Raw genomic sequence first — 113,998 nt, 5'->3', positions numbered from 1 at the left:
TGGGGCTCGTTCTGTTCCCAGGAGACGACGACACCAGCAGCCCGGATGTGTCCTGGTCCTACACCGGCTTCGGAGTGTTCCGGCGGTGGCTGGCGCAGGCCGAGGGGTTCGAACTAGACGAGATGGACGGCTTCGGTGGACAGCGCCCCTGGAACGACTTCTCCACCACCCTGGCACCACTCCTCAATCATCCCGACGACGACGGCCCCGACCTGACACCGATCCAGTGCGCCGCGATCCTGCCCCGCCTGCAAGAGATCGCCGACCAGCCGCAAGAGGGAAGCATCGACCCGCTCCTCCGGCGGCACCTCGACGACGCCCGCCAGTTCGCGGTCGTCCTACAGCTCTGCATCGAGAAGGACGTCGATCTCCTCTTCGGCTGACGTCGGCCGGCGCCACGGGCTCACTGTGACCAGCAGTTACGGGGTGGATTCAACTGGTCGTCGCAACACTTTGATCTCGGAGGTGTGCGACGTGGCCACGGCGGACTGGAGTTTGAAGACCAGCGATGTTCCGGAGGGTCGGCGTCGGCAGTGGCGCGCTGATCGTGCGTTGCGGCCGGCGATGCGTTCGCCGGGGCGGCCTGATCCGTCTCGAGTCGTGCAGCGCCAGTTCTGGCGGCTGATCGCCACAGGGGTCACGACGGTGGAGGCGTCGTTGGCGGTCGGCGTGTCGTGGCCGGTGGGTGCGAGGTGGTTTCGTCACGCTGGCGGCATGCCTCCGATCTCGTTGGCCGAGCCCACGGGCCGGTACCTCGCGTTCGAGGAGCGCGAGGAGATCGCGATCCTCAGGGCGATGAACAAGGGCGTGCGCGAGATCGCCCGCGCCCTGGGGCGTGACCCCGGAACGATCTCTCGCGAACTGCGCCGCAACGCCGCCACGCGCAGCGGCAAGCAGGAGTACCGCGCGACGGTCGCCCAGTGGAAAGCACAGCAGGCCGCCAAGCGCCCGAAGACCGCGAAGCTCACAGGCAACGACAGGTTGCGTGAGTACGTGCAGGACCGGCTCGCCGGCAGCGTCCGCCGCCCCGACGGCACGATCGTCATCGGGCCCAAGACGCCCGCGTGGAAAGGGCTGAACAAGCCGCACCGGCAGGACAGAAGATGGGCGACGGCATGGAGCCCGGAGCAGATCTCGCACCGGCTCCATGCCGACTTCCCCGATGATGAGTCCATGCGCATCAGCCACGAAGCGATCTACCAGGCGCTGTTCATCGAGGGCCGTGGCGCGCTCAAGCGGGAACTGGTCACGTGCCTGCGCACCGGCCGGGCGCTGCGGACTCCCCGTGCACGGTCGCAGAACAAGCCGCAGGGGCATGTCACCGCGGACGTCGTCCTCAGCGAACGCCCCGCCGAGGCTGGGGACCGCGCGGTCCCCGGACACTGGGAAGGTGATTTGATCATCGGGACGGGTCGCTCCGCGATTGGCACGCTGGTCGAGCGCAGCAGCCGCTCCATGCTCCTGGTGCACCTGCCCCGGCTCGAGGGCTGGGGCGAGAGTCCGCCCGTGAAGAACGGCACCTCACTCGGGGGCTATGGCGCGATCGCGATGAACGCGGCGCTCACGACGTCGATGACCCGGCTGCCCGGGCAGCTACGCAAGACCCTCACCTGGGACCGCGGGAAGGAACTCTCCGGCCACGCCCAGTTCGCCATCGATACCGGGACGAAGGTGTTCTTCGCCGATCCCCACTCGCCCTGGCAACGACCGACGAACGAGAACACGAACGGGCTGCTGCGTCAGTACTTCCCGAAGGGCACCGATCTGTCCCGGTGGTCCTCCACGGACCTCGAAGCCGTAGCCATGGCGATCAACAACCGGCCCCGCAAGACCCTCGGCTGGCGGACACCCGCCGAGGTCTTCGAAGAGCAGCTACGCTCGCTGCAACAGCCCGGTGTTGCAACGACTGGTTGAACTCGCCCGGGACAGGACTTACGACCTCGTGCACGGTTGGCCGTGGCTCGGCGTCCGGGTGGCTCGTTGGAAGGGGCATGGTGGGGGCTGGGGTGCGTGAGTTGATTGTGGCGGAGTACCGGGTCACCGGGTTGTCGGCGACGGTGATCGCTGAACTCGTCGCTGAGGTAGGGCCGTTGTGGCACGAGCTGCATCAGGCTCGCCTTACCGCTCGGCCACGGCAGCGGGCGGTAGGAGCCGGGGCGAAGCACAAGTTCGTCTTCTTCGATCGGCCGTTGGCCACGTTGGTGAGCCTGCGCCATGGCACCACGCACGACGTGCTGGCCTGCTGGTTCGGCGTGGACCGCTCCACCATCACCCGCGCCATCGGCGAGGTACGGCCCCTGCTGGCGCAACGGGGCTGCACCGTCGCCCGGGGCATCCGGCTACGCACTCTCGCCGAGGTCATCGAGTACTTGGGTGCGGGCGGGACCGGCATCATCGACGGCACGGAGGTCCGCGTGCGACGCCCCGCCCCAGGCCGAAAGGACCGGGACAAATTCGTCTCCGGCAAGACCAAACAGAACGCCGTGAAGTCCATGGTCGTCACGGACGCCGAGGGGCGCGTACTGTTCTGCAGCCCGGTCCGGCCCGGCAGTTGCGCCGACATCACCCAGGCCCGCCAGCTGGGCCTGGCCCAGCTCCTGGCCGGCGGCCCGTACCTGGAGATCCTCGCGGACGCCGGCTACCAGGGCATGGGCGCGCAGACCGGCGGACGCGTGTTGACGCCCCCACATCGCAAGTTCAAGAAGAACGCTCCAGCCTGGTACGAGGAAAGGCACGAGCAGCAGCGCAAGGCGCACTCGACACGACGCATCCGGGTCGAGCACGGCATCGCACATCTGAAGAACTGGCGGGCTCTCGCCCGGCACCTTGGCCGCCGCGAGCACATGAGTGACATTGTCCAAGCCGTCGCGGGACTGCTCTCACACCAGCAGACCGCAACCCTCGGCCACGGTCTTCGAGCGTGAACTCCGACCACGCCACACACCTCGACGTACCACCGCCAACCGTGCACGAGGTCGTTAGCGGCCGAGGGCCTGTCGCACGGACAGGTTGTGGTACTTCCGCAGCCGGTACAGCTCCCAGCACGACAACACCGTCACCGACACCGGAGCGCCGAGCAGAAACACGATCCGGGCAAGGACGGGAACCTCGGCGTTCGCGTTGTTGACCATGTCGAGGGTGGCCATCACCCACGCCAGCAGGGTGGCGAGAACCGGCGGCAGCACCTCGTGGATGTCGGCGGTGCGGAACACGTGGTTGAGGCAGAGCGCGATCCCGTACAGGGCGAATCCCAGCGACCATGTGCAGAGGGCGATGAGGACGACCATGCCGGGAATCCCGATGGCGTCACGGAAGCCAGTGGTCGCCGAGTCGGGCGCGACGGCGAGGGGGAACGTTGCCATGGACCCCATCAGAGCCGCCACCGCCCCGAAGGGCTTCAGGGACCGCCGCAGGTAGAGCCGGCGCAGCGCGCCCTGCGCGGCGAACGCGAACAGGGCGATCACGAACGGGAAAGCGCACACGAGGAAGAGTGTGCTGGTCCAGCTCTGGTCGAACTTGTCGCTCGCGACGGCGTTGGCACCCTTGGCCGTGTCGACCGGCTCGTACGACATGACCAGCACGAGCCAGGCGGCGGCGCCGAGCCCGGTCCGCCACATTTGGATCTTGCGTACCGTCAGGTCCTCGACGGCGTCCGGGCGCGAGGGACGAAAGGCCCGCTGGGCGGCGTAGAACGGGTTGTAGACGCACTTGAGGATCCGCTGCCCGCGCGTCAGCGGCGGCCGGGGTGGTAGCGGGAACGGCGGCTGCGGGCCACCGCCGTGCGGTTGTGACGGGTACGGGCCCCAGCCCTGCGGATGTCCCGGAAAGCCCTGCGGCGGCACAGGGGCGGGCTGCGGCGGGTAGGGCCCCACGCCGGGACCGGCGGGGTACGGGTGGGGTCCGCCTCCAGGGTAAGGCTGAGGGCCGGGACCTGGGCCCGGCTGTCCACCGGGGCCGTATCCGGGTCCGCCCGTCGGACCCCACTGACCATTGCCGTGCGTACTCATCCCGTGCGCCCCCGATGTTTTCGTCTGTGCCATGCGCAGCGTGGCTCGAACCATCCGCTCGGCGTGCGGCGTGATCCTACCCATGCCGGGTGGGTCGTGCAGATGGTGGCACTCGCCCTGGCCCCGAGCGTGTTCGACGACCCAGGCCGCCAGTGGGCGCAGGTCCTGGCCACCGTTGCCGAAGCCGTCCCGGTGGTCCTGGTGGGCACACCCGGACCGATCCCTGATGGCCAAGCCGGAGACCTGGCCGGAGCCGACAGCAGTGACCCTCAACGACACGCCCCGCTACAGCAAGGCCGAGGCCCGCGCCGGGGACCGGCTCCACCCCCGGCTCACCCACCGCTCGCCTGGATCGACCTGGACGGCGAACTCCCCCTGATCGAGGGCACGTTGATCCGACTCAAGGTCGAGCATCTGCCCGGCGACCGTGACGCGCCGCCGGTCTGGCTGTGGTCCTCCGCGAACCGGCGCCGCCCCGGGACGACGTCGACTTCCTCTGGTCGTGCTACCTGCGCAGATTCGACCTTGAGCACACGTTCCGCCTGTTCAAGCAATCCCTGGGCTGGACCCGCCCCCGGCTGCGCGACCCACGGGCGGCGGACCGGTGGACGTGGCTGGTGATCGCCGCGCACACCCAGCTCCGCCTCGCGCTGCCGCTGGCAGCCGACCGGCGCAAGCCCTGGGAGGCCGGCACCCCGCCACCCGCTACGACGTGGGCAAGACCGTCAAACGACCCGAGACCCTCGTCGCTCTGCGTAATGGCCGATGTTAAGGAGCAAGGTAAGCTCGACTTTCGCTGTTTTCGTAGGTCATGGGGCGGTGTTGGCGCTGGCTGTAGCCCAGGCGTGCTGACGGCGCGGATTTCGTCGGGGGTGGGCTGGGCTGGGTCGGTCGCGGAAAACCGGGCGGCGGAGCTTGGCGGCCCTGTCTGCGAAGGACAGCTCGGCCTTGGTCCTGTACCACGGTGAGAGGCGGCGCCATTTCCACCGTACGAGCTCATGACGTATCCCCGTTATCCTGCCCTGTTGAGCCCGCCGAACCTTGCAGCCGGCCCCCGACCAGCGCGGCGGCGTCCACCCTGCCGCAGGCATCGCGCAGGAGCGAGGACACGTCGTGGGGACGCACGGGTCGCGGTCGACATCGGACACCCCGACCTGCGATGTGGCTCCTGCACGCCGCCCGTCTCAGGTGCGGGCCGGCGGCAAATCCTCTGCCCGGCTGCCCCGTATGAGACGCGGGATCCGCCCCGCTTCGGGTGCACCCGGGCGAGTCATTCCGACAGACGTGAACGTCGCTGCCGCCACCGTGGCGGCAGCAGTGAACGCGACAACCAGCCAGACACCCCCGACAGGGGCGTTCGTCTGCGGCGCGGCGAACCCTCCGGGCACCGCATACACCACGATCCGGTCTCCTGCCTCCGCGCTGGCGGGGCACGCCTCGCCCGGCGAGACGAAGTCCGACTCCCTGAGGCTCCGTTCGAGTTCGGTACCGTCGAGCCGCTCCAGCGAGCACTCCCACCAGGATCCGGTGACTTTCCCCGTCGGCGCGTTCCTCTCATGCCGCACGGCCTTGGTGACGACGGTCTGAAGCGGCTTGCCCCACACGTCGAGCACGGCCTGGTCGAGAAACGTCGCCAACCCCACGGCCAGCAGACACTCCACGAGTGCGGCCGCTCCGAAGTGCCAAGGATCAAGGCGGATGAAACACGCGGAGATCGCTGCGAACCCCAAGCCGAGGAGCAACAGCGTCGCGACAACGGCCACCACCGGGTGAGGCCACCACGCGGGCACGAGCACCACCAAAACCACGGCCAGCCCGCACGTCAGGACCGAAGCGGTGCCCCCCACCAGCGCACCGGCCACCCACAACCGCGGGCTCCCGCTCACCGACACCTCCCCCACCGCCCAATCGTCCCGTGCACTTTCATGCCCAGCCTGCGGGCGGCCCACGCGCGAGCGACTGTCCCATGTCCGACCGACCCACCTGTCGCCCCAACTGAGACGTCCTTGGGCCGCCTGATCCGGCTGTGTGAGGGAGTGACGCTTCCGCGGTGATGCCGTTGTCCTGGGCAGCGCGTAACTCCGTATCACCCCTGGGACCGTGGGGGCGACGGATCCGGCTTCGGCCGGGCCCGTCTCTCCTTTGCGTGGGGCGAGTTGGGCTGTCCTTGCTGATCTTCCTGCCGATCGGGCTCTGCCTGGCGTTCAGCTCCAGCGAGAACATCGGCGTCCAGACGCCGGAATTCGTCCACTTCGGCAGCGAGACCGCTCGGGAAGGGTTCAGCTATGTCACGCGCAACACCCGCCGGGGCGAGGGCGTGAGCTGCAGCGGGCATGCCGCTCCGGCCACGTGATGCGGGGCCTGTCCGGGCCGATGGCCGAAGGACAGGAGACCAGAGGGCCCGGCACAGTGTCGGCGGGTCCGCGCGCTCCGCTCAGCTGCGGTCGTTGAGGATGAGGGGTTCGGACACCGCCGTGCCGCCTGGGAAGCGCTCCACCTGGACGTGAGCGGGGACGCCCCGCCCCATCACCTACTCACCCGAGCTTTTCAGCAGCCTCATCAGTTGCTCGTCCAGGTCGACCTCGCCGCGGGTGACGGCGTTCTCGATCCAGTCCGCCGCGGCGCGCACCCGCGACAGGCCGCGCTCGATCGTGTCGCGCTCGGCGTCGTCGTAGGACTCGCCCTTCAGGTTCGGCACGATCCGGCCGGCCGTGGCGACGAACCGGACCAGGCCGCGACCAGGTCCATGAACTGCGTGCCGTGCTCCATCCGCGCCAGCTGCGGGGCGGCCTCCTGGTGGACGTACTGGGCCTGCTGGCGGAACCGGTCGAACTGCGCCTCGTTCACGGCATGCGGCCAAGCGTCCTCTTGGCTCTCCCATCGTGCGCTGGGCCACGGCGTACCCCTCCTCTCCCGAGACCATCACCGCACGTTGAGCACCTTAAGCACACACGACAGGACGGCGCCGGGGGGCGATCCGGTTCCGAAGTGCAGGCATGGACCACGGCCTTGGAGCGCTTCGCCCCCATGGAATGCGGCTGGCACTTGAGTCATCGTCTGGAGCGCGGACACACAAAGGAGTTCGATTTCAGACCAGGTCAGAGACCCGCCGGTTTGTCATGCAGAGCTCAGACACAGCTTCTCATCGGCATCCCCGGCACCGGCAAGAGCCTCACCGCGAAGATGATCGGCGGACTATGGCGCCGGCGTGCGGTGCAGAGTTGCGTTGGCCATGGGCGCTTGGGCTCCTCGGGAGGGGTCCCGGTACCGGCGGGCTAGAAATGCCGAGCCAGAACCCCCACTCGAGAACAGGAGGTCCCACTGATGAGAATCAATATGCGTCGGCGCACCGCGACGACTGTCCTGACGCTGGCCACGGCGGGCACGCTCGGATTCGGACTCATGACGCCGGTTGCGTCTGCCGCCAACGGGCCCTGCTACGACGGACGATGCAAGATCACCGTATCGGCACCCAAGACCATCAAGGTCAACAGCCGCAAGTTCGGGTTCGGATCGTTGAAAATCACGAGCATCAGCTCGCGATCCGTGAAGATGTCGGCCGCCGGCGGGAGCCTCACCGGCAGCACCAGCCCTGGCGGCACCGTTCAGTTCAACAACCTGAAGATCTGGGTGAAGTCGGTCTCCGGCCACAAGGCCAGGCTCCAACTGTTTCCCACGCGGCACTGAGCCTGCCGCTGAGCCCCGGCGCGTCCGTCCTGCGCCGGGGCTCGCCGTTCCCCAGGCAACAGGCGATGAGACAGCTCATCGCCGTTCATCGCTCCAGCCCTGCAGCCGTCACCGACAACGCGGGCTTGCCCGGATCAGGTACGCCAGCGTCCGAGCCAGCCGCCGGCCCTCCGCGCAACCTGCTCGGCTTCCGCCTCCTGGCGGAGGCGCTGCTGCACCTATCGCTCGCGTTCGTCGGCTTCGGCCTGCTGCTCGGCTGCGACGGCCCGGCTCTGGCAGTCCTCACACAGGTGCAGGTGCGACTCGCGCGGCTGACTCCAGCCTCGTGCGTCGTCCGCCGCTCGCCGGTCGTCGGTCGTCGGTCGTCGGTCGTCGGTCGTCGGTCGTCGGTCGTCGGTCGTCGGTCGTCGGTCGTCGGTGAACTTATTCCCACCCTCCGCGCACACGGGCGGCGGGCTTCCCGTGCTGCGGCTTCTCGTGCCTCGTGGGTCGTTGTTCTTCGCGGGCGGCTTGGCGGCGGCGGGCGAGGGCGGCGTCCCGGCTGGGGTTGCCGATCGCGTCCAGCAGCCGCTCGTGGCGGTCGCAGCCGAAATGCCGGAAGGCGGACCCGGCCGGGGCGTGTTCGCGCAGCAGCTCCAGCTTGGTCGCCACGATCGGGATGCGACCTTGAGTCCGTCACTTGCCCTCGGCGCCACAGTCGTACTCGTCCACCGCGTCGAAGATCGGATTGATCTTCTCGTTGAACACGGGGTCCACCACATCGCGCAGCTGCGAGTCCGGCTTCAGCTTGCTCGACGAACTCCTGATCGCACCGAGCACTGTACGGAACTGCCTGGCGACGTCCGGTGGAGCGCTCGTCTGCATTTCCTCGCCCATATGAACTATCACGGCGGCACGCTTCTGCAGACCCTTCAGGTCCAGCTCCTGACTGTGCGCCGCGTCGGCCAGGTCGCCCCGGTAGGCGACGACGCCGACCTGGAAGGATGTCAGATCAAGGCAGAAGGCCGAGGTGAGTGAAGGGCTCGGCGACGCTCGGGCCGATGTGGACGGTGCGGCGGCGGGGGAGCCCGGGCCCTGGTCCGGAGAACCCGAACAGCCCGCGGTCATCATGGCGGTGGCCATCATCGATGCGGCGATCGTCGCGGAGATCCAGCCGCGTGGAGAGAGCATGAGTGGAGAGTAGGCAAGGGAGTCCGGGAGGGGACCCCGGCCGTTCTATTACGTGGACAGCGCGCGAGGACGGCCCGTCCGTAGTTGTTGGTGTCGGCCACTCTGTCCAACTCGGCGCCCGTCGGCATGCGGCCGACGGCCTGCTGTTGCTGCAAGTGCTCCCACATGACCTGCTCAGCGTTCGGCTCAGCCTTGGGCTGTGCGGCCGTCGAGGGCCGAGAGCCACCGGCGACGTTCTCGCCCTCGGCAGAAGTGTCTCGCTGGCGCGCGTCGCGGTGGCCGCCACCGGGTCGACGGAGCCGACGCCCAACTGTCCGACGGGCTGGCCGCGTTGCGGGAACTGGCCACTGCCTCGGAGTCCGTCGCCCTCGAACGCGGCCTCCTCAACGGCGTGTTCGCCGAAGGCGCCTTCCACGGCCACGCGTACATCGACTTCACCGAGGTGCGTGCCGAGCGCGTCGCCGCCCTCGCCCGCTTCCGGCAGGTCGCCACCGCACTCCTCCCGCCCCAGTCCGCCCCGGACGACCCCGACACACGGCTGCTTGGCGGGGCGGCGGAGATCGCCGCGGTCGCGGACTCCCTGCACGAGGCGGACCCCGATTCGTCCTCCTTCGGCGAGTTCCCGGGCCCGAGGACGAGCCACTGGCTCACCGATCCGACCGCCGACCGGCAGGGCCTGGCCCTGCTGTGGGACAGCGCCGCCTCCGCCGCACGGTCCCTGCCGGCGCTCGCGGCGCAGACGTTCGGCCAGGCGCCGTCCGATCGCTGGGCATTCGAGCTGGGCGAAGCACTGCAGCCGAAGCCAGGCGATTCCCTCGGGCTCCCGCAGGAGCTCAGCCTCCTGCTCCACGCCTGAGACGCCGTACTCCGCGCCCCCCGGTTCACCCCCGCATCGGGGGCGCGGTCATACCTCCTCCGTGCACTCCTGCAAAGACACGCTCCGGGCCAACGATCGCTTCCAGCGCTTCGGCGGTAGCCGGCCGCCAAGAGGGCTTCCCGCGCCCCCGAGTCGACGGCGTGCCTATAGCGTGGCCGTAAGACCGGTCATCTACGGTCAACAGCGGGCGCAATCCCGCGCTTTCGTACGTCGTGTCAGATCTCCGGACTCGCCGCCGGGGCTGCCGCGGTCTGAGCCTGGCACTGTCAACGGTTGAACCACTCGCGTGCCGGGGCACCCAGCATCGTCCTGCCGGTCAGCGCGGCGACCGCCAGCCCGACGCCCGCGGCAGGCACGCACGCGACGAAGACATTGATCAGCGAGAACAGAGCGATCGCGCACTCGCCGACGAGAACAGTGACCCGCACCCAGCCGAACCGCTTCCGTGCGAAGACGCCGGAGACGAAGAGCACGGCGGACGCGGCGAAGGACGTAAGGACAGCAATCATGCCGAGATCCGCGACGTCCTGATGGTGAGTGAGACGTTCGTTCATCAGGGTCCAGACGAACCATCCGGCAAGGCAGTTGAGCACGGCCTGACACCACACCACCGCCAACGCGCCCTTGACACCCTTCGGCATACGCTCCGACACCGAGAGGAGTACGCCGTGATGGACATCGTCGCGGTGGTCCTGTCCGCCACCGGCGTGGCCCTGCTCTACGGCCACCGCGGCAACGCGTGCTTCCGCCGACGGCCATGGTGACGGCGTCAGGCGGCGTCGATCAGTGCCAGGTCCATCGGCACGAGCGTGGTCGACGCCATCAGGGCCCGGATCAGGTGGTCGTTGAGCGCGTTGCCCACCGGCTCGCCGAGCTCCTCGCGGGTCAGCCAGGGCACCCCGTCGCGGGACAGCCGGGTGCGCACGCCGTTGACCAGGTGTTCGACGCGCTTGTCCGTCCAGCCCGCGTACGGCTGCGACTCGGCGAGCTCGGCGGCGGTCTGCCTCCAGGTCAACGGCTGCGGCCGGGGCTCGTGCAGCAGGTACCGTCGGCCGAGCGCGACGAGGGCGAGCTTCTCCTGCTCGGTCAGCACCCACACCCTGGGCGGGCGGGTGACGTCCCCGTGCCGAGGTGGCGGCCGCTCGCCCTCGGGACCGGTGACGAAGACCTCCAGCAAGTGCTCGCGGCCACGTGAACCGCCGGCGAACAGCGGGGTGTAGCCGGTGTCGAGCAGCAGTGGCTCCTCGCCCCGGAACAGCAGCCGGGACCCGGCGCACCGGATCGGCAGGCGCCCGGCGTTGCTCACCCACCAGTGGCCGTGTCGGTGGATGAGTGTGCCCTGGTGGCGGCTGACCTCGGGATCGTCCTCGCCGAGGCAGACGTGGACCTCGGGCCGGTTGCGGCCGAACAGCACCTCGCGCCCGTCCCCGGGCCCCAGCGTCATGCCGCCGGTCAGGGCGAGCGCGAAGACGGTGCCGGGCAGCGGCGCGGACGCGCCCCGGGCGAGGCTCCCGTGGGTGGCGGGCAGGAGCCGGCCACCCGGAGCGGGCATGCCCCGCTCCGCCGGCCGTCGCCGTGCCATTCCCGGCTCGGTCATGTCACGTCTCCGGCAGTTCGCTTCTGGATGTTCCCTACGACGTCAGCCGCGAACTCCGTGGCGGTGTCGCACAGTTGCCTGGTCGGCTGCGGAGCGTACACGGTCAGCTGGAAGAGTTCGGTGGTACGGTCGCCGGCCGAGTCCGTAAAGGTGCGGTGCGGGGTCCGTACGGTGCAGCTGTCGGCCTCGGCCTCGGCCGCGATGAAGTAGCTCTTCGTACCGGCGACGTTCACCAGGGTTCCGTCGTCGGCGTCCAGTGAGTTGTCCCGGCTGAACTGGATCTCCACCTCACGCTCGCCGTCGTCGCTCGACCAGTCGCACGTCCAGGATCCGAAACCGCGGTCCCGGTTGTCCACCTCGACGCCGGGAAGCCGCTTGAGCTTGATGGCGTCGAGCAGCGTGCAGGCGTCCAGCCGGGCCAGGGAGTTCGCGTCCGGCGACGACGAACGCCGGGGCACCGGCCCGTCGGCCAGCACACCGACCACGTGATCGGTGGCGGCGTCGGCCATCTGGCACGGGTCCGGCGCCACCTCGTTGAGCTGCTTCCCGATCACACGGATCTGCTTGCCGTCGGTGCTCAGGACGGCCCGCTCGCAGGCCCTCTCGTCCCGCTTGAGGGTCACGACCGTGAGGCCGTCGACCAGCCGGGTGGACACGACGTCGTCGAAATCGTCCCGGTCCGAGTCCAGGTTGACCTGGACGTCCGCGTTGTCGTGACCGCTGTTGTTGCGCACCAGGACGTCGCACCGGTCGATCTCCCCGTAGTCAGGGTCCAGTACGGTGCCACCGAAGCGGCTCAGCGAGGCCGCGTCGAGCAGCCCGCAGGGGTCGGCCGTGCGCTCGTCGCCCATGGCACCGGCCCGCACCATGGCCGACGGTTTCGCGTCAGCCGCACCGCTACGACCTCCCTGGTCCCCGTCGTCCTTCGAGGCCCACGGGCCGAAGAGGACGAGCCCACCCGTGATCGCGCCCACCCCGACCAGCGCCACCGCCATGATCACCAACCGGTTCCGGCGTCTTCCTGCGGGCTGTGGCGACTGGAACATGGAGGGCGTGGATTCCTGCGGGCGGCGCACGGGTCGCGACAGCCGGAGCGTGCGGTGCATCAGGTCCCGCGTACGGCTGTCCCGCAACTGCTCCTGTATGTGCGGGGGCGGTGGTGCGGCGCGCGTCAGCAGCTTCTGCGCCCTGGCGGAGTCGGGACGGCGTCGGGGCTCCACCTCCAGCAGAGCGGTGAGCGGACCGGTCAGGGTCCCGACCCGGTGCATGGGCTCCAGGTGTCCCTCGGCGGCCCGGGCCAGATAGGCCATGAGGTGTTCGGCCTCTCCGTACGGCGACCGGCCCTCGACCGCCATGAACAGAGAGGCACCCAGGGAGAACACGTCCGACTTCTCGCCCGCAGGCTGCCCCTTGGCCAACTCTGGTGCCAGATAACGGAGTTTGCCGCGCACTCTGCCCGTCGCACTGTGGGTGACGTCGCTCCACAGGGCCCGCGAGATCCCGAAGTCGGTGAGTCTCGCCACGCCTTCGTCAGTGACGAGGATGTTCTCCGGCGTCACGTCGCCGTGCACCACACCCTCGCCGTGGGACTTCGCCAGCGCGGCCGCGATCTGGCAGCCGATCGACCCGGCCTCCTCGGGCGTGAGCGGGCCGTTCTCCGTCAGGATCTGCGCGAGGCTGCGCGAGGGGACGTATTCCATGATGATCCAGCACGTGGCGCCCTCGTCGACGAAGTCGAATACGCCCACGATGTTCGGGTGATGCAGCCGCCCGGCGTTGCGCGCCTCGCCCATGAGCCGTCGCGCGGCCCGATCGTCGTCCAGGCGTGCGCACTTGACCGCGACCCGTCGTTCGAGCCGCTCGTCCCAGGCCAGCCAGACGACGCCCATCCCGCCGCTGCCGATGGGCTCCCGCAAGAGATACCGGCCGGCGATCCTGTTCCCGGCCTCCGGCGTCACCGGCACCGTCCCACCCCTCGCCCCACCACCGACGGCCCTGCCAGACAACGCAGTGTACTCAACCCGTACTTGGTGGCGATCTCCTTTCACCGCACTTCGCACAGACCCGCCCAGAACCCCCACAGCAACTGAGCCAGGACCCAGAAGTGGGAGTAACTCGCCTCCTGGTCCGAGCGGGTTCCGGGCCCCCTACCGGGAACGGAGCCGCACCATGCGGGCACCGGAGCCGTCGCTGACCGAGACCGGGAGAGACGAGGATGTGCGACCCGACGCATGCCCTACCCACCATGCCGAGTTCCGCGCCCCACGAGGCCGGGGCACCCGGCCCGAGGGTCGTCGCCCTGGGCAATGCCTCGCTGCTCGGTGTCGGCTATCTGCTGCTGCGGCGGTGCGGGCTCGCCCTCGCCGCCGTGGCCGGTACGACCGCGCTCGGTCAGTCCTTGTCGGCCGGTGCGCCCCAGCGGCCAGGGCCAGCCGGGCGCTGTGTTCCCGGCGGCCGAGGCGAGCGCGGTCACCGCGGTCCTCCGGTGCCCTCGACGCCGGCGCTCAGCAGCGCGACCCGCTGAGCATGGATGTGCTCCATCCCGCGCGCGAACCTCTCGGCCAGGTCCCGGCCCGAGAGGTGGATGTAGCGCATGGTCGAGTCGGTGTGCCGGTGTCCAGCGAAGGTGGCGATCGGGTGCACCTCCCAGCCCATCCTTGCCAGATCGGTCAGGCACAGGTGCCGCGTGGTGTATGTGGAGACGCGCTCCACTCCGGCCTCCACAGCGAGCCGGCGCACCGCCTTCGACCACGTCCATAGGCTCAGCTTGTTGGGCTCGGGGCTGCGGAATTGCAGGAGCGCCCGGTATCGGTCAGCCAGTGCACTGCCACCCCAACCCGGGCCGCACGGCCCGGCAGCGGCACCGGCAACTCGCGGGCCGCGGCGAGGATGCCGGTGTACAGGACGGCGGCCTCGCCGGCGTCGGCCGCGCGGCCGTGCAAAATCCCGGAGGCCACCCCGTAGACGGTCCCCCACACATCCAGCGCCTTCTCCTGCGCCGCACCCAGCGTGACTCCCAGCAGCCGCTCCACGATCCCCGCCGCCCGCGCCTGGTGATACCGGCCCGGATGACTCAGGTCGCCACGCAGCACGTCCGCGGCCGCCCTCACCCGCCCCCACGCCGCGCCCGCCTCGGCCGACACACCGGAGGCGCCGGACGCGCCGCCGGCCGCGTCGGCCGCGGTGGTGCCGGCCGGCCCGGTGTCGGCGGCCGGCCCGTCGGACGGGGAGGCCTCGACGACAGGGGGTGCGGCATCGGCCGGAACGGCCGGCTCCGACGCGTCCGGCCCCAAGGCCTCGGCGGCGGGGGCCGCGACGGCGTCGACCGCGGCCAACAGGCCTTGTGCCGCGGGCTTCAGTCCCACCGTGACCGGGGCGCCGGGCAGGCCCAGCAGCGCGTCCGCGCCTCGCGGCCGAGGCCACCCGCACCTCCAACCGGATACGCGGCCTGCTCACCCAGTTCCATCCCAGCCTGGAGCGCGTCCTCGGCCCGCGCCTGGACCACCCCGCGGTGACCTGGCTGCTGGAACGCTACGGATCCCCGGCCGCCCTGCGAAAGGCCGGTCGCCGCAGGCTCGTTGAAGTGATCCGGCCCAAAGCTCCACGCATGGCCACCCGGCTGATCGACGAGGTCTTCGACGCCCTCGACGAGCAGACCGTCGTGGTCCCGGGCACCGCCACCCTCGACGTCGTGATCCCGTCCCTGGCCCGCTCCCTCGCCGCCGTCCACGAACAACGACGAGCCCTGGAAACGCAGATCGGACAGCTGCTGGAGGCTCACCCTCTTTCCGCGGTCCTGACCTCGATTCCGGGGGTCGCGGTCAGGACCGCCGCCACCTTGCTGGTCACCGTCGGCGACGCAACCAGCTTCCCCACCGCCGCCCACCTCGCCTCCTACGCCGGCCTGGCCCCCACCACCAAGTCGTCGGGGACCTCGAACCGCGGCGAACACGCACCCAGAGGCGGCAACCGGCAGCTCAAACGCGCGATGTTCCTGTCCGCGTTCGCCGCCCTGCACGATCCCGCCTCCCGCACCTAATCCATTGTTAAGAGCGTCCTGTTGGGGCGCTTGTTCCTACGGGCGTTCGAGTGCCGGATCGTGACATCTAGTGGCTGCCGGGCGGGCAACGCCTCGCTTTAGACAGGTGTGCGGTCCTGGTGCTCATGGTGGTGACCGTCGTGCAGCGCCGGGTGGATGCCTGTCCCGCACCGGGCTCGGATGCCTCGTAGTAGATCGCGCAGCGTTCGGCACCTTCACGGCCGTCGCCACCGTCAACAACTACCGGCTTGATCACTCGTTGGTGTTGGTGGTGCGAGCCTGCTGCACGGTGACCTCTTGATACGCCCGAGCCGTCTGAGCTCCGGTACAGACCGAGGCCCGTGGGGTGCGCTGGTGCCACGAACGGCTAGTGAGGTGGCGGCCCGACCGCGTGGTGGTCGAGGCCTTGGATTAGGTCGCTCGCGTGGCCCGCATGCGCTCGTGACCAGCGCAAACACCAGCACGCTGGAAGGGGACAACCTTGATCTACTGCGGAATCGACTGGGCGGAGCGAACCCACGACATTGCCATCGTCAACGACAAAGGCGAGCTATTAGCCAAGCGGCACATCACCGACGATGCCGCTGGCTACAAGATCTTGCTCGACCTGCTCGTCGAGTACGGCGACACGGAGGAGAACCCGATCCCGGTGGCGATCGAGACCTCCCGCGGTCTCCTGGTCGCCGTGTTGCGCACCGGGACACGGAAGGTGTTCGCAATCAACCCGATGGCCGCCGCGCGCTATCGCGATCGCCACTCGGTCTCGCGCAAAAAGTCCGACCCCGGCGACGCCTTCGTGCTGGCGAACATCCTGCGCACTGACATGCACGCTCATCGACCCCTACCTGCGGACTCAGACCTTGGCCGGGCGATCGCAGTCCTGGCTCGTGCCCAGCAGGACGCAACCTGGAACCGCCAGCAGATCGCCAACCAGCTCCGATCTCTGCTGCGCGAGTACTACCCGGCTGCCTTGGACGCCTTCGCCACCTGGACGAACGGCCTATGCCGCCCCGAGGCTCGCGAACTCCTCAAGGCCGCACCGACCCCCTCGCGAGCGGCGCGCTTGTCTCGCACCCAGCTCCAGGCCGCCCTCAAACGGGCCGGCCGCAAGCGCGGCATCGAGACGGAGGCCGACCGGCTGCGTGACGTCCTCCGCGCCGAATGGGCCCACCAGGCTCCGCTTATCGAAGACGCACTCGGCAAGCAGATGCTCGCCCTGCTGATCCAGCTGGAAGCCGCCTGCACCGCCGCCGACCAGCTCGCCGAAGCGGTGGAAGAGGCTTTCCCTCAGCACCCGGACGCTGAAGTGATCCTGAGCTTCCCGGGGCTCGGCATCCAACTCGGCGCCCGGATCCTGGCTGAGATCGGAGACGACCATACCCGGTTCGCCGACGCCCGCGGCCTGAAGGCCTACGCCGGCTCCTCGCCCATCACCAGGGCCTCCGGCAAGAAATCGTCCATCACCCGGCGCTGGGTCAAGAACGACCGGCTCAACCACGCCGGATACCTGTGGGCCTTCGCCTCACTCCGAGCGTCCGCCGGAGCCAACGACCACTACCGGCGCCGACGCGAGCAGGGCGACTGGCACGCCGCCGCGCAGCGCAACCTCTTCAACCGCATGATCGGCCAGCTCTACCACTGCATCCAGCACCACAAGCCCTTCGACGAACAGACCGCCTTCCCCACTCGACTTGCCGCTGCTGCGTGATGACTTGACACCGTGAGGTGTCTACTACGACAAATGCCGGGCCAGAGGGAAGACCCACACCCAGGCACTTCTCCGCCTGGCCCGCCAGAGGATCAACGTGCTGTTCGCGATGCTCCGCGACGGCACCTTCTACGAACCCCGAACCCCACGCCTCGCTTGACCAAAGACATAGAGGCACCCCCCGGCCCGGTACGACACCGCGCGGGGTGCCGCGCGAAGAAGCACTCCGATGCCCCTCACTCCGTCTGCGTCGGGTAGGCGATGGTGTAGTCGTCCACGGCCAGGGCCTGGTCCGCGGCGTATTCGGCGCGTGCCTGCCGGTCTTCCTCGGTGATGTCCGGGTGCACCGGGAGTGTCTCGGGTGCGGGCCAGAGTTGGACCAGGTGGCGTTCCCCGTGGTCGCCGATGCCGGGTTCAGGGTCGTCGGCATGGCAGTACAGGCGCATGCGCACCCAGTCGCCGCCGTCCGGGGCGGGCGGAAGGCGAAGGGGCGCTTCCTCGTCAGGCCAGGCGTCCATGATGTCGCCCGACTCGAGTGTCGCGAGGTGGAGGGTGGGGAGGTCGGCGCGCAGGCTGATTTCTTCGGCCGGCTCCCACCCGCCGCCTGTTTCCGGGGCCGGTGGGGCATCGTGGACCTGGATGGTCATCTGGAGGGGGCCGGTGTCAGTGGTGGCCAAAACGACAGCGTTGGCGTCGGTGGCCGGGCCGCAGCGCCAGCCGAAGGGCATCTCGGCGGGGTACTCATAGTCGTCGGTGAAGCCGATGAGGTAGCCGTTTTCACCGAGCTCGACGGTGAACGAGGACGCACGAACCAGCATGAGGGGCCTCCTGGAACGGGCAGGGTGCCCCTTCCCCCGGCGAAGCGGGAAGAGGCACCCTGTCTGGCTTGGCGGGAGTGTAGCGAGGCTCAGGCGATCACGTAGAACGGGTCGCCGTCCATGACGTGCATCTGGCCGCGCCATGCGGTGATACGTCCGCCCTGGGACTTGTTCTCCTGCACCTTGACCCAGGTGATCTCCCGCTGGTTGGCAGGAAGGTTCGTGGCGCCTTCCTTGGTGGAGGCGAAGGGGTACTCGTCGCACGAGGTGCGGCCGGCGCGCTTCATGTCCGCCGGGGCGGTGCGCGGGCACACCGCGGTCCTGTTCTTGTTCTCCTGCGTCTTGTTGATCATCGAGTGCAGGGGCTTCCCGCCGTTCGGGTCGCCGTAGTGCCCGCCGCGGGAGCGCAGCTTGCGGATGCCTTCGTCGATGCGGGCCAGGCCGACCATGCTCACCCCGGTGGGCACCTCGAGGAAGGCGCAGCCGGAGCGGTTGGTGCGGGTGCTGCCGTAGTAGTTGTCGCAGCGGTAGACCGACGAGCCGTAGGAGACGCTGCCGGGGCTGTAGCCCGCCTTGGTGAACGTGTAGCCGTATGTGGTCTTCGCCTTGGACAGGATCTTCTTCGGGGCGATGGTCGTCTTGTAGGCGACGCTGCCGCTGGCCGCGCTGTCCAGGGTGTGGCCCTGCGGGAAGGACACGGACGCCTTGGTGCCGCCGCCGGACTTGGCGGCCACCTCGACGGCGACGCCCTTGCCCTGGCCGGTGGTCGTGGCCTTGGAGATGGTGAGCTTCTCGCTCCAGTTCGCGGAGCTGGCCTTCAGCGTCATCTGGTGCTTGACGTTGAAGTCGGCCGTGCCCTCGATGACCGGCTCCCCGTCGACGACCTTGACCACGTCGACGTGGACTTTCACCCACTCGCACTCGCTGAACGGATTGATCGTGATCTTGTTGATGCTGCAGGTCGCGGCGGAAGCCGCACCGGACACCGCAGCGGCCTGGGCCCTCGGCGAGCCGACCGTGACCCGCAACTGCGCGCTGCTGCCGGCCTGGTCTGCCACGGCCGACGGTGCCCCGGCCGTAGCCAGTACACCCACTGCCACGGCCCCCGTAGTGAACAGCTTCCCCAATTTCAAGTTGTACCCCCGGTGTTGGTCGAAACCGGCGAGGGCACACGCGTCAACTCACGTCGTCCAGGAACTTCCATCCTGGAAGACCTCAACGCCTACCCGACTACACCCCTCAACTGCGAAGAGCCGGAAAGCCACCGACTTCGAGCTCACGGGCTGCCGGGACGGACGGTGAAGTAGGTCCACCCACTCTGCGCACCGCCGGTCTGCGAGCCCTTGGCCGGCGGTGTGTAGAGACCGCGGACGCGGTAACGGTCGTTGCTCGTAAAAAGCTTCAGAGCGCGGCCGTAGCCGTACCAGCCGTCGGAGTACAGGGGCACGCACTTCTGAGAGGTGACCTGGTGCCAGGCCCCCGAGGAGTAGTGCTCGACGTACACCGACGTGCAGCCTCCGGCCTGACGGGGAGTGACCTGGAGGTTGAAGCCCATGGTGACTTCGGACTTGTAGAAGACCTCGTAGGTGGTGGATCCGATGCCGGTGGTCTTCACCGGATACTGCATCTGTGTCCGGATCGTCGGCGTGAGGGTCGCACCGATGGTCACCGTGCGCGGTGCGTAGCGGTAGTCACCCGCGAAGGCCGCGCTGAACACGGTGTTGCGGGTGATCTTGTACGACGCGACGAGGTTCCCGTGCGTGTCGACCTTGCCGCTCTTGACTGCCGTCCGCGACTTGCCCGCGGGTTGGGCGTACAGCGTCACGAGCCGGGAGTTGTACGTGGTCCCCAGGTGCACGGTGACCTTGGCGGTCGCGCCGGAGTGGTACGACTTCGCGTCGGTCGTCACGCTCAGGCCCGGCGTGGTCCGGGCCACCTGCACCGTCGCCGACTGACTGGCCGGGAGGTAGGACGTACCGCCGTCGTAGGTGAAGGAGTAGGTGTTCGCGCCGCCAATCTGCGGGGTGTCGTGGAGGGCGAAGGTGCCGTCGGCGGCGACGGGCACGGTGCCCATGGAATACCCCGAGGGGTGTGCCAGATCGGTCTTGACGACGTGCACCGCACCGGTCTTCACCTGCGCATGCGGCCAGACGAGCCGTCCGGTGACGGTCAGCGGCGCGGCCCGGCCCCCGGTGTCCGGGGCGGTCAGCACCATGGTGGGCGCGTACTTCGCGACGGGGACGTCGAAGGTCTGGACGGCCGGGCCGTAGTGGCCGCTGCCCGAGTAGTCGACGCGGAAGCTCAGGGGGCCGGTGAGGGGAGCGGTGCCGGAGACCTGGTAGGAGCCGAAGAAATCGACCGGTGGGCGGGCCGGGGTGGCCGTCGGGTCCGGGACGAGCACACCGTCCGGATCGGCGTCGTCGTAGCGCGTGATCCGTACGGTGCCCGGAAGTATGGGTTCCCCGGCACCGAGGCTCAGCGGCGAATCGAAGTTGGCCCGGAACCCATAGGTCTCGCCGGGGGCGAGCGGGGTGGTGGTCGATGTGCCGGAGAGCCTGACCCACGCGGTTTCCGGGTTATGGGCTGTCTGGAGAGTTGGTGTGCCGCCGGCGGCGTCCACGGTCACGGCGTAGAGCCGGCTGCCGTCCGGCGCCCAGGCAAGGCCGTGTGCGGCCAGGTGCATCGGGGACTCGATCTCGTACAGGTGGTAGTAGCCCTCGCCCGGTTCCGGAAACGCCTCGAATCCGTAGTTGCAGCCGCAGCCGGCGAGGGTGCCGTCCGGCGCCACGGCGACGGCCCTGGCGGCCAAGGGTCTGGAGAACTGCCCGTCCACTGCCAGGTCCGAGACGCGGTACCGGTTGCTGCTCGCGCGCAGCCACGACGAGACCGCCAGATGCTGTCCGTCCGCCGTGACCGCGAAGTCGGTCAGCTCGGGCACGGGCAGCGACTTCCCCGCCTGCCGGGTCAGCGCACCGTCCTGGGCCGAGTACGTCACGAAGGCGGAGGTGTCGCCCGTCTGCACGGCGGCCGCGAGGACGCCGGAGGGCGTCGGGGTCGTCGCCAGCGCCAGCGGCGCCGCCCAACTGCCCGCATCCTGCCCGAGGTTCACCGTGCCGGACGCGTCGACGGAACCGATGCCGCCGGCGCCCGCCGAGCCGTACCCGAACCAGAGGGTCCCGCCGGCGACGGCCAGCGAGTCCGGGTGAGTGCCCGCGCCCGTGCCGTAACGCGCCGACTCGGTCAGGTTCGCCGTACTGATCGCCGCGATCGCGTCCTGGTCCGGGAGAGCCGCGTACAGCGCGGACCCGTCGGCGGAGAGGGCGAGACCGGTGGCCCCCGGTTCACCGCTGATCGTCGTCGGGTTGCCGCCGTCGAGATCGGTGACGACGATGCCATCGGTGCCGGCGCCACCGCTGATGTACAGGTGTCCGTGCGAGGCGTCCACGACCAGGTGCGCGAAGTGCGCGATCGGCAGTGCCGTACCCGACGCCGCGTACGAGTCGACCGCGCCGGGACCGACGACGGTCGCGGCCGTCATCCCCACGAGCAGTGCCCCGACGGCCGATGCGGCGATCGACGGCGAGAATCGCGCAGATTTCATGAAAGGCCCCCCACCCACACAACCTTCACGATCAATGGGGCGCAAGGTAACACGGTGCCGTCGGGCGCCGACAGGGAGGGCAGCCGGGCCGGTCAGGCCCGGGGTAACTGCAGGGCCGGCTGCTGCGGTTTGGGTGGCTTCGAACGCGAGAGTGGAGGGGTTTACACGCGACGACCGTCACCGAGTTGACCCACGTCGTCTATGGGTGCGGCTCTTTGAAGTGAAGGTCGTGGATCAGGCGGTCAGTGTGTAACCGTCCTGGGCGGGGCTGGGATAGAGCGTCCCGGACCTACGAGCCAGCGCCCGTCACAGTCGGCCCACCCGTACTCGCCGTGCCCAGCCATTCAGACGTTGACCGCGACAGGGAAGGACAGCTTCTCTTCTTGGTGAAACTGCCGTTGCCGTGTCAGGAACTCGGCAGAATGCGCCGTATGACGAGTACGGATGATCAGATCACGGACAGTGCTGTGCAGTTGATTGGCACATCGGACGGGGTGGCTTTCGAGAACTGGCAGGGGTTGGAGAGCACGCCAGTCACCGACTTGCTGAGGATCGCCCTGGACGACGGCATCCCTGTCGCGTGGGTTCCACCAGCTGAGGTACTGGGTGCCCTTCTGGCCGCCAGCGGGCACGAAGCCCGGCTTGAAGTGCTCAGCGAGTTCGAGGACAACATCCTCTCGGCCTGTGAGGCGGAGATCGACGCTTGCGGAGACGAATGGATGCGCGAGGACGTCGCTCTCGCTCGCCGAGTATTCGCGGCGTTCCGAGCGGGGCATCGGGAGGCGGCAGCGTGCCTGGCCCTGCTGGGCACCGAGGACACGTTCTACGACGTCATGAACGTGCCCCGCGACGCGGAGGAGTTCAAGCAGTCCAACCCGTGGGAGCAGAAGTACCAGAGGGAGGAGTTCCAGGAGCGCACCCCCGGCATCGAGCCAGGAAAACTGGACAAGGAGGTGCAAGCATGGGTAAAGAGGCGGACCAGTTACGCGGGCCTGTCACGAAAGGTCCAATACCGTAAGCCGTCATCTCCTGCGTGGGGGGACGGGCTGAATCCGAAGGCCCTCTTCCTGCCGCTGAGTTCCCTGTACACGAAGTACTGGCCGGGGAGGGGGGATCCGATGCCCGCGAATCTGTCTCGCCACCTGGTGGCGCACCGTCCCTCCTTGGAACACCTCAATCAAGGGCATTGTCTGATCGCGGTCATGCTGATGACGTCGTTCTTCGCCCAGAAGCACGACTACTGCATCGACGCACGGATGGACGTCGCCGATCCTGACTACGGTGATGCCTGACCACGACATGGCCGTCGTCCCCGACCTCATCTGAGCCCATTTCGAAGGCAACCGTGCCGCCCACGACCGTGAGTTCGCCGCCCTCCTCGCCCCGCAGCACACCCGTGCCGTCGTGCTATGACCCAGATCACGCCCGTGCGCGGGAAATGCATTGCTGGTGGCGCCGCTCCCCGGGACCGGGAGGTGAAGCATCCCCCTCGGACAAGGAGCAGCTCGCAATGAACCCCCAGAACGTCGAGCCGGCCCGCGACTGGCACCTCGCCGTCCCCGGGCGCCGGGCCGGAGACAGGGCCGAGTTCGTCACCGTCACCCAGGACGGCATTTGTCTGGAAAGCCGGGACGGACTCCGTCGACGCTACGGCAGCTACGAGGCGCTCCGCGATCTTCCGATGCCCGACCTTCCGGGGGGGGTCCGCCGGACCTCGTGCAGGCCATGATCGTCCGTAGCGCCGTCTACGGCCGGACGACGTCCACACTGGGCCGCTCCCTCACGCCCGCCGAGCTGGGCGTCTCCCTCGACCACGTCGCCAAGAACCTGGTGGTCGCTCGTAGCGAGCGGTGGCGGGAGGCCGTCTCCACCGCCCTTCTCGGCGACTGGTGCGATCCACTCTGGCGGACCGGCCATCTGCCCACCACAGCGATCGGCGCGCTGAGGGCGCAGACCCGGACACTACACCGGCAGTTGGTGCCGGTATGGCAGCGCGAGACCCGGCGCGGGCGGGTGTTGTCCCTGGATGCCGACCTCGGCGGGCTGTCACTGCATGATCTGGTCGCCTCCGATGTCGACCTGCTCGCCCACGCGGCGGGCGGGGTGTTCGCCGACGAACGACTGAACACCGTGCTGCGTGGTCTGTCCCCGTTGGAGCGGACGGTGGTGTTCGCCTACGCCGAGGGTGACGGGCACCACCTGGGCCGAGGCCGCAGCCGTTGCCGGCGCAGCCGACCCGGCCGCCTTCGGCGAACGCGTCCGGCGCAAGGTCAAACGGCTCTCCGCCGAACAGGCCCGGCGTACCGGGCTTCGACATGCCGTGAACAGCGGTCCGGAATCTCTCCAAGATTTATTGCCGGTCCGGCCGTCGTCTGGGACCGAGTAGGGACACCGCCCCTCCGGCACAAGGAGCATCCCCGCGTGAGCCCCGTGTACGTCCCGATCCGCCGGTCCGTCGTCGTTGAGGAACCCGACGGTGACTTCAGCTTCCTCGACCTCTCCTCCCCCGGCCAGAAAATCGTGGCGGCCGAGGACATCCCGACGGGCGAGGTCCTCACCGTTCAGGCGCCCGGCCTCGGTGACCCCAGGTTCCTCGCACTCTCCCCTGAGCAGCAGCTCATGGTGGTCGAGGCCGCCGACGGCCTGCGCAGGACCAACGTGCACCGGGGACGCGCCGTGGAGCGCACTGTGCCGTCCGTCCGCTACGCACATCCGGACCTGCTGCATGCCTGCACCGTGCGTTCAGTGGTCAGCGGCTCCACGCCCGTGCGGCGCTCCGAGACCGCCGCCGACTGGGTCGAGCCTCTCGCGGCTCATACGCTGGTGCTGCCGCGCAGCGCCCGCTGGAACCAGGCCCTGACCACCGCGCTACTCGGCGACTGGTGCGCCCCGCTGCTGACCGACGGCTTCCTGCCCGCTACCGCCCTGGGCGCGCTGAAGGCGGAGGCCCGCACACTGCACCGCCAGCTGGTGCCGATCTGGCGGCGCCGAACCCGGCATGGGCGGGTGTTGTCCCTGGACGCCGACCTCGGCGACGGGCTGTCGCTGCACGACCTCGTCGCCGCCGACACCGGCCTCCTCACCCATACGACGGGCGGGGTGTTCGAAAACGCGCGGCTCAACGCCGTGCTGCGCGGCCTCAATGAGGCTGAGCGGCAGGTGGTGTTCGCGTACGCCGAGGGCGAGGGCACCACCTGGGCCGAGGCCGCGGCCGCCGTCGGCGCCACCAACCCTGGGGCCTTCGGCGAACGAGTCCGCCGCAAGAGCAAGCGCCTGGCCGCCGAACAGCGGCGTCGTGCTGAGCAACGACAGGCCTGAAACAGCGACCAGGGTGCTCGTCAAGATTCTTTGCCGGTAGGGCTGGAGCCCGGGACCGAGAGGTGAAGCCCCTCGCGTCGAAGGACACCAGCCACCATGATCGTTCTCCTCCTGCTCGCCCTGCTGGTCCTTGCGCTCGTCGTCTGGCGGGCCATGGACAAGGCCGCGCAAGCCGACGTCACCGGCATCGTCAGGTGCGCTCTCGCGGCGATCGTGACGCTTGTCCTCACCTACGTTGCCATGCGTGTCGTGCCGCCTGAGGCCGTACCTGAGGTGCTCCAGGCCGCGCTCAAAGGTCTCAAGTCGGCATGACACAGCCTGTGCTGGACGTGTAGGCGGAGGTGTTCCCCCTCACCGCTCGGGCGGGCGAACACCTCCGCCTCTTGGGGACCTGTCACAAGCCGGCGTGTGGTCTGTGCCGTTTGAGGAGTTCGCCGAAGAAGTCGGTGAGGAGTTCCTCGCCATGCGGCGGCGAGAGCTCCCAGCCGCCGAAGCGGTAGATCTCGTAGCCGGCAAGCCGCAGCCGACGGTCCTCGGCCACCATCTCCGAGTACAGCCGAGGCGAGGCGGTATGAGTGACGCGCCCTTGTTCATCGGGCGGGTCCTTATGGCCGTAGTGCTGCACTCCGTCGACCTCGATGACGATGCGGGGCTAGCAGCAGGAAGTCCATCCGCTGCCGGTACAGCGCCCCCGACTGCTTTCCGCTTTTGCGGGTGTAGGGGTCGTAGTGAAGGTAGACCTGCGGAATCAGCGCCGGCAGATCGAGCCCGTCCCGTCCGGCGTAGCGGGCACAGTAGGTGATCATCAGTAGTTGTTCCGGCGGGGAGTCCAACGACCGGTACAGACGCCGGTAGAGGTTGTCGGCGGCGGTCTTCTCATTGCTGTCGGGCTCGTGGTTCCAGGCGATCATCTGCCGCCACGTGAGCCCCTGGGGAGGCAAGGGATCGGAGAAGACCAGGCACGTGTCGGCGTGGCGCACGATCTCCACGTCATTGTTCACCGCATCCCGAAGCACGATCTCAGGCTTCGCACCATCTGCAGCAAAGATCAGGTTCTTGAAGCGGCCCGACGGTCCTTTCGTGAACCGGCTCTCGTACTCAATTTCCTGCAGCTGCTCCAGCGCGTCCCGGGTGGGGCCGAGAATCTCCTCGATGCAGTCCCGTCGGGCCTGCCAGCTGTTGCGCATGTCGTGGTTGCGCCAGTAAGTGCCGAATCCACGCGGGCCGTCGAACGCCCGGAAAGGCCAGGCGGGCGCCTCCAGAGCGAGGCGCTCGAGTACGGCTCGGTGGGCCTTGATGACGAGTTGCACGTTGTCGTCGTTGAGATGTATGCCCTTGCCGTCGGTGCCGTAGGAGGCGAAGTCATGGTGGAGGAGCGGACACCATCGACGACATGGGCCGGATACCGGGGACGGAGGGTGTCGCGCCCGCTGACTGGGGTGGGGCCGTCCCGTTCGACAACCACAGTTTCAATGTCAGAACTGGGCCTGGAACCAACTACGCGGTGAAGGAGACCGTTCGGCCGGGGGACTTCCGGCCGTGCACCACTGCCGGCTGCGACGTGTACAAGACGGGTTCCTCCTACCGCTGTTGGCCTGGTGGCCCTTCGGGCAAGGTGTGGCTCAAGGTGGTGTCCGCCAAGGGCGGATCGGGGTGGGTGGCTCAGCACTGCGCCACCTGGGGCCGTGTCGGGTAGGCCGTGTTTTAGAAGTCGGTGATCTGTTTGGTTGGCCGTCCGGGAAAGTGGCGGGCGGCCAACCAGATGGTGAGGTCGCAGGCGATGTCGTTGATGCTGGTCGCGGTGGTGACCTCGTGCTCGTTTCGGGCCGCGTCGCGGCGGACGACCTCGTATCGGGTGTCGGGGCGTCCCAACCAGGATTGATCGATACACGCATCATCCAACCTGGCGCCGGCTGCGGTGAGGTGAGCTGCGCCCTGGTCGCATGAAGGCGTGAAGCTACCCGTCCAGCTCAGTCAGTTGCAGTCGGTCGGTCTCACAGCTGCGGGGGGACCTGCCGGCCGAGAAAGGCGGCAAGGCGATCAATGGCCGGAGCGGTCTCCTCGACGGGTCGCGGCTCGGCGAATCGTCCCGCTCGGGACTGGGGGGCGAGTTGGGCCTGAGCGAACGTCAGAGCCTGCTCGGCAAGGTCTTCGGGCAGCCGGGCAGGGATTTGGATGCCCTGGGCGAGGTCCCATCCGTGAGCGAGCAGATCGTACAGGCGGATCTGCAAGCGCTCGGCGCCCGTGGCACTCCCCAAAGGTCCGCGATAACTCCGCTCCAGCACCCCCGGGCCGGAGAAAGCTGCCAGCAGTGAAGTGCTGGAGGACCGGTAGGCGCCGACCGGGTCGTCACCGAGGCGGTCTACTCCGCGTTCGGGCATCGGGCCGCCCTCGATCATGGCTGCGAACACCAAGTCCATGCCGACCAGGTGGGCCACCACCTCGCGCACATCCCATTCCGTGCACGGCGTCGGCTCCTTCCACTGCTCGGGGCGGACCTCAGCGAGCAGGTCACCGACAGATTGGCATGCACGTGCGAGATCTTCGACGGAAACGGTAGTCATCCGGGGAGACTACGGCCACAACTGTCAGGGAGCCCAAGGGATTTGCATCCGTGCGAAGAAGCCCTGCCGAATCGGACGACCGCGCGATCGCTGAGCGTCGATGACTGGCAGCTGTCACAGGTACCTGCCCCGCTCACTAAACTCAGCGACCCCGAACCCACCGCACTTCCAAGCGCACCTGCAGAAGACGCCGTGGGTTCCCGGTGAAAGTCCCTCAGTCACGCTGAACCCACGGCCGACGTTCCGGTAAGAACACTGTCACCGATCCTGCTGGCTTATTGTGCGGTGGCCTCGACCATGCGGCTCAGCTTCGACTTGAGGTCGTTGAACCTGTTCTTGACGTGCGGGGTCCTTCGCGGCAACGATGCCCGCCGCGCCTACGGCCGCGACAACCTTGATCACGTTCTCAGCCGGGAAGAGCACGGCATGTGTGACGAGCGCCTTGTCACCATCCCGCACGAGAGCGCTGATCCCATCAGGAGTGCTCGACTGCGAGAGATGCGTCTCGGCCAGACGCACAACCCACATCAGGTCCCGCACCGTCCCGGGCAGATCAACAGAGGCCAGGGGGCCACTGTAGAGACCATCACCGACGCCGTGGCGGGAAAACGGCCGATACCCCGTCAGCCGTCCACCAGGACCGACGACTGCTGGCGCACACACTGACACGGATGTCTCTGAGAGGGCGGTATGAGAGTACATAGGAGTTTTGCCGTCACCTGAACGTGTGACGGTAGGTCGGCGACCATGGGCATGTTGGGCTGGGCACCGTGAGCGAGCACAAGCCCCACAAGACCGACATGAACGACGAGCAGTGGGCCCTGGTGGAGTCTGTGATCGCCACGTCGAAGGCCGCACACTCCTCGGCCAGTGGCCATCAGGGCCGGTACGAGATGCGGGAGATCGTCCACGCGCTGCTCTACCAGGGCCGCACGGCGACCAGAACAACCGACAGTGATGTCGATGAGGATCCTGGCTCCGGTCCTGACACCTATCCCCAGCATCGTCGTCAGGAGCGCAGAAAGAGGGGGCGCCTCCAGCAACTCCTCTATGTTGGCCACGAGTTCCTGGCACTGGTCGAGCAGTGCGGCGAGGTTCTTCGCGAACTTGGGGACAATCACCGCGGACCGCGTCAGTGTCCGGGACCACGACGGTCTGCTCGTCCAGCGCGGTCAGAATGTCCTCGACCAGCCGCTCGGCCAACCGCGGAGCTTTCGACCGCAGCAGTGTGACTAGGCGCCGTCGGCCGACCTTGCGGACGCTTCGAACGAGCCGAACTCTTCTAATTAGCAGAACAGACGCTGATCCTGGCCGAGATCGCTGATCTTGTGCCAAACTCATTTGAGGAGCAAGTGTCTCAACGGACGTGTCGGCGTTAGGGGGAGCCGTGTCGGACGAGAGACCTAATCGCGGTGGGCGGTTGGTTTCGTACAGCGTTGGTCTTGTGTCGCTTGTGGCGTTGCTCGGATCACTGATTCTCGTACATGGTGCCGCGCAAAGCTGGGTGGCGGGTGTTTTGGCTGCCGTCATTTCAGCCGTCCTGGGAGCCGAGGCGACATCATTCCTAAAACACATCAAGGGGGAGGAGCCGCCCCCGGCGTCGCCGCTAGAGCCACCAACCTACGTTGATCCGCAGCTTGAATCAGACCCTTTGAGGGTAACCGTGGATACGGTTGGACCTGAATTCGCGATTGTGCCGTCTCGGTCCGGAGGGCCACCTGAGATCGCCTTCAAGAGCGGGCATTCGATCCGCGTGGCAGTGGAAGTTGTTGGACCTCAGACCGCTCTTGTGCAATCGCTGCGTCCGGTCGTAGTAGCGCGCGACCTGCCGCTGGATGGCAGAGATCACCCGCATCGCGGATCCGTGACCGTGCGCAAATACGAGTTGGACTTGGATGCGGATACTCCACAGTTGCGGTGTCGGGATGATAGTCCAGATTTTCCGTTTAAGGTGGCTAGCAATGACCCAGAAGTGTTCGAGGTGACGGCGTACACGATGACTTACGACGTGCAGTGGCACCTGGTGGTGGAGTGGGTCTGTGCTGGTCATCGTGGTGAAACCGTCGCAGACTTTGCTGGCGAGCCGATTCGTACGATTCCTGCCCCGATGTAGTGAGGGAGGCATTTCCGGGTGGCGGACTCAATGCAACCGTATAACCTCAGGTATCATGTGAACTCCCCAATGGGAACACTCATTTACCCTAGTTCGACAGTCGGGGGAAATCCAGTCCAGGCGAATATTACTGGCCATGGGATCGAATTAAGCCTAGCCCCCAAAGGGGCGACCTCGGTGGAGTTCCTTGCATTTATGGCAGAGGTGGAGGAGCGGATCCCGTTTGAGGGTCATGGTGCTACGATTGCGGGCGGCGATGTCGAGCGCCCGGATCTTGAAATCGATCTGGATGCCGATCCGCCAACTATGCTTGAAGTCGCTGGTGGGTCGAGTTGGCGGTCACGTTGCCGGTTTGTGGTTTACACCGAAGATCTCCGGTTGGTGAAATGGAGGCTGTGGATTAGGCTGCGATGCGACGGGAGGGTACAGCAGGCATCTCTGCCTGTCGCGACCACCGCAAGAAGTAGCTGGATCAAGACCTCACCTACTGGCGAGAGAACCCGTCTAAAGTTCCCTCCGGGGCATTGGGGCCGGGAATAGAGACATGTTTTGGTGCCAGCGATCCGCCTTCGGTAGCGATACGCTAAACAGCTCGGCGATATCCTTGCGACGGCACCCCTCACCCGCCCACAAGGCGATGCGGCCCGCGTGGCGATATCAGCGGTACTCAGGTTGAACTCGTGGAGTCCGTCAGGCCGTGACTGTTCCTGATCGCTGCGGTACGACGTGCTCCCGTTTCGTGCTTGGAGCCGGACTGTCGGGCTGGTGGTGGCCTCTCCGGGGGGCTATGGCCGTGGCTGGGTGAACAACCCCTGCTCGGGCTCGATCAGGATCCCGCGTTCGACCAGCCGCTTTAGCTTCAGCCGGACGTTGTTGATGTTGCTGGGTGCGATCTCCAGATCCATCGCCTCGCAGACTGCCCGTGCCCGCAGTGGGGCGTCGGTTGCGGCGAACACCGCCATGATCTGCTGGTAGGCCGGATGATCCGGCAGCTTCACGGCCGGCGGCGTCGGGGACGGATCAGGCAGCGCCAGCAGGGTCTTGCGGGTGATGCGGACCTCCTCGGCGAACCGGTCGAGCTCCTCCAATTGCGCGGTGAGTTCCGCGATGCGTTTCCGCGTGGCCTCGGCCTGCTCGGCGATCTCGCGCTCTTGCTCCTCCAGGCGCGCCAGCACCGCTCCCAAAGTCAGCTCGGTGCCGCTCATGCGCCGCGCCAGGTGGGGGTGGAGGTCGCGGTGAGCATCCGGGCCATCCGGTCGCTTATGGCCCAGTACACCCTCGACTCGGCGGAAGCGGGCCGGTGCTCGTAGTCCCGCACCAGCCTGCGGTGCAGCATCATGATCCCGTTCACCTGCTCCACCACCCACCTCTTGGGCTGCGGGACGAACCCGCTGGCTGCCGGGTTGCGCTCGATGACTTCGACGTCGATGCCCACCCTCTGCCCGTGGTCGATGACGGCGGTCTTGAACCCCTGGTCCACCAGGGCCTTGTGCACCATGTCGGTGTCGGCTGCGACCTTGTGCAGCAAGGCGATGCCGGCGGCGTTGTCGTGCGCGGAAGCGGCCAGCACCACCACCGCGATCACCAGACCGAGAACATCAACTGCCAGGCCGCGCTTGCGGCCTGGGACTTTTTTTGCCGCGTCCCTTCCGGTGGTGTCGGCGGGCACCCCGGCGGCCGCGTGCAGGCTCTGGGTGTCGAGCACCACCAGGCTCGGGTCGGCCTTGCGCCCCCGGCTCTCGCGGACCTGCCAGCGCAGCAGGTCGTGGATGGTCTGGTCGGTGCCGTCGTCGCGCCACCTGTAGAAGTAGTACTTCACCGCGCCGACCGGTGGCAGGTCGTGAGGAAGGTAGTCCCACTGGCAGCCGGTACGGGACTGGTAGAGCAGGGCGTTGACGATCTCCCGCATCTCGTAGGCGCCCTGGTGGCCGCTGACGGAGGGATGCTGAGCCTTCCAGGAGGCGATGACGGGCTCGATCAGGGCCCACCTCTCGTCGGACAAGTCGCTCTTGTAGGGCGGGCGGTCGCTCACGAACCCAAAACTGAAACACAACAGACGCCAGAGAAGCAGGAAAACACACCCGACCAAAAGTAGTGTCCGGATTCCCGTATCGCGCCGAACTCCGCGGAGATGTCTCGGTGTTGGGTGGCTCCACAGAGATAACCTAGAGGTCTGGCGGGGCTGGCGCTGGGGCCCTTGCCTCCCGTGGCGCACCATCGGACTCAGTGAGTGGGGGCGGTTGCCTTGGGCGACGACGACAGGCTACAGAGCAATGCGGGCAACAACGGCATCGTGATCAACGGTGGTCCCGCACAGGTGCAAAACCAAGCCGTAGGAGCGAGCTCCCACATCCATCAGGTCGTCCAGCCAGCTAACTCATTCCGGCCGGATACGAACGGCCCGCGGGAGATGATCCTGCGCCTTCAGCAGTTGGCGGAGATGCACCGCGGGGAGCTCGCCGACCCCCACGTCGTCGTCGCGCTGCTTCACCGTATGCGCGAGGCGATCGAGCAGCCAGACCCGTCGTGGGAATTGCTGCGATCTCTCATCGAACACCTGCATGCGCGGACCCAAGAAGTGCCGCTGCTCGCCGTGGCGGTGCACGATCTTGAGCGCACGGTCCGGGACGTGTTCGAGAACGCGGCTGCCGGAACCGACCGTTCTCAGGCGCCCGTAGCCAGGTCATCCGAGCCGGAGCCAGCTTCGGTACCGGTCACGATCTACCTGTCCGACGAGGCTCCGCACGCCGACGTCCAGGCCGCCGTGGAAACCCTCCTCGCAACCGCCGGCCTTGAGGTCCTCGACCGCGAAGACCCCATCCTCGGATCCTGGTTCCGCCGCATGCGGGCCACCATCTCCCGCGCCACACGGTCCCGAGCCGTCCGCGAGGGCGCCCTGACCGCCGCACACATGGCCGATGCACGCCTGCTCCTGCCCCTGGACGCGACGATCACCGCGACCATGATGCAGAACGTCGGACCGCTCCTTACCTCCCTGCAACCGACCAAGGACGCGGTCGTACGCATCGGCGCCGTCCTGGTCGTCAAGGTCGACTGGCAGGTCCACGTCCTTCAGCTCACCGCAGCCCAACAGGCGACCCTGGACCACCACCCGCAACTCGCCACCTCACCGCGTGACGTGGTCAGTGCCATCGGCCTGCTCAGCGCTTCAAGTGGCCCCACAGCAGCGGACTCGGCCGCCCGAACAGCCGCCGACCGCTGATCCAAGGCCGTACCAGGGCGCCGCCGCCCCTGCTCGACCCAGCTTTGGACGGCGGCGTCTGGCTGGGGCCTCAGCTGAGGTCGCCCTCCTCCGTCATCTTCTCGTCGAGGCCACACAGCAGCGCGTGCATATTCAGCAACGCCGGCATCAGGTACTCCACGGCGGCCTGGACGGCGATCCCGGCGAGCTGGCCAGGGCGGACGACATGCCGGTTGCGCAGCCAGGTCTCCAGCCGCTTGGTGCCGATTCGGCGGGTGGCCGCCGGGGTCTGGTAGCCGGTCAGTAACTGGGTGGGCCGGTGTTGGCCAGGTCCAACTCCCGTTCCAGGCCGGGGAAGACGCTGGTGAGCTGGGCTCGCAGGCGGTTGACGGTGCGGGTGCGGTCGGCGACCAGGTCGAGGCGCCGTCCCGTGAGGATCTTGAGGTCGGTGACGGTCCCGTCGCTGGCGCGTAAGAGGTGCAGGTCGCGGCGGATGCGGGCCTGGTCGGCGATGACGACGGCGTCCTTGGCGTCGGTTTTTCCCTCGCCTCGGTAGCTCTCGGAGGCGCGGTGGATGGCCCGGCCGGAGATGTAGTGCACCGGCTGGTCGTGGTTGAGGAGGATCGTGATGGCGAGGGCGGCTCCGCCGTCGGCAAGGTCGATGCCCCAGCTCACCTCGTCGCCCAGGGCCAGGACGTCGGCGAGGAGTTCGAGTAGTTCAGGCTCGTCGTTGGCGACGCGTCGGGACAGCAGCCGACGGCCGCTCTCGTCGATCGCGACGCAGTGGTGATGGGTCTTGCCTGCGTCGATGCCGACCCAGATCGCGGCTATGTGGTGCCTCCATGAGGTGAGGTGCTGGTGCCTCCCGACGGACGACCTCGCTGTAGATTCCCTACAGAGCGATCATTCGCAATTCCTAATTGGCAGCCGAGTCGTCGTGGGGCACCGGGCGGCCAATCACTGAGAGCCACAAGCGGCAGAGCTTTTTCAACCACACCTGGCGCCCCTGGGTGGGTGAACCATACGAAGGGCCCACCACCTCCCGCAGAACAACGTAGGGAGCTTCTTCAGCGTTGCCGCTCCAGGGTGAGAATGGCTTTTGCGATTGACGTCATGCGGCTCGGGAGCCGGCAGGAAGTGACGCATGTCAGTTGCACAACACAGAGAGGCCGTCTGATTACCCAGGTAATGACAGGTCACGGCCGTGGTCGCGGATGCTTCGGCGCGGTCGGCGGGGTGCGCAGTTCGCCGTGCACCGCCCAGGCCACCGACACCATGGGCACCGCCACGACCGCGCCGACCACGCCGGCCAGGAGGGCGCCGGCGATGACGGAGACGGCCACGACGACCGGGTGCAGCCGGACCGCCCAGCTCATCACCAGCGGATGCAGGACGTGGCCCTCGATCTGGCCGACGATGACGATCAGCGCGAGGACCACGATCGCGATGGCCGGCCCGCGCGACGCCAGGGCGACCACCGTGGCCACACCCAACGCGATGGGCGATCCCACCAGCGGGATGAACGCGGCGAAGAACTCCAGCAACGTCAGCGGCAGGGCCAACGGCACCCGCAGCACGAACAGCGCGCCGCCGACCAGCACTGCGTTGCTGGCCGCCACGATGATGATGCCCCGCGTGTACCCGGCGAAGGTCCGCCACGCCGTACGGCCCGCGCGGTTGAACCGGTCCCGCGCCCGCTGCGGCAGCAACTCCTGGAACCAGCTCCAGAACCGGTCGCCGGAATGGACGAAGAACAGGGAGCAGAACAGCGCGAGCACCCCCGCAGTCAGCACCTCCACGAGCCGTCCGGCACCGCTCACGGCGCTGCTGATCAGCACGGAGCGATGCTGGGAGACGAAGGAGTTCACCTTGTCCTGAAGGTTCGAGGTCACCGCGGGACTCACATGGAAGGGAGGCCCCTGCAGCCACCGTTCGATGCGCCCGACGCCCCCGCTGAACTCCTGCCCCAGCCGGCCCCACTCGCTCGCCACCAGCTCGCCGACCAGCGCCAGCAGCCCGAGGAGCACCAGCAGGCTTCCCATGACACTCACCACCACCGCCAGGGCCCGCGGCAGCCACCGCGCCAGCAGATCGGCGAGGGGACGCAGTACGGAGGTGACGACCAGGGCGAGGAACAACGCGACAGCGACCAGCTGCAGACGTCCCAGCAGCACGAAACCCGCGTACACGGCCGCCCCGAGCACCAGCAGCCGCCACGCGTAGGCGGCACCCACCTTCAGCCCGTGGCTGACGGTCACGCCGTCCACGGCCGGGCGCACCGCCGTCGCCGCCCTGCGCGCGACCGCCACCGTCCCGACTCCGCGCGCCCGCCGGCTGCCGAGCACGACGTACCGCATCCGCCGCGGACCACGACTGGCGCCACGACCGCCGCCGGAGCCGGCGCCCGGACGACGGCGCGACCGACGCAAGGCGTCGCTCACCTGCACGTCACCGCCTCACATCATCGAAACCACGCAGCTAGGTGTCCCCCGAGGAACCGCCTTCTAAAAGGGTCTGCTGCAGGTTCAGGTGACAGGTTTGACCTGCCCCACCTCTCAGGTTCCAGTTCTGCTGGCTAACTGACGGCCTTCACGACGGGGGCCAGTCGGCCGAGCGAGGCTTGTCGGCGGCGTCGGTGGTAGGTCCTCTCGCCGAACCAGAGCTGGGTCCACCTCTCGTGCCGGGCCCCGGGACCATGGTGGTCGATGTGGAGGCAGCAGGCCCTGCAGATGCCGTCGAGCAGCGGGACGCTGCGGCGTCCGCAGCGGTGGCAGTCGCCGACCGGGTGCTTGCCCCAACAACTGCAGCCGGAGCAGAGCGAGCGGAATCCCCAGCAGTCGCAGTATGGCAACTGCGGTGCGGCTTGGGCGGGTTGATGGGAGGGCGGAGTCGGCGCGTGCGGAGAAGACCGGCCATGCGCAGGATGTCGGCAACCGCGCCCTGGCTGCGGGGCAGGTCGTCGAGGAGTTCCTCGGCGACCAGGTCCTCGCCGTCGGCGTCCCGGACGGCCAGGGCCAGCCGGAGCATCCAGCAGACCACCCGCCACCACTGTTTGCTCAGCCCCTGCTCGGCGGCCTGGGCGATGGCGATGGCCTGCAGACGGTCGTAGTCGGCGAGGTCCCGGTCGCGGATCCGCCGGACATGCTCCCGAGCGAGGTGCCGACGCGGGCGGAACAGGAGGAGCTGGCCGCGTACGGCCGGCGGACACACGCGCGGGTCGTCGCTCGGCTCGGCTGCGGCGATGCGCCGATGGTCCAGCCAGGACCGCGGTCGGCTCGCGTCGCGCAGCCTTCCAGCGCTCAGTTGCCGTACGCGGCTGTCGCGATCTCGACGAAGGATCGGATCAACGGGTTGGTGTCACCTTCGTTCCATACCGCCACCACTCGGCTCGGCGCCATGTCGATCAGCGGTACCGTGGCCAGCTCTGCGGGCAGGTCGTGCCCGAGGGGGGCCAGGCCGACCGTGCCGTTCCACAGCACGGCCTGCAGGCATTCCTGAACGGCGCGCACCATCGGCCCCTCGCGCGGCCTGCCGCCGTTCCAGTACGACTGCCAGATGGGGTCGGTGCCCTCCGGGAACTGGAACCAGCGGCGGTCGCCCAGCTCGGCCAGCCGCAACCGGTCGCGGCGGGCCAGCGGATCGTCGGCGCGCAGGACCACGCCGACCGGATCGGTTCGCAGCGCACGCACCGTCAGGGCGGTCTCGTCGAACGGCGCCCGGGTGAGGGCGACGTCGACCAGTCCGGCGCGCAGCCCGCACGTCGGGTCGGTCAGCTGGGTGTCGCGGATGCGGATGTCGATGCCGGGGTGGTTTCGGCGGTAGGCGGCGGCCAGCCTGGACGCTCCCGGGTCGGTGCTGTCGCCCAGGATGCCGACGGTGATGGTCGCGGCGCCGGCCGCCGCGCTGACGCGTACACGGACGCGGTCGGCATGGTCGAGCAGGGCTCGCGCCTCGTCGAGCAGCACCGTGCCCACCGGCGTGAGCGTGACGCCGGCCGGCGAGCGGGCGAAGAGCAGGGCCCCGACGTCGGCCTCCAACTGCTTGATCGCCCGGCTCAGCGGCGGCTGACTCATGTGCAGTCGGGTGGCGGCCCGGCCGAAGTGGAGTTCCTCGGCGACCGCCACGAAGTAGCGCAAGGTCCGTAGCTCCACGCTGCAACGATACCCACGAGGTATCGGCTCTGCGGGATAGGTCTTGGACACTGGCGGGGTCCCGGCGGTGCACTCGTGAGCATGACCGAAGAAGCAAAGACCAGCGAGCCGCAGGCCCACTCCGCTGTATCGGTGGTGGGTCACGGCGACGGTGAGACGATCGTTCTGGGCACCACGCGCATGCGCGTTCTGGAGGACGGCAGCCACACCGGGCACCGCCTCGCAATCGCCGAGTCCGTCCTCGCCCCGCACACCCAGGGACCGCCGCAGCACCGCCACGCCCAACACGACGAGGGCTTCTACGTCCTCTCCGGCACCGTGCGATTCACCGTCGGGAACGACGACCACGACGCCACCGCGGGCACGCTCGTGATGGTTCCGCCAGGCACCCCGCATACCTTCGCCAACCTGACCGACCGGCCCGCCGTCATGCTCAGCACATTCACCCCCGACCTGTACGTGCAGTACTTCCGAGACCTCCAGGAAGCACTCGCCGACGGCCGGCCGCTGACGCGACAAGCCAACATCGACGCGATGAGCCGCTACGCGACCGAGCCCGCCACCGAACTCGCCTGAAGCAAACGGGACGGAACAGCCCAGCCACCCTTCTTCCAGCCGGCGAGGCCGTGGCGCTGCCGCCTTTCGCGTCCGGCCCCCTCGGACGACGGACCGGGCCTTCTCCAGAGGCTTCCCTGGCAATCGACGCAATCGACGGGCCCCGCAAACCGGTGGCCCATGAACGGATTGATGAACATCGCCTACTGGATCGTCGCGAGACTGCTCGCCCTCTTCTACTGCTACGCAGGCACGCTGAAGGTGATCCGGGTTTGTCGTCGCCGACTACAGTTTCTACATCCAGTACGCCGACAAGCTGGAAGACATAGACCTACACGGGGTGCTGGGTACCCGGAGGCCCAGGAGAAGAATCAGCATATGTGGGAAGCCATCGACGAGTTCGTGCAGATTGCCCGCCCACGCCTCACACTCTGACTCTCGCCCAGGGCACACCCGCCCTGCGGGCAAACCGCGACGCTCAGCAGCCGGTACCGGACGACGGATACGGGTAGTTGGCATTCCCGCCGGAAGCGTTCTCGTCCTTGATTCCCGCGGGCAGGTTCATGGCCTTGTGCGCTGGAATCCCGGCCCAGACCCCGGCGAAGTTTCTGTTGTAGAAGACATAGAACGTGTAGTTGGTGCCGTTGACCACAGAAGCGACGTTGTTCTTGATGCTCTGCCCGAACCCTGCTGTTCCCGTCGCGCTGCTCGCGCCGAAGCGGCAATTCGTGTAGTCACTGATATTGTGGGTCTGCTCGTACATTCCCCCACGGAAATTTGAGTTGTAGTACAAACATACCTCGCCCGATGAGCAGGTCGACGGAAAAGGACTCGGGGGCGGCAGCGGGATAGTGCTTCCCGAAGGGTCAACCGGAATCATCGCGGCTGCCGGCGTGGCGGCCAGGACAAGGCCGGTGATCGCGGTGGCGGCCGTGAAAGCGGTGGCCGCGAGTCGCCTTCTCAACACAATGCTTTCCCTCTCCTTGGTGGTTGCGCTTCCTCTTTGCTGTGACGTCCTCGACGGCAGGGATGGTCCGCCGGGTGCGGTCGCCGACCGTCACCCCATGAGAGGGAAAGCGGCTCCCGGGGTGTGACATCGCCCCCCATATGTGACCCGTATCATATCCGTGAGTCTCGTGGCGGCCATGCCCGAGCGGCACCCACCCGAAGCGGTACCGCGCATCATGAAGCGAGCGGAGGCGGATCAGGGGCCTGCCGATCAATAACTCGTCGATCTTGGTGGGGATTACGGGAGGGTGGGGTCATGCCCGGCGATCGCGGCGAGTTGTTGTGCCGTGGTCACGGTGAGGGCGCCGGCCGGGACCTTGTGCCCGAGCGCGGTGAGCACGGGGGTGACCTCCTGGAGGGTCGCGCCGATTCTGCTCTTGGCCAGGCTGGTCGCCTCGGCGAGAACGGCGTTCGTCATGGACCAGCGCCTCTTGAGGAGGAAGACGACAAGCTGGTCGGAGACGGAGAGCCGTCTGCCGCCGGCGCCGGGGCCGCCGTCGGGGCGTTTCCCGGGCAGGAAGATCGGCGGGTGCTCGGCACGCCAGGCGCGGTAGCGGACGGCGAGATCGTCAAAGGCGGCGGGCTCGAGTCCGGTGAGGCTGGGGTGCCGGAGCCAGGCGGGGAGCTTGTCCCCGGTGGGAAAGCGCCCGCACTCGGTGCTGGGCGGGGGTGGTTCGGGAGCGAGCGGTTCGGGGCGCAACGTGTAGTTCCACGTGCCGTGCCACTCGTGCGGCGTCAGGGGCAGGCGCTCCATGACGGTGTCGGGGACGGTGACGCCGGTGGGGTAGGCGCCGGGGTCGAGTTCGGCGTGGACGGACAGCCCGCTGCGTGTCGTGGTCGCTCCGATGGTGCTGACGACGACTTCGTGGCTGGTCAGGGGCCTGCCACGCCAGTTGATGCTGATCTGTGAGAACAGCCGGTGTTCTATTTTGTTCCACTTCGATGTTCCCGGTGGAAAGTGACATACAGTCACATCAAGGCCCGACTCGTAGGTGAAATCGGCGAGTTCCTTCTTCCAGGCGCGCACACGGTAGCCGTTGGAGCCTGCGGCGTCGGCGGTGACCAACAGGCGAGAAGCGTGCGGGTAGCGGCGGCGCCCCTCCCCGTTCCACCAGCGGCGCAAAGTGGCCACCGCGAAGGCAGAGGTGTCCCCGTCGCAGCCCACCGACACCCAGCCGGTATCCGCGCCGACGTCGTAGATCCCGTACGGCACCGCCTTCTGGGCACCCTTCTCGGGGAAGTCGTGCGCGCGGACCTGCACCGGCTGGCCGGCGCGATGCCACTCGCGTCCGATGACCGCGTAGTTGCCCAGCGTCTCCTTCTTCTTGGCATCCACGCTGATGACCGGCTGCCCGTCGGCGAGGTACGCCGTGGCCTGGTCGTTGATGTAGCGGAACTGGGCGTCCCGGTCCGGATGCCGGGCCCCCTCGGTGGTCCTCGAGGTGCCCTGCAGGGAGAAGCCCTCTGCCTTCAACAGCGTCGCCACGGTGTCCGAAGCGACCCGGTGCCCCTGGCGCGTCAGCTCGGCCGCCAGATTCCGGGTGGACTTCACCGTCCACAGCAGCGGAGATTCCGGGTCGCCGCGCTGGTCCGGCTCGACCAGCACCAGCAACGCGGGCACCAGCCCCGGATCGGCCTCCCGCAAGGGCTTCCGACCTGCGCCCGGTGCCCGGACCCGGCCAGCGGGCTCCTGCGCGTGCTCCAGTTCCCGCTTCCCGCGCGCCACCGTGGACTCCGCCACCCCGGCCGCTCCGGCCACCATGCGGATCCCGCCGTGGCCCAGAACGCGGGCCGCGGCGCCCAGCGTCAGGCGCTGCTGGCGCTCATCGAGATGCGGCAGCAACAGCCCGAATGGTCAGTGGTCTTGCGACATGCTTGTCCCTGGTATGAGAAGCCGTTGCCATACCGATCATGGAGTCTGTCGATCGAACGGGAGTCTCGATCGGGTGATCGCGGGCCTTGCCCGGCATGAGAGCAGGGCCTGGCGGTACGCGGGGAAAATCCAGGGGAGCGGACGGCCGCGCGCTGTTACGGTCGGGCGCCATGAGCTGGCTTCCCGATGACTTCGTCCACCCCGTCCTGGTACCGCTGCGGGCGGTGGCCATCACCTGCGGCCGATCCGGGAGGTGGACACCCCGCTCGACTATCCGGCTGTGATGGGTTCGCGCGAGCGCCTGTGGACCATCTTCGGCCCGGCCTGGGGCTGGCCCGCGGCCACCATGACCTACGAGGCCGACCAGGCCGACCTGTTGCGGCACGAGAAGGAAATCGCCGCACACCAGTCCTTCAACTACGCGCTGTTCGACGCGGCGGAGACAGCTCTGCTCGGCTGTGTCTACATCGACCCACCAGAGAGGGCCGGCGCGGACGGCGAGATCTCCTGGTGGGTGGTGGACGAGCTGGTGGGCAGCAAGGTCGAGCAGGCCCTCGACGCGCTGGTGCCGCAGTGGATCGCCGCCGACTGGCCGTTCGAGCAGCCGCGCTTCCTCGGCCGCGAGATCTCCTGGTCGGACTGGCTCGCCCTGCCGGAGCATCCCGACACGTAAGTGGTTGTTGCATGTACCGATCTCGAAGGCTGTCGATCGAACGGGAGTCTCGATCGGGTGACTGCGGCGGTTTCCGCGCGTGAAAGCAAGGCGTCCTGATAGCTCGGGGGTGCAATCCCGTTCCGAGTGGTTCCCGGAGGTCCTGTTGTCTTTGTTGTACGTGCCCGAGCACGCTGACTTCAACTCGCCCGCCGTGTCGTGTGATTGCCTCGCGCACGTGTACGGCAACGCGGCCGACCGTCCGGACCGGGTGCGCCGGTATCCGTCGGACATGACGGACGCGGAGTGGGTGGCCGTCCGGCCGTTGCTGCCGGTGCCGGCCTGGTTCCAGGGGCGGGGTGGACGGCCCGACGGCTACTGCACCGGCAGCTGTTGGACGCGATCCGCTACCTGATCGCGGGCGGGAGCTCATGGCGGGCGATGCCCGCGGACTTCCCCGCACGGGCCCGGGTCTACGCCTTCTTCCACCGCTGGCGCGAGCACGGGCTGATCGCCGAGTTCCACGACCGGCTGCGCGGGACGCTCCGTGAGCGCGAGGGCCGCGAGGCCGAGCCCACTGCGGGGATCATCGACGCGCAGTCGGTGCGGGCCGCCGCGACGGTGCCGGCCGTCTCACGCGGCTACGACGGCGGGAAGAAGGTGCCGGGCCGAAAGCGGCACATCGTGACCGACACCCTCGGCCTGCTCCTGCCCTCGTGGTCACCGCCGCGAACATCGGCGACCGGGACGGCGCGGCGGGCCTGCTGTCCTGCTGATCCTGCTGCGCCGTCTGCACCGCGCCATCACCCTCGTGTGGGCCGACGGCGGCTACACCGGCTCCCTCGTCGGCTGGTGCCAGGACAAACTCGCCCTGACCTTGGAGATCGTCAAGCGCACCGACGACATGGCAGGGTTCGTGGTGCTGCCCAGGCGCTGGGTGGCAGAGCGCACGATCGCGTGGCTGATGAACTCCCGCCGTCTGGCCCGGGACTAAGAAACCGTGCCCGCCACAAGCGAGGCGATGATCCGGTGGTCGATGGTCACGCGGATGAGCCGGCGTCTGGGACGGCCACGGTCCGCCGGCCGGCACTGAACGCCCCCGACGCCTCCAGGAGGAGCCACCCGCGCTCCGCCAGGCGCCGGGCTTTCGACCGCAGTCCCTCGACCTTCGCCGGCGTCGCGTCAAGGCCCAGCTCCATCGCGATCTCCTTGGCCCGAAGCGGTCCGTGACCCGTGGATCGCTGCTGTTCCAGCACGCCCAGAATGCACTGATAGTCCGGCGCCAGAACCGTCACCGGCAGCCCTTCCCGCCAGGGCGACACCGTCGAGCCCGGCACCGGCGCGAGCGACAGCACCGCTTTCTCCTCGGCCTCGGTCCCGGCGGTGGTCTCGGCAGCCGAGGCTGCCAGGGCCTCGACCAGCTCTTCCCGCGCGATCACCCGCCGGTCCAGCTCGATCTCGGCGGCCTCCAACACCTCAGCCAACTGGGCGACTTCCTCCCGTAGCCCTTCCACCCGCACACGGGCCGTTGTCTCCCGCTCCTCCAGCATTCCCAGCACCGACGCCATCGCGCACCCCTCGCTCACGGAGCGGAAACAAGACGCCGGATGCCTCTCTCATTCCGAGCTGCACCATGCCTGACTAGCAGAAATCAACGGATCACGTTCGGTTGAGATACGGCTTCTTAGGCCATATCAGCTCCACCCCGACCTCTTCGACGGCTGCCTGGCCGGCACCGGACTGACCCTCACTCAGCAGCCGACAACAACCCGAGGAAGTCAGTAACAAACCGAACCGTCGTTGCTGACGCCCGTCGCAGGAACCACCCGCGATCACCACCCGCTCACGAGTTCACCATCCATCGCGCGGCCTGCCGATCGCGCATCTGGCCGCGTGTCAGGCGCCGCGGCTGTCTCTCGTGTGTTGACGATGCCGTCGTGCACGGCTCGCGGTGATCCGGGGGGCGGCTTTCCGGGATGATTGAGTACCGGTGCGACACTCTCTGCTTTGGGAAAAGGGGTGGGTCTCATGGGGTTCGGTTTCCGTGTGGGTGTTCCGGGGATGAGTGTGCGCGTCTCGACGCGCGGGGTGCGCACCTCGGTCGGTCCACGTGCAGCACGGATCAGTGTCGGCAGTGGCGGTGCGCGGGTCTCCTCCGGGCTCGGCCCGTTCTACGCCTCGAGTTCCCTCCGAGGCAGCCGGGGACGCACCAGTACGCGACGCAGCACGCGGTCGCGCACGGTTGCGCCGTCGGCCGCGCATCTGGAGCGGGCGCGCCGACAGGCGGAACGGGCCCAGCAGGAGGCACAGCGCGATGCCGCGATCGCTGAACTGCGCGAGCTGCGGCGCCAGATGACCGAGGTCCACCTGCAGTCGTTTCCCGCCGCGCATCCGCCCGAGATCCCGGACGCGCCGCAGCTTGGTCTGCCGTGGGCGCTGGCCGAAGCGCAGGTCTTCCATCTGCAGGGCGTGGGCCGGCTGGCGAGGGCGGAGCGGGCCGCTGCCAAACAGCGCGCCCAGCAGGACGCTCCCGCCTACCTGGCGGCGGAGATTGCGCGTCTGCACGCGATCCGTGACCAGGTGGCCGGCGAGGCGGCGCGGTGGTGGCAGGCCCTGCTCGCCAACGATGAGGGCACCGTCTGCGAGGCCGTGAACACGGCCTTCTCCGACAATCCGGCTGCCGGCTGCGCCGTCGGCGTGGACGGTTCGGTGATGTCCGTGCTGATGCGGCAGCAAGACCTCGACACGCTGCCCACCCAGACCCCCGGCCTGACCTCCAGCGGGCGGCCGACCTTGAAGAACCTCACCAAGCGCGACCGGCTCTTGTGGTGGCTCACCGCCATGGGCTCCAACATCATTGCCACCCTCAAAGAGGGCTTCGCCACCGCCCCGGGCATCGCCGCCATCGACCTCGCCGTCCTGACGCGCCTGCCCGATTCCCAGCGCCTCGGTTTCGTCGCCTATGGCCGCTGGACGCGTCAGGCGATCGAGGCCACCGTCTGGCGTCAGGCCGAGGACGCGCTGCGGTTCTTGGATCTCGGCCAAGACGTCGCCTGCGCCGTCACCACCACTGCCTCCGGGAACTACTCCAGCACCCTCAAGGCGCTGGATACGGGCCGGGTGCCCGGCCTGCAGGACCTGCTGGACAACGCCCAGGACGAGGCCGAATCCGGCGAGCCCTCTCTCGCCGACCTCGACAGCACCCTCGGCGCCAACACCTCACCCGACAGCGGCGCCCCGGCCGACAGCCCCTACCGGCTCACCCCCTTCACTGAATGGAAGGACTCCACACTCGCCACCACAGCGCCGCCAGCACCGTTGCTCCCGTCGTCCGCGCCGCCGCCTCCACCGGCCGCGCTGGTGGCCGGCCAGACCCTGGTACTGCCCGAGGAAGCCTGGCAAGGCCTGCGGATCGCGTTCCGTTTCGCCGGTGCGGACGCCGATCTCACCCTCTTCCTCACCTCCACCGACGGCCGGGTGGCCAGCGATGCCGACTTCGTCTTCTACAACCAGCCCGCCACCGGCGACGGCGCCGCCCGCCTGCTGGGCAAACAGCAGGAAGGACTGCACACCGTCGAACGCGCCACCCTCCACCTGTCCGCCCTGCCCGACCGGGTCCAGCGCATCACCATCGCCATCAACATGGACGTCGACACCGGACTGACCTGCGCTGCCCTGACCCATGCCGCCCTCGACATGGACTGCCCCACCGGCGCCGCATGGACCTTCGCCCCGCCCGCCGACCCCCACATCAAAGCCATGGTCATCGCCGAGTTGTACCGGCACGCTCACGCCGGCCAGCCCGTCTGGAAGCTCCGCGCCCTCGGCCAGGGCTGGGCCGACGGCCTCGACGCCCTCGCCCGCGCCCACGGCGTCGACATCGCCTAACCTCATCCCCCCCAAAAAAAACACCAGCCCACCCACGCATACCAACGCACCCGGCCAGGCCTGTCGGCGTACGCCTGAACGTGCTCAACCCCGTACGCCTGAACGTGCTCGACCCCGTGCAGGTGAACGTGCTCAGTTGGTGATGCGCTGACCTCGGGCTCTCGTCAGTCCGCAGATCGTCGACGGCGCCGGCGGCCAGGCACTTCTCATGCCACCTTGATGACAACCTTGCCCGCAGTGTGACCGTTCTCGACGGCGGCGAGGGCGGCCAGGGCGTCGGAGAGCGGATGGACCGCAGTGATCACGGGTGCGAGAACTCCGTCGAGGGCCAGCCGGGCGGACCGCTCCCCGGGTCTGGAACGCGTGGAGCGGATGCCTCAGTTCCTTCTGACCTGCGAGGTCTCAAAGAAGGACAGGCATCGTTCTCCACCGTGAGTTTCGTGGTGGCCCGTTCGGGCTGTCGCTCCGCGGACCTAGACCATGGTCGGGAGGTGATCCGTCGGTTCGTAGTCGATCTTCCAGTCGGCATAGAGCCCGCAGAACCCATCCCTGATGCACCGCAGGCCCACGGTCACCCAGCGGACGGATCCGTCGGTGCCGAGCGAGAACGCGACCGCGGCCTCGAACTCCTCGCTCCCGCACGGGCAGCCGGCCGCACCGGGCTCGTCGTCCTCCCAGGACTCCTCGTTCCAGTACTCCTCGCTGTCCGCGATGAACGCACGGCTGTCGCAGCCCGAACACTCTCGTTCCGCGCCAGACGCGTTGACCAGCACGAAGAACGCACGACCGCCGCACCCCTCGCAGACGGAAGGAGCGATCTTCACCGGGCAGCCATCGACCGCCGCCTCCCGCAGGAACACCGCGAGCTCCGCGGGGACCCCCTCGCCAACCTGATCATCAGCATGCATCGACACATCGTTCCAGACGCCCCGAACCCACACCCGACCAGCTTGACCAAAGACATAGGGGCACCCCCCAGCGTGGAGTTCACTCCCCTGACCAGGGCAAACTCCACACCCGCTAGAGCAGTCGGCGTGAGAATGACCTGGCCTTTCGTCACTCATGTCAGCAACGAGTGAGCACCACCTGTCAGCACCAATCAGCAGGTCACCGAGCCTGGGCCACTGCCACTCAGATGACGAGATCCGACTGACACTCCCCCGCAGACAAGCAGCTGGGAGGCAGCATGCGCGAGCGCCAGCGCTTCCCGGAAGCGCTGGCCGCCGTCCAGGTCGCGATCGAGATCTGTGAGAGGCAGGTCTGGCGCGAGGACAGCCTCGACCTGGCCGTTGCCGAGGAAGAGATCGGCCTCGTCCACCGCAATGCGGGCCGGCGCACCCAGGCTCTGCTGCACTACGAGCGGGCCTTGAACCGGATACCCAGCAGGGGCAGCCAGGAGCCGCCCGAATACACCGTCTTCCGTGCCATGCTCCAGCACGACCGGGGAATCGTCGCCCAGGACCGCCGGCAGCTGGAGCCGGCCGAGCAGGAACTGGGAGATGCGCTGGCGGTGTTCGGTGCGCACCACGGACCGGAGGACTTCGAGACGGCTCAGATCGCCAAGTTCCTGGCGGAGGTATTGCGTCGACGCAGCGAGCACCACAGGAAGCAGGCCCGCCGCAGCGTTCGTCCCTTGCAACGCCGCGATCTTCTCCGCAGGGCTCGCGCCGAGCTGGACCGGGCCGACCAGATCCTGGGCCCGGTGGTGGAGTTGCACAGCAGGCGCAGCGAGGCCGAGGAGCACAGGTACGCGGCCTGTCTCAACAATCGGTTCCCTGCGGCTCGCACAGGGACGGATCACGGAGGCGCGAAGGACACTGGAGCAGGCCGAGGAGATCTACCGCCGTCGCTATGGCGAAACGCACTACTACCGCGCCAAGTCGCTCACACGGCTCGGCCCCGTGCTGCGCGCCGAAGGCAAAGGTGCCGAGGCGGAGCGCGTGCTGCGGGAAGCGGCCGCGATCTTCCGAGCCGCCCTCGGCGACGACCATCCGGCACTGATGGCCGTGTACGAACACGTGGCCGACTGCGGCGCCGACCGCGGCGACCACGCGGAGGCTGACCGCCTCAGAGCCGGCTCTACGGAGGTGTGCGGGGGCCGCAGGGTCCGGCGGGCGCCTGTGGGCCGAGCCACAGCGACATCACCCCTGTCGCCGTGCGCACGGCGACACGGTCCCCACCGAGCTGGACCAAGTCCTGGAAGGGCGCCCCCAGGTGTACCTCCGTAGCGGTCTGAGCCGCTTCGGAGTCCACAATCCGGAGGACCTGATCCGTGCCGACAACCACCACCGTCGGCCGTCCGTGCAAGGTGAGCAGATGCAGCGCCACGGGCGTTGCGCAGTCCGGGTGCTTCCAACTCCACTGCAGGCGACGGGAGTCGACGCCCCAGACGGTGATCTCGCCGCCCCCGGTCACCTGGCCGAGGACCGGTTGCCCCACCCAACTCCCCAAGGACACGGCCCGCAGCACATCTCCGCCATCCAGGTCCAACTCCGTCCAGGGGCCGCATATTGACAGGACATGCGTCCTGCCGTTGCTCTCGCTCACGGCGGCCAGCAGCCGGTCGCCGTCTTCCAGGAGGCACAAGTTCTCCGGACTCGGGAGGGTGGGCCACTGCCCGAGGCGGTCACCATTGAAGTCCCATGCGCTCACTCGCCCCGGCTGGGCCAGGACAAGCGCTGCTCCTTGCGGTGTATGGCCCACACGTGCGGCCGTGACCGGCGTCCCCGGCGGCCACGGCAGTCTGGCCCGTCGGGCGATACGGACGAGAAGCCGCCATCGTGCACCGACCACACTGACGCCGAGGGATCCGCGCGGCAGGCGACGGCCCAGGGCTGGCAGCAGCCAGTCCAGGAAGGGCCTCGGGTACAGGTACCCCGGGGCTACGGCGACAGGAGGCGGCTGGGCCGAAGGCGTACCACGCCATACCAGTGGAAGGGCCGTCGGCCCGGAGGCAGGAACAACACCCATGGCCAGCTTGCCCGAGTACACGCCGGTGCCGGTGGCAGCGTCGATGACCTTCGGACTGACCTCACTGCCCGGGACCACGAGGACCGCCTGTCCATCAAGTCGCCCTAGGGAGAGGGTCGGTGGGATGGATCCGGTCTCTGCGATGGCTCCCTGCAGCCGCCGCAGCACCTCGATCACCAGCCTCAGACCGGCGGCCACCAATGGAGTGGCCAAGGTCTCGGCGAACATCTCTGCCGACCGCCCGACGTATTCAGGTACCTCCGTCTGCAGTCTCTCCAGCCAGGTGGGCTGAAGGGCGGTCACGTCCCAGACTCGTGCGGTGCCGTCGCCGTCACCTGCGGCCAATAGGGCATGCCCGCCGCGCGGCCGAGGGACGGTCATCACCTTGGTCCTGGCGGCGAGGTGCGCAACGACCTGTGTCCGACGCCGGCGTCCGTCGTACACGTCGAGGCCACCCGCTGCCTGCCGCACGCACAGCATGCGGGAGCCCACCGCTGCCACAGCGGAGGCATGTCCGGGATCGCCGTCGACCCATATCTCGAACCGCCGTCGCGACAGGAGTCCCCACCCCGCCACATGGTGCAGCTGGCTTCTTTCGTCAGGCGGCGACGATGTACGGCTTTTCCTCATGGTTGCCGCTATGCAGGTGGGCAGGACCTGAAGAGTCGTGAACTTCCCGGGCAGACCCCTTCTGGACCATGAGTGCAGCGTGCGCCAGCTGTCGCTCGGATCCAGGTCCCGGACAACCAACTCTGACCCTGCTTCGCGATGCGGGTCGACCAAGCCCAGAGCGACCGTCAGGTGCTTCCGCACACCGATGGAGATGCGCTGCGGCAGGAGCTCCTTCATCTCTCTTCGTCTGCGGCGCCTCAGCATCGCATCGAATCCGAATGGGTACGGCATAGCCCCTGTCCGCTCCAACGGCACAGTGAAACAGCTCAGTTCGCGGCCGTTTCGTGCGTCCAGGACACGGACCGTCCCGTCCTCTTCCAGCAGGGCCACCACATCCGTCCCGGCACATCGGGTGATCGCGTACGCCACAGCCGATGTGCCAAGGGGAGGCCCGACCGCTGTCCGGCGTGCGAGGTCCCACACGGTGAGCTCGGAGCGCTCGGTGCCCCTGCCGGTCGCTTCCACAAGAAGCAGCGGCTGTGTGCCCGTCGGATCGGCCGCAATGCCTTGGACAGCTGAGCCACCGCTCAAGGGCGAGTCGCGCAGCCGTACTCCTGCCGCGAAGTCCCACAGGTTCAGCCCTTCCGCCGAGAGCACCGCCAGCACCGTCTGCCCGCGCACGTGCAGTGTGGCCACGTCCCTCACTTCGGAGGGGAAGGAGCCCACGGTCCGAAAGGGAGCCGAGGCGTCATACGCCCACTGCGCCCGCCAGGGCATTCGGTGCTGTTGGGCGGCCACGGCTTCGGCGAGCTCGTCGGCACCCGACTGCAGGGCGGACAGCCGCAGTTGCTCAGCTCGGGTCAGCAGTCCGTCCCGCTGGGACAGGAGTGGCGCGATGCGTAGGAAGGCCCCGCCCGCCGCCACGGCGGCCGGGGCCTTGAGTCGGTCGACGGCGCGGGTGAGGGCCGTCGGTTCCGCGTGGAGGAGGAAGCCCGGGTCGAGGACGAGTGCGTCGATCCTGCCGGTGGCAACCGCGTGCGTGGCCAGATGGTCACGGACGTACGGGTCGGCTGCCGCCCAGTCGCGGCGTCCCGTCGTCTCGTCGACGGGCACCAGTGCGAGCAGCGCATCGGCGATGCGCCGCGGTGTCTCCGGGGCTGCGTCGGCGCGCAGTTCGTCGGCCAGGGACTCGTGGTACAGCCGGTACACCGACCGCCCCTCGGCGTCGGTGTCCTCGACGATGTGGGCGCCCGCGGTCTCCATGACCCAGGTGATGTGCGCCTGGGGCACCGGGCCTCCGGTCACCGCAGAGGCGATCGCAGGCCAGACGGCGCCTGCGGGCAGGCCGTTGCCCTCTGCATGGGCCAGCGCCGTGAGGAGTGCCCGGCCGCGTGCGGCGTCCCGGCGCAGCTGTTGGTCCAGAGCCCATTGGAACGCACTGGCCGCGGGCCGGCCCGCGACGTCGGCGGCGATTTCGGGAAGTTGGTCGGCCCAGTCGGCGGCGGCGGTGTCGAGTGGCTCCGCGCGGTGGGCGAGCGGCCGCGCCGTCAATCGCGCTGCCAGGTAGTTGCCATACGCGCGCCGAGCGATCACGGCGGCTGGGGCAGTGGCGCTCTCCTCGGTGTAGGGGCTGCTGCTACCCGGGCCGTCTGGGGCCAAGAGGAGCTTCTTGGCGTACGCGTCCAAGTCGCCGGGGGCCGTCCAGCGGCTGTCGTTGAGGTTGAGCGGGGCGAAGTCCGGGCCCAACGCGGGCAGGACGTGGCTGCGGGTGCCGATGAGGAGCTTCACGCAGGGCACTTCGGCGAGGGGCCGCAACAGGGACTGCGCGATCCGATGGGGTTCGTGGTCTGTTCCGCCGGTGCCTGCTTCGTCGAGTGCGTCGATGACGACGACGAGGGGTTCGGCACGGTCGGCGAGCGCCGCGCACAGTGCGGTCGGTTCGGTGGCCGTGGCGCCTGCCGCGTCGGCGATGGCCGCGGTCATGTCTTCGAGGAGTTTGTGGCGTGCGTGGATGGCGACGTCGACGGGCCGTTGCGGGTGGGGGGTGTCGGGGTTCAGATCCTCCAGCAGGGCACGGAGTTCCGGGCGCGCGAGCAGGACGAGCCTGCCGAGGAGGGACGACTTTCCGACGCCCGGGCCACCGGTCACCACGGCGCATCTGCCCAGCGTGGCGGAGCGGCCCTCCAGCCAGTTGGCGAGCTCCAGGAGCGCCGCTCGGCGCCCGGTGAAGTACGAGCCGACGAGGGCGCTGCCCTGCCCCTGCAGTCCATCGGTGCCGCGGCCGCGTGGCGCGAAGTGCACGAGGAGTTCCTCGCGTCGGCGGCGCGCTTCGGCGCTGAGCCAGGTGCGCTGCTCCGCCAGGTCGAGGCCTTCGGGCGTGTCAGGGGCGTAGCGCGGGTTGGGGAAGAAGGGGAATCCTTCACCGCTGGGTAGCGCTCCCCATGTCGCGTGCTGCGGCACGCCTGCGGTGCGCAGTGCCTCATTGGCCCGGTCCACCACTTGTTCCAGATAGAGCTTGGACTGGCGGTGGCCTCCGAGTGCGGGGTCGTGAACGGCTTCGCGCAGGGCCCGTGCGAAGGCGCCGTCCGAGGCCGCCTCCTCCAGTGAGCGAGCGGCGGCGATCACCGCGAAGCCCGTGAGGCGGTGCGGGTCGGCGGCCTGTGTGGCGGTCAGCGTCGAAGCCAGTTCGCCGGCGGTGGCACGGACGGCGTCCACTCCGCCCTGTGCGGCGAAACAGGTGTCGACGATGAGCAGCAGGCGCTCGACGCCGCTCTCCGTCGCGATGCGGACAAGGTCCTCGGTGGCGAGCGCGGTACCGGCCAGGCGGGTCGCGTGGCTGTCCCGGCACAGCAGGTAGTGGCGGTCGCCCGCGCTTTCGCCGTGTCCGGTGTAGTACAGGACTAGGGCGTCACCGGTCCGGTCCTCGGCTGCTGCCCAGTCGGTGAGGCTTCGCCGGAACTCGGCCGTGGGCACGTCGTGGAGTCGCTCTGCTGGGCCGTAACCGAGGTCTTGGAAGAGTTCGGTGACGACATCCAGTTCGGCCTCGACCCCCGGCAGCTGTTCGTGGTGGTCATAGTGTGTCGTGCCGCCGACGACGAGCAGGCGTCGGGGCGCGTCACCGTTCGGTTGTGCCACGGTCTCAGGGCCTTCCGAGGAGTCCGTTCGCGATGGCCCGCCCCGTTTCCACGGCGGTGAGGTGGTGCTCGATGGCGTGCGCCTGCCAGCCGTTGTTGATCAGGATGTCGTCCACGGGCCGGGGCCCGTCGGGGAAGTGTGGCGCCAACGACTTGGTGAGCGCCACCACGTCGTACCGGTCACACAGGTTGGTCCAGTGCTGGACGGCTCCGGGCCACTGCCCTCGTCCCCGCACCGGCTTCGGTGCCAGCCTGTCGAAGACGAGGTTGGGGATGCCCAGGGGGGACCCGATGGTGACGAACGTCGTTACCGGCCACTCGGGATGCGCGCACAGGGCCTCGTACGCGATCACGGAGCCCAGCGAATGCCCGATCAGGACACGGGTGTCGGACCCGATGGCCGCGGCCACCGCTTCCTGGACCCGCTGTCGCACGTCCGGCTCCGTCAGATATCTGCGCACTTGACGCAGGGCGCCCACAAGGAAACGGTCGGAGACGCGAGCGAAGAACGTGGAACGGGCCAGGGCTGCGAGGGCGCGTTGCGCGGACTGCGGGAACGGGGCCTTGCTCCCTTTGGAGGCGAGGGCGGGTACACGGTGGGGTTCGAGAGCAGCCGCCTGAGCCCACCAAGCGTTCAACAGGTCCAGTTCCAGTGGGTCGGTGAGGGCCCGCGCGGACCCGCCTTCCTCCCCCTTGCCCGATGCCGCGCCGGGAGAGCGGAACCAGTGACCGTAGAACGCGACACCGACATCCTCGGGCGATGCCTCCAACTGACCGGTGAGCCGCACACCGTCGGCGACAGCGGGGGCGATACCGGCGTGCAGCGTATGGCTCCCCAGGTACTGCTTGCCGATTCCGTGCACGACGACAATCACGGACACAGGCCCTCCCCCAGCCTCAGGCTTGCCGTGATCGTACAAGCCGGGGAGCACAAGCGGGACTTACTGGCTCTAACAAAAGCGGGTTGATCATGTGACTGTCGGCTTGATCGCTCGTTGATGAGGACATGGGGAAGCCTCAGTCGCGGCCGTGGCTCGTGTCGGACGAACTGTGGTCGCTCATCGAACCGTTGAGCGTCCAGCCGGTCGTTCTCTGGCCGGCCGCTGTGCTCCTTGCCCCATTCGGTCCCCTCAAGCCACCCGGGGTGCGGCTCACGAGACCACGGGAACGTCTTCTGGTAGGCGTGAAGCGGCAAGTGCAACTCGGCGGCCTTGTGCAAGAACGCGCGCTCCCTGCTCACCAGCGCCCAGGCCGTCTTGGACGTGCACCAGCGGCCAGCATCCTCTTCCTTAGCCGCGCTAACGCTGATGGGCATCCATCCCCGCTGGACCCGGCTCAGACCAACAGCAAGGTCGAACGCTTCCACCGCACCCTGCTCAAGGAATGGGCCTGCCAGCGGCCCCGTACCTCGGCGCCGAACGCCAAGCAGCGTTTGACGACTGGCTGGACTGGCACAACTACCGCCGACCCCACACCGGAACCAGCGGCCAAACCCCAGCCAGCCGCGTCACCAACGTGTCCAGCCAGCACAGCTAGAGGCCGACCCCGGCTCGGGGGCGGACGGTCATCCGCAGGGCGCGCGGCCGTACGGTGAGCCGGGCGACCTGGCGGATGACCTGGCCCTCGGCAAGTTCCAGCCGTACCGACCGCAGCATCGTCGCGAGCGCCGTGACCATCTCGGTGAGGGCGAGACGGTCTCCCATGCACTTGTGCTTGCCGTCCCCGAAGGGCAGGAATGCGCCCGGCGGCAGCTCCTGAGCGGCGTCGGTCCACCGGTCCGGGTCGAAGGTGAGCGGGTCGGGGAAGCGCTCGGGGTCGCGGTGCAGGGCGTGCTGGCAGTAGGCCAGCTCGGTGCCGGCGGGCAGCGTCCACTCGCCGAGCCGGGTCTCCTCGGTGGTGCGGCGGGTGACCAGCCAGCCGGGGTGGTGCAGCCGCAGGGTCTCGGTGATCACCCGGTTCAGGTATGGCAGCCGGATCACGTCGTCGAAGGCGACCGGCCGTTCGCCGAGTACCTCGTCCAGCTCGGCCAGGACCCGGGCCTCGACGCCGGGGTTGCGGGCGAACTCGTACAGCGTCCAGGACAGCACCGACGCGGTCGTCTCGGTGCCCGCCACGGCCAGGGTGAAGATCTCGGAGCTGATCTGATGCCCGGTCAGCGGCTCGCCGGTCTCCTCGTCGATGGCGCGCAGCAGCATGGAGAGCATGTCCCCGGTGTCGTGCCCGGAGGCCTGCAGTTCGTCGACGGCGGTGTTGATGGTGGCGCGTACGCCGGCCTGGGCCCGGTCGAAGCGGCGGTTGAAGGGCAGCGGCAGACGCTCGGCCCAGTCGGGCAGCATCATGCGCACACCGACGTCGTTCATCACCACCGACAGGTCGTTGCGCAGTCGGCGGAAGACGGCGTCGTCGAGGCTGCCGGCGAACACGGTCTTGGCCAGCATGTCGAGGCTGAGCCCGACCATCGCCTCGCGTACGTCGAGGGGCCGCCCGCGCTCCCAGCCGGCGACGGTGGCCGTCACCTCGGCGCGCATGATGTCGACGTACCGGCTGATCTCGGTGTGGGCGAACGCGGGTTGAAGCTGGCGGCGTTTGCGTACGTGGTCGCGGCCGGTGGCGGTGACGACGCTGTCGCCCAGCAGCTGGCCCAGCTTGTCGTAGAGCCGGCCCTTGTCGAGGCTGGGTCCCAGGGCCTTGAGTATCTGGTGGATCAGGGCCGGGTCCTGGACCACGATCGTGCGCGTCCCGGGTTGCAGGATGATCTCGACGAGTGGTTCCCGTGTCTCGCGCAGCGAGTCGATGAAGCCGAGGTTGTCGCGCATCTTCAGCGCGTGGCCGATGAGCGGAAACGATCCTGCGGCCCGGGGTATGGGGGGAGGCGCAGTGGACGTCACGGGTGATCCCTTCACGGCAGTCATGGGCGCCCTTATGACTGCCCTGAACCTTCCCCAGCGCAATCCTGTCATGAACGTGCCCTGCGCCACGTGGGACAAGCTGGTTGGTCACCTGCGGCGCCGGGCATCCATGCGGTCACCCCAGCGAACTGCTTGCGGACCAGCCGTCCGCCCTCGTCATCGGGCGGGCCGATGGTCACCGGTCGCCACGACATGGTTGAACATGTTTCCGTCGGTGCGGCACCTATGGGGCCATCGACGCTCGATTCCGGCGTGGGCTGCCAGCGTTCTCATACATCGATGCCGGGGGCGTCCCTCCTTGCCGCGCCTGCACGGCGAAGAACACCGCTTCCCGACCACGTCTCCGCGGTGGCTGGAGTCCGCGCAGGACTGACGTCAGTTGTGGGTCAATGCCCTCGGCGACCCTTGTCGTGGACTCTTGCGGTCTGGGACACGATCACTCTGTTCGGGCATGTCGGCTGGGACCCTGAACCCCAGCACTGGCGCCATCGAAGCACCGGCGGTGCCGGGCCTGCGTTACGGCGGGTGGCTGGGGTGCCGAACTCAGTGACCGGCCGGGCGGCGCCGGGGGCGATGTACTCGGCTCGGACCCGGGTGCACAGCGAGGCTGTGCTGCGGTCGTTCTACGCCTTCCACTTGGAGGAGGGCTCGGGCCCCATCATCAATCCGTTTCCTGCCGGGCGGGATCGCCGCCGTCCGGCGGCTGCGGGCGGCGCAACTCGGGGATCGAGCGGAGGCCGGTACCGACCATCGGTCCCGGTTCGGCTGCCTCGGCGGATTCCTGACCGCCGGTTCAACGAGCTGTTCGCCGCTCTGCGGTACTACCGGGACCGGGCTTTGCTGGCGTTCTGGGTTTCCAACGGCGCCCGTGCCGAAGAACTGCTGACGAGCTGCCAGCGTGACCCGATGCCGGGCGATCAGCTGCTCGGTGTGACCCGCAAAGGAACACGGACGTATCAGCAACTGCCGTCGTCCCCGGACGCCTTCGTGTGGCTGCGGCTCTACCAGGAGGAGGCATGGCGCGCGCGGGAGTGCCGCGGGATCCGGCCGAGAAGTTGTGGTGGACACTGCGGCGGCCGTTCGACCCGCTGACCTACCACTCGGCCCGGGCGATGCTGAACCGGGCCAACGCCCTGCTGGGGGCGAACTGGACGCTTCACGATCTGCGGCACACAGCCGCGTATCGGATGGCACGGGATCCGAAGCTGGCGCTGACGGACGTCCAGTGGGTCTTGGGCCATGCCCACCTGACGACCACCCAGATCTACGTGCCGGCTGGCCGCGACGAGATCGTCGAGGCCGTACGGGCGCACCATGTTCGCCAGGAGCGACTGGCCCGGATGCCGGCGGTGCCCGCCGCCGGATACCGGGCCCAGGCCCTCACCGACCTGTTCGGAGGATCCTGGTGAAGGCTCGTATCCGGCATCTGACCGGCGCGGCAGCCGCTGGCCCCGGCGAGCGGCTGCGGGTGCCCCAGGCCGCGGGCGGGCCGTTGGAACAGGCCCGCGCCCGGTTTCCCGCCCGCGCGGCCGGGACGGGGTGGCAGTGGAGTTCCTACGCCACACCGGCGCCCGCATCGAGGAGATGCTGGAGACCAGCCACCACACCCTGGTCCAGTACCGGCTGCCCACGACCGGAGAGATCGTCCCCCTGCTCCAGATCGCCCCCTCCAAGACGGACCAGGAACGCATCCTGTTGGTCAGCCCCGAGCTCGCCGACGTCCTGGCCGCCATCGTCCGCCGGGTCCGTGACCCTCGTACCGGCGCCATCCCGCTGCTGGCCGCCTACGACTACGAAGAGCGCACCTGGAACCCACCCGCCCCGCTGCTGCTGTTCCAGTGGGACCGCGCCGGATAACCGTCCCGCATGACCGGCGAATTCATCCGCCGCGCCCTGGCCGAGGTCCTCGCCTTCACTGGCCTCACCGACACCACCGGCCGACCTATGGACTTCGCCCCGCACGACTTCCGACGCGTGCTCATCACTGACGCCATCCGCTCCGGCCTGCCACCCCACATCGCCCAGGTCATCGTTGGTCACACCAACATCAACACCACCATGGGCTACAACGCCGTCTACCCCGCCGAGACCATCGAAGCCCACCGCGCCTTCATCACCCGCCGCCGCACCCTGCGCCCCGCCGAGGAATACCGCACCCCCACCGACACCGAGTGGGACGACTTCCTCGGCCACTTCGAACGCCGCAAGCTCTCCGTCGGCACATGCGCCCGCGCCCACGGCACCGCCTGCATCCACGAACACGCCTGCGTCCGCTGCTCGCTCCTCCGCCAGACCCCGGACAGCGCGGACGTCTGGTGGAGATCCGCGACAACCTCCTGGATCGGATCCGCGAGGCCGAAGGGGAGGGCTGGCTCGGTGAGATCGAAGGACTCCGTGTCAGCCTGGCCAGCGCCGAGGCCAAGATCGGCCAGATCGACTCCGCAGCAGCGGGTGGGCCCATCCTGCTGGGGCTGCCAGCTGCGCGGTCTGCTCGGCAGGGGGGCGGTGTCTGCTCCGGGGTGAGGTCGTAGCGCAGGCGTGCGAAGCGGACCGGGTGACGGTACCGCCGGCGTCGATGACGTGGCGGTGGCGGCGACGAACTCGGCGACCGTGTTCGGCCGGACCGGGCGGTACTCCACTTGGGTCAGCGGGCGATCGTGGGTCCGTCCTGGTGTACGGGTGCGTGAGGCAGGCCGACGCGGTCAGACCCGGCTATGGAGAGGGCCCGAGTTGTAGGTGATCGCGTCGGCGAATGCCTGGGGCAGGTCGAAGGGGTGGCCGGTGGTGTCGGCGTAGGCGCGGTGCAGGTTGAGGACGATGCGTTCCGCGTCGGGCAGGTCGGCGAAGGGGCCGAGGTGGCAGGCGCGTGCCGCTTGCAGGGGTGTGAGGCCGTCGCGCAGGCCGGCCTGGGCGGTGGTGTGGACGAGTCGGTAGTACGCGCGGTGCTGGTCGAGTACCGCCGGCAGGGCGTGTGCGTCGATGACGGGGCCGTGGCCCGGTACCACGTGTTCGGGTGCGAAGGAGGCGATCCAGTCCAGGGAGCGCAGGGCGCCGTCCAGGGAGCCCATGAACACCAGCGGGGTGACGCGGTGGAAGAGCAGGTCTCCGGCGAACAGCACGCGTTGTTCGGGGAGCCAGGCGATCAGGTCGCCGCTGGTGTGCGCGGGATGGCCGGGGTGGTGGAGTTCGATGGGATGGCTGTCGCTGTGCAGGGTGAGCGCTGTGCGGATGGTGAGGTCCGGGGCGCGTCGGGTGACCGCGCCCCAGTCGGGCACGGGCTGCCAGATCGGCGGGCAGCCGTCGATGATGGTGTCGGTGAGGATGCCTTCGCGGGTGGCTTCGTGCGCGATGACCACCGTGGTGCGGGGCAGCAGGCTGTTGCCGTGGGTGTGGTCGCCGTGCAGGTGGGTGTTGACCAGGTAGCGGATCGGTGTGCCCGGTGCCGCCCGGCCGACAGCGCCCAGCAGGCCCCGCGTGCGGTTCTCGGTGGCGCAGGTGTCGATGAGGACGGTGTGGTCGTCGGTGATGACGAACCCGGCGTTGTTGATCCACCAGGAGCCGTCGTGCTGTATCCAGGCGTGCACGCCGGAGGCCACGGCGTGGGCGGCGCCTGCGGTGTCCGGTGCCGGGCTCTGGGCGGGGGTCATCGGCGGCCTCCGTGGGGTGCGAGGGCGTGCGGGTGCGAGGTGGCCCGCAGATCGCCGACGGGGCGCTCGGCACGCTCGGTCACGCGGCAGGTCTGGGTGCCCAGGTGCTCGACGCTGAGGGTGACGGTGTCTCCCGGGGCCAGGGGTGGGTGGGCGTCGAGTCCGTGGCGTCCCCACAGTTCGGCCAGGCAGCCGCCGCCGCAGGTTCCGGAGCCGAGGATGTCGCCGGTGCGGACCTCGGTGCCCCGCGAGGCGTAGGCGATCATCTGGGCGTAGCTGAAGGCCATGTTGCTCCACACGTCCTCGCCGACGACGGTAGCGTCGTTGGCGGTCGGCGTGTCGTGGCCGGTGGGTGCGAGGTGGTTTCGTCACGCTGGCGGCATGCCTCCGATCTCGTTGGCCGAGCCCACGGGCCGGTACCTCGCGTTCGAGGAGCGCGAGGAGATCGCGATCCTCAGGGCGATGAACAAGGGCGTGCGCGAGATCGCCCGCGCCCTGGGGCGTGACCCCGGAACGATCTCTCGCGAACTGCGCCGCAACGCCGCCACGCGCAGCGGCAAGCAGGAGTACCGCGCGACGGTCGCCCAGTGGAAAGCACAGCAGGCCGCCAAGCGCCCGAAGACCGCGAAGCTCACAGGCAACGACAGGTTGCGTGAGTACGTGCAGGACCGGCTCGCCGGCAGCGTCCGCCGCCCCGACGGCACGATCGTCATCGGGCCCAAGACGCCCGCGTGGAAAGGGCTGAACAAGCCGCACCGGCAGGACAGAAGATGGGCGACGGCATGGAGCCCGGAGCAGATCTCGCACCGGCTCCATGCCGACTTCCCCGATGATGAGTCCATGCGCATCAGCCACGAAGCGATCTACCAGGCGCTGTTCATCGAGGGCCGTGGCGCGCTCAAGCGGGAACTGGTCACGTGCCTGCGCACCGGCCGGGCGCTGCGGACTCCCCGTGCACGGTCGCAGAACAAGCCGCAGGGGCATGTCACCGCGGACGTCGTCCTCAGCGAACGCCCCGCCGAGGCTGGGGACCGCGCGGTCCCCGGACACTGGGAAGGTGATTTGATCATCGGGACGGGTCGCTCCGCGATTGGCACGCTGGTCGAGCGCAGCAGCCGCTCCATGCTCCTGGTGCACCTGCCCCGGCTCGAGGGCTGGGGCGAGAGTCCGCCCGTGAAGAACGGCACCTCACTCGGGGGCTATGGCGCGATCGCGATGAACGCGGCGCTCACGACGTCGATGACCCGGCTGCCCGGGCAGCTACGCAAGACCCTCACCTGGGACCGCGGGAAGGAACTCTCCGGCCACGCCCAGTTCGCCATCGATACCGGGACGAAGGTGTTCTTCGCCGATCCCCACTCGCCCTGGCAACGACCGACGAACGAGAACACGAACGGGCTGCTGCGTCAGTACTTCCCGAAGGGCACCGATCTGTCCCGGTGGTCCTCCACGGACCTCGAAGCCGTAGCCATGGCGATCAACAACCGGCCCCGCAAGACCCTCGGCTGGCGGACACCCGCCGAGGTCTTCGAAGAGCAGCTACGCTCGCTGCAACAGCCCGGTGTTGCAACGACTGGTTGAACTCGCCCAATACACATCGTTCACGCTCGCCGAACACCTGGATCCAGAGTCTCCGGCCAACCCGGAACGGTTCACGCCTGTGCTGTGGCGTTTCCATGCGGCCCTTGGTTCGTTGGCAGCTGTGGGGCATCCATATGGCCTACCTCGGAGGGGGAGGGAGAGGTCGCGTTGATGGAGGCAGAGGGAGTCCATCATTCCTACGGTGTTCGGCGGGTATTGCGCGGTGTCGATGTCGCGCTGCCCGCGGGGTCGGTGGTGGGCATTGTCGGCGAGAACGGGGCGGGTAAGTCGACGCTGTTGAAGATCCTTTCGGGGGAGCTCCGGCCGGACCGGGGCGTGGTCCGGCACGGTGGGCGGTTCGGGTACTGCCCTCAGCAGGTGGTGCTCAACGACGTGTTCACGGTGCGTCAGCATCTAGAGCTCTTCGCTGCGGCTTATGACGTTCCGGATCTGCGGCGGGCGGAGGAGGTCATGGCGATCCTGGGTTTCGCCCAGTACGCCGGGGCCCTGGTGGGAACCCTCAGTGGCGGCACGCGGCAGAAGCTGAATCTGACGCTCGCGGTGATGCACGACCCGCAGGTGCTGCTGCTGGATGAGCCGTACCAGGGGTTCGACTGGGAGACGTACCTGCGTTTTTGGGATCTGGTCGGGGACCTGCGTGCGGCCGGCCGATCGGTTCTCGTCGTCTCGCATCTGGCCTACGACACCGATCGTCTCGATCAGGTGTGGCGGTTGCGGGACGGTGTGCTGCATCGACGGCAGGAGGAGGTGCGATGAGGCGAGGGGTGCGGCTGTTCAAGATCGCCACGCGTTATGGCCTGGTGGAGCACGCCAGGAACCGGTTCGCCATGCTGCTCGTGGCGGTGTTTCTCCCTGTGTGGGTCACCATGACGGGCTGGGCTGTCGCCAAGGAGCCGGTGCAGTTCCGGCTGCACAGCACCGGTCACGTGTTGACCGCCGGCGGTGACAAGATCACCCAGATTACCGGGGCGCTGAACGGGGTCACGCTGATCATCGGATTCATGATGTTCGCGGCGACCTTCAGCAATGGGGCATTCGACCGCCGTCTGTCCATGGCCGGGTTTCCCCGGGTTCCGCTGGGGCTGGCGAAGGTCGCCTGCCTGGTCATTGCGTCGGTGGCCGTCTGTTCGTACGCCACCGCGGTCATCTGCTGCTTCTGGTCGCCCCGGCAGCCCGTGCTGCTCGGCGCGGCGCTGTTTGGCACGGCGATGACCTACGGCGCGCTGGGCGTCGCCCTCGGCACGCTCCTGCACCGCGAGGTGGAGGGCATGTTCGCCATTGTGATGATCAGTGTCGTGGACCTGGGCTTGCAGAATCCCCTCGCCAGCGGAGCGGACAGCGGCATGGTGCGCTGGCTGCCCTCATACGGTGCCATGCAGGCTGCGACAGCCGCAGGCTTCTCCACCACCGTGCCCGCCGTGGACTTCGCCGTCCAGCTGGCCTGGTTCACCGCCGGGGCCCTCATTGGCCTGCTTGCCTTCCACCGGCGTACCCGGTCCGCGCTGACAGCCGCTGCGCGGATTGGCCGGCAGGCGGATGCCGACCCGATGGCGTTCGGTAAGGCGGCGAATCGATGAGGGCGGTGTCCCTGTGCACCAGCCCGCACAGGGACACCGTGTTTCTCCAGCCCCCGGGACTACCGCGTAGACGGGGCCGGGGCGGCAGGCCGGCTGATCTCACGACGCAGACGCTCCAGGTCCGGTCCCGCGGCCGTGGTCTTCGGCTGGTACCTGTCGGACTCGTCCTGCCGCAGATCGAAGAACAGTTTCAACATATCGTAGATCGCCGCATACCGGTCACCCTGACCGGAGAGACCGGGCAACGTGCGGAAGAGCACGGGCACGTACCTGTAGACCGCGTTGAACTGGGCACGCTTCTCCGCCACTTGGCGCTCCACCCGCTCGATGGCTTCCGCGCGGCTGCACCCCATCTCCTGACGGATCGCCCTGACCAGGTTGTAGGGGACCTGGTCAGCCTCGTCCTGGTCCACGCCCGCCAGGTCGTTCTCAGCGAAAACGACGAAGAAGCCAAGATCCTCAAGACGTCGGACCATACGGTGGCTGCGCACCGCCGGCGGCATCTCCCGGTCCTGCACGATCTCCGAGCACGCCATGCCGACCTCGAATCCACCAGTCGACCTCCGCAACGGCAGCCAGTCCGCTGGTGAGGGGATGTAGCCGCCGATGCGGTGGCGCGCCTCACGCTCGCAGGCGTGGAGCCATTCCTCAATGTTGTCGAGCAAGGCCTCCTGCCATCGCGCTGTCCTGCCTTTACACAGGCGCGGCCACAACTGCGCCCAGGACGTCGGGATGGCACCGTGCGTCCATGGTGCGCCCGGGCACTGGCGCAATGTCGCCACCAGTCCTTCCCTCAGCGCGCTAACAGCGCGCGGGTCCGTCAGCTGCGGATCCTCGAACAGGTCGTCCCACACACCGAACAGCAAGCCCAACGCTGCGCTGGTCTGCCTCCTTTCGAAGAGGTCATCGTCATTGCCGTCGGCGTTGCCAACCTCATCCGCCACCCGAGGAAGGGTCCGCTCAATCATCGACAGAGCGCCCGACAGCCGGTGATGGTCGGCCTCGGCTGGGGTGGCGGCGATGCCGGTCTCTACGAGCCAGCCCTTCAGCCACCTCGTGACCTGCTCGGCGTGCGCGCTGCTCTGGGGCTGAGGGGCCTGCCGGACCTGGTGGGGGATAACCGCGGGACGGGAAGCAGTGGGCCGGTCGAGTACGGCCCGAGCGTAGGCCGTCAGACCATCGAGCGCATAAGAGCGATCGGTAAGGTGGGAAAGCTGATCAGCGGCCTCGGTCATGCGTGCGTCGGCCACCGTCTGCGCCTCCTGCACGGCCCCGGAGGCGACAACGAGGTCTCGGGCACGTGCGGCTTCCTCCTGTGTCATCTCCTTGCCCAAAAGGCGGCCGAGGTCGCGGTCGCGGGAAACCGCACGGATCACAGGCAGGGTGTAGACACCCTCGGACAGATCCGTGTTGACGGGCTTGCCCAGCTCCTCGACTGTGGACGTCAGATCGAGAATGTCGTCGCGCAACTGATAGGCGTACCCGAACTGCCAACCGAACCCGGACAGCGCCTCCTCCCAGTCATCCTGCCGACCACGGACCCCGTTCGCCTGCATCGCCCCCAGCCGGCAGGCCAGGGCGAACAGCTGCGCCGTCTTGCCGGCGATCGCGTCGAGGTAGGCCTGTTCGCTACGCGAGACCGCATACAGGTCGGCCGCCTCCATCACCATGCCGGCGCACATGCGTTCATTCGCCATGGTCCCCTCGATGACTTCGCGCTGACCAAGCTGCGCCAGCATGTTCAGGCCGGTGAGCATCACGCAGTCCCCGGCGAGGATGGCGAGGTGTTCCCCCCATACCGCGTTGGCGCTGGGGCGGCCCCGGCGCTCGTGAGCGTGGTCCACGACGTCATCGTGGTAGAGCGCGCCCAGATGCAGCAGCTCGACGGCCGCGGCGGCGCGCACTGCCCGGTCATCGGCCGGCACCGAAGGGTCCGTGAGAGCGTAGTACGAGAGCAGAGCGAGAGTGGGACGGACCAGGCCACGGGACGTACCGGGCCCTTCCTGTGTGAGCGCGTCGAGTTCGGGCCTGCCCTGGATACGCACCGGTCCCAGAGCGTCACGGACCCTGTCCAAGTCCGCCTCCAGACACGGAAAAGCAGCAAGGTCAATCCCAGAAGGTGGCATTGTGCGCTCCTGACACTGGTCGGTGTTCACCGAGCGCGAGGACAGCCGACACGCAGCAGCAGAATGTCGCAGTACCCGCTCCCCGTTGTGACCACCTCCACGCCTCGCCGCCAGGAAACAGGCGACTGTCGCAGTACAAGTCCTTTCCTGCGCTAAACCACCTGATCGCATGAGCTGTCCACTCTGCGGGGGCGCTTTCGCGCTGGTCTGCCGTTGGGCGCGCCGCCCCGGCTCCGGCGGACAGTCGGGCGGCCTGGCAGACCAGTTGAAGTAGGTGCGGTGCACCCTGTTCCCGCCGGCCAGATCGCCGGGCCGCTGGTCACAGCGCAGCACCGCCAGCACGATGACGGCGATCTTTCCGGCGTGGCGGGCCCGCCACCGGGAGCCGATCTTCTTGAGGTGGCCGCGTATCAGGCCGGCGAGATAGCTCAGGGTCGCGCTCGACAGCGGCAGGCAGGCGGTGTAGACAAGCCCGTCAGGGCCCTCGGCGAGACCGTTGTTTCTCTTCACACCAACTCAACTGCCGCCGGGAGTCGACCAGTTACGGGCACGCCGCGCGACTACGGACGTGCCGTGAACCGCCCGTCGCCCCGCTTGTGCAGCCAGCCGCGGTCGCGAGCTTGGTCATCTTCACCCGCAAAGGTTCCAGCTTGCCGCGCACCGAGGCGTCCAGCCCCAGCCGCTCCTCGACCGCCCTGACCTGCACCGGGCCCTCGGCCTCCCGCACGATCGCCAGGATCTCGCGGTAATCGCCGGGCAGCGCGCCCTCGTCGGCCGCGCCCCAGCGGCACCGGCTGGCATCCCGCGCGTGGCTGACCGTGCCTGCCCCCGACCAGCGCGACCGGTCTGACCACTCCAGCCACCGTCCGCTCGACCAACTCCACCACGACACGGACCAGATGAGTGCACAACACCTCGAAACGCCGCGAAGAACACGCAAGCCATGATCACAGCCACCGCTGACACCGACAGCGTGTGCGCAGCCTGGGACCTGCGCGCCGCGCAGGTCCCAACAGGGGGGCCAGCAGCGCGGGTTCGGCCCCATTCGTGCGGCATCATGGCCGGTCAGCGATGGCGTCGGCTGAGCGGGAAGATCGCTGGGTATAGTGCAGGCGTTTCCGGGAACCGCCGACCTGGAGTCGGTCGACCCCACGCGCCACCTCGTGTTCATCGACATCCGGGGCCCTGGCGGAGTCCCGATGACCACATCGCTGAGGAGGCCGTCCCATGGAACCCGTCACGCTGATCACCGGTGGCTCGACCGGAATCGGCGCCGCCACCGCCCGCGCCCTGCTCAAGCAGGGCCACCGCGTGGCCGTCACCGGACGTGACGCCGACAAGCTGGCCGCCTTCGCTGCTTCGGCCGCAGCGGGCGAGCGGCTGCTGACGATCACCGGCGACACCAGCGACGCGCACGACGTCGCCTCCGCCGTGCGCCGCGTGATGGAGGCGTGGGGCCGACTGGACAACGTCATCGCCAATGCCGGTTTCTCACTGCCCGGCAACCTGGAGAGCCACGCCCCCGAGGACATGCGCGCCATGGTCCTCACCAACGTCCTGGGCCCGGCCCTGCTGGTGCGGGAGACCCTGCCACACCTGCGGGAGTCCAAGGGCCGGATCGTGATCATCGGTTCGGTCGCCGGGGTGCGCAACACGCCTGGCAACCTGTACTCGGTCACCAAGTGGGCCACGCACGCACTGGCCGAGAACACCCGGCTGCTGGTCGGCAAGGACGGGGTCGGCGTGACGGTCGTCGCCCCCGGGGTGGTGGACACCCCGTTCTGGGACGAGCGCGGCGGCACCCGCGAGGCGGCGCCGGTGATGACCGCCGAGCAGGTCGCGGACACGATCGTCTTCGCCGTCAATCAGCCCGCGGGCGTGGACATCAACCACATCACCATGCGGCCGACCGGACAGGTCGGCTGACGCCGCGCTCCCAACGACCGTACGACAAGGCGCCTTCGGCCCCGCCGCTTACCACGCGGTGCAGGCCGAAGGCGGTTGAGCACGCCCTTGAGTACCAGGGGCAGGGAGGTCACTTCGCGCAGCCAGGCGAGATCCTCCCGGGTGATCGAGGCGTCGAACTGCTCCTTGGATTGCCGGGCGATGGCCGGCTCCCCGTCCCGGCTGCCGTGCGAGGCGGCCATCACGTCGTGCGCCACGTTGACCGCCCGGATGCCCGGGGCACCGCGAACCCGTTGGCGGCGTCCCGCGGACGGAACGCCACCCTGGGCGCGTCGACGGTGAGGACCCAGCGCGCGGAAACCGGCGGCCTCGGCCCGGCGGATCAAGTCACGGCGCTTGAGCCAATACAACTGCATCCACAGCGGGCCGGTGGCCGCGGCGGCGATGTCCACTGACACCTACCGCGTCAGACCAGCGGAGCCACTGGTCTGCCTCGTGAACAGGCCCGGCCAACCAGGGTGATGAAGAGTCTCTGGATTTCGTTGCAGGTCGACGGGATCAGGTCGTCGGGGCTGGGGCGGAGACGGTGCTCGTCCGCGCGGACGACGGCCAGGAAGGCGTGGGCGAGCATGGCGAGGGTGACCCAGCGGGACCAGGACCTGTAGCGGCGGAGCTGGTGCTCGTCCAGTCCGGCCAGACCCTTTCCCGACTGGAATGTCTCCTCGACCCTCCACCTGGATCCCGCGACCCGCACCAGCACCGTCAGAGGTACCGGCTCGGGTGAGTAGCAGCGGTAGTAGGCGAGTTCGCCGGTGGTGCGGTTGCGGCGGATCAGCAGGTGGCGGTGGCCTGGCGCGATGCTGGGCAGGTCGATGTGGGCCCAGTCGTAGAAGCGGTGTCCTTTGGCTCCGGCTCCGGCGGACAGCTTCTGCCAGGCCCGCTTGGGGAGCGCTTCAGCAGCGATCTCCTGGAGCTGCTGGTCGGTGGCGCCGGCCTCTTGGGCGTCGAAGAGGCGGGCGGCGTAGCGGGGCGGCAGGGCGACGGTCAGGAACGGATGTCCGCCGGGAACGATGGGCACGCAATCTCGCCAAGACATTGGGCGGCACGGCCGACATGCGGTAGATCGAGACGCGCCGCCGCTCGGGCCTGTACATCGCGGCAGGAGGCTCCAGCTGCCATACGACCTCGCAGTCAGGGGCCAGTTCGAAGGCCGCACCCGCCGTGGAGTTGGTGACCAGCAGATTGCCGCTGGGCAGCCGTTCACAGCCGCCGGCCGGCGGGCAGTGGAACGACTCGGGTGGCTGGGCCGACCAGGTCCACACCGTCTGATCCGTCCGGGGGTCCACGACGACCAGACGGCTGCGCTGTCGGGTGACACCGTTATCGAAGATCAGAATCCGCCCGTCGGGCAACGCCGAGGGCTGGTGGGGCCCGGACAGCTCTCCCGCCCCCAGAACCAGCGCACTTCACCGCGTTCGAGGTCGGCCACCACCACGATGTCGAGTTCCCGTATGCACAACAGGACATCACCGGCCCGCCACAGGCCGCTCGGATGGTCACGGATGGGAAGGTCAGGCCCGGGACGCTCCGAGGAACCGCAGCACGGCCAGGACGCGGCGGTGGTCCGCGTCGACCACGGGCAGGTCAAGCTTGGCGAAGATGTTGTTGATGTGCTTCGCCACGGCGCTCTCGCTGACCACCAGCGCCTGCGCGATGCCGGCATTGGAGCGCCCCACGGCCATCAGGCGGAGTACCTCCCGTTCGCGGGGGGTCAGCCGCACGAGCGGGTCGCTGTCGCGCAGCAGCAGCAACAACTGGGCGACGACCTGCGGGTCCAGGGCCGTGCCCCCGTCCGCCACTCGCCGGACCGCCGCCACGAAGTCGGCGACATCGGCAACCCGCTGCTTGAGCAGGTGCCCACACCGCTGGTGTTCGCAGACAGCAGGTCAGCCGCGTACCGCTCCTCCACGTACTGCGAAAGCAGCACCACCGCCGTCCCCGGCCGGCGCCGACGGATCTCCATCGCCGCCCGCACCCCCTCGTCGGTGAGGCCGGGCGGCATCCGGACGTCGATCAAGGCGAGTTCGGGCCGGTGCTCCGCCACTGCCGCCAACAGCCCCTCCGCGTCGCCCACTTCCGCGGCGACCTGGAACCCGCCCATCTCCAGCACCTTGATCACCGACCCGCAACAACACCGAATCCTCGGCGATCACCGCGCGCACGGCAGCTCCGCAGTGATGGTGGTGGGCCCCCCAACGGGACTGCTGACGTGGAAGGCCCCGTCGAGGGAGCCGACCCGCTTGGCCAGCCCGACCAGCCCCGTGCCGGCGGCGGCGTCGGCACCGCCCAGCCCGTCGTCGGTAACGCGCACTCGCAGCACCTCGCCGACCTGACGGACTATCACCTCTGCACGCATCGCGTTGGCGTGCTTCGTCGCATTGGTCAGCGCCTCCGAGATCACGAAGTACGCGACCGACTCCACGCTGGGCGCCACCCGCTCCTCCAGATTGACCCGCAGCCGCACCGGCAGGGGCGTGCGCGCAGCCAGCCCGGACAACGCCGCGTCCAGACCTCGGTCTTCGAGCACGGCCGGGTGCAGCCCCCGCACCAGGTCATTGAGTTCGGCGATCGCGTGCTTCGCCTCCAGGTGCGCTCTCGCGATCACCTCGCGGGTGTCACCCGGCAGGTCCGGGCGGGTGGCAATGGCCAGACCCAGGTTGACCGCGAGAGACACCAACCGCTGCTGGGTGCCGTCGTGCAGGTCGCGCTCGATCCGGCGGCGCTCCGCGTCGACGGCCTCGATCAAGTCGGTCCGGCTCACGGCCAGCTGATCGACCCGCTCCTGGAGCCGCTGCGCCCGGCCGGGCCCGAGCAGGCCCAACGCCAGCCGCGTCTCGGCCCGGGCTACTGCCCGCGCGGTCCAGGGCAGGGCGCACAGGAGGAGGAGTCCAGCCGCTGTGTAAACCGGCAGCTGGGTCAGGTAGCCGAACCAGTCCTGGCGGATTCCGGTTGGCAGCGCCCATGCCCAGGCGTAGGCGATGACGCCCGCCAGGCCCGCCGCCGCCAGCGCGAGCACCAGCAGCTCCAGCAGCGCGAGCAGCGGGCCCAGCAGGAGGTGGTAGCCGACCTTGCGCCAAGGCCGCGTCGCCGCGAGCCACCGGGCGGCCGAGGCCCACGTCCATTTCTCCGGCGCGGCGGGGGTGAGCCGGGGGACGTCCACACCGATGAGCACCCGGTAGCGAGCCCGCTGAACGGCCGTCAGCACCGGGGTGCCGAGCAGGACCAGGGCGGCCGACATGGAAACCGTAAGGAGCCAGTTCCCCGTCCTGGCGGTAGTCGCCACCGCCCAGGCCCACACGGGCACCAGCGCCAGGTGCGGCAGCACACCAGCGGCAAGAAAGCCGGTGTCCCGCTGCGCCCGGAGGACCGTGCGTCTCAGTCCAGCTGGAATCGTCATGGCACGACGCTAGGGCACCGCAGGAGGACGGTGCCATGAAACCTGTACCCGATCTCATGGTGAACCTAGTACCAGCTGTAGATCTTGATCTTGGCCCGTGGGCGGACACCATCTCGGGTCGGTAGGTCGGCTTCTGCTGGCCGCTGGCAGGTAGACCGGGCCCGGTGGAACAGGCACTATGCATTTCGGGGATGTCACGGCTCTCTTTGCCGCGGGCGACGTAGGTGGGCAGTTCAGCCGAAAGCCCTTCCGCGCTGCCGGGAGGCAGGGGATGGCTTCGTGAATGCCCAGGACGGCGCGGTCGGTTACCTCCTCCACCAGCGGAATCTTTCCCCTGCGGGAAGGGAGCCGGTTCAATGCGCCCTCAGCCTGCGCTTCGCGCTCAGCCGTGCGTGTCGCACGGGCGGCAAGCACATCAGTCCACGCTGTGTGAGTCCGGTCACTCCACCACGGGAGTATGCCGCCTCCCGTGACCTGGCCTCCGACAGGAACGTAAGTGGCGTGACCTGCGCTTTTCCGCGTGAACCTGCACGCGGGCACACCTTGAACAAGAAGGTAACCCAACTTCGGGAAGTCGTTCCCCCGGGTCCCTTTCGATCGTGTCCTGCACCGTCTCGCCGGGCAACTGGCCTGGGACGCGGGCGAGTTCAGCCCCATACCTTGATGTCACCCAGGGAACTGGAAGGGGCGGAGAAGCACGGCCAGCCGACAAGCAACAGCCACGCTCCCCCGCCAAGTCGCCAGGCCCATCGTTCCGGCATCAGGAGAAGGAGCCCAGCAAGGTGACCAACCTTGACACAGCGGGGAACCGAGGAGAAGTCCATCCCCCGAGCACCGCCTTGGCATGGGTCCGTACATCGTCTCCGCTCTCACGCTTTCAGCAGCCGCACTCGCTTTTGTGATGGGCGGCTCGACCACGCTGGCCGCCGCGCTGGCCGCCGTCGGCGTCCGCGAGGGCGCGAAAATCGTCGTGCGCGTTCGTCGCTAGCCCTGGGCGCGAGCACCGAGCAGAGCCCGGCCGAACACCTCTCCGGCCAGTAATCGGCCGAGGGGTCCATGGCGCAGGAGGTCGGGGAAGGCGCCGCGGTCGACGTACGGTCGGCTGCGGTGAGGGCCAGACGCTGGGGTGCCACGCCGCTCCCCCAACCAGGCGGTTGAGTCGGCCAGTTGCGTTCGACGGCGCGGCGACGGCGGCCAAGATCGGGAACAGTAGGCTCGGGTGGGTCCGTGCCGAACTCGGCGCGGGCCCTCGGTGCGCCCCGATTCGAACGATCCCACGCTCAAGCAGTGAGTTCGCGGCGCGTGGTCGAGGCGGGGAGCGCCGTGCGGCGGTGGCGTCCGGCTGGGCCGTCGTCAGGGTGGATGTCGCCGATGGCGAAGTCCATCAAGAGCTGCTCGAGCAACTGATTGGCTTCGGGTTCTCCCGCACGCCGGAGAGTGTCCTGGGTGTCGCGGACCATCCGCTGGATCTCGATACGTGCGCGCGCCTTGAGCCGGTCGGCTTCGCGCCGTGCGTCGGCGGCCACTACATCCGCCTCCCGCAGCAGCGCGTCGACCTGCTCGCCAGCTCGCCCGTGCAGGCTGGAAGCGTAGGTCTGGGCGTCGGCGCTGATGCGTTCCGCCTGTGCCCGAGCCCTTTCGACAATGTGGGCGGCCGTGTCCTCCGCGTCTCGGATCGTCGCGGTGGCCGCCACCCTTGCATGCTCCTCGCTGAGGGTGGCCTGCGTCATCGCGTTGCGGATTATCTCGTCGCAGTGCCGTTCGATGTCGGTGCGCATGTCCTTCAGGCGGCGCATTTCGGTCTGCACCTGGGTGAGGAGCTCCGAGGCGTTCCGTTCCATGTCCGCCGCACTCCGGGCCCGGTCGGTCGCGGCGTTCAGTTTGCGGTCCGCCCAGTGCCCGGCATCGTCCGGATTGGCGATCATGAGTTTGAGGGCGGCGATCTCCTCGCGGGCATGCTGGAGTTCCTCCGCGAGGCCCGGCGCGAACTCCTGCCGGGGCTCCTCCTCACGCTGGGCCTGATCGAGCAACCCCAGCCACTCCCGCGGGTTTCCTCCCAGCCATTGCACGACGTCCTGAAGGAGCTCACGGCTGGGCACCTGGCCGTTGAACAGTCCGGACAAAGCCGTACGCGAATAGCCGGTGCGTTTGCTGATCTCCACATAGGTGGGATCCCCGGCCTGGTCCTTCAGCGCACGCAGGCGCTGCGCAAGCTGGGTGCGGGCCGATCCGTCGTCCGGTAAGTCCTTGAGTCTGCGGCCCGCCACGAATGCGCCCCCCCATTGTTCACAGACCGCTGATTGTTCCGGAACTACTGCCGCGATGCGGTCCGTTCGATGAAGTCGATGTTGCGGGTGCAGGTCAGCGCATTGTTCGGCATTCTTCCCGCAGTCTGTTCATGCGTTGGAAGGATCAATACGCAGCCCGTGTACTGGCTTTCCGCACCCAAGCCTGAAGCCGGTTGCCCCCTCTGCAGATCCGTCTCGGGGCAGAACGGCTTCGGGCCGTGGTCACTCTGAAGGAAGGAGAACTGTGCACGACGCGCACGGCCCCCGCGAGGAGGAGCCTGAGAAGCCCCGCCCGCGGCGGCGCCTGGCCGACGCTCTCAAGACAGTCGGCCGCATCGAGCCCCTGGTCGCCCTGGCGGTACAGATCGGCTCGCTCATCGTCACCGTGACCAGCAACTGGCCCGGCCACCCTCGCGGATGACCGGGCCAGACAGAAGGAGCTGATGACAGGCCGCCCCGGGGTGGAGCGGGCAGCAACACCCCCGGGGCCGGCCGCACGCCTTCGTGCCGCCACTGTGCCACGCCCTCGCAGCCCAGCCCAGCCCGGCTGCCACGTGTTCACCCGCTGGCAGGTTCCTGGCGCCGGAGGTCTCGGCGGGCGTCGGCCAAGGCGAAGGCCCGTGTGAGGCCGTCCACGAGGGCGGGCTCGATCCGGTAGACGCGTACGCGTTCATCGAGTTCGAGCACCTTGGTCTTGTTCTCCGGGCCGCCCGACGCCGTACCGCGACGAGCGGAGCCGCCATCGATCAGTGGATGGTGGCGGTGCGGCCGGAAGGCGAAGACTTTCCGGCCGCACCGAACCACGCGCCGGATGCGGGACCTCGGTCTCGAAGCCGAGCAGGTGCCCGATGCTCGCGCGGTGCAGTTCGGCGGCGTGGTCCTCCGCCGACCCCACGGCAACGTCAAGCGGCTCCGGGACGGCGAGACCAGACGGCACAGCCGTGCGCACCCGGCCGCGTTCTGCGGGCCGACGTCATCGACGCGGCCCGGCTGCTGCGGCCAGTCAGGTGGCGGGCCATGCCCTCCGGCTTCCCGCCGCCGAGCAGCAAGCCACGACCAAGATCAATAGGTAGGCGCAATAGCGGCACTACAGATCCGATGTATAGCGCTCCACTCACCGGATGGGTGACCTTTCAGGTCCCACCTACCGCCTGAAACATCCCCTTTCTCTCTCTCGGCTTGGGCTGGTATCGCCTCAACTGTAGACACGACCCTCGCGGTTCCCCTATAAATCCATCCGATGTCTTCTAGAGAGTGAAGCGGAACACGGCCGCCATGCCGGTGTTCCGCTCCTAGCGCCATGCCCTCCTTCCCCCAACACATGGAGCCGCACCATGTCCTCCGCATCCCTCAGCAGACGCTCTCTGATGAAGGCCGCCACCCTTGCCGGGGGAGCGGCGGCCTTCGGGCTGCCTCAGGTCCTGTGGCCCTCCACCGCCGAGGCGTATTCCGTCCCCGCGAAGATGGACTGGTGGTACCAGGCCCGGTTCGGGATGTTCATTCACTTCGGGTCCTACTCGCAGCTCGGCCAGGGCGAGTGGGCGTTCGCCCAGCAGCGGTGGAGCAAGGCGAACTACCAGACCCAGGTCAGCCAGAAGTTCAATCCGACCCAGTTCAACGCCGCCGCCATCGCCGAACTGGCCAAGAACGCCGGTATGAAGTACCTCGTGATCACCGCCAAGCACCACGAGGGCTTCGCGATGTGGGACTCCGACGTGGCGAGCTTCACCGACACGACCGGCACCAAGCTGTACAACCTGCACGACTACAGCGGCATGCAGGCCGACCTGCTCGGGGACCTCAAGAGGGAGTGCGAGAGCCGTGGGATCAAGTTCTGCCTGTACTACTCGATCCTCGACTGGAACCATCCTTCACAGACCGAGCGTCACGAGGGCGGTCTCACCACGATGTCCTCGCAGGCCGCCCGCACCGCCTACATCGCCGACATGAAGTCGCAACTCCAGGAACTGCTGGACCGCTACGACCCGGCGCTGCTGTGGTTCGACGGCGACTGGTCCGGTGAGCCTGCCAGCCCCACCCTGGAGGACTGGTGGCTGAAATCGGACGGCGTCGGCCTCTACAACTGGCTGATCGCCCGCAAGCCCGGCCTCATCGTCAACGAGCGGGTCAAGCGGGACCTCGGTCTCGGTGACTACGCGGTCGCGGAGTTCGGGGTACCCGCCGAGCCGATGGACCGGCAGTGGGAGAAGTGCGCCACCATGAACGGTTCCTGGGGTTACAACGCGGCCTACGAGACCCGCTACAGACCCTTGAAGGACCTCGTCCGGGAACTCGTCACGGTGGTCTCCCGGGACGGCAACTATCTGTTGAACATCGGCCCCACGGGCGAAGGCCTGGTCACCCCCGGAACTGAGAGCGTCCTCAAAGGCCTGGCCTCATGGATGTCGACGTACAGCGACAGCATCCACGGGACCAGCGGCAGCCCGTTCGCCACCGAACCCTCCTGGGGGAAGGTCACCAAGAAGAACGGCAAGCTCTTCGCCCACGTCTTCACCTGGCCCACGAACGGCCGGCTCCCGATCCCGGCGCTGGACAACACGATCCGCCGCGTCTATCTGCTGAACAACCCCTCGGCCTCGCTTTCGTACACCGTCAGCGGCGGCACGATCAACGTCACCGTGCCGGCCACCGCGCCGGACGCCAACGTCTCCGTGGTGTGCGTCGAGGTCCAGGGCATGCCCATCAGGGTCTCCGCGGCGGTGTTCCAGAACGTCAACTACCAAGGCACCGGCGCCGTTCTGCCGCTGGGCAGCTACACCTCCTCCCAGCTGTCCGCCGCCGGCCTGGGGCCCGCCATGGCCTCCTCCGTCCTGGTACCCGACGGCTACCAGGTGACGGGCTACTCCGGTGACAACTTCACCGGTACCGCCTGGACGTTCACCTCGAACACCCCCGACCTTGTGGCGACCGGCAACAATGACGCGATCAGATCACTGACGGTGACGTTCAGGCCCGACAAGTACTTCCGCCTGACCAATGTCACCAGCCGCTTGGCGCTGGACAGCGGCGGCAATGTTGCCAGCGGCTCGAACCTGAAGCAGTGGCAGCCGATAGACAACTCCAATCTCCAGTGGCAGGCAGTCGAACTCGGCAACGGCTACTACAGGTTCGTCAACCGCACCAACGGCATGGTCGCCGACGGCTGGGGCTCCACCACCAACGGCGACCCTGCCCGGCAGAAGGCCTGGGACGGCAGCGACACGCAGCAGTGGCGGATCACCCACCGCGGCCAGGGCCAGTACTCGATCGCAAACCGCAGCACGGGACTGGTCATCGACAGCGGCGGAAGAGTCGCCTCAGGGTCCGTGACCAAGCAGTGGACGTGGCAGCAGAGCACCAACCTGCTGTGGACGTTCAGCCCGGTCGCCTGACCGGCACCACCCCGGTGGCCCACCTTCCCACCCGGTCGGGGCTGCGGCACACGACCGGGCGGGAAGCGTCGCAGGACGGCAAGCCGGTTCCCTGCCGAAGAACAGCGGGGGCACTGGCTCGCGCGCTGCATCTGCGAGAGTCGGCGGCCATGGGCATGTTGGCCTGGGCACCGTGAGCGAGCGCAAGTCCTACGAGACCGACGTGAGCGACGAGCAGCGGGCGCTGGTCGAGCCTGAGATCGCCGCGTGGAAGGCCGCACATCCCTCGGTCAGCGGCCATCAGGGTCGGACCGGTTGCCAGTGGGATCTGCTCCCACATGACTTTCCGCCGCCCGGCGCGGTGAAGTACTACTTTTACACCTGGCGTGACGACGGCATCGATCAGACCATTCACGACCTGCTGCGCTGGCACGTGCGGGAAATGGCGCGTCGGAAGGCGGACCCGAGCCTGGTGGCGCTCGACACCCAGAGCGTGCACGCGGCGGCCGGGGTGCCCGCTGAGTCGACGGGGCGTGATGCGGCAAAAGATGAACGGGGCCGCAAGCGGGGCCTGGCCGTTGACATTCTGGGGTTGGTGATCGCGGTGGTGGTGGCGGCCGCGTCGGCGCACGAGAATGCCGTCGGGATCGCGCTGCTGGACAAGGTCGCCCCGCGAGACCGACGCCGTGGAGAAGGCCATGGTCGATCAGGGCTTCAAGGACGCCGTCGTCGCGCACGGGGAGACGTGGGCATCGAGGTGGAGGTCGTGGAGCGCAACCCCGCGCAGGCCGGGTTCGTTCCCCAGGCCAAGCGGTGGTCGTGGAACGCGCCTACGGGATCTTGATATTGCACCGCAGGCAGGTGCGCGACTACGAGCATCTGCCCAGCAGTTCGGAGTCGCGGGTGTACTGGGCGATGACCGCGGTGATACTGCGCCGGCTGACCGCGGTGACCATGCCCGCCTGGCGCACCGCATGACCGGCGGTGAGCTGACGCTCGGCGCGGTGCTGGCACGGCTGAAGGAGCGGGAACGCGAGATCACCGCGCAGGCCGAGACGACGCGGGAACAGATCACGCAGCTGACCGCCCAGCTCGACGAACTCGGCGGGGCCACCGAAGAAGTCCGGATCACCCGCAAGACACTGCTGGCGCTGCCCGACCCCGGGCTGGCGCGCGGCGGTCGCCGGATACCGCAAGAGCGGCGATGTCGCCGCCCACGCGCAACCGCCGCCGCACGCCGCCATGGTCAGCATGCCGGCGACCGCGGCGGCAGCGGCCGCTCGCGCCGCCGGCCCCGAAACTGCCGGACCATCCGGCCTACCAGCAGATCATGGCGGTGTTCACCGCGGCCGACCATCCGCTGCGTGCGCGGCAGGTGTGCCAGGCGATGGACGTGGCAGTCGCGCCCAACGACATCAACAACGTCCGCCTCAAGCTCAAGCGGTTGGCCGGCCGCGGGATCCTGGCCGAGACCGAGCCAGGCTTGTTCACCCAGCCTCGGCCGTAGTCGACCGACATCGCCACGATCTGCCCGCCTGTCCCGCACGAAAACGAAGAATCAGGCATCAGGCCTCATACCACCCTCCGAGTATTGGTCGTCTGCCGGCGCTGCATGCCGTCCCTGAGCGCACGGGCCGTCGAGGACGACCACTGCGTCGTCTGCCTCCAACCCGATCCCGTCGAGGCAGATACAGGCCTGCACGTAGGCGAGAACGACGGGCAGGGTCGGCAGCCGCTCACCACCAGCAGCCTGCGACAGGGTGCTCGTCCCCTGACCCGCGCGCTGCGCCATCACCCGGGAGATCGGACTCCCGGCCTCCGCACGGAGTTTGCGTAACTCGGCCGCGAACCGCGCCACCGGCCCGGTGCTGGTATCGAGCGGGCTTTCAGGACGTCCCGCCATCGACAGCTCACTCCTCTGGCCGCCCGCTTCCCCCGTGGACGCGGCGCGAGGCCGGACAAGGTGCGCAACCTCCCGGCATGGGGCAACCCGAAGGCGCCTCCTTTGGCCACCGCGGCAATGCCGTGCCCGTGGCCTGCAGCGCGGCCATTGTTCAGGGCGGCAAAACCGGCTGCCCATTCAATTCCCGACCCGCTGAACTCGGTGATGCACGGCGGTCGCCCAGGCCCAGCGTCAGTTGTCGGACGGCTCAACGGACCTCCGGCACACACACGTGGCCAGGCGGCCCACCACCCGAATGAAGCAGTGAAGGAGCCAGCGTTCATGAGCGAGAACGAGCAGACGCCGCCTTACCCGCAGGGCGGCGCGGGGGTCTTCGACATCGACCCCGACCAGACCGGCGTCAGCCAGGACCCCGCCCACGAGGTCACCTCCGACCTCGACGCACTCCCCGACGACATGGAGCTCTGACACCTGCCATGGGAACCGCAAAGGAAATGATCGCCGCCGCCCGCAAGCTGCTGGGCACCACCGAGCACCCGCCCGGCTCGAACCACAACCTCATCACCTCGTGGTACGGCTTCTCCGGCCCGTGGTGCGACATGTCCATCAGCTACGAGGCCGCCCACTCCGGCAACCTCAAGGCCGTGATGGGCAAGTTCGCCCTCACCACCGCCCACGCCCGCGCCTTCCAGAATCATGGCCGCTGGCACTACGGCCTGGGCGGTATCCGTCCCGGCGACGTCGTCTTCTTCGACTTCTCCGGCGGCCGGTCCATCAGCGGCATCGACCACGTCGGCCTGGTGGAGGCCGTCCACTCCAACGGCACCATCACCACCCTGGAGGGCAACACCTCCGACGCCTTCCGCCGCCGGGTCCGTGGCCGCGCCTGCGTGGTCGGCTACGGCCGCCCCGTCTACGACGGCGCGGCCCCCATGCCGAGCCACGACGGCATCCTGCGCAAGGGTTCCACCGGCAAGGCCGTCCAGACCCTGCAGAAGAACCTGAACACCGTGCAGAAGGCCGGCCTCACCGTCGACGGCCAGTTCGGCGCCGCCACCGACAAGGCGCTCCGCACCTTCCAGTCGAAGCACAAGCTGCCCGTGGACGGCGAGTACGGACCGCACACCGCCGCGGTGATGAAGGCCGCCCTCGCCGGCCGCACCGGCGTCATCAAGCCCAAGGCTCTCGTTGCCGCCCCCGCACCGCTCGCCGTGGACGGCCAGTTCGAGCCCGCCACCTGCGCCGCCCTGCAGCGCACCCTCAACAGCAAGACGGGGGCCGGGCTGGACGTCGACGGCGCCTTCGGTCCGCTGACCGTCAAGGCCCTGCAGACCTACCTGCAGGTCACCGCCGACGGTGTCACCGGACCCGACACCGTCACTGCCCTCAACAAGCACCTCGGCCTCACGCCCCAGGACACCTGGGACACCAGCACCACCACCCAACTCCAGAAGGCCCTCAACGCCGGCAGCTTCTGAACCTGCCGGGCGATCCGACGGTGAAGCCGTCATCGATATCCACAGACCCGAGCCACCTTCACGGCCTGCCGCAACAGGCCCAAGACGAGAGGAGAACGCTCATGCGCCTCATCCCCAAGACAGCTCTTGCTGCGATGGCGTTACTGGTCAGCGGACTGCTGTCAGGCACCGCCACCGCCCGTGCCCAGCCGGCCGACGTTTCCATCCAGTCGGCCTGGACCGCCCAGCACACGAGGGGGGATGTCGGCGGAGCCCACGCATCCGGGAGCATCTACAAGCGCGGGGACGGCCGCGTGCAGCTGACCGGCAAGCTGTGGGACACCAAGTCCGACCACAAGCTGGCCGTCCTGCAGATCTGGGCCACATACGCCGACGGAGGCCACCGCTACGAGCGCGATGTGACCGGTAGCTCCAAGCAACTCGGCTCCGACGGCTACAACTTCGCCCCATCGGTCCGCGACATCCAGGTCCAGGAATGCCTGGGCCACAAGACCGGGTCGGGCCGCCTGGTCTTCGACAAGTGCGCGCCCGGGTGGGCCACCATCTGGTAATCGCCCACCGCACCCCCGAGGTGCCCCATGGCAGGCATGGGGCACCTCGGGTACCACCGCAGCGTGCCGCGCTGCTTGGGGGTAACTGCCGCAGCGCCCCGGCCATCGGCCCACCGTGACCAAAGACGACCGCTGTTCGCGCCTGAGCGACGGCGAGCGACAGTCGGCGCCAGGCGGGCGCGCGCGCCTCGGCCCGCCCGGTGTCATCCCACCCCGGCCCCGCTGCACGTCCCGGATGCTCATGCCCACAGAACAGGAGCCAGATCATGAACGCTCGTCAGCCCCGTTGGCGAGGTGCTGGAATTCGAAGAGTACGTCCGCGTGCGGCACGACGCGTTGCTACGCAGCGCCCGGCGCCTGGTCTCCGACCCGCTCAAGGCCCAGGATCTGCTGCAGACCGCGTTAATGCGCACCTACCCCCAGTGGGAGCGCCTGGCCGACAAGCAGCTTGCAGACGCCTATCTGCGCCGCGTCATGATCAACACGCGCACGGAGTGGTGGCGGGCCCAGAAGCTGCAGGAGCTCCCCATCGAGCAGTTTCCGGACGCACCCGTCGGGGACTGCGCCGAACAGCACGCCCACCGCGCGCTGTTGATGGACATCATGCGAGTGCTGCCGCTCCAACAACGCAGCGTCGTGGTGCTGCGGCAATGGGAGCAGATGACCACACAGGAGACGGCCGCCGCCCTCGGCATGGCGCCTGGAACGGTCAAGAGCACTCTGCACCGTGCGCTCGCCCGGCTCCGTCAGGAGTTGCAGCGCCGCGACCCCGACTCCGCTTCGGCGTCGGCCGCCGGCCGTGGATGCCCACCGGCCGGCCGCCGGGCACGCTGATGCAGGGGCCGCACCGCAGCGCCAACGGATGTGCGGCGGCTGGGGTGTTCAGCCGCCGTTGTTGGCACCATGGCCCCTTCCACTACGACCTTGTCGTCGACGGGGACGGAGTGCGGACCGAGCACGGCACGCGTACGGCTCACGTGCCGTGGACGGACATCGAGTGCATGGGGGTACTACGCAGGGCGCCGGGGACGGTATCGAGCGCCAACGTGCTCATCGTGCGGCTCAAGGCCGACGCTCCGCGGCCGCCAGGGTTCCACAAGAGGCTCAACCAACGTCTCCCGGACCGCCACTACGTCATCGCGGGAATGCTGGGTACCTACGGCGCCGACCCATGCGCTGGCGCCGCAGCCTGATCTTCGAACTGCAAGTCGAGCCTGCGCCGGCACGGCCGTAGAGGAATGGGCGATCATCAAGCGTTGGAATGAGGGATGAGCGACCCTTTGTCCAGCACGTTCTCGACGGCCTGTCCGTCGGCTCTGGTGAACCGGCCATGTGCTGGCTGGATGCCCAGGGCGGCAGCCAGGTCCATCAGCTTTATGTCGGTCAGCGCTTCTACCAGAACGCTCAGCTCGGCGGCGGCGCGACGCGCGGCGGCCCATGCCGAGAGGTAGAGGGCCACTCCCGCCACGGCTGCTGGCCACCAGAGCACCAGGCCGAGCACCAGGTAGCCCAGCGCCCAGGCTGCGCGTACGGCCGCTGCCGTGTACCTGCTCCAGGCGAGGCTGACCGGTGTGCGTTCGTCGTTGTCGCACAGGTGCCACAGCCGCGGCCACAGCCGTACCAGCGCCACGCCGTACTGCGCCTCCACTCGTCGTTCGGCGAGGAGCAGATGGTCCCCGATGCGGGTGGCGCGCTCCGGCAGGTAGCGGTCCGGCACGAAGTGGTCCGGGCCGGCCTGGCCTTGGACCCGGCGGATGCGGCGCCGGCGGAACGGGGCGAGGAGCGCCTGGCTTGGTGCGCCGCGGCCTGTCCACATGTGAGCGATCGGCTGGCTCAGTTCGGTGGCTGCGGCAGCCGAGGCGGCGGCGAGGAGGGTCACCAGCACCGTCGCCGCCATCCGGTGCGGGGTGGTGGCCAGCCAGTGGGCCGAGGCTCGGTGGAGCCGGTTGCCGAGCACGGTCGGGTCCAGGGCGTCGGCCGCGCCCTCTGGGTGCCAGATCCAGGACAGCACCGCCGTCAGGGAGAAGATCACGCCTGGCACTACCAGCAGCGCGGCCCATCGTTCGGCCGACTTGGCGCTCAGGCCGCTGAGGACAGATTCCACGAGTACCCCACCGCCTACGGGTCGAGTCGGTGTGTGGTGGGGTGCAGCGGCTGGTCGTCCAGGTTGCACCAGGGCTCGGTGGCGTCCAGCGCGCGGCCGCGGGGCGGGCAGACGGCGCGCGGGCAGCGGAAGCGCTGCACGATCGGGGCCTGGTCCCACAGTCCCTGGAGGGGGACTTCGCCTGTACCGCGCACGGTGCCCTGTCCGGTGAGCAGGAGCGCATCCAGTGCCTCGGTGGCGGGCCCGCCCTCGCGGATCGCTGTCACCTGCGCTTCCAGTTCCGGCCGCCAGCCGTGCCGGTCGGCCTCGGCGCGCAGCAGCGGCAGGTGCGTGCAGAGCCACGCATGGGCCAGCACGGGGTCCTCCGGCGGCATCCCCGGGCCGGGAGACGGCATCGGTGCAGCGGCGGACGGTTGGCGGTTACGGCGGCGGAAGAGCCAGGGCATGCCCCAACTCTGCCTTATCCGTGCGGCGTTCAGGGGCCCATATGCGCGAAGGCGGCCCACCGTGCTGGATCTCCGGGGGCTTCCGCGCGCAGTCGGCGCACCGCCCGGTGCAGCGCTACGGCGGGACCGCACCGCTCGGCCAGCAGGATGCGGTAGAAGTCGTCCGCCAGGCTCGCCGCATCGGCACCGACGACGTCCCACAGCGTTCCGATCACGTGTGTGAAGCCGGTGAGGTGGAACGCAGCGGCGGGGTGCAGCACCTCGTCCGCCGTCCGGGCGTCCGGCAGCGCGGTGACACAGGCTGACAGGAACGCCAGCCGATTCCCCTGTAGGTCCATGTTGGCGAGCTCATCGAGTCCGAGCCGACCGTCGTGCAGGGCGAGGCCGCTCTGGTCGCCATGGCAGGCGATGTGCACCCAGGCGTGACCGGGCAGTGCAGCGCGTGTCGCCGCGACGGTCGCGGCCGGCCCGGCCAGCCGCGTGGCCGCCGGGAACCGGGCGGCGACGGCGCCGGCTTCATATTCGGCGTCCTCCAGTACCGGCAGCCCCGGCGCATCGCGCAGCGAGGCGACCAGCATGGTCGCGGGCGGGGTCGGAGACGCGGCGTGCGGCCCAGCTCGCCGGGCGTCTCGTAACGCCCACAGGCTCGGCGTGTAGGAGGAGACGACGTGGTCGATCAGCGCGGGGCCGCCCTGCCGGTCGTGATGGCCCGCCAGGTGCAGGGGCACGGCCGACAGCGGACCGGTCGGGCACCACCAGATCCGTCGTTCCGGGCCGAGGTACGGCTCGACTGCGGCCAGTACGGGCGCCGCGAGCGTGTCCCACAACTCCCGGGCGATGGCGCGAGCGTTCATGCGCCGAGCACCGGGGCTGCGCAGGCCGGCGGCCCAGTCGGCCACCCGGGCGGCGGTCACGCCGGGCAATTCGATCGAAACGGGATCCCCGCTGGTGAGAACCATAACGGCGCCGCCGCGTGCGGCGGCGACGTTGACGACCACGACGGGTCCGCCGTCGGCGGCCTCCCGGAGTTGGGTGAAGTCCACGCGACGGCCGGCATCGGTTCCACCCGTGAGTTCCTTCCACTCCGTGGCCAGCTTGGCGCGGGCGGCAGCCGCGTGGTGCCTGGCAAGGAGGTCGGTTCGCTGGGCGGCCGGGTAGTCCGGCTGCTCCAGGGCGGTTTTGAGCTCCGCCAGTCGCACTGCGGCGCCGGGCCGCGGCGCAGCGCGGCGCAGCGTGCGGGTGTGGGACCAGATGATCGTCCGGCCCAGTTCCAGGAATTCCACTGCGCGTTCCGGCTGACCGATCACCAGGGCGATGTCTGCCAGCTCGGTGGGGCTGGCGTTGGCATCATCGACCCGCGCCTGCCGGTCGCTGCGGCTGAGTCCGAGGGAGACAGACCGCGCCCGAAGCATCAGGGCGCGTTCGTAGAGGCGCAGCGCCCTCTCGGAGTCCCCGTCGGCGAGGACTAGTCCGGCTTCGACCGTCGCGGCGAACTGGTCGGTTCCCGTTGACGAGTCGGGCAGCGCGGCGATCCGGTCGAGCACATCCCTGACCGGAGCGCGGCGTTGCTCGCTCCACCAGTCGTCCCCATCGGTCAGGAGCTGCAGCAGCAGGGTGAGGGCGACCTCGCCGAACTCCTCGTCGTCGCCCAGTCCTTGCGCAATCTCTGCCGCCTCCGCTATATCGCCGCGGTGCCCGGTTCTTTGATGACGCAGGAGTAGGGCATACGCCAGCCACGGCGAGGGAGCAGCCGACCGCAACACCTTGATGCCGCGGTCCAGCGCGGCGGCGTCCCCGCCGAACTCGTACTGTTCGACCAGCAGTCGCCCAAGACTGTCGCCTACCGCTTCGACGGAGATGTGAGGAGCGGCCGCCTCGGCCAGCATGAGGGCCCGCGCCAGATCGGCCCCGCCGGGGTCCGGGTAGTTCCGGTGGCGCATGCCGAGGGTGGCAGCGAGGGTCGCCGCCACCCAGGGCCGCCGCCAGCGGCTGACGAACAGCGGCGGGCGGCGGTGGATCCCTTCCAGGATGCGGACCGCGGCGTCCAGATGCGGCCGCGCGCCGGAGTGCCTGAACTCGGTCACCAACGCGTCGGCGAAAAGGTAGCGCGCTATCAGCTCGGCGGGCGTCAGGGAAAGTCGGAAGGACCAGCCCGGCTCCTCCAGGTTCGGTACCAGAGCCAATGTGCGCCGCACGCTCTCATCGAGCTCACGGTCAGATGCGCCGGCATCGATACGTATCAGCAGGCTGAGCAGGATCTGCTCCCGGTACGGGCGTTGGAGCATCTCCTCGCCGAGCCGGATGACCTCGTCCGCCAACCCCGCTCGATCCCCAGCCGCGTTCAACCGTGACAGCCGGCGGGTGTAGCGCAGGACGCGCACATAGTGGTCAGTCTGCCAGGGGCCGATCGTCGCGAAGAGGATCGAGGACATCCCGATCAGCGAGCCGGCGAACCAGGCGAATGGCTGATCGGCCAGCACCCAGTGCGAAAGATGGCTGCCGGCCGGTACGCCACGCACCCGGTCGGCGAGAAGGAGCATGAGGAGCGTGACGCCCGGGGGCGCGGAAGCCCAAGCCAGCACAACCAGCGACATGACCATTGGGCGTTCCCGCCATGCGGCGAACCCGAGACGAATCTCCGTCTCTCGCCGGAGGAGGACGCCGACGATGACCAGCGCCATCGTGGCGGCGACGAACGGATAGAGCAGCGCCGCGCGCGACCCGATTCTTATGGCCTTGTCCACGCCTGTGTCCGGGTCGCGATACAGCACGAAACGCAGCATGGTCCGCTGCCCCAGCCACCACCCCCAAGCCGTCAGCCCTGCGCCCAACACCACGACACACCTGCGCGCCCACCTCATGTCGGCAGTATGGCTTCCCCAAATCCATGATCGCCTGGTGTTCGACCTGGCATCCGGTGACCCGGCGGTGTTGACCGACGTTTGCCCTGTTGTGGAAGCCCCCGGTGATGCGGGCCATGGGGTGCTGCTCCTTGTCGCAGACGAGAGAGCGCCGCGCCCGGCTGGCAAGGCTGGGCGCGGCCGCTCCAGGTTGAGGAGGAGTATTAGAGGGCGCCGGTGAGCACGAAACGAGCCGCCGGCTTCCCGTGCTGCTCGGCGGCGTCGGGTCCGCGGCTGTGCTGGCAGCGGGGGGCGACGTCCGCACGCCCGGGGCCGTTGTTGAACCGGCCCCGGACATCGCCCCATTGTCACAATCCGGTGGTGCCCCGCGTGATCGGGACGCTCTTGGTGGACCGGCGGCGGGAGAGAGCGACCCTTATGCCGGCGGCTCCGAGTATTCCTGCACATACGCCCGGTCGAGGTCGTCCCACCGATGGTTGCAGTACTTCTTGGAGGTACTGTATCCGCCGACCCAGGGACCGTACTTCTTGTACTGGACGTTGGCCGGTGTGAGGCACACGAGAACAATGCGGTGAGTCTCTGAGCCCGCGGAGGGCTGCACTTGGAGTATGCCCCGTTGCTGCTGACGTAGTGCGCTTTGCAGATCGTGTGGAGCTGTGGAGTGTTCTGCGCCGCGTGGGCGGTGCCGGTCACGCCTCCGAGGCTCACGCCTGCTGTCGTTGACTGCTGTGCGGCAGTGATGCCTGCCTGAGCGGCTCCTGCACCGGTGAAGGCGATGCCGCCGGCGAGTGCGGCTCTGGCTGCTGCCAATGTGACGCGCTTGCGCATGTTCACAATCCGATCCCTTTCTGGGCTTCGGGCCGGACGCGCCTGGAATAGCTGTCCGTGCCGTGTGAACTCGACATTTCCGGATGGGGCATTGAATGACAGCCCAGCTTTGCCACCCTGATCAATGGCAGCCCAGCAGGTCACGGAGGCAGCTCGGTGCTCTGACCGAAGAGTGCGGCTCTGGTTTGCCCTCCTGCCACGGGCGCGCGTACCTTCTGCGGCCACAACGCCGCGTCCACGGGGGAAGCGGAAGCGGGAGGGGAGCCGTTGATGGCGGGGCGTCGGGAAAGCGCACTGGATCCGGGTGCGGGGCCGGTGGCGCGGCTTGCTGCCGAGTTGCGCAAGCTGCGGTCGGAGGCGGGCAGCCCGACGTACCGGGTGATGGCACAGCGCACCGGTCAGGGGGCGAGCACGCTGTCGCAGGCGGCGGCGGGAGAGCGGCTGCCGACCCTGCCCGTCGTGCTGGCCTACGTGAGAGCGTGCGGCGGTGATCCGGAGGAGTGGGAGGAGCGTTGGCGTCAGGCGGCCGCTGAAGCAGCGGCGGAACCTCGGGCCAAGGATGAGGATGCCGAGCCTCCGTACCGGGGTCTGGCCCGCTTCGAACCCGGCGACGCCGTGCTGTTCTTCGGCCGTGATGAGCTCACTGACCGCCTGGTCGAGCTGACCCGCTCCCGCCGGTTCACCGCGGTGTTCGGTCCGTCGGGCTGTGGCAAGTCCTCTTTGTTGCGGGCCGGTCTCATCCCCCGCCTGCGCGACCCCGACACGACAGAGTCCAGACCAACTGCCCTTCGTGTCTTCACGCCTGGCGAGCATCCCCTGGGCGCTCACGCTCAGCGCCTGGTACCGGCCGAGGGGGATGGAGACACGTGGCTGATCGTGGACCAGTTCGAGGAGCTCTACACCCTCTGCCAGGCCCCGGACGAGCGCGACCAGTTCATTGACCGCCTCCTGGCCGCTACCGATCCGGAGAGCCGTCTGCGTGTGGTCATCTCCGTACGCGCTGACTTCCTCGGCCGCTGCGCCGAACACCCGGTGGCCTTCTCTGCCGACAACCGCACGTTTGCCTCCACCGCGTCGAACCAGGCGGAGGACGCCGCGCCAACAGTCACCATCGTGGACCGCCGCCATCCGGACAGAGGCACGAGACTGCGGTTGCCTTCTGAGGATGCGGGCGCCAGCGTAGACGCTTTGGCCCTGAGCCACGACGGCCGACGCCTGATGATCTCGCTTCTCGGGGATACGGAGATATGGGATGTAGTCCGGCACACCAGAATCGGCCGGCTGAACGGTGTCGGAGGCGATTCCCTTGCCCTGCGAGACGACGACCGCCTTCTCATGACAAACAAGGGGGAATTGGCCGACCTGCACTCTCACAAGATATGGCACACCCCACTTGCTCAGTATGAGCCCACCGATGTGGCTTTGAGTCACGACGGCAGCTACCTCGCGGCAGCGGGCGACGGCTCCGGATGGGTGGGCCTGTGGGACGGCCGCGCCCGGCGACGGCTGGGCGAACTCCCCGTAGACTCCGCTGACACGCCGTTGACAGATGAGGCTGGGACAGGCGGCTACACAGCCATGGCCATCTCTCATGACGGCGCAACCTTGGCCATCGGCAGAGAAGACGGATCGATATACCTGTGGGACGTGGCCTCCCGGCGGCGGCTTGGAGTAGGACTCTCCGATCCGGGCGGCACGGTTCTGACACTGGCCTTCAGCGGCGACGACCACAGTCTGTACGCCTCGGCACCGCACATGCCGGCGCTTCGATACGAGCTCGACTCCGGCCGGATTGCCACCGAAGTGTGCCGGAGAGCAGGCGAGGGGCTGTCACCCGCCGATTGGCGGACATACGTGCGCCATATTCCCTATCGCACTTCCTGCTGAACTGACACAATCCGGGCATCTAGCGGTAGTTCGTCAAACCCGGCGGTAGCGATCAAGGGGTCCGCGGGCGGTAACCGCGTCGAGGAAGGCTCGGAGTTCGAGGGGAGTCCTTGTCGGTTCATGCCCGCTACCAGCTGCACAGGGGGGCGTGGAGGAGCGGCGTGCAGAAACGAACAAGAAGGGGCGGCGCGTCTCCTTCGAAGTCGTGCCGGGCGAGAAGGGATCGCAGGACGAGAAGGTCCAGATCTTGGACCAGGAATGCCTCTGCGTAGCCGTCCGGCCCCGATCCGCCGGGGCCGGACGGCTGGGGTCAGGTGACGGGCCGAAGCAGGATGACGTTGTCAGGGACCCGCCGCGGGGGCGGTGGCGCACCCTCCCTTTGGGTGAGGACAGCGGCAGCGAGAGGCCGGGCACAGCGGTGCGGCATGCCGCGCGGGGTCGTCTCCCCGGCCCACTCCGCAGGTGTAGCCGAGTGGCACGAGCTCCCCGCATACCTTCCAGGCGTTGGTGCAGCCCTGGTTCCAGCGGTCGTCCAGATAGGGCTTGAACCCATCCAGGACCGAGAGGTCGCCCTGCTACTGGCCGTGGAAATTGCCTTCCGGGGCGGCAGCGTCAGCGAGGTGCTTGACGGTGCGGTTGGTCATGCCGAACTGGCGTTGGATCGCGCGCCGGCTGTGGCCGACGGCCAGCAGCGCGTGAGCGGCGGCGTGATTGGCTCGCACGGCGGGTGGAGGAGGAGGTACGCGGGTCGTCAATCGCCGACGAACAGTCAGTGCTGCATGGCCCACTCCCCCGCCCGCCAGCCGGGTTCGATGCCGTCCTGAAGCCAACGGCGATCTCGCCGAGTCGCTGGTGGGCGGGGAGCCTTGCGAGTTGCTGGAAGGCGGTGACGCGTCGCTGGCCGACGGGCCGTCAGAAGTCGTACGGCTTCTTGGTGCTCCAGTTCAGCACGTCGGCCTCGGTCCAGCTGAACTGCGGCTTCTGGCCCTTGGTGTCTACAGAGTAGAAGGGGCCGTCGTGACCGTCCGCGCCGCGCAGCGCGATGGCGAACGAGTTCGCCGTGTGGTTCTTCGAGCCGTAGTCGAAGAGGTTCACCGCGCTGTATGCCTTGCCTCCGGGCCGCAGCGTGATGTGCTTGTCGCCGCCCGGGTTGTCCTTCTTCGAGTGCGGCAGTGCGGCGCCGTCGACGTCCCCGCCGAGCTTCACAGCTGGGTACGAGGTGACCCAGCATGGCTTGGTGCCCTCGTTCGACGCGGTGACCAGCAGGTGGTCGCCCTGCTGACCGGCGAACCGATGCACCGCGGTGACCAGCATCTCGTCTCCGCGGCACTGCTGGGCGTCGGCCGTTGTGCCCTTGCCCGCGACCTCGTCCGTCCCGTCCGAGGCGGTCGCCGGGCGCGCCCCCTCCTTGGTGTCACCACCACTGCCGGCCTGCTCCGCGCTGCCCTTGCCGTCCCCGTTGGACGCGGACCGGCTCTGCGCGGGAACAACGGCGTGGTCGCCGCCCGCCGCCTTCGAGCCGTCGGCGCCGCCGCAGGCGGTCAGTCCCAGCGCCAGCGCGGCGGCGCCGGCGGCCAGGGCGGCGGAACGGGCGGTACGGCGGGCTCGGTGCGTGGTCATGATGAAAGCTCCCCCATGGTCTGTCAGGACGCGGCACCTCCCCCTGCTCTCGCAGAGCGACCGGCCGCATCGGCTGTTTCGCACCCCGTGAGATGACGCCAGAGCGGGCGCCGTTCACCCGGGTCTGTCCGGATTCGGTAACTTCGGTAACTTCGGTAACAAGGCAACTGGGCGTAGCCACACCGGTGTTCACGCCGTGCCCCGTCAGCGGTGCAGCGCCTCCGGGCGGTGGATGATCAGGGTGCCGGGGGCGATGAACCGGGTGGCGCGCTCGTCGGGCCTGCGGCGTCGACGGCGAGCGGGCCGGCCGCTGCGCAGGACGCCGGGAGTGCGTTCCAGGCCGCCGCGGTGCGGCAGATGGACGGCCTGGTAGACGGTCTCGTGCGCGAGGTGCCGCTCGGGCTCGTCCCGGAAAGCGGTGCGCAGGGCCTGGCAGATCTGCTCGTGGCTCCACCGCCGGTCCAGACGCTGCTGGATGAACTCCTTCAGTTCCGGGTCACGCCGTATCTTGCCCTCCTTCGAGCCGACGCGGCGTACCGCCGCCCGGCGCTGGGCCTGGAAGGGGTCGGGCGCGGTCCGTGATGGCTGTCAACGCGTAACCCGAAGTGCTGGCCCCCGCCCGTGCGCCCTCCGCATCCCCCACCGTTCAGTTCCTTGAGGCCGACCTGTTCGAGTGGCAGCCACCACGACGCAACGACACCGTGTTCGTCGCCTTCTCTCCCACGTCCCGCCGGCGCGGCTGCCCGACTTCTGGAACACCGTCGCCACCGCGCTCGCGCCGGGCGGCAAAGCGATCTTCATCGACGATGGCCCCGCCATAGCCGCATACGAGGAGGTCCTCGCGAACCAGTCTGCCCCTGCGGCACCGCGGCAGCTCGACGACGGCAGCCAGTGCCGCACCGTGAAGGTCTTCCACGATGCCAGGACACTCACGGACGACCTCACAGCTCGGGGGTGGTCGGTCCGCATCCGGTCTATGGCCGGGAACTTCATCGGCATTGCCGAACCGCCGACCACCCCTGGCCGAGAAGCCGCAACACGCAGAGAACCAGGTCACCTGAGACCGCACGCGAATCTGGCCGGATCATCTGAGACAGGGGCCAGATCGACAGAGACGGGACAATCCCGCAGGGTCAGGGGTGCATTACGGGGGCACGAGGGCCTTTCTGTTGGCGTAGACGTCGCGATCCACACCGAACCGGAAGGCCCTCACCCGTTCAAGATCCCCCAGCCGAGACCTGGCTCACCTGTCCACAACCTCCCGAGACACAACAGCTAGAAGGCCGCTGTCCGGTCTTCGCTGCGCGGGTCGATCACCTGGTGCTCGGTGTAGATGCCCGATCGTGCCTCACGACGCCAGGGACGCCCGTAGGTCACTGCGTCGGCGGCGGCTTCGGAACTGTCGTCGAGGTTCACGACAGCCACCGATGGCGAGTCGTCCGTGGGGCACCGCGCAAGCCAGTGGCCATTGGGAGCGACGATTGCGGACGGTGCGGTGGCGCTGTGCTGTGCCGGCCCTGACAAGCTGACCCAGTAGCTGTTGACCGCCGCGTGGCCTTGGGCTTGGGCGGCGGTGTTACCCGGGGTGCCGCTGGTAGAGAACAGGACGCAGTCGACTTCCAGCTTCTCGTATTCTGCGAACAGCTCCGGGTAGTGGATCTCCATGCCGAGCAGGCAGCCGAAGCGCACACCCTCGACTTCGAAGGTCACCGGTGAGACGCCCGGCGAGTACATGAACGAGACCTTCGTCTTCGACAGGAGACGCTCGTCGTAGCGCGTGACGACGGCGCCGCGGTCGGAGATGACGTAGAGGCTGTTGTGCGGGCGGTTCGGGCCGGTCAGGCGGTGCACCGATGCAATCACCGTCCACAGCCGCAACTCGCGGGCCAGCTCGGCGATCGCGGCCAACTCCGATTGGAGCACGGGCCACTGGCACCGATCCCAGTCCGCCGGGCCGACCGCGTCCGGGCCGTCGACGGACATGACGAACTTGCTGGGAAAGCAGATCGCGCCTTCCGGAAAGTGCACGATCCTCGCTCCCTGAGCGCTGGCCTCGCGCATCAGAGCACGGACCTCACGCCCACTCTCGCGCAGCGCTTCAACATCTCGGGGGTCTTCGCGTACGAGCGTCTGCGCTACGGCAAGCCGCACGCTCTTGGGATTCCTTGCTTCCGACATGACGTCTCCTGATGGAGTCGGACGGAAGTGCCGCAGGGCGGACGAGTAGGACTCACCGGTCTTGGCGGCGCGGGCACGCACCTGGCGCTTGAAGTTCCTACGGGCTGTCATCGCGGCCTTCCACGCCTTGAGCGACGGCTCCCCAGCAACCTCGCCCGAGGCGATCGGGCTGCAACAACGACCTGAGACGCTGGTCCCTTTACCTCCGACGGGAGACCGCGCTGGGGACGGTCGCGGGAGGTTCGGCGTAGGCCACGCAGTCGGTCATCATGCCGTCGCTCGCGAGGTCCGTCAACATTTTTCAACCCCTCCAGCGCGCCGTCGCTTTGCCGGCGGCTGAAGAGAAACATCTCAGCTCAACACCCTGAACCTGACAGAGAAGGTGTTGAACGGCCACCGGTGAAAGGCATCCATGGTGTGGCACAAGCGGGCAGCACGGTTCTTCTGCAGCTCCTTCAGCCGGTGCACCTCGACCAGGCCCTCATCGCTGAGATGGACGGCGTAGAGGCAGGACGCGACCCGCAAGGCCCTCACCAGGCCTCGTTGTTCCAACTGAAGAGCGAGGGGGCCAGGTCCTCCTGAAATTCTTCCTCGATCTGTTCCATGCTGGCGCCACGCCCCGTCCCGGTGTCGAGCAAGAGCAGCAACCGGGCCAGAAGGCCGCCGCTCTCGGTGATCTCATGAGCATCTGGGCGAAGTCCCGTACCAGTTCATAGGTTTGCTCCAGCTCCGGGCAGGCGTCGAGCACCGTCTTGAGGCGCCGGTCCTCATCCTCGGTGAGGGTGTCGGGCGTCGCGGCCACGTGCCGCAGCGGCCCGCTCAGAGGTGGCCGTCCAGGAACTTCCGTGCCTCGGCGATGGTCATGGGCCCCGTGCCGTGCGCCACCGCCTCTCCTTCCTTCAGCAGGACATAGGACGGGGCTCCGGTGATCCCGTATCGCTCGGTTGCGGCCGGACAACGCGTGATGTCGGCGCGGACGGCCGTCAGGCGGCCCGTGTAGTCGTCGGCGATGCCACCCACGACGAGGTCCATCACCCGGCAGGGCTCGATTGCCTTGGGCCAGGTCCCGGTGAAGTACGCGAGGACCGGCACTCCGCTCATCCCGAGGATGAAATTGAACTCCGCGTCCTCACGGGGTCGGTGAACCCGCTTCGCCATGGAAGCTCCTGACCTCTCGTTCCGTCATTCCATCCCCATCATCCCTCGCGCGGTGTGCCAGGCCGGCCCGGTCGGTCGTCTGGTTGACCTGTCGGAAGGGAGGCACGGGCCGTCGCGGAACCACGGTGGTCCCCGACGCGAGCGGCCGGGCCCCCGCCCCTGGTGACCCGGCCTGGCCGCCCCGCCCCTCACTCAGCTGCAGCCCGCCGCGCGCCCGCGGGTCAGCTCGTGCCAGAGCAGCGCCCTCCACAACGACCTGAAAGCCGTTTTCGAGGGCGTAGCGGCCCAGATCACCGACCAGATGCTCGATGAGCGCGTCGACGAGCGGGCCCGTGCGCATCGTCCACCGGACCCAGTCGAGCCATATCCGCCACCGCGCTCCTCAGAGGCAGCGCCCCCGACGGGCTTCCCGAGGCCTTGTCCGGTCTTCGCATCAACCCCCGCTCTCAACTGGCAACGTAATCCCGCTCTTCCCCGGGCCGCCTGAGCCAGCTGACGGCACCGAGAACGAGGCACGATTCCCGGACCGCTCGCGGACGCGGTCGTGGACGGTCGACGTACGCGTCAGCTGTCCCGAAGACCGACCGCCAGTGTCAGTTCAAGGACCCGGTGCGGCGATGCGAGATCCGGAAACAGCTCCCGCAGCTGCGACATCCGGTACCGGACTGTCTGGGGATGGACGAACAACGCCGCCGCCACCTCGTCCCGCCTGCCCTGGTGCAGCAGCCACGCCCGCAACGTCTCCTCCAGCCGCCGTGCGGTCGCGGCAGGCAAGGCCCGCAACGGCGCGAGGGCTCGGGCACGCAGGTCTGCGAACGCGTCCACGTCGGCGCTCAGCACCAGCTCGGGCAGGTGGTCCTCGGTGTCGCGAATATCAGAGGAGAGGGAGCGCGCCCGTACGGCTCGTGCGTACGAGGCGGACGCACGCGTCCATGGCCGGGCCGGGCCGACCACGGCGGTGCGGCCCGTCAGCTGCCGCAAGAGATGTGATCGGTCGGCATCGGGTACGAGCAGCACACCGGTGGCGTCCGGCAGGTCGTCGAGGACAAGGGTGCTCGGGTCGAGCGCGCGATAGGCAGGCCGGGCCTGGGCGGCGGGCAGCAGGACCGCGGTCAGTGAAACCGGAGGCTGCCACCCGGCCCTTTGAGCAGAGGCCAGCAGCAGGTCCGGGCTCGCGCCGGCGAGGAGGTCGCGGGCCAGATGTTCCAGGTGGCGCTCGTGCGCCCTGCCCCGGGCGGCCAGTTCGTCGGCGTGGCCCGCGGCGCTCGCGGCGGAGAGCTCGTCGATGTAGGCGAAGGTCAGCTCGGCGAACTTGGCGACCTCGGCGGCGGGCAGACCTGCGGGTACGGCACCCGCGGCCAGGCATCGCCAGGCCACGCGGGCGCCGACGCGGTAGGCGCTGAGCAGGGCGTCCATCGAACGGCCGTCGCGCACCTCACCGCGGCCCAGCTCGTAGGCTGCGTCACCGGCGTCTCCGCCTGTGGTGTTCCCGCTCGCGAGGTCCAGGTAGTGCCCGAGGGCGGTGCGGACGGCTCGGCGGATGGTGCCGCCCATGTGGCCCGAAAGGGCGTTGGCGTAGGGAGGGACCTCGTCGATGATCGCCTGGACGACCTCGTCGGCGGTGGCCTTCAGCGCGGACCGAAGCGCGGTGACCGTCGTCTCATCCAGGGCCAGTTCGCTGGCCCTCCGGATTGCATGGCTCACGTTTCTATTCCCTGCGAACAATTCAGCCGACCAGATTTACGTCCTGCGGTCAGGACTTTACGCCTTGAGGCGCAGCAAGCTGGAGTCATGACGAGTGCAGCCCTCCGCAGCAGGGCGTGGAATCTGTTGGAGATGGTCACGACGCCGCTCCTGCCGTCGGACTACCTCGACCTGGTCAGCCCGCTGCGTGCGGGCGCTGACCTGCGTGGGCGCATCGAGGCCGTGCACCCCGAGACGGGTGACGCCGCGACTGTCGTGATCAGGCCGGGACGGGGCTGGCGCGGCCACACAGCCGGTCAGTACGTGCGGATCGGTGTCGACGTCGACGGGGTGCGCCTGTGGCGTGCCTACTCCATCACCTCGCCGACAAACCGCCAGGACGGCCGCGTCACGATCACCGTGAAGGCGATCCCGGACGGCAAGGTCAGCAACCACCTGGTCCGCAGGGCGAAACCAGGCACACTGATCCAGCTCGACCAGGCGACCGGTGACTTCGTGCTGCCGCAGGCCAAGCCCGCCAAGGTGCTCTACCTGACGGCCGGCAGCGGCATCACGCCCGTGATGGGCATGCTGCGCGACACCGAGTTCGACGATGTCGTCATGGTCCACTGCGCGCCACAGCCGCAGGACGTGATCTTCCGCAACGAACTGCACGACCTGGCCGCGGACAAGAAGCTGCGGCTCACCGAGGTGCACACCGACACGGACGGCATGCTCGACATCGCCCGTCTCGACGAACTCGTGCCCGACTGGGCCGAGCGCGAGACGTGGGCTTGCGGCCCCGCGGGCCTGCTCGATGCCGCCGAAGAGCACTGGACCGAGCACGGCGTACAAGAGCGCCTGCACACCGAACGCTTCCGCCCCGGCATCGTCGTCACCGGCGACGGCGGCGAGGTCACCTTCAGCGCCACCGGCAAGACCGTCGACGCGGACGGCGCCACGCCGCTGCTGGACATCGGCGAGGAGGCCGGCGTGCTCATGCCCTCCGGGTGCCGCATGGGGATCTGCTTCGGCTGCGTCACGCCGCTCAAGGCGGGCGCCGTCCGCGACCTGCGCACCGGCGAGATCACCGAGGCCGAGCCGGGCGTCCTCATCCAGACCTGCGTGTCCGCCGCGGCGGGCCCCTGCGACATCGAACGGTAGGAGCACCTTGACCGCCATCGACCCCACCGCCCACCTGACCGCGGAGCAGATCGAGGAACTCGGCCGCGAGCTGGACGCGATCCGCGACGAGGTGATCGCCGGCCGCGGCGAGAAAGACGCCGCCTACATCCGTAAGGTCATCTCGGCGCAGCGCAAGCTCGAACTGGTCAGCAGGGGCGTGCTGCTGTTCTCGATCTTCCCGCCCGCGTGGCTGCTCGGCACCGCCGGTCTGTCCGTGGCGAAGATCATGGACAACATGGAGATCGGCCACAACATCCTGCACGGCCAGTGGGACTGGATGCGGGACCCGAAGATCCACTCCACCACCTGGGAGTGGGACCACGTCTCACCGTCCGAGCAGTGGAAGCACTCGCACAACGAGCTGCACCACACGTACACCAACGTGATCGGCAAGGACAACGACCTCGGCTACGGCATCATGCGCGTCGACGAGGACCAGAAGTGGCACCCGTTCCACCTCGGCCAGCCGCTGTGGAACTTCCTCAACGCCTGCTTCTTCGAGTACGGCATCGCAGCGTACGACCTGGAACTCGGCAAGAACCTGCACAAGCGCCGCCGCAACAACCCGGAGTTCCGCGCGCGAGCCAGGGCCGTGGGCCGCAAGATCCGCAAGCAGGTGCTCAAGGACTACGTGATCCACCCTCTGCTGTCGGGCCCGTCGTTCCTCCCCACGCTCGCCGCCACGTTCACCGCGAACCTGGTCCGCAACATCTGGTCCCACTCGGTGATCATGTGCGGGCACTTCCCCGAGGGCGTGCAGGTCTTCGAGCGCCGGTCGATCAAGGGCGAGACGCGCGGCCAGTGGTACCTGCGGCAGATGATGGGCTCGGCGAACATCAGCGGCAGCAAGGCCATGCACTTCATGACCGGCAACCTGTCGCACCAGATCGAGCACCACCTGTTCCCGGACCTGCCGAGCAACCGGTACGCCGAGGTCGCGGTGAAGGTGCGCGCGCTGTTCGAAAAGTACGAGCTGGAGTACGTCACCGGGCCGCTGCCCAAGCAGGTGTTCTCCGCGTGGCACAAGGTCTTCCGGCTCTCGCTGCCGAACAAGAAGCCCAAGGTCAAGACGCCGGACCGCGAGCAGGAGCTCGTTGCGGCCTGATTCCCGGTATTGGTTCAGATCTCTCGGCCGTACCGGCGGCAACGCCGGGTTCGGTGAGATCCGTCGCGGACGGTGGGCGGCCGCTACATCAGACCGTACGACACGGGATCCGGGCAGCCCGCACCTGATAGAGCGCCGCCCCGTCGGTCACGAGGTGCCTCTCGATGCCGACCTCGCCGGCTGGGTCCTCTAACCGGAAATTCCCGACTGGTGTCAGGGACGGCGTGCCGCTTCCGGCATACCACTCCTGCCGAGCGACCCGGCCGGGCAGGCAGTCGCGGAAATGGGGTGTGCGCGTTGCGCCTGAGTGGACCTTCGCCATGCCCCGAACGCCAGCCCAAGCCCGTGACCGCGTGGTCCCCCTCCGCGTGCCGAGCTTGACGCCGAGGGCTGATCGCGTGGATCGGCTCAGCTCAAGGCATCGAGGGTGGCGATGATGTCGGCCGGTTCGGCGCGGGTGTAGTCGGTGTGGACGAAGCCCCAGCGGCGGTTGTCGAGGCCGGGTGGGATGCCGTCGCCGGCGAGGCCCCGCCATCGTAGGAAGACCTCCCCTACGCGTGCCCGGTCAACGCCCGCCATCCGCTGAGCGGTCTGCCCGCCGAAGGGCGCGGGCAGACCGGCCAGTGGTGCTGTGGCAGCGCGTCAGCTCAGACCGAGGGAAGACAGGGCGGTGGTCCAGTCGGCGGCGATGGCGCCGCGGGCGTCGTCGAGAGTCACCGTGCCGTTGCACACGGCCTTCTTGAGCTTGTTCTCCACGGAGTCCTTGTTGGAGGCGGTCTGGTCGCCGTACCGGGGTTCCGGCCAGAGGTTCTTCGGGTCCTTGGGGGCTCCGCCGAGTTCCAGCGGGACCTGGTGGTCCTCCTCGTAGTCGGAGGTGCTGGTGTCCGAGTAGCCGTACTCGGCTATCTGCTTGACCTTCAGCGCGTTGGTGTACGAGGTGGGGGGGCGCACGGTGGCGGTCCAGCCGGAGACGCAGATCGTCGAGCCGATCGTGTCCTGCGTGACGTCCGGGTTGTAGGCGCCGGGCTGGCAGGCCGGGTCGGGCAGCGGCAGGTAGGACTGCGAACAGCCGGCGGCATGGGCGGCCGAGCCGGTGGAGAGGATGAGGCCGGCGACGGCCAGGCTGAGGGACGCCGTGGTGGCGGTGAGGCGGCGCGTGGCATGCATGGGGGTCTCCCGCAATGAGCCCGGAGGTTCCGGGCGGGCGTGAGCATGACAGCATCACGAGGGTCTATGCGGGTAGATACATGAGGCGAAGAAACGGTGAACTCACCCAAGTCTTACCGCCCCATGACGACTCGTTGCCCAACTCCTGGGCCGACCCAGACCGTTCGATAATCCGGCGGTAACAGACACGGAAAAGCACCCGGCGGGTGGAGGAGGAGGTACGCGGGTCGTCAATCGCCGGCGAACAGCCAGTGCTGCATGACCCACTCCCCCGCCCGCCAGCCGGGTTCGATGCCGTCCTGAAGCCAACGGCGATCTCGCCGAGTCGCTGGTGGGCGGGGAGCCTTGCGAGTCACTGGAGGGCGGTGACGCGTCAGGTCGACCGGCGACGTCACCGGACCGTCCGCCGCACATCACCGGCGTCGGTCGCGACTACGAACGCGATCCCTCCACCAGCGAAGCCATGATCCGCTGGGCCGCCCTCGGCCTCACGACCCGGCACCGCCCGGGGTGAGGATTTCCATGAGATGCCCCGCGGGATCGGAAGTAGGCGCCCCTGCGGCCCTTGGCGTGCCTACCGCGGTGGATCTGCCCGATCTCCTGGCATGCGGGATAGCCGTAGTCGGTGATTCCACCGCCCTGGATGCGGGCGAGGGTGGCGTCGAAGAGCATTCCGGTACCGGCGCCGCGACCGAAGCCACTCAACCTCAGGGCGTGCACCACGCGATGGCGCCTGAGGAAGGGCGCAGGGAGCAGGAAGCGTGGACCCGGCGCCCTGACCTGGCTGCAGACGCGGCACCGTCTGTCCGCCGACGACATCGAGGATGCACTGAATCACCATTCCGGTCTGCTCGGCCTCTCCGGCACCTCCGGCGACACTCGCGACATCGTTCGCAGCCGGGCAGCGGGCGACGAGCGCGCCGCTCTCGCCCTGGCCGTCTTCACTCATCACTGTCGCCGCGGCATCTTGCGATGGTCGCGTCCCTCGATCGGCTCGACGCCCTGGTCTTCACCGCGGAGATCGGCGAAGACCAGCCCGAGGGCCGCGAAGAGGTATGCACCCGGCTCACCGCCCCCGCCCTGACCGGCGGCCTGCGCACGCCCGACGCGAGCCGTCCGGCAATCGTCAGCGGGCCGGGGGCGGACATACCGATCGTGGTCGTACCCACCGGAGAGGCCCAGCGGATCGACCACGACACCCGAACCCTTCTCCGCGGCCCGTGAGACGCATGCGCGCCTTCCGCGCCGCCTCGTCGCGTTCGTAAGAGAAGTGCGAGAAGGTCGTGACCGGCCGGCACCGCACCGCTACCGCTCCGACTGGCCCGGCGTGCAGTGGCGCCGTTCCCATCCCGTCAGCCCACGTGCGCAGGGCGAAGTCGGCGGAAGGCCGCGGAAAAATGGGGAGCAGCGTACCAAGACATGTGTCGGCGGGCTCCGGCAGCCAGGCTAACCCGCTGCGCCGGCCCGGCCGGGTCTCCGCGGTCAGCGCCGCCCACCCAGGATGATCTTCCAGACGCGCGTCGCCACCTGCAGATTGAGCCGGGTGTCCACATCCGCCAGGTCGCGGTCGCTGATCTCACGGATGCGCTGCAGCCGGTAGCGCAGGGTGCTGCGATGAACCGTCAGCGCGGCGGCCGCGTCGTCGTAGTTGCCTCCGCAGTCGAAGTAGCGCGAGAGCGTTTCCACCAACTCCGTGTCGTGCTCTGCGTCGTAGTCGATCAGCTGGCCGAGCCACTCTCGCACGAAGCCTTCGAGCTCCCGGAGATCGTTGCCGGGTCCCAGGATCCGGTACAGCCCGAGGTCGTCGAAGAACGTCGTCCCGCTGCGCTGGCGGGAGTTCTGCCGCACCTCCAGGGCCCGCAGTGCCTCCTGATAGCAGCGGGGAACGCCGTCCGGGGAGTCGCAGCGGGTGCTCACCCCGATCGATCCGTCGGGCGTCCCCAGCTCATGGGCCAGCGCCGCGTGCACGGCATCGTCGTGGGGCCTTGCTTCGGTCAGCAGGATCACCCGGTGGCCGCGACGGGTGATCAGCGGACGGGTCGCCGTGGTGGCCGTCGTGTGCTCGACGGCACGAATGAAGGAGTCGTCAGGGGCGTTGCCCGGCCAGTGCACCACGACCACGTACTGGGTACGGTGCAGGTCGTGGCCGACGGCTTCGGCCCGGGCGTAGGCGCTTGTCTCGTCAGTGCCCTCCAGCAGGTCGTCGATCAGCTGACGGCGCAGCCGCAGCTCGACCTCGGTGAGCTCGCGCATATGCAGGAGCTCTTGAGCGAGCAAGCGCTGGGCGTGATCCAAGGCGAACATGGTGTGCTCGTCGGCCGTCGCCTCGGGGTCCTCGAGGGCGAGTACGCCGAGGAGGTCGCCGCGCGGCCGGGCCAGGGCGATCAGCCGGGCCTTGACCCTGACCGGGCCCGCCTCGCGCGCGACCAGCCGCAGCATCTCTTCCTGGTAGGTCGAGGACCGCAGCGGATGAGGGTCGGGCCGGTCGGGACCGGCCCAGGACCTCAGATTGCCGAACCGGTCCTCGATGAGCGCCGACAGCCCGGTGAGCTCGTACAGCGCTTGGGTGATGGCGTCCTCGCCGCCGCCCCGGGCAGCCACACGGGCCAGGGTCTCGTGCACGGTCTTCTGCAGGTGCAGCTCGGAGCGCATGGTGTCCAGCTGCCGCAGTGCGGTGTCCCGTTCGGTGCGGAGTCGGCTCAGTTCGCCGGCGTTGTCGTGCTGCGAGGCGCGCGTGGCCGCCAGTGACAGGGCCGCCGATGTGAGTACCACCAGGGTCGAGAGGAGGAGGTGCCCCTCCTCGTCGGGTCCGGAGTGGGAGGAGACCACGATGTAGCCGAGCAGACCGCCGGCCCCACGCAGGCCGAACGCCCAGTTCCAGGACCCCTCCGGAAGGGATACGGAGCCGTCAGCCTCGCCCAGCTCCTTCAAGCCTGCGTCGTCGACCGTTGGCGCTCCCGCGCCCTGGCAGGAAACGCGGGACAAACCGTCGCCCGTCGCGAGGTATCCGGCCTCGGCGTTGTAGGAACCAAGGGCACTGACATGCCGCATGGCCAGACGCACGATCTCGCTCTGCTCCGCGCAGGCGAACAGGGTGCGGGACAGCGCCAGCAGCCCGTGTGGATCCAGCACCGCGAGCGGACGGGGGGCGCGCCGTTCGGTGCCCGCGGTGTCGCTCGGGTGGCGGGACACTTCGTGGCCGGAGACGTCAGAGGACAAGCTCTGTGACGGGCGGCAGGCCATAGAGCACTCCGTTCTCCGGTCATCGGAGGCGATCGAGCGAATCGTGGGATCGTCGCCTGTGCCAGCCCCGCGTACCCAGCCTGGGCAAGGTCATCCGGCTTGTCGGGATTTGGCCTTGTTCTCATGGAGTGACCGACTGCGTCGATTTCTGACCTGCCGGGTGCAGGCGGAGCGCGCTGCCCTCTTGCCACTCTGGGCTTGCCAGGGATCGCCGGGTGCACCGGTGGCCGTGGCGGGAAGGACTGGCTGATGAACGAGCAGTCTCGCAGGACCATCGTCTCGTACACGACCTACCAGGAGGCGGAACGCGCCGTCGATCACCTTTCCGATCAGGGTTTCCCCGTCGAGAGGGTGGCCATCATCGGGCAGGACGTGCGCCTGGTCGAGCAGGTGACCGGCCGCATGGGACCCGGCGGGGCCTCCCTGCACGGCGCCGCGAGCGGCGCCCTTCCCGGCGCACTGATCGGATGGATCTTCGGCCTGCTGAACTGGCTGGACCCGGTCGTGTCGGGGCTGCTCCTTGCCTTGTACGGGCTGGTTTTCGGAGCACTGATCGGCGCGCTGTTCGGCCTGCTGGTGTACACGGCCCAGGGTGGCCGCCGGGACTTCGCCTCGGTGAGCTTGATGCAGCCCGGCCGGTACGACGTCGTCGCCGACGACGCGGTCGCCGACGAGGCGGTGCGGCTGCTGGCCGAGCTGCCCAGCGGGACCGGCGCCGGCACAAGCAGCGGGGCTTGGAAGAGCAGCCGCCCGCGGAGCGGTCCCGCCGTCACCTGAGCAATTGCGGAAGACGGGCGCGACTCCCAGGGCGCACGGGGGCCGCCCCTCGCGGAAGGAATACCTCATGGCCAAGGCAGTAGGCATCGACCTGGGCACCACGAACTCGGTGATCGCCGTATGGGAGGGCGGCGAGCCGACCGTCGTACCCAACAGCGAGGGCAACCGCACGACGCCGTCCGTGGTGGCCTTCACCGACACCGGCGAGCGCCTGGTGGGCCAGCTGGCGCGCCGTCAGGCGATCCTCAACCCCAAGGGCACCATCTACTCGGCCAAGCGGTTCATCGGCCGACACTTCGACGAGATCTCCGAAGAAGCCAAGGCCGTCGCGTACGACGTGGTCGAGGGAGACGGCGGCGCGGCCCGCTTCAAGGTGCGCGACAAGCTCTACGCGCCCGAGGAGATCAGCGCGCAGGTGCTGCGCAAGCTCGCCGACGACGCCTCCAAGCAGCTGGGAGAGCGGGTCACGGAGGCGGTCATCACGGTGCCCGCCTACTTCAACGACGCCCAGCGCACCGCCACCAAGGACGCCGGACGGATCGCCGGCCTGGAGGTGCTGCGGATCATCAACGAGCCGACCGCGGCCGCCCTCGCCTACGGCATGGACAAGAAGCAGCACGAGACGGTGCTCGTCTTCGATCTGGGCGGCGGAACCTTCGACGTCAGCATCCTCGACGTCGGCGACGGCGTGGTGGAGGTCCGGTCCACGGCGGGCGACAGCCATCTGGGCGGCGACGACTTCGACCGCCGGCTGGTCGACCAGCTCGCCGACGGCTTCCAGAAGGAGAACGGCATCGACCTGCGCCAGGACCCGCAGGCGCTGCAACGCCTGTTCGAGGCCGCCGAGAAGGCCAAGACCGAGCTCAGCTCGGTGACCCAGACGCAGGTCAGCCTGCCGTTCATCACGGCCGACGCCTCCGGGCCCAAGCACCTGACCACGACGATCATGCGGTCCACGTTCGAGCAGATCACCGGCGACCTGGTGGAACGCTGCCTGGGCCCGGTGCGGCAGGCCATGGACGACGCCAAGGTCAGTGACAACGACATCGACGAGGTGATCCTCGTCGGCGGCTCCACCCGCATCCCCGCCGTCCAGGCCCTGGTGCGGAGGCTGACCGGCGGCAAGGACCCCAACATGAGCGTCAACCCCGACGAGGTCGTGGCGATGGGCGCCGCGATCCAGGCCGGGGTCCTCAAGGGCGAGGTCAAGGACGTCCTGCTGCTCGATGTCACCCCGCTGTCGCTGGGCGTGGAGACACGCGGCGGCGTGATGACGAAGATCATCGAGCGGAACACCACCATCCCGGTGCGCCGCTCCGAGACCTTCTCCACCGCCGAGGACAACCAGCCCGCCGTCGACGTCGTCGTCCTGCAGGGCGAGCGTGAGAGGGCCGCCGACAACCGGGTCCTGGGTCGCTTCCAGCTCACCGACATCCGCCCCGCCCCGCGCGGCGAGCCGCAGATCGAGGTCATCTTCGACATCGACGCCAACGGCATCCTCAACGTCACCGCGCGGGACAAGGACACCGGCAAGGAGCAGGGCATCACCATCAGCGAGAGCTCCAACCTCGACCGCACCGAGGTCGAGCGGATGGTCCAGGAGGCCGAACGCAACCAGGGCGAGGACCAGGCCCTGCGCGAGGCAGTCGACGCCCGCAACGAACTGGACGCCATCGCCTACCAGGTCGAAAAGCGCCTCGGCGAGCTCGGCGACGCCGCGCCCGCACACGAGAAGGCCCGCGCCGAGATGCTGGTGTCCGAGGCCCGCGACGCGGTCAAGAACGAGGTCGGGGCAGACAAGGCCCGGCCGCTGACGTCCGAACTCCAGCAGATCTTCGCGGGGCTCGCGGCCCACCAGGCGGGAGCCACCGCGGGCGGTCCGGCGGGCACCGGCTCACCGGACGGATCCGGTCCTGGCGGAGCCGCGCCGGGCGACGCCGGGGGCGACGACGACGTGATCGACGCCGAGTTCGACAAGGGCTGAGGTGCCCACCATGCCCATCCCACCCCGGGGCCCAGAGCCCGATCCGCCACCGGAAGGCGCCGTACAGCCGCCGCGCGGGGACCTTACGCAGCCCGGACCGCCGACCGAACAGGCCGGGCCGGGGCCCGACGCCGCAACCGGCACCGCCGCACCCGACGACGAGTCCTCGGCCGCGCTGCGCGAGGCCGAGGACCGCTGGCGCCGCGCCCTGGCCGACCTCGACAACCTGCGCAAACGTCATGCCAGGGAGCTGAAGGGACAGGCCGCGGCCGAACGCGCCCGTACGGCTGCGGCCTTCCTGCCCGTCATCGACAACCTGGAACTTGCCCTGAGCCACGCGGCCGCCGACCCCGGTGCGATTGTCGAAGGTGTCCGGGCTGTGCGTGACCAGGCCGTGAACGTCCTGGAGCAGCTGGGCTACCCGCGCCAGGCGGAGAGCGGCGTGCCGTTCGACCCGGCCCTGCACGAGGTCGTCGGCGTGGTCCAGGAACCCGACGCCGATCCGAACACGGTGGTCCAGGTGCTGCGACCCGGTTACGGGGAGGCCGAGCGGCAGCTGCGACCTGCCGCCGTGACGGTCGCCAAGCGGGAGTGAGCGGCCATGGCAGGCGACTTCTACGAGGTGCTCGGCGTTGCGCGCACCGCCGACCGGGACGAGATCCAGCGGGCCTACCGCACCCTGGCCCGCAAGTACCACCCCGACGTCAACAAGGACCCCCAGGCGGAGGAGCGGTTCAAGGAGATCAACGAGGCCTTCAGCGTGCTGTCCGATCCGGAGCAGCGAGCCCGGTACGACCGCTTCGGCGAGGACTTCCGGAAGGTCCCGGAGGACTGGGAGGAGCGCGTCGGCGCCGACGCCGGAGCCGGAGCGGGAGCGGGCGGCGGATTCCGGTGGACGACCGGCGGCGGTCCCCGGGTGCGGTACTCCACGGCGGGCTTCGACGGCGAGGGGGTCGACGTCGAGGATCTGTTCGGCTCGCTGTTCGGCGGCGCCGGGCGGATGCGCGTGCCCGGCGCCGACCAGGAGGCCGAACTGCCGCTCACCGTCGAGGAGGCATATCGGGGCGGCCGCCGCACGGTCACCCTCGCCGGGCCGACCGGGCAGCGGCGCTACCAGGTCGACGTGCCGCCCGGCACCACCGACGGGCAGCGCATCCGGCTGGCCGGGGAGGGCGGGCGCGGGAGCGGCGACGACGCCCCCGCCGGTGACCTGTTTCTGAGGGTGCGGATCCAGCCGCACCCCGAGTTCCGCCTCGACGGCCGGGACGTCCACGTGAGGCTTCCGGTCACCCCGTGGGAGGCGGCGCTGGGCGCGACCGTGCCGGTTCGCACGCCGAGCGGTGCCACGGCGAAGGTGACCGTGCCCGCCGGATCCTCCAGCGGACGGCGCCTGCGGCTGCGCGGCGAGGGCATGCCGGATCCGCGCGGCGCGAACGGAGACCTGTACGCGGAGTTGCGGATCATGGTGCCGCCCCGGCTGAGCGACCGGGAGCGCGAGCTGCTGGAGGAACTTGCCACTGTCTCCTCGTTCGACCCCAGGAGGACCTGATGACCGACCGACCGGCCGAGGCCCGCCCGTCCCACGCAAGCACACACGAGGTGGGCGTGCAGTACGCAATTGTGCCCGTGCCCAGGCTCTCGCTGGAGACCGCGGCCCGCCGCTCAGGCCTCCATCCCGACCTGATCCGTCGATTCGTCGCCCTGGGCCTGGTGGACGCCGGCCGTGACGCCTCCGGACGGCTGGTGTTCGCCCCAACGGCCCCGGCCGCCCTGGCCCGCGTCCAGCGGTTGCGCACCGGCCTGTGCCTGAACTACGCGTCCCTCGGTCTGGTGCTCGACCTGCTCGACCGCATCAGCCTGCTCGAAGCCGCGCTGCGGCGTGCAGGCAGGAGGAGTGATCTACCACCATGGACATGAACCGCCTGACCCAGAAGTCACAGGAAGCCCTGCAGGAGGCCCAGAGCGCCGCCGGCCGCCTGGGCCACACCGAGGTCGACGGCGAACATCTGCTGCTCGCCCTCCTCGACCAGGAGGAGGGCCTGATCCCGCGGCTGCTGCAGCAGGCGGGCACCGAGCCCAAGGAGTTGCGCGCGGCCGTACGCGAGGACCTCTCCCGCCGGCCCAAGGTGACCGGCCCGGGCGCGGCGCCGGGCCAGGTCTTCGTCACCCAGCGCCTGGCCCGGCTGCTGGACGCGGCCGAGCGGGAGGCCAAACGCCTCAAGGACGAGTACGTGTCCGTGGAACACCTCCTGCTGGCGCTGGCCGAGGAGGGCTCGGCGACCGCCGCCGGGCGGCTGCTGAAGGAGCACGGCGTGACCCGGGAGTCCTTCCTCGGCGCGCTCACCCGGGTCCGCGGCAATCAGCGCGTGACCTCCGCCAATCCCGAGGTGGCCTACGAGGCCCTGGAGAAGTACGGCCGCGATCTCGTCGCCGAGGCCAGGGCCGGGCGGCTCGACCCCGTCATCGGCCGGGACGCCGAGATCCGCCGCGTCACCCAGATCCTCAGCCGCAAGAGCAAGAACAACCCCGTCCTGATCGGCGACCCCGGCGTCGGCAAGACCGCCATCGTCGAGGGCCTGGCCCAGCGCATCGTCCGCGGCGACGTGCCCGAAGGACTCCGCGACAAGATCGTGTTCGCCCTCGACATGGGCTCCCTGGTCGCCGGCGCCAAGTACCGCGGTGAGTTCGAAGAACGCCTCAAGGCCGTACTGAGCGAGGTGAAGGCCGCCCAGGGGCGCATCCTGCTCTTCGTCGACGAACTGCACACCGTCGTCGGCGCGGGCGCCGCCGAAGGGGCCATGGACGCGGGCAACATGCTCAAGCCCATGCTCGCCCGCGGCGAACTGCACATGATCGGCGCGACCACCCTGGACGAGTACCGCAAGCACATCGAGAAGGACGCCGCCCTCGAACGCCGCTTCCAGCAGGTCCTGGTCGACGAACCCAGCGTGGAGGACACCGTCTCCATCCTGCGCGGCCTGCGCGAACGCCTGGAGGTCTTCCACGGCGTCAAGATCCAGGACACCTCGCTGGTCGCGGCGGCGACGCTCTCCCACCGCTACATCACCGACCGTTTCCTGCCCGACAAGGCCATCGACCTCGTCGACGAGGCCTGTGCCCGGCTGCGTACCGAGATCGACTCCATGCCCGCCGAACTCGACGAGATCACCCGTCGGGTGACCCGCCTGGAGATCGAGGACGCGGCCCTGTCCAAGGAGACCGATCCCGCGAGCAAAGCCCGTCTGGAGGAGCTGCGCAGGGAACTGGCCGACCTGCGCGGCGAGGCCGACGCCAAACACGCCCAGTGGGAGGCCGAACGGCAGGCGATCCGCCGCGTGCAGGAGCTGCGCCAGGAACTGGAGCAGGTCCGCCACGAGGCGGAGGAGGCCGAACGCGCCTACGACCTCAACCGCGCCGCCGAACTCCGCTACGGCCGCCTCCAGGACCTGGAGCGCCGGCTCGCCGCAGAGGAGGAGCAACTGGCCGCCAAACAGGGGCAGAACCGGCTGCTGCGCGAGGTCGTCACCGAGGAGGAGATCGCCGAGATCGTCGCCGCCTGGACCGGCATCCCCGTCGCCCGCCTCCAGGAGGGCGAACGCGAGAAACTGCTGCGCCTCGACGAGATCCTGCGCGAGCGCGTGATCGGTCAGGACGAGGCCGTCAAGCTCGTCGCCGACGCCGTCATCCGCGCCCGCTCCGGCATCCGCGACCCTCGCCGCCCCATCGGCTCGTTCATCTTCCTCGGCCCCACCGGCGTCGGGAAGACCGAGCTGGCCAAGACCCTCGCCCGGGCCCTGTTCGACTCCGAGGAGAACATGGTCCGCCTCGACATGAGCGAGTACCAGGAGCGGCACACCGTCAGCCGGCTCATGGGGGCCCCGCCCGGATACGTCGGCTACGAGGAAGGCGGCCAGCTCACCGAGGCCGTACGCCGCAAGCCGTACTCGGTCGTGCTGTTCGACGAGATCGAGAAGGCGCACACCGATGTCTTCAACACCCTGCTGCAGATCCTCGATGACGGCCGCATCACCGACGCCCAGGGCCGCACCGTCGACTTCCGCAACACCGTGATCATCATGACGTCCAACATCGGCTCCGAGCACCTCCTCGACGGCGCCACCGCCGAGGGCGAGATCAAGCCGGACGCCCGCGCCCTGGTGATGGGCGAGCTGCGCGGGCACTTCCGCCCGGAGTTCCTCAACCGCGTCGACGACATCGTGCTGTTCAAGCCTCTCGGTGAACGGCAGATCGAGCGGATCGTGGAGCTGCAGTTCGACGAGCTGCGCCGACGCCTCGCCGAACGCCGCATCGACGTCGAACTCACCGATTCGGCCCGCGAGTTGATCGCCCATCAGGGTTACGACCCGGTGTACGGGGCCCGACCGCTGCGGCGTTACATCTCCCACGAGGTCGAGACACTCGTCGGGCGCGCCCTGCTGCGCGGCGACGTCCAGGACGGCGCGAAGGTCCGCGTCGACGCCGAGCACGGAGAACTGGTGGTCACCTACGACCAGCCCGAGGACGTGAAGGGCGCGAGGGCGGCATGAGCACCGTGCAAGCCACCAACGTCACCTGTCCGCACTGCGGGCGCACCAACCGGGTGCCGGCGGCCGCCGAGGGCCGCCCCAGGTGCGGCAACTGCAAGCAGCCGCTGCCGTGGATGGCCGACGCGGGCGACGACGACTTCACCGAGGTCGTCGAGCAGGCCACCGTGCCCGTCGTCGTCGACTTGTGGGCCACCTGGTGCGGTCCCTGCCGCATGGTGAGCCCCGCGCTGGAGAAGGTCGCCGCCGATCTCGCGGGAAAGATCAAACTGGTCAAGGTCGACATCGACAAGAACCCGCGCCTGGCGCGGCGGTTCGAGGTCCAGGCGGTACCGACGCTGCTGGTCCTCGACCGGGGCGAGACGGTCGCCCGGCAGGCGGGGGCGGCGCCCGCCCCCGCTCTGCGCCAGTGGGTGGAACAGTCGATCACTGCCCGGGAAGGGTGATCCGGATGACTCTGCACGCAGACCCCCACCTCGCGCTTGTCCGGCCGGTCCAGCCGCAGACCCCAGAAGGGTGTCAGGAGTGCCTGCTGCTCGGCTCCCCGTGGGTCCACCTCAGGCTCTGCCTGACCTGCGGGCACGTCGGCTGCTGCGATTCCTCGCCGAACCGGCACGCCCGCCGTCACGCCGCCGCCGACGGCCATCCGATCGTGGCGTCGCTGGAGCCCGGCGAGGACTGGCGCTGGTGCTTCGTCCATGAGGCGTTCGTGTGATGCCCGGCGACGAGAAGCGGCCCGGCGCAGCGCCTGTGCCGGACGAGGCGGAGGAGAGCGTCCCCTTCGAGACTCCCGACATCTACGGCGCCTATCCCCGCCTGTCGGACGACCAGATGGCCCGCCTGGCGCAGCATGGCCGGCGGCGCGCGGCTGACACCGGTGACGTGCTGATCCGGGAGGGGGAGCGGTGCGAGACGTTCTACGTCGTCCTCAGTGGCTCGGTCGCCGTCGTCGAGGGCTACGGCACGCCCGATGAACACCTGCTGCGTGTGCACGGCCCTGGTCGCTTCATCGGCGAACTCGGCCTCCTGAACGGACAGGTGGCCTTCTACACCGCCGTGGTCAGGGACCCCGGCGAGATCCTCGCCCTGTCCATGGATCAGCTGCGTGACCTGGTGACCCGGGACTCCAGCCTTGGTGATGTGGTGCTGCGCGCCTGCCTGGGCCGCCGCGCTCTGCTCGTCGGGCAGGGCGCCGGTTTCCGCATCATCGGCTCGCGCTACTCGCCCGACACCCGGCGGCTGCGCGAGTTCGCCGCCCGCAACCGGCTGCCGCACCGCTGGATCGATCTGGAGACTGACGAAGAGGCCGAGGCGCTGCTGCGGCGCTTCGCGGTCGGTCCGGAGCAGACGCCGCTGGTGATCTGGCGGGACACGACCCTGCTGCGCAATCCGAGCAACGCCGAACTGGCCCGGTTCATCGGCCTGCCGCCCCTGAAGTCGGGCAACGGCCGCGGCGATCTCCTCATCGTCGGCTCCGGTCCGGCAGGTCTCGCCGCCGCGGTCAACGCCGCCTCGGAGGGCCTCGGCACGACCGTGGTCGAGGCGCTGGCCACCGGCGGCCAGGCCGGGACGTCCTCCCGCATCGACAACTGCTTCGGCTTCCCCTCCGGCATCTCCGGCGCCGAACTCACCGAGCGCGCTGTGCTCCAGGCGGACAAGTTCGGCGCCCGGATCAGCGTCCCGGCGGAGGCGGCCCGGCTCGAACGGCGGGACGGCCACTACGCCGTCGGGTTCGCCGACGGCAGCGAGGTCACCGCCCGTACCGTCGTCCTGGCCACCGGCGCCCGCTACCGCCGCCTCCATGTGCCCGGCATCGAGCCGTTGGAGGGCGCGAGCGTCCACTACTCGGCAACCGTCTACGAGGCCCAGCAGTGCCGTACCGACCCGGTTGCAGTGGTCGGCGGCGGCAACTCCGCGGGCCAGGCAGTGCTCTTCCTGGCCGGGTACGCACCGCAGGTGTATCTGCTCATCCGCGGGCCGAGCCTCGAGGCGCACATGTCCCGCTACCTGATCGATCAGATCGAGCGCCACCCGCGGGTGCGCGTGCTGCTGCGCACCGAGGTGACCGAGGCACTCGGAGACAAGGTGCTGGAGGCGGTCACCGTGGTCGACCACCGTACGGGTGAGCACCGCCACCTCGAGGTGCGGGCCCTTTTCGTCTTCACCGGGGCCGACCCTCACACCGATTGGCTGTCCGGCGCGCTCGCCCTCGACGCGCGCGGCTACGTGCTCACCGGCGCGGATGCGCAGGCCTGCTCCGTTCCCGAGCTGTGGCAGAGCCAGGGCCGCGACTGCCTGACGTTGGAGACCAGCATGCCTGGTGTATTCGCCGCCGGCGACGTCCGCAGCGGCTCGGTGAAGCGCGTGGCCTCCGCGGTCGGCGAAGGCGCGATGTGCATCCACTTCGTGCACCGCTATCTGGGCCACACGGCCGCGCCCGGCGGCACCGACAGCTCCCCGCACACCCGTCCGAAGGAGTCCGCTTGGCTCGCATGACACCCAGCGGGCGACGAGATCACGAGAAGGAGAAGGAGGCGATGGGAATGACCACGCCCGTCCGGCGCCATCGCGGTGGCGCCATGCAGGACAGGCCCCTTGGCTGGGCACGCAATCCGCTGACGGAGTTCGACCAACTGCTCAGCGAGATGAGCGGACTGATCGAATCCACGGTGGGAGGCGCGGCGCCCGCAGTCGCGTGGACACCCCTGGCGGATGTCACGGAGTCCGACGACGCCTTCCACGTCGAGATCGAACTCCCCGGCGTCAAGAGCAAGGACATCGACGTCGAAGCGAACGGCCAGGAGCTGGTGGTCACCGGAGAGATCAAGGAGAAGGAACGCAAAGGCGTCCTGCGCCGGAGCACCCGCCGTACCGGAGCCTTCGAGTACCGGCTGCGGCTGCCCGGAGAGCTCGACACCGAAAAGATCAATGCGCAGATGTCGGACGGGGTGCTCACCATCTCCGTCCCCAAGGCCGAGGTCACAAAGCCCCGGCACGTCGAGATCAGCGAGACGAGTGAAAGCACCGAGAGCAGCGGCTGAGACCCGAACGCCGCGGTTCCGGGCACCCGTCCGGCACCGCGGCCGGGCCGGCGAGCTCGACACCCGGGGTGACTCATGAACGACGTCCCGTGTCACAACCGTTCCTAAACAGTGTCCAGGAGTGACATTTGCTGCCAGCTCCTGGAACTGCGCGCATCCCGAACGGTGTTGGATGCGCTGGTCTCCCGCGTTCGCTGTGTCCCCGTCCGGCTGCGTGCATCGTGTGCACGCTCCGTGACGGGTGGGCGGGTTCCCTCATGCCCTCGTGCGCCTGGTCCGGCCTGGGCGGTCCGATGCCCCACAGCATCGCTCTGGTGCTGCGGGGGCGGTGCCGTCCGTCGCCGGATCGGGTGCCCGAGGGCGCGCCTGCCGATCGCGACGCTCGCGGCGTCGTGCCGGGACATCTTGCGAGTCTTGCCGGCCAGGGGCTTACGCCAATGCTGGTCGCCCCACATCGACGTGTACGCCGGGTCGACCGCGACGATCGACAGGCCGTGCTCGGCGGCCATGGACACCAGACGGGCCTTGAGCTTGCCTGTCGGGATGCCGGAGATGAGCTGCCGGAACCGCTTCTTGCGGCCGTGCTTCTCGCGGGTCTTCTCGGCGGTGAAGTCCAGGTTCTCGATACCGATCGCCTTGACGCCGCACCGGTTGGCCCAGTGCAGCAGCCGGCTGATGGCGTGCCGGATCTGCGCGTCGCGGTGGTCGGCGGTGCCGGACAGGTCGTAGAAGAACCGCTTCGGGTCGCCGACCGGGTTGCCGTTGCGGTCGAGCCGGTAGGCGGCGAAGTGGTCAGCGTTCGTATCGACGCCGACCATGCCCTGGGCGCGGGCTGTCTCCAACGGGACCGTCTTCACCACGGGCTTCGTCCACGAGGCGGTGATGTACCAGCGCCCGCGCTCCACATCGAGGTGGATGCGGTAGGCGACAGCACGGTTGGCTTCGACGCGGTCGCGCCACTGCGCGCCCCGGTGCTGGAACTGGACCCTGCAGGAGAGGACGTACCGGCCGAACTTGCCGTTGGCCAGATGGGCCAGTGGTGCGGGCAGCTTGATGGAGACCTCGCCATCGGGGGTGACGCGGATCGTCTCGTTCCCGTACCGCTTGCCGGACTCGCCGTCAGCAGCGAGGAACCAGCGTTCGGCTTCCCAGCGCCGGCGCCACTGGGCCTCGCTGAGCTGCGCATCCTGGAGGTTGTTGCGGTTGCCCAGCAGGCGTCGGCCGCCGCGCACGACGTGCACGACACCGGCCTCACGCTCCACGCGGGCGACATCGAGGCGGTGTTCCAGGGTCGCCAGACGGCGGGACTTGTGGCACCACTCGCCCCGACTGCGGTATCCGCCGGGTGCCCGCTTGGTGCCTTTCTCCCCGATCGGCTGGGCCAGTCGGTGCATCAGCGTCCGCACACCGGCCTCAAGCCCTTGGATGTGGGCGAGCTGACAGCGGCGGGACAGTGCCCACTGATCGTGAGTGGCCTTCGTGATCGAACCGGCCCACCGGGACGAGGAGTCGGCCGTCAGGCCCTGCTTGCGGGCGGCCCACGTGTCGCTGTCGTGGTCCAGGCCGTCGGCGCAGCGGTTCTTGAGGTCCAGCGAGGCGAGGCGTCCGAGGTGTTCACCGACCAGCCGCAACACCTTGTCGTCCACGTCGGTGAGGTGCTTGAGGCGGTCGCGTATCGCCACCCCGGACGGCCCGGGCGCGACGAACGGTGCGTCGATGGTGCGGAGCTTCTTCTTCTTCGGCTCACTCATCGCCGGCCGCCGCTTCGAGAGCCTTCCTCGCCCGGTTCTTCGCCGACCGACGGCCGTACAGGCGGGCGCAGAACGACGTCAGTACCTCCACCATGTCCCGGACCAGGTCGTCTTCGTCGTCTTCGACTTCGCCGTCATCGAGGACGACCAGTCGGCGGCCAGTCGCGGACAGGGCGGCCTCGATCAGCTCCACGTTCATCCGCCCGAGGCGGTCCTTGCGCTCGACCACGACCGTGGTCACCGCCGGATCGGCCGGCAGCCGCTTCACCTTCGCGCGGCAGCCGTTCACACCCGAGGCGATCTCGGACTCGATCCGCACAACCTTCTGTCCCGCCTCCGCCGCCCATGCCGACAGGCGAGCGGTCTGCCGCTCCAGGTCCGGCTTCCGATCGTGCGAGGAAACGCGGGCATACAGACCTACACCACCGGTCACCGAGGGTGAGGCGTTCGCTTCGATGTTCACCAGGATCGTGCGCGGCCCCACCCGGCGCGCGGGCACCGGCAAGGCGCCCTCACGAAACCAGCGATATGCCGTATGCGGGTTCACCCCCTGCGCCCGCGCCCACTCCGTCAGGTTCATATGCTGATAACGCCACCACTCCCTCATGGTTACGCACACTCAACAACCCTCCGCTGCCAGCAGTTGGCAACCCCTCACGGCGGCGGAGACTCGGCACGCCGCTCCCCACCGGCTTGCTTTCGGCGCCGCAGACGCCAGGCTCGCAGCAGTCGAAGGGGGAGCAGACCCAGCGGTGCTCGCCGGCCCATGTCCTCCTGGTCCTCGCGGTCGAATGCCCGTGCGTAACGCGCGGCGTCCTGGGCCGTCGGATATCGCTTGCTTCCCTCCGCTCCGCACCCACGCGCGCAGCGCCAGAGCATCGTGTCGTCCTCATGGCGAAAGCGAAAACGGTGTCCGAGAAGGTGGCAGCGCAGCGGACCACCCTATGCGGACGTGTCCATTTCGGCCCGCTCTGTCCCTCTCCGGGCAACAGCCCATGGCGGCAGCCGAGGAAGCAGATCGCGCTGAAGCTGTTTGGGGCGGACGCCGAAGCGGGGTGGTCGGTGGCGCGGAGTGCGGTGCGTGCCGGGGTGATGCCTGAGCGGGTCTTCGCGCTGGCGGACGCGATCGCGGCCCGGTGCCGGGAGCAGGCCCTGTGCTGGGAAGACGAGGAGATCCGGCCGTACCGCCTGCACCTGCAGGCGGAGGCGGGCGTGTCACGCTGCGTCGACGTTACCTCGGCGGCGTCTGTGGGCACTTGGGGTCGCGGGGCAGCCGACGAGGAGGGTCCAGTCATGCGGGAGTCGCAGGGCGTTACGGTCGTGGCTCTCCTGGCGGATCCGGACGCGCCGACGGAGGTCGCGCAGCGCATGGCCCGGACACTTTCTGCTCGGCTCGCCGACAGGTCGGGCCAGGGGCGACGGTTCGATGTCGAGGTGGTCAGCGAGCCCTTCACCTCGGGGACGGAGGACCCGCCCACCTTGATGCGCCGGATCATGGACCGTGGGAGTGCGGAGAAGTGGGACATCGTGGTGGCCCTTACCGACCTTCCGCTGCACTTACACGGGCGCAAGCTCGCCGTGCATCTGAATCACGAACACGGCTTGGCGCTGCTCTCTCTTCCTTCACTGGGGGGCCTGCGGCTGCAGACGAGGGCCCGGCGGGCCGTCGAAGAAGCCGTGCTCGGCTTGGCGGATCCGCAAACCACTGGGGCTGAAGGACCTCCGCGAAGTCAGCCGCTTCTGGGGCCCTTCGTCAATCGTCTCGCGCCTATTCATCCGGGCCCAATGAGTGAGAAGGAGACCGACGATCTTCGGTACGTCGTCAGCGGGCCGCGCGGTTACCTGCGGGTGCTCGTCGGTATGGTCCGCGCCAACCGGCCGTGGCGGTTGGTGCCGGGCTTGTCGAAAGCCCTGGCGGCCGCACTCGCCACGGGAGCAGTCGCCACCGTGAACTCCACCGTCTGGAGCCTGGCCGCGTCCCTGAGCACGCCACGCCTCGTGATTGCCATGGTCGGGTCCGTTGCGATCATGATCGGCTGGCTGATCGTGGACGCGGACCTGTGGCATCGATCACCAGA

99 protein-coding genes and 18 pseudogenes (2 of these 117 only partly in view) are annotated in these 113,998 nt (G+C 68.8%); 58 read left to right on the top strand and 59 right to left on the bottom strand.

Going from position 1 to position 113,998, the window contains the following annotated elements; all coding sequences use genetic code 11:
• The 3 genes from ACYUED_RS45675 to ACYUED_RS45665 form a co-directional block, all read left to right on the top strand.
• Positions 1-383 carry the 3' portion of a hypothetical protein gene (locus tag ACYUED_RS45675; protein WP_491290258.1) on the top strand. 1 nt of this gene lie to the left of the window's left edge, so the window shows 383 of its 384 coding nt (coding positions 2-384); its start codon straddles the left edge of the window (only 2 of its three bases are visible, at positions 1-2); its stop codon occupies positions 381-383.
• A 112-nt stretch (positions 384-495) separates the two neighbouring features.
• Positions 496-1,914: an IS30 family transposase gene (locus tag ACYUED_RS45670; protein ID WP_491294747.1), complete on the top strand. Its 1,419-nt coding sequence runs from the start codon at positions 496-498 to the stop codon at positions 1,912-1,914.
• A gap of 92 nt (positions 1,915-2,006) precedes the next feature.
• Entirely contained in the window at positions 2,007-2,924 is a 918-nt protein-coding gene (locus ACYUED_RS45665; RefSeq protein WP_491290257.1) for a transposase, read from the top strand.
• A gap of 54 nt (positions 2,925-2,978) precedes the next feature.
• Here ACYUED_RS45665 and ACYUED_RS45660 read toward each other — a convergent pair whose 3' ends face one another.
• On the bottom strand, positions 2,979-3,872 hold the full coding sequence (locus ACYUED_RS45660) for a hypothetical protein (RefSeq protein ID WP_491290256.1): 894 nt from the start codon (positions 3,870-3,872) through the stop codon (positions 2,979-2,981).
• 343 nt (positions 3,873-4,215) lie between these two features.
• On the opposite strand from ACYUED_RS45660, the pseudogene ACYUED_RS45655 reads away from it, so the two are divergent.
• Positions 4,216-4,779: pseudogene (locus tag ACYUED_RS45655) on the top strand (NF041680 family putative transposase); the annotation flags it as partial.
• A gap of 412 nt (positions 4,780-5,191) precedes the next feature.
• Here ACYUED_RS45655 and ACYUED_RS45650 read toward each other — a convergent pair.
• A complete protein-coding gene (locus ACYUED_RS45650) occupies positions 5,192-5,869 on the bottom strand; it encodes a hypothetical protein (protein WP_491290255.1) in 678 nt (225 codons plus the stop codon).
• A gap of 305 nt (positions 5,870-6,174) precedes the next feature.
• Here ACYUED_RS45650 and ACYUED_RS45645 point away from each other — a divergent pair, with 305 nt between their 5' ends.
• A complete protein-coding gene (locus ACYUED_RS45645) occupies positions 6,175-6,360 on the top strand; it encodes a hypothetical protein (protein WP_491290254.1) in 186 nt (61 codons plus the stop codon).
• A 177-nt stretch (positions 6,361-6,537) separates the two neighbouring features.
• On the opposite strand, the pseudogene ACYUED_RS45640 reads toward ACYUED_RS45645, so the two are convergent.
• Positions 6,538-6,854: pseudogene (locus ACYUED_RS45640) on the bottom strand (DUF6192 family protein).
• Between the two features lie 489 nt (positions 6,855-7,343).
• Here ACYUED_RS45640 and ACYUED_RS45635 point away from each other — a divergent pair.
• Positions 7,344-7,694 (top strand): hypothetical protein, encoded by a 351-nt coding sequence (locus ACYUED_RS45635; protein ID WP_491290253.1) that lies wholly within the window; start codon positions 7,344-7,346, stop codon positions 7,692-7,694.
• Positions 7,695-8,117: 423 nt separating this feature from the next.
• Here the strand turns inward: ACYUED_RS45635 and ACYUED_RS45630 are convergent, their stop codons facing one another.
• Together ACYUED_RS45630 and ACYUED_RS45625 are read right to left on the bottom strand one after the other, a co-directional pair.
• On the bottom strand, positions 8,118-8,345 hold the full coding sequence (locus ACYUED_RS45630; protein WP_491290252.1) for a hypothetical protein: 228 nt from the start codon (positions 8,343-8,345) through the stop codon (positions 8,118-8,120).
• A 24-nt stretch (positions 8,346-8,369) separates the two neighbouring features.
• Positions 8,370-8,864, bottom strand: a complete 495-nt coding sequence (locus ACYUED_RS45625; protein WP_491290251.1) for a hypothetical protein — start codon at positions 8,862-8,864, stop codon at positions 8,370-8,372.
• Positions 8,865-9,063: 199 nt separating this feature from the next.
• Between ACYUED_RS45625 and ACYUED_RS45620 the strand changes: the two genes are divergently transcribed.
• A complete protein-coding gene (locus ACYUED_RS45620) occupies positions 9,064-9,720 on the top strand; it encodes a nitrate- and nitrite sensing domain-containing protein (RefSeq protein WP_491290250.1) in 657 nt (218 codons plus the stop codon).
• Positions 9,721-10,007: 287 nt separating this feature from the next.
• Here ACYUED_RS45620 and ACYUED_RS45615 read toward each other — a convergent pair whose 3' ends face one another.
• The 5 genes from ACYUED_RS45615 to ACYUED_RS45595 all read right to left on the bottom strand — a co-directional run bounded on the left by ACYUED_RS45615 (position 10,008) and on the right by ACYUED_RS45595 (position 14,703).
• Complete coding sequence (locus ACYUED_RS45615) at positions 10,008-10,382, bottom strand: hypothetical protein (RefSeq protein ID WP_491290249.1); 375 nt, start codon at positions 10,380-10,382, stop codon at positions 10,008-10,010.
• A gap of 128 nt (positions 10,383-10,510) precedes the next feature.
• Positions 10,511-11,293 carry an FHA domain-containing protein gene (locus tag ACYUED_RS45610; RefSeq protein ID WP_491290248.1) on the bottom strand — a complete coding sequence of 261 codons (783 nt, stop codon included), beginning with the start codon at positions 11,291-11,293 and terminating at the stop codon, positions 10,511-10,513.
• Between the two features lie 41 nt (positions 11,294-11,334).
• Positions 11,335-13,302: a serine/threonine-protein kinase gene (locus ACYUED_RS45605; protein WP_491290247.1), complete on the bottom strand. Its 1,968-nt coding sequence runs from the start codon at positions 13,300-13,302 to the stop codon at positions 11,335-11,337.
• A 505-nt stretch (positions 13,303-13,807) separates the two neighbouring features.
• Positions 13,808-14,077 carry a tyrosine-type recombinase/integrase gene (locus tag ACYUED_RS45600; RefSeq protein WP_491290246.1) on the bottom strand — a complete coding sequence of 90 codons (270 nt, stop codon included), beginning with the start codon at positions 14,075-14,077 and terminating at the stop codon, positions 13,808-13,810.
• A gap of 23 nt (positions 14,078-14,100) precedes the next feature.
• Positions 14,101-14,703, bottom strand: coding sequence for a hypothetical protein (locus ACYUED_RS45595; protein ID WP_491290245.1), 603 nt, complete (start codon positions 14,701-14,703; stop codon positions 14,101-14,103).
• A 41-nt stretch (positions 14,704-14,744) separates the two neighbouring features.
• Here ACYUED_RS45595 and ACYUED_RS45590 point away from each other — a divergent pair.
• The 3 genes and pseudogenes from ACYUED_RS45590 to ACYUED_RS45580 all read left to right on the top strand — a co-directional run.
• Positions 14,745-15,374 (top strand): annotated as a pseudogene (locus ACYUED_RS45590) (transposase); the annotation flags it as partial.
• A gap of 484 nt (positions 15,375-15,858) precedes the next feature.
• The gene (locus ACYUED_RS45585; RefSeq protein ID WP_491290244.1) at positions 15,859-17,085 is read left to right on the top strand and encodes an IS110 family RNA-guided transposase; all 1,227 of its coding nucleotides are present in this window, start codon (positions 15,859-15,861) and stop codon (positions 17,083-17,085) included.
• Between the two features lie 22 nt (positions 17,086-17,107).
• Positions 17,108-17,245: pseudogene (locus ACYUED_RS45580) on the top strand (IS110 family transposase); the annotation flags it as partial.
• Between the two features lie 76 nt (positions 17,246-17,321).
• Here the strand turns inward: ACYUED_RS45580 and ACYUED_RS45575 are convergent.
• The 3 genes from ACYUED_RS45575 to ACYUED_RS45565 form a co-directional block, all read right to left on the bottom strand.
• Positions 17,322-17,903 carry a hypothetical protein gene (locus ACYUED_RS45575; RefSeq protein WP_491290243.1) on the bottom strand — a complete coding sequence of 194 codons (582 nt, stop codon included), beginning with the start codon at positions 17,901-17,903 and terminating at the stop codon, positions 17,322-17,324.
• Between the two features lie 89 nt (positions 17,904-17,992).
• The gene (locus ACYUED_RS45570) at positions 17,993-18,961 is read right to left on the bottom strand and encodes a NucA/NucB deoxyribonuclease domain-containing protein (protein ID WP_491290242.1); all 969 of its coding nucleotides are present in this window, start codon (positions 18,959-18,961) and stop codon (positions 17,993-17,995) included.
• A 218-nt stretch (positions 18,962-19,179) separates the two neighbouring features.
• Positions 19,180-21,504, bottom strand: a complete 2,325-nt coding sequence (locus ACYUED_RS45565; RefSeq protein WP_491290241.1) for a YncE family protein — start codon at positions 21,502-21,504, stop codon at positions 19,180-19,182.
• 431 nt (positions 21,505-21,935) lie between these two features.
• On the opposite strand from ACYUED_RS45565, the gene ACYUED_RS45560 reads away from it, so the two are divergent.
• The 3 genes from ACYUED_RS45560 to ACYUED_RS45550 all read left to right on the top strand — a co-directional run bounded on the left by ACYUED_RS45560 (position 21,936) and on the right by ACYUED_RS45550 (position 25,134).
• Complete coding sequence (locus tag ACYUED_RS45560; RefSeq protein WP_491290240.1) at positions 21,936-22,796, top strand: hypothetical protein; 861 nt, start codon at positions 21,936-21,938, stop codon at positions 22,794-22,796.
• Positions 22,797-23,229: 433 nt separating this feature from the next.
• Positions 23,230-24,822, top strand: a complete 1,593-nt coding sequence (locus ACYUED_RS45555; protein ID WP_491290239.1) for a hypothetical protein — start codon at positions 23,230-23,232, stop codon at positions 24,820-24,822.
• A 96-nt stretch (positions 24,823-24,918) separates the two neighbouring features.
• Positions 24,919-25,134 carry a hypothetical protein gene (locus ACYUED_RS45550; RefSeq protein WP_491290238.1) on the top strand — a complete coding sequence of 72 codons (216 nt, stop codon included), beginning with the start codon at positions 24,919-24,921 and terminating at the stop codon, positions 25,132-25,134.
• Positions 25,135-25,216: 82 nt separating this feature from the next.
• Here ACYUED_RS45550 and ACYUED_RS45545 read toward each other — a convergent pair whose 3' ends face one another.
• The 5 genes and pseudogenes from ACYUED_RS45545 to ACYUED_RS45525 form a co-directional block, all read right to left on the bottom strand.
• Positions 25,217-25,366: a hypothetical protein gene (locus ACYUED_RS45545; protein ID WP_491290237.1), complete on the bottom strand. Its 150-nt coding sequence runs from the start codon at positions 25,364-25,366 to the stop codon at positions 25,217-25,219.
• A 61-nt stretch (positions 25,367-25,427) separates the two neighbouring features.
• Positions 25,428-26,132, bottom strand: a complete 705-nt coding sequence (locus ACYUED_RS45540; RefSeq protein ID WP_491290236.1) for a hypothetical protein — start codon at positions 26,130-26,132, stop codon at positions 25,428-25,430.
• A gap of 394 nt (positions 26,133-26,526) precedes the next feature.
• Entirely contained in the window at positions 26,527-26,694 is a 168-nt protein-coding gene (locus tag ACYUED_RS45535) for a hypothetical protein (RefSeq protein ID WP_491294854.1), read from the bottom strand.
• A gap of 122 nt (positions 26,695-26,816) precedes the next feature.
• Positions 26,817-27,386: a TIGR03086 family metal-binding protein gene (locus ACYUED_RS45530; protein ID WP_491290235.1), complete on the bottom strand. Its 570-nt coding sequence runs from the start codon at positions 27,384-27,386 to the stop codon at positions 26,817-26,819.
• A 1,133-nt stretch (positions 27,387-28,519) separates the two neighbouring features.
• A pseudogene (locus tag ACYUED_RS45525) lies at positions 28,520-28,643 on the bottom strand (IS110 family transposase); the annotation flags it as partial.
• 163 nt (positions 28,644-28,806) lie between these two features.
• Between ACYUED_RS45525 and ACYUED_RS45520 the strand changes: the two are divergent.
• A complete protein-coding gene (locus ACYUED_RS45520; RefSeq protein WP_491290234.1) occupies positions 28,807-29,499 on the top strand; it encodes a hypothetical protein in 693 nt (230 codons plus the stop codon).
• A gap of 785 nt (positions 29,500-30,284) precedes the next feature.
• On the opposite strand, the gene ACYUED_RS45515 is transcribed toward ACYUED_RS45520, so the two are convergent.
• Together ACYUED_RS45515 and ACYUED_RS45510 are read right to left on the bottom strand one after the other, a co-directional pair.
• Positions 30,285-30,704 carry a hypothetical protein gene (locus ACYUED_RS45515; RefSeq protein WP_491290233.1) on the bottom strand — a complete coding sequence of 140 codons (420 nt, stop codon included), beginning with the start codon at positions 30,702-30,704 and terminating at the stop codon, positions 30,285-30,287.
• Positions 30,701-31,531: an IS5 family transposase gene (locus ACYUED_RS45510; RefSeq protein WP_491290232.1), complete on the bottom strand. Its 831-nt coding sequence runs from the start codon at positions 31,529-31,531 to the stop codon at positions 30,701-30,703. Before ACYUED_RS45510 ends, ACYUED_RS45515 begins: the two co-directional genes overlap by 4 nt.
• 378 nt (positions 31,532-31,909) lie before the next feature.
• On the opposite strand from ACYUED_RS45510, the gene ACYUED_RS45505 reads away from it, so the two are divergent.
• Positions 31,910-32,722, top strand: a complete 813-nt coding sequence (locus ACYUED_RS45505) for a hypothetical protein (RefSeq protein WP_491290231.1) — start codon at positions 31,910-31,912, stop codon at positions 32,720-32,722.
• Between the two features lie 160 nt (positions 32,723-32,882).
• Here ACYUED_RS45505 and ACYUED_RS45500 read toward each other — a convergent pair.
• The 4 genes and pseudogenes from ACYUED_RS45500 to ACYUED_RS45485 form a co-directional block, all read right to left on the bottom strand.
• A pseudogene (locus ACYUED_RS45500) lies at positions 32,883-33,532 on the bottom strand (IS110 family transposase); the annotation flags it as partial.
• 365 nt (positions 33,533-33,897) lie between these two features.
• A complete protein-coding gene (locus tag ACYUED_RS45495) occupies positions 33,898-35,058 on the bottom strand; it encodes an AI-2E family transporter (RefSeq protein WP_491290230.1) in 1,161 nt (386 codons plus the stop codon).
• A 232-nt stretch (positions 35,059-35,290) separates the two neighbouring features.
• Positions 35,291-35,911, bottom strand: a complete 621-nt coding sequence (locus ACYUED_RS45490) for a hypothetical protein (RefSeq protein WP_491290229.1) — start codon at positions 35,909-35,911, stop codon at positions 35,291-35,293.
• Between the two features lie 89 nt (positions 35,912-36,000).
• A complete protein-coding gene (locus ACYUED_RS45485; protein WP_491290228.1) occupies positions 36,001-36,852 on the bottom strand; it encodes a LysR family transcriptional regulator in 852 nt (283 codons plus the stop codon).
• Between the two features lie 81 nt (positions 36,853-36,933).
• Here ACYUED_RS45485 and ACYUED_RS45480 point away from each other — a divergent pair, with 81 nt between their 5' ends.
• Together ACYUED_RS45480 and ACYUED_RS45475 are read left to right on the top strand one after the other, a co-directional pair.
• Positions 36,934-37,428, top strand: coding sequence for a cupin domain-containing protein (locus tag ACYUED_RS45480; protein ID WP_491290227.1), 495 nt, complete (start codon positions 36,934-36,936; stop codon positions 37,426-37,428).
• Between the two features lie 171 nt (positions 37,429-37,599).
• Positions 37,600-37,677, top strand: a pseudogene (locus ACYUED_RS45475) (DoxX family protein); the annotation flags it as partial.
• A 208-nt stretch (positions 37,678-37,885) separates the two neighbouring features.
• On the opposite strand, the gene ACYUED_RS45470 reads toward ACYUED_RS45475, so the two are convergent.
• Both ACYUED_RS45470 and ACYUED_RS45465 read right to left on the bottom strand, forming a co-directional pair.
• Complete coding sequence (locus tag ACYUED_RS45470; protein ID WP_491294746.1) at positions 37,886-38,287, bottom strand: peptidase inhibitor family I36 protein; 402 nt, start codon at positions 38,285-38,287, stop codon at positions 37,886-37,888.
• Between the two features lie 366 nt (positions 38,288-38,653).
• On the bottom strand, positions 38,654-40,261 hold the full coding sequence (locus ACYUED_RS45465; RefSeq protein ID WP_491294745.1) for an ISAzo13 family transposase: 1,608 nt from the start codon (positions 40,259-40,261) through the stop codon (positions 38,654-38,656).
• A 197-nt stretch (positions 40,262-40,458) separates the two neighbouring features.
• On the opposite strand from ACYUED_RS45465, the pseudogene ACYUED_RS45460 reads away from it, so the two are divergent.
• The 4 genes and pseudogenes from ACYUED_RS45460 to ACYUED_RS45445 form a co-directional block, all read left to right on the top strand.
• A pseudogene (locus tag ACYUED_RS45460) lies at positions 40,459-40,961 on the top strand (GNAT family N-acetyltransferase).
• A 160-nt stretch (positions 40,962-41,121) separates the two neighbouring features.
• The gene (locus ACYUED_RS45455) at positions 41,122-41,355 is read left to right on the top strand and encodes a transposase (protein ID WP_491290226.1); all 234 of its coding nucleotides are present in this window, start codon (positions 41,122-41,124) and stop codon (positions 41,353-41,355) included.
• Positions 41,247-41,588 (top strand): annotated as a pseudogene (locus ACYUED_RS45450) (transposase); the annotation flags it as partial. The gene ACYUED_RS45455 and the pseudogene ACYUED_RS45450, both read left to right, overlap by 109 nt.
• A gap of 109 nt (positions 41,589-41,697) precedes the next feature.
• Positions 41,698-41,934, top strand: a pseudogene (locus ACYUED_RS45445) (transposase); the annotation flags it as partial.
• Between the two features lie 46 nt (positions 41,935-41,980).
• On the opposite strand, the gene ACYUED_RS45440 reads toward ACYUED_RS45445, so the two are convergent.
• On the bottom strand, positions 41,981-42,508 hold the full coding sequence (locus tag ACYUED_RS45440) for a hypothetical protein (RefSeq protein ID WP_491290225.1): 528 nt from the start codon (positions 42,506-42,508) through the stop codon (positions 41,981-41,983).
• Positions 42,509-43,001: 493 nt separating this feature from the next.
• Between ACYUED_RS45440 and ACYUED_RS45435 the strand changes: the two genes are divergently transcribed.
• Positions 43,002-44,828, top strand: a complete 1,827-nt coding sequence (locus tag ACYUED_RS45435) for a TerD family protein (RefSeq protein ID WP_491290224.1) — start codon at positions 43,002-43,004, stop codon at positions 44,826-44,828.
• Between the two features lie 206 nt (positions 44,829-45,034).
• On the opposite strand, the gene ACYUED_RS45430 is transcribed toward ACYUED_RS45435, so the two are convergent.
• The 3 genes from ACYUED_RS45430 to ACYUED_RS45420 all read right to left on the bottom strand — a co-directional run bounded on the left by ACYUED_RS45430 (position 45,035) and on the right by ACYUED_RS45420 (position 46,545).
• Complete coding sequence (locus ACYUED_RS45430) at positions 45,035-45,202, bottom strand: zinc-binding dehydrogenase (RefSeq protein ID WP_491294744.1); 168 nt, start codon at positions 45,200-45,202, stop codon at positions 45,035-45,037.
• A gap of 99 nt (positions 45,203-45,301) precedes the next feature.
• Positions 45,302-45,736: a hypothetical protein gene (locus tag ACYUED_RS45425; protein ID WP_491290223.1), complete on the bottom strand. Its 435-nt coding sequence runs from the start codon at positions 45,734-45,736 to the stop codon at positions 45,302-45,304.
• A gap of 191 nt (positions 45,737-45,927) precedes the next feature.
• The gene (locus ACYUED_RS45420; protein WP_491294853.1) at positions 45,928-46,545 is read right to left on the bottom strand and encodes a hypothetical protein; all 618 of its coding nucleotides are present in this window, start codon (positions 46,543-46,545) and stop codon (positions 45,928-45,930) included.
• On the opposite strand from ACYUED_RS45420, the pseudogene ACYUED_RS45415 reads away from it, so the two are divergent.
• Positions 46,475-46,879 (top strand): annotated as a pseudogene (locus tag ACYUED_RS45415) (tetratricopeptide repeat protein); the annotation flags it as partial. The gene ACYUED_RS45420 and the pseudogene ACYUED_RS45415 overlap by 71 nt on opposite strands.
• A 28-nt stretch (positions 46,880-46,907) precedes the next feature.
• Here ACYUED_RS45415 and ACYUED_RS45410 read toward each other — a convergent pair.
• Both ACYUED_RS45410 and ACYUED_RS45405 read right to left on the bottom strand, forming a co-directional pair.
• A complete protein-coding gene (locus tag ACYUED_RS45410) occupies positions 46,908-51,545 on the bottom strand; it encodes a caspase family protein (RefSeq protein ID WP_491290222.1) in 4,638 nt (1,545 codons plus the stop codon).
• A 4-nt stretch (positions 51,546-51,549) separates the two neighbouring features.
• Positions 51,550-52,425: a hypothetical protein gene (locus tag ACYUED_RS45405; protein ID WP_491290221.1), complete on the bottom strand. Its 876-nt coding sequence runs from the start codon at positions 52,423-52,425 to the stop codon at positions 51,550-51,552.
• 455 nt (positions 52,426-52,880) lie between these two features.
• On the opposite strand from ACYUED_RS45405, the pseudogene ACYUED_RS45400 reads away from it, so the two are divergent.
• Positions 52,881-53,080: pseudogene (locus ACYUED_RS45400) on the top strand (integrase core domain-containing protein); the annotation flags it as partial.
• Here the strand turns inward: ACYUED_RS45400 and ACYUED_RS45395 are convergent.
• Positions 53,077-54,432 (bottom strand): cytochrome P450, encoded by a 1,356-nt coding sequence (locus ACYUED_RS45395; protein ID WP_491290220.1) that lies wholly within the window; start codon positions 54,430-54,432, stop codon positions 53,077-53,079. The pseudogene ACYUED_RS45400 and the gene ACYUED_RS45395 sit on opposite strands and share 4 nt — an antisense overlap.
• Before the next feature lie 1,037 nt (positions 54,433-55,469).
• Here ACYUED_RS45395 and ACYUED_RS45390 point away from each other — a divergent pair.
• From ACYUED_RS45390 to ACYUED_RS45380, 3 genes are all read left to right on the top strand, one after another.
• Positions 55,470-55,862: a site-specific integrase gene (locus tag ACYUED_RS45390; RefSeq protein ID WP_491290219.1), complete on the top strand. Its 393-nt coding sequence runs from the start codon at positions 55,470-55,472 to the stop codon at positions 55,860-55,862.
• Between the two features lie 136 nt (positions 55,863-55,998).
• Positions 55,999-56,310 carry a hypothetical protein gene (locus ACYUED_RS45385; protein WP_491290218.1) on the top strand — a complete coding sequence of 104 codons (312 nt, stop codon included), beginning with the start codon at positions 55,999-56,001 and terminating at the stop codon, positions 56,308-56,310.
• A 9-nt stretch (positions 56,311-56,319) separates the two neighbouring features.
• Positions 56,320-56,976 (top strand): tyrosine-type recombinase/integrase, encoded by a 657-nt coding sequence (locus ACYUED_RS45380; protein ID WP_491290217.1) that lies wholly within the window; start codon positions 56,320-56,322, stop codon positions 56,974-56,976.
• A 179-nt stretch (positions 56,977-57,155) separates the two neighbouring features.
• Here ACYUED_RS45380 and ACYUED_RS45375 read toward each other — a convergent pair whose 3' ends face one another.
• On the bottom strand, positions 57,156-58,100 hold the full coding sequence (locus ACYUED_RS45375; RefSeq protein ID WP_491290216.1) for an MBL fold metallo-hydrolase: 945 nt from the start codon (positions 58,098-58,100) through the stop codon (positions 57,156-57,158).
• Complete coding sequence (locus ACYUED_RS45370) at positions 58,097-58,387, bottom strand: fumarylacetoacetate hydrolase family protein (protein ID WP_491290215.1); 291 nt, start codon at positions 58,385-58,387, stop codon at positions 58,097-58,099. Before ACYUED_RS45370 ends, ACYUED_RS45375 begins: the two co-directional genes overlap by 4 nt.
• 28 nt (positions 58,388-58,415) lie before the next feature.
• Here ACYUED_RS45370 and ACYUED_RS45365 point away from each other — a divergent pair.
• The 3 genes and pseudogenes from ACYUED_RS45365 to ACYUED_RS45355 all read left to right on the top strand — a co-directional run.
• Positions 58,416-59,681 (top strand): annotated as a pseudogene (locus tag ACYUED_RS45365) (IS30 family transposase); the annotation flags it as partial.
• 171 nt (positions 59,682-59,852) lie between these two features.
• Positions 59,853-60,458 (top strand): ABC transporter ATP-binding protein, encoded by a 606-nt coding sequence (locus tag ACYUED_RS45360; RefSeq protein ID WP_491290214.1) that lies wholly within the window; start codon positions 59,853-59,855, stop codon positions 60,456-60,458.
• Between the two features lie 8 nt (positions 60,459-60,466).
• On the top strand, positions 60,467-61,279 hold the full coding sequence (locus ACYUED_RS45355) for an ABC transporter permease (RefSeq protein WP_491290213.1): 813 nt from the start codon (positions 60,467-60,469) through the stop codon (positions 61,277-61,279).
• A 59-nt stretch (positions 61,280-61,338) separates the two neighbouring features.
• Here ACYUED_RS45355 and ACYUED_RS45350 read toward each other — a convergent pair whose 3' ends face one another.
• Both ACYUED_RS45350 and ACYUED_RS45345 read right to left on the bottom strand, forming a co-directional pair.
• Positions 61,339-63,915, bottom strand: coding sequence for a polyprenyl synthetase family protein (locus ACYUED_RS45350; RefSeq protein ID WP_491290212.1), 2,577 nt, complete (start codon positions 63,913-63,915; stop codon positions 61,339-61,341).
• 31 nt (positions 63,916-63,946) lie between these two features.
• Entirely contained in the window at positions 63,947-64,297 is a 351-nt protein-coding gene (locus ACYUED_RS45345; RefSeq protein WP_491290211.1) for a hypothetical protein, read from the bottom strand.
• A gap of 335 nt (positions 64,298-64,632) precedes the next feature.
• On the opposite strand from ACYUED_RS45345, the gene ACYUED_RS45340 reads away from it, so the two are divergent.
• Positions 64,633-65,331, top strand: a complete 699-nt coding sequence (locus ACYUED_RS45340; RefSeq protein WP_491290210.1) for an SDR family oxidoreductase — start codon at positions 64,633-64,635, stop codon at positions 65,329-65,331.
• Here the strand turns inward: ACYUED_RS45340 and ACYUED_RS45335 are convergent.
• The 4 genes and pseudogenes from ACYUED_RS45335 to ACYUED_RS45320 all read right to left on the bottom strand — a co-directional run bounded on the left by ACYUED_RS45335 (position 65,271) and on the right by ACYUED_RS45320 (position 68,767).
• On the bottom strand, positions 65,271-65,768 hold the full coding sequence (locus ACYUED_RS45335) for an alpha-hydroxy-acid oxidizing protein (protein ID WP_491290209.1): 498 nt from the start codon (positions 65,766-65,768) through the stop codon (positions 65,271-65,273). The two genes, ACYUED_RS45340 and ACYUED_RS45335, sit on opposite strands and share 61 nt — an antisense overlap.
• Positions 65,698-66,277 (bottom strand): annotated as a pseudogene (locus ACYUED_RS45330) (hypothetical protein); the annotation flags it as partial. The gene ACYUED_RS45335 and the pseudogene ACYUED_RS45330, both read right to left, overlap by 71 nt.
• Positions 66,278-66,881: 604 nt before the next feature.
• Positions 66,882-67,532 (bottom strand): annotated as a pseudogene (locus ACYUED_RS45325) (LuxR C-terminal-related transcriptional regulator).
• Positions 67,520-68,767: a sensor histidine kinase gene (locus ACYUED_RS45320; RefSeq protein ID WP_491290208.1), complete on the bottom strand. Its 1,248-nt coding sequence runs from the start codon at positions 68,765-68,767 to the stop codon at positions 67,520-67,522. Before ACYUED_RS45320 ends, ACYUED_RS45325 begins: the two are co-directional and overlap by 13 nt.
• Before the next feature lie 844 nt (positions 68,768-69,611).
• Between ACYUED_RS45320 and ACYUED_RS45315 the strand changes: the two genes are divergently transcribed.
• Entirely contained in the window at positions 69,612-69,755 is a 144-nt protein-coding gene (locus tag ACYUED_RS45315; RefSeq protein ID WP_491290207.1) for a hypothetical protein, read from the top strand.
• A 292-nt stretch (positions 69,756-70,047) separates the two neighbouring features.
• Here the strand turns inward: ACYUED_RS45315 and ACYUED_RS45310 are convergent, their stop codons facing one another.
• A complete protein-coding gene (locus ACYUED_RS45310; protein ID WP_491290206.1) occupies positions 70,048-71,034 on the bottom strand; it encodes a helix-turn-helix domain-containing protein in 987 nt (328 codons plus the stop codon).
• A gap of 265 nt (positions 71,035-71,299) precedes the next feature.
• Here ACYUED_RS45310 and ACYUED_RS45305 point away from each other — a divergent pair, with 265 nt between their 5' ends.
• Positions 71,300-71,476 (top strand): hypothetical protein, encoded by a 177-nt coding sequence (locus tag ACYUED_RS45305; protein ID WP_491290205.1) that lies wholly within the window; start codon positions 71,300-71,302, stop codon positions 71,474-71,476.
• Positions 71,477-71,613: 137 nt separating this feature from the next.
• Here the strand turns inward: ACYUED_RS45305 and ACYUED_RS45300 are convergent, their stop codons facing one another.
• Positions 71,614-71,859, bottom strand: a complete 246-nt coding sequence (locus tag ACYUED_RS45300; protein ID WP_491290204.1) for a hypothetical protein — start codon at positions 71,857-71,859, stop codon at positions 71,614-71,616.
• Positions 71,860-72,389: 530 nt separating this feature from the next.
• Between ACYUED_RS45300 and ACYUED_RS45295 the strand changes: the two genes are divergently transcribed.
• Positions 72,390-74,447 carry an alpha-L-fucosidase gene (locus tag ACYUED_RS45295; RefSeq protein ID WP_491290203.1) on the top strand — a complete coding sequence of 686 codons (2,058 nt, stop codon included), beginning with the start codon at positions 72,390-72,392 and terminating at the stop codon, positions 74,445-74,447.
• A gap of 172 nt (positions 74,448-74,619) precedes the next feature.
• Positions 74,620-75,404, top strand: a pseudogene (locus tag ACYUED_RS45290) (transposase).
• Here the strand turns inward: ACYUED_RS45290 and ACYUED_RS45285 are convergent.
• Positions 75,296-75,679, bottom strand: coding sequence for a hypothetical protein (locus ACYUED_RS45285; protein ID WP_491294852.1), 384 nt, complete (start codon positions 75,677-75,679; stop codon positions 75,296-75,298). The pseudogene ACYUED_RS45290 and the gene ACYUED_RS45285 sit on opposite strands and share 109 nt — an antisense overlap.
• A 77-nt stretch (positions 75,680-75,756) precedes the next feature.
• Between ACYUED_RS45285 and ACYUED_RS45280 the strand changes: the two genes are divergently transcribed.
• On the top strand, positions 75,757-75,933 hold the full coding sequence (locus ACYUED_RS45280) for a hypothetical protein (protein WP_491290202.1): 177 nt from the start codon (positions 75,757-75,759) through the stop codon (positions 75,931-75,933).
• A gap of 51 nt (positions 75,934-75,984) precedes the next feature.
• On the opposite strand, the gene ACYUED_RS45275 is transcribed toward ACYUED_RS45280, so the two are convergent.
• Positions 75,985-76,329 (bottom strand): helix-turn-helix domain-containing protein, encoded by a 345-nt coding sequence (locus tag ACYUED_RS45275; RefSeq protein WP_491290201.1) that lies wholly within the window; start codon positions 76,327-76,329, stop codon positions 75,985-75,987.
• Between the two features lie 321 nt (positions 76,330-76,650).
• Between ACYUED_RS45275 and ACYUED_RS45270 the strand changes: the two genes are divergently transcribed.
• The 4 genes from ACYUED_RS45270 to ACYUED_RS45255 all read left to right on the top strand — a co-directional run bounded on the left by ACYUED_RS45270 (position 76,651) and on the right by ACYUED_RS45255 (position 79,192).
• Positions 76,651-76,797: a hypothetical protein gene (locus tag ACYUED_RS45270; protein WP_393746142.1), complete on the top strand. Its 147-nt coding sequence runs from the start codon at positions 76,651-76,653 to the stop codon at positions 76,795-76,797.
• Positions 76,798-76,805: 8 nt separating this feature from the next.
• Positions 76,806-77,807 (top strand): peptidoglycan-binding protein, encoded by a 1,002-nt coding sequence (locus ACYUED_RS45265; RefSeq protein ID WP_491290200.1) that lies wholly within the window; start codon positions 76,806-76,808, stop codon positions 77,805-77,807.
• A 101-nt stretch (positions 77,808-77,908) separates the two neighbouring features.
• The gene (locus ACYUED_RS45260; protein ID WP_491290199.1) at positions 77,909-78,358 is read left to right on the top strand and encodes a hypothetical protein; all 450 of its coding nucleotides are present in this window, start codon (positions 77,909-77,911) and stop codon (positions 78,356-78,358) included.
• A gap of 294 nt (positions 78,359-78,652) precedes the next feature.
• Positions 78,653-79,192 (top strand): SigE family RNA polymerase sigma factor, encoded by a 540-nt coding sequence (locus ACYUED_RS45255; protein WP_491290198.1) that lies wholly within the window; start codon positions 78,653-78,655, stop codon positions 79,190-79,192.
• Between the two features lie 415 nt (positions 79,193-79,607).
• Here the strand turns inward: ACYUED_RS45255 and ACYUED_RS45250 are convergent, their stop codons facing one another.
• From ACYUED_RS45250 to ACYUED_RS45240, 3 genes are read right to left on the bottom strand one after another with little or no spacing between them, the layout of a single operon-like run.
• Positions 79,608-80,462 (bottom strand): hypothetical protein, encoded by an 855-nt coding sequence (locus ACYUED_RS45250; protein ID WP_491290197.1) that lies wholly within the window; start codon positions 80,460-80,462, stop codon positions 79,608-79,610.
• 14 nt (positions 80,463-80,476) lie between these two features.
• Positions 80,477-80,908: a hypothetical protein gene (locus ACYUED_RS45245; protein WP_491290196.1), complete on the bottom strand. Its 432-nt coding sequence runs from the start codon at positions 80,906-80,908 to the stop codon at positions 80,477-80,479.
• A 29-nt stretch (positions 80,909-80,937) separates the two neighbouring features.
• Entirely contained in the window at positions 80,938-83,769 is a 2,832-nt protein-coding gene (locus ACYUED_RS45240; protein WP_491290195.1) for a CHAT domain-containing protein, read from the bottom strand.
• 1,098 nt (positions 83,770-84,867) lie between these two features.
• On the opposite strand from ACYUED_RS45240, the pseudogene ACYUED_RS45235 reads away from it, so the two are divergent.
• Together ACYUED_RS45235 and ACYUED_RS45230 are read left to right on the top strand one after the other, a co-directional pair.
• Positions 84,868-85,629 (top strand): annotated as a pseudogene (locus ACYUED_RS45235) (helix-turn-helix domain-containing protein); the annotation flags it as partial.
• 186 nt (positions 85,630-85,815) lie between these two features.
• Entirely contained in the window at positions 85,816-86,484 is a 669-nt protein-coding gene (locus tag ACYUED_RS45230; RefSeq protein ID WP_491294742.1) for a WD40 repeat domain-containing protein, read from the top strand.
• Between the two features lie 575 nt (positions 86,485-87,059).
• Here the strand turns inward: ACYUED_RS45230 and ACYUED_RS45225 are convergent.
• Positions 87,060-87,206, bottom strand: a complete 147-nt coding sequence (locus ACYUED_RS45225) for a hypothetical protein (RefSeq protein ID WP_491290194.1) — start codon at positions 87,204-87,206, stop codon at positions 87,060-87,062.
• Between the two features lie 190 nt (positions 87,207-87,396).
• Complete coding sequence (locus ACYUED_RS45220; protein WP_491290193.1) at positions 87,397-88,104, bottom strand: DUF4232 domain-containing protein; 708 nt, start codon at positions 88,102-88,104, stop codon at positions 87,397-87,399.
• Between the two features lie 228 nt (positions 88,105-88,332).
• On the opposite strand from ACYUED_RS45220, the gene ACYUED_RS45215 reads away from it, so the two are divergent.
• Complete coding sequence (locus ACYUED_RS45215) at positions 88,333-88,686, top strand: hypothetical protein (RefSeq protein ID WP_491290192.1); 354 nt, start codon at positions 88,333-88,335, stop codon at positions 88,684-88,686.
• Between the two features lie 693 nt (positions 88,687-89,379).
• Here ACYUED_RS45215 and ACYUED_RS45210 read toward each other — a convergent pair.
• From ACYUED_RS45210 to ACYUED_RS45200, 3 genes are all read right to left on the bottom strand, one after another.
• Positions 89,380-90,282, bottom strand: a complete 903-nt coding sequence (locus ACYUED_RS45210) for a carbon-nitrogen hydrolase family protein (RefSeq protein ID WP_491290191.1) — start codon at positions 90,280-90,282, stop codon at positions 89,380-89,382.
• Between the two features lie 819 nt (positions 90,283-91,101).
• Positions 91,102-91,440 (bottom strand): thioredoxin family protein, encoded by a 339-nt coding sequence (locus ACYUED_RS45205; protein ID WP_491290190.1) that lies wholly within the window; start codon positions 91,438-91,440, stop codon positions 91,102-91,104.
• 564 nt (positions 91,441-92,004) lie between these two features.
• Complete coding sequence (locus ACYUED_RS45200; RefSeq protein WP_491290189.1) at positions 92,005-93,144, bottom strand: PucR family transcriptional regulator; 1,140 nt, start codon at positions 93,142-93,144, stop codon at positions 92,005-92,007.
• An 87-nt stretch (positions 93,145-93,231) separates the two neighbouring features.
• On the opposite strand from ACYUED_RS45200, the gene ACYUED_RS45195 reads away from it, so the two are divergent.
• Both ACYUED_RS45195 and ACYUED_RS45190 read left to right on the top strand, forming a co-directional pair.
• Entirely contained in the window at positions 93,232-94,287 is a 1,056-nt protein-coding gene (locus ACYUED_RS45195; protein WP_491290188.1) for a ferredoxin reductase, read from the top strand.
• A gap of 7 nt (positions 94,288-94,294) precedes the next feature.
• On the top strand, positions 94,295-95,413 hold the full coding sequence (locus ACYUED_RS45190; RefSeq protein ID WP_491290187.1) for a fatty acid desaturase family protein: 1,119 nt from the start codon (positions 94,295-94,297) through the stop codon (positions 95,411-95,413).
• A gap of 88 nt (positions 95,414-95,501) precedes the next feature.
• Here the strand turns inward: ACYUED_RS45190 and ACYUED_RS45185 are convergent, their stop codons facing one another.
• From ACYUED_RS45185 to ACYUED_RS45175, 3 genes are all read right to left on the bottom strand, one after another.
• Positions 95,502-95,735, bottom strand: a complete 234-nt coding sequence (locus ACYUED_RS45185) for a maltokinase N-terminal cap-like domain-containing protein (RefSeq protein ID WP_491290186.1) — start codon at positions 95,733-95,735, stop codon at positions 95,502-95,504.
• A gap of 86 nt (positions 95,736-95,821) precedes the next feature.
• Positions 95,822-95,992 (bottom strand): hypothetical protein, encoded by a 171-nt coding sequence (locus tag ACYUED_RS45180; protein WP_491290185.1) that lies wholly within the window; start codon positions 95,990-95,992, stop codon positions 95,822-95,824.
• A gap of 63 nt (positions 95,993-96,055) precedes the next feature.
• Positions 96,056-96,580 (bottom strand): hypothetical protein, encoded by a 525-nt coding sequence (locus tag ACYUED_RS45175; protein ID WP_491290184.1) that lies wholly within the window; start codon positions 96,578-96,580, stop codon positions 96,056-96,058.
• Between the two features lie 643 nt (positions 96,581-97,223).
• On the opposite strand from ACYUED_RS45175, the gene ACYUED_RS45170 reads away from it, so the two are divergent.
• Both ACYUED_RS45170 and ACYUED_RS45165 read left to right on the top strand, forming a co-directional pair.
• Positions 97,224-97,664 (top strand): hypothetical protein, encoded by a 441-nt coding sequence (locus ACYUED_RS45170; protein WP_491294740.1) that lies wholly within the window; start codon positions 97,224-97,226, stop codon positions 97,662-97,664.
• Positions 97,553-97,804, top strand: a complete 252-nt coding sequence (locus ACYUED_RS45165; RefSeq protein WP_491290183.1) for a hypothetical protein — start codon at positions 97,553-97,555, stop codon at positions 97,802-97,804. The genes ACYUED_RS45170 and ACYUED_RS45165 overlap by 112 nt, the downstream gene beginning before the upstream one ends.
• A 258-nt stretch (positions 97,805-98,062) precedes the next feature.
• On the opposite strand, the gene ACYUED_RS45160 is transcribed toward ACYUED_RS45165, so the two are convergent.
• On the bottom strand, positions 98,063-99,823 hold the full coding sequence (locus tag ACYUED_RS45160; RefSeq protein WP_491290182.1) for a PucR family transcriptional regulator: 1,761 nt from the start codon (positions 99,821-99,823) through the stop codon (positions 98,063-98,065).
• Between the two features lie 249 nt (positions 99,824-100,072).
• Between ACYUED_RS45160 and ACYUED_RS45155 the strand changes: the two genes are divergently transcribed.
• The 10 genes from ACYUED_RS45155 to ACYUED_RS45110 all read left to right on the top strand — a co-directional run bounded on the left by ACYUED_RS45155 (position 100,073) and on the right by ACYUED_RS45110 (position 110,169).
• Complete coding sequence (locus ACYUED_RS45155) at positions 100,073-100,600, top strand: YflT domain-containing protein (protein ID WP_491290181.1); 528 nt, start codon at positions 100,073-100,075, stop codon at positions 100,598-100,600.
• Positions 100,601-100,667: 67 nt separating this feature from the next.
• Positions 100,668-102,584 carry a molecular chaperone DnaK gene (gene dnaK / locus ACYUED_RS45150; RefSeq protein ID WP_491290180.1) on the top strand — a complete coding sequence of 639 codons (1,917 nt, stop codon included), beginning with the start codon at positions 100,668-100,670 and terminating at the stop codon, positions 102,582-102,584.
• 10 nt (positions 102,585-102,594) lie between these two features.
• Positions 102,595-103,179: a nucleotide exchange factor GrpE gene (locus ACYUED_RS45145; protein ID WP_491290179.1), complete on the top strand. Its 585-nt coding sequence runs from the start codon at positions 102,595-102,597 to the stop codon at positions 103,177-103,179.
• Between the two features lie 6 nt (positions 103,180-103,185).
• Positions 103,186-104,133, top strand: coding sequence for a DnaJ C-terminal domain-containing protein (locus ACYUED_RS45140; RefSeq protein WP_491290178.1), 948 nt, complete (start codon positions 103,186-103,188; stop codon positions 104,131-104,133).
• The gene (locus tag ACYUED_RS45135) at positions 104,133-104,501 is read left to right on the top strand and encodes a chaperone modulator CbpM (RefSeq protein ID WP_491290177.1); all 369 of its coding nucleotides are present in this window, start codon (positions 104,133-104,135) and stop codon (positions 104,499-104,501) included. Before ACYUED_RS45140 ends, ACYUED_RS45135 begins: the two co-directional genes overlap by 1 nt.
• Complete coding sequence (clpB, locus tag ACYUED_RS45130; RefSeq protein WP_491290176.1) at positions 104,492-107,131, top strand: ATP-dependent chaperone ClpB; 2,640 nt, start codon at positions 104,492-104,494, stop codon at positions 107,129-107,131. The genes ACYUED_RS45135 and clpB overlap by 10 nt, the downstream gene beginning before the upstream one ends.
• Entirely contained in the window at positions 107,128-107,574 is a 447-nt protein-coding gene (gene trxA / locus ACYUED_RS45125) for a thioredoxin (RefSeq protein ID WP_491290175.1), read from the top strand. Before clpB ends, trxA begins: the two co-directional genes overlap by 4 nt.
• Before the next feature lie 5 nt (positions 107,575-107,579).
• Positions 107,580-107,843 carry a UBP-type zinc finger domain-containing protein gene (locus ACYUED_RS45120; RefSeq protein WP_491290174.1) on the top strand — a complete coding sequence of 88 codons (264 nt, stop codon included), beginning with the start codon at positions 107,580-107,582 and terminating at the stop codon, positions 107,841-107,843.
• Complete coding sequence (locus ACYUED_RS45115) at positions 107,843-109,624, top strand: FAD-dependent oxidoreductase (RefSeq protein ID WP_491290173.1); 1,782 nt, start codon at positions 107,843-107,845, stop codon at positions 109,622-109,624. The genes ACYUED_RS45120 and ACYUED_RS45115 overlap by 1 nt, the downstream gene beginning before the upstream one ends.
• Positions 109,625-109,671: 47 nt before the next feature.
• Positions 109,672-110,169, top strand: coding sequence for an Hsp20/alpha crystallin family protein (locus ACYUED_RS45110; protein WP_491290172.1), 498 nt, complete (start codon positions 109,672-109,674; stop codon positions 110,167-110,169).
• Positions 110,170-110,273: 104 nt separating this feature from the next.
• Here the strand turns inward: ACYUED_RS45110 and ACYUED_RS45105 are convergent, their stop codons facing one another.
• Both ACYUED_RS45105 and ACYUED_RS45100 read right to left on the bottom strand, forming a co-directional pair.
• Positions 110,274-111,920 carry a nuclease/transposase family protein gene (locus tag ACYUED_RS45105; protein WP_491290171.1) on the bottom strand — a complete coding sequence of 549 codons (1,647 nt, stop codon included), beginning with the start codon at positions 111,918-111,920 and terminating at the stop codon, positions 110,274-110,276.
• The gene (locus ACYUED_RS45100) at positions 111,913-112,500 is read right to left on the bottom strand and encodes an IS607 family transposase (protein ID WP_491290170.1); all 588 of its coding nucleotides are present in this window, start codon (positions 112,498-112,500) and stop codon (positions 111,913-111,915) included. The genes ACYUED_RS45105 and ACYUED_RS45100 overlap by 8 nt, the downstream gene beginning before the upstream one ends.
• A gap of 722 nt (positions 112,501-113,222) precedes the next feature.
• Here ACYUED_RS45100 and ACYUED_RS45095 point away from each other — a divergent pair.
• Positions 113,223-113,998 (top strand): annotated as a pseudogene (locus ACYUED_RS45095) (hypothetical protein) (its annotated part continues 346 nt past the right edge of the window); the annotation flags it as partial.

Source organism: Streptomyces sp. DF42 (genome assembly GCF_058267695.1).
Note: the sequence above shows the minus strand (reverse complement) of the source record. Positions and strands in the feature narration are given on the sequence as shown.

Coding starts and splice junctions, on each gene's coding strand:
- ACYUED_RS45435 (WP_491290224.1), top strand. CDS start 43,002: ATGAGTGTGCGCGTCTCGACGCGCGGGGTGCGCACCTCGGTCGGTCCA.
- ACYUED_RS45275 (WP_491290201.1), bottom strand. CDS start 76,329: ATGGCGGGACGTCCTGAAAGCCCGCTCGATACCAGCACCGGGCCGGTG.
- ACYUED_RS45545 (WP_491290237.1), bottom strand. CDS start 25,366: ATGGTGGCCGAGGACCGTCGGCTGCGGCTTGCCGGCTACGAGATCTAC.
- ACYUED_RS45245 (WP_491290196.1), bottom strand. CDS start 80,908: ATGCCCTGGCTCTTCCGCCGCCGTAACCGCCAACCGTCCGCCGCTGCA.
- ACYUED_RS45615 (WP_491290249.1), bottom strand. CDS start 10,382: ATGCCGAAGGGTGTCAAGGGCGCGTTGGCGGTGGTGTGGTGTCAGGCC.
- ACYUED_RS45120 (WP_491290174.1), top strand. CDS start 107,580: ATGACTCTGCACGCAGACCCCCACCTCGCGCTTGTCCGGCCGGTCCAG.
- ACYUED_RS45555 (WP_491290239.1), top strand. CDS start 23,230: ATGATCGTCCGTAGCGCCGTCTACGGCCGGACGACGTCCACACTGGGC.
- ACYUED_RS45175 (WP_491290184.1), bottom strand. CDS start 96,580: ATGCATGCCACGCGCCGCCTCACCGCCACCACGGCGTCCCTCAGCCTG.
- ACYUED_RS45610 (WP_491290248.1), bottom strand. CDS start 11,293: ATGCCCGCTCCGGGTGGCCGGCTCCTGCCCGCCACCCACGGGAGCCTC.
- trxA (WP_491290175.1), top strand. CDS start 107,128: ATGAGCACCGTGCAAGCCACCAACGTCACCTGTCCGCACTGCGGGCGC.
- ACYUED_RS45560 (WP_491290240.1), top strand. CDS start 21,936: ATGACGAGTACGGATGATCAGATCACGGACAGTGCTGTGCAGTTGATT.
- ACYUED_RS45505 (WP_491290231.1), top strand. CDS start 31,910: ATGATCCTGCGCCTTCAGCAGTTGGCGGAGATGCACCGCGGGGAGCTC.
- ACYUED_RS45230 (WP_491294742.1), top strand. CDS start 85,816: ATGATCTCGCTTCTCGGGGATACGGAGATATGGGATGTAGTCCGGCAC.
- ACYUED_RS45375 (WP_491290216.1), bottom strand. CDS start 58,100: ATGACCCCCGCCCAGAGCCCGGCACCGGACACCGCAGGCGCCGCCCAC.
- ACYUED_RS45115 (WP_491290173.1), top strand. CDS start 107,843: ATGCCCGGCGACGAGAAGCGGCCCGGCGCAGCGCCTGTGCCGGACGAG.
- ACYUED_RS45240 (WP_491290195.1), bottom strand. CDS start 83,769: ATGAGGTGGGCGCGCAGGTGTGTCGTGGTGTTGGGCGCAGGGCTGACG.
- ACYUED_RS45370 (WP_491290215.1), bottom strand. CDS start 58,387: ATGGCCTTCAGCTACGCCCAGATGATCGCCTACGCCTCGCGGGGCACC.
- ACYUED_RS45165 (WP_491290183.1), top strand. CDS start 97,553: ATGGTCGCGTCCCTCGATCGGCTCGACGCCCTGGTCTTCACCGCGGAG.
- dnaK (WP_491290180.1), top strand. CDS start 100,668: ATGGCCAAGGCAGTAGGCATCGACCTGGGCACCACGAACTCGGTGATC.
- ACYUED_RS45265 (WP_491290200.1), top strand. CDS start 76,806: ATGGGAACCGCAAAGGAAATGATCGCCGCCGCCCGCAAGCTGCTGGGC.
- ACYUED_RS45515 (WP_491290233.1), bottom strand. CDS start 30,704: ATGAGCGGCACCGAGCTGACTTTGGGAGCGGTGCTGGCGCGCCTGGAG.
- ACYUED_RS45170 (WP_491294740.1), top strand. CDS start 97,224: ATGCGGGCGAGGGTGGCGTCGAAGAGCATTCCGGTACCGGCGCCGCGA.
- ACYUED_RS45315 (WP_491290207.1), top strand. CDS start 69,612: ATGGGTCCGTACATCGTCTCCGCTCTCACGCTTTCAGCAGCCGCACTC.
- ACYUED_RS45625 (WP_491290251.1), bottom strand. CDS start 8,864: ATGCTCTCTCCACGCGGCTGGATCTCCGCGACGATCGCCGCATCGATG.
- ACYUED_RS45100 (WP_491290170.1), bottom strand. CDS start 112,500: ATGAACCTGACGGAGTGGGCGCGGGCGCAGGGGGTGAACCCGCATACG.
- ACYUED_RS45270 (WP_393746142.1), top strand. CDS start 76,651: ATGAGCGAGAACGAGCAGACGCCGCCTTACCCGCAGGGCGGCGCGGGG.
- ACYUED_RS45260 (WP_491290199.1), top strand. CDS start 77,909: ATGCGCCTCATCCCCAAGACAGCTCTTGCTGCGATGGCGTTACTGGTC.
- ACYUED_RS45285 (WP_491294852.1), bottom strand. CDS start 75,679: ATGCTGACCATGGCGGCGTGCGGCGGCGGTTGCGCGTGGGCGGCGACA.
- ACYUED_RS45140 (WP_491290178.1), top strand. CDS start 103,186: ATGGCAGGCGACTTCTACGAGGTGCTCGGCGTTGCGCGCACCGCCGAC.
- ACYUED_RS45180 (WP_491290185.1), bottom strand. CDS start 95,992: ATGGCGGGCGTTGACCGGGCACGCGTAGGGGAGGTCTTCCTACGATGG.
- clpB (WP_491290176.1), top strand. CDS start 104,492: ATGGACATGAACCGCCTGACCCAGAAGTCACAGGAAGCCCTGCAGGAG.
- ACYUED_RS45145 (WP_491290179.1), top strand. CDS start 102,595: ATGCCCATCCCACCCCGGGGCCCAGAGCCCGATCCGCCACCGGAAGGC.
- ACYUED_RS45380 (WP_491290217.1), top strand. CDS start 56,320: ATGACCGGCGAATTCATCCGCCGCGCCCTGGCCGAGGTCCTCGCCTTC.
- ACYUED_RS45530 (WP_491290235.1), bottom strand. CDS start 27,386: ATGACTACCGTTTCCGTCGAAGATCTCGCACGTGCATGCCAATCTGTC.
- ACYUED_RS45155 (WP_491290181.1), top strand. CDS start 100,073: ATGAACGAGCAGTCTCGCAGGACCATCGTCTCGTACACGACCTACCAG.
- ACYUED_RS45320 (WP_491290208.1), bottom strand. CDS start 68,767: ATGACGATTCCAGCTGGACTGAGACGCACGGTCCTCCGGGCGCAGCGG.
- ACYUED_RS45440 (WP_491290225.1), bottom strand. CDS start 42,508: ATGGCGTCGGTGCTGGGAATGCTGGAGGAGCGGGAGACAACGGCCCGT.
- ACYUED_RS45205 (WP_491290190.1), bottom strand. CDS start 91,440: ATGGCGAAGCGGGTTCACCGACCCCGTGAGGACGCGGAGTTCAATTTC.
- ACYUED_RS45135 (WP_491290177.1), top strand. CDS start 104,133: ATGACCGACCGACCGGCCGAGGCCCGCCCGTCCCACGCAAGCACACAC.
- ACYUED_RS45160 (WP_491290182.1), bottom strand. CDS start 99,823: ATGGCCTGCCGCCCGTCACAGAGCTTGTCCTCTGACGTCTCCGGCCAC.
- ACYUED_RS45185 (WP_491290186.1), bottom strand. CDS start 95,735: ATGGCGAAGGTCCACTCAGGCGCAACGCGCACACCCCATTTCCGCGAC.
- ACYUED_RS45195 (WP_491290188.1), top strand. CDS start 93,232: ATGACGAGTGCAGCCCTCCGCAGCAGGGCGTGGAATCTGTTGGAGATG.
- ACYUED_RS45340 (WP_491290210.1), top strand. CDS start 64,633: ATGGAACCCGTCACGCTGATCACCGGTGGCTCGACCGGAATCGGCGCC.
- ACYUED_RS45425 (WP_491290223.1), bottom strand. CDS start 45,736: ATGCATGCTGATGATCAGGTTGGCGAGGGGGTCCCCGCGGAGCTCGCG.
- ACYUED_RS45575 (WP_491290243.1), bottom strand. CDS start 17,903: ATGCTGGTTCGTGCGTCCTCGTTCACCGTCGAGCTCGGTGAAAACGGC.
- ACYUED_RS45390 (WP_491290219.1), top strand. CDS start 55,470: ATGGCGCGCGCGGGAGTGCCGCGGGATCCGGCCGAGAAGTTGTGGTGG.
- ACYUED_RS45105 (WP_491290171.1), bottom strand. CDS start 111,920: ATGAGTGAGCCGAAGAAGAAGAAGCTCCGCACCATCGACGCACCGTTC.
- ACYUED_RS45280 (WP_491290202.1), top strand. CDS start 75,757: ATGGCGGTGTTCACCGCGGCCGACCATCCGCTGCGTGCGCGGCAGGTG.
- ACYUED_RS45110 (WP_491290172.1), top strand. CDS start 109,672: ATGACCACGCCCGTCCGGCGCCATCGCGGTGGCGCCATGCAGGACAGG.
- ACYUED_RS45495 (WP_491290230.1), bottom strand. CDS start 35,058: ATGCGGTACGTCGTGCTCGGCAGCCGGCGGGCGCGCGGAGTCGGGACG.
- ACYUED_RS45295 (WP_491290203.1), top strand. CDS start 72,390: ATGTCCTCCGCATCCCTCAGCAGACGCTCTCTGATGAAGGCCGCCACC.
- ACYUED_RS45210 (WP_491290191.1), bottom strand. CDS start 90,282: ATGTCGGAAGCAAGGAATCCCAAGAGCGTGCGGCTTGCCGTAGCGCAG.
- ACYUED_RS45360 (WP_491290214.1), top strand. CDS start 59,853: ATGGAGGCAGAGGGAGTCCATCATTCCTACGGTGTTCGGCGGGTATTG.
- ACYUED_RS45635 (WP_491290253.1), top strand. CDS start 7,344: ATGCGTCGGCGCACCGCGACGACTGTCCTGACGCTGGCCACGGCGGGC.
- ACYUED_RS45470 (WP_491294746.1), bottom strand. CDS start 38,287: ATGATTCCGGTTGACCCTTCGGGAAGCACTATCCCGCTGCCGCCCCCG.
- ACYUED_RS45565 (WP_491290241.1), bottom strand. CDS start 21,504: ATGAAATCTGCGCGATTCTCGCCGTCGATCGCCGCATCGGCCGTCGGG.
- ACYUED_RS45220 (WP_491290193.1), bottom strand. CDS start 88,104: ATGACCACGCACCGAGCCCGCCGTACCGCCCGTTCCGCCGCCCTGGCC.
- ACYUED_RS45480 (WP_491290227.1), top strand. CDS start 36,934: ATGACCGAAGAAGCAAAGACCAGCGAGCCGCAGGCCCACTCCGCTGTA.
- ACYUED_RS45550 (WP_491290238.1), top strand. CDS start 24,919: ATGATCGTTCTCCTCCTGCTCGCCCTGCTGGTCCTTGCGCTCGTCGTC.